This is a genomic window from Raskinella chloraquaticus (SeqCode) (assembly GCF_021731865.1).
GTDB lineage: Bacteria > Pseudomonadota > Alphaproteobacteria > Rhizobiales > UBA4765 > Raskinella > Raskinella chloraquaticus.
The window spans coordinates 1-113,781 of the sequence record NZ_JAKFWN010000028.1 but is presented as its reverse complement, the minus strand read 5'-3'; the positions used below and the strand labels follow the sequence as shown (position 1 = coordinate 113,781).

Annotated in this window: 106 protein-coding genes, 3 tRNA genes and 4 pseudogenes; 31 read left to right on the top strand and 82 right to left on the bottom strand. The window is 60.4% G+C overall.

All coding sequences use genetic code 11. The features are described 5' to 3' along the window. Positions 1 to 182: 182 nt before the first annotated feature. From ACINK1_RS10475 to ldtR, 10 genes and pseudogenes are all read right to left on the bottom strand, one after another. Positions 183 to 1,409 carry an MFS transporter gene (locus ACINK1_RS10475; RefSeq protein ID WP_395760114.1) on the bottom strand — a complete coding sequence of 409 codons (1,227 nt, stop codon included), beginning with the start codon at positions 1,407 to 1,409 and terminating at the stop codon, positions 183 to 185. A gap of 77 nt (positions 1,410 to 1,486) precedes the next feature. Further along, entirely contained in the window at positions 1,487 to 2,473 is a 987-nt protein-coding gene (thiL, locus tag ACINK1_RS10470) for a thiamine-phosphate kinase (protein ID WP_376800221.1), read from the bottom strand. Next, the gene (gene nusB, locus ACINK1_RS10465) at positions 2,473 to 2,976 is read right to left on the bottom strand and encodes a transcription antitermination factor NusB (protein WP_376800222.1); all 504 of its coding nucleotides are present in this window, start codon (positions 2,974 to 2,976) and stop codon (positions 2,473 to 2,475) included. Before nusB ends, thiL begins: the two co-directional genes overlap by 1 nt. A gap of 101 nt (positions 2,977 to 3,077) precedes the next feature. After that, positions 3,078 to 3,575 (bottom strand): annotated as a pseudogene (gene ribH / locus ACINK1_RS10460) (6,7-dimethyl-8-ribityllumazine synthase); the annotation flags it as partial. Between the two features lie 5 nt (positions 3,576 to 3,580). Beyond that, complete coding sequence (locus ACINK1_RS10455; protein WP_376800223.1) at positions 3,581 to 4,207, bottom strand: riboflavin synthase; 627 nt, start codon at positions 4,205 to 4,207, stop codon at positions 3,581 to 3,583. Between the two features lie 3 nt (positions 4,208 to 4,210). Further along, entirely contained in the window at positions 4,211 to 5,338 is a 1,128-nt protein-coding gene (gene ribD, locus ACINK1_RS10450) for a bifunctional diaminohydroxyphosphoribosylaminopyrimidine deaminase/5-amino-6-(5-phosphoribosylamino)uracil reductase RibD (protein WP_376800224.1), read from the bottom strand. Continuing rightward, entirely contained in the window at positions 5,331 to 5,822 is a 492-nt protein-coding gene (nrdR, locus tag ACINK1_RS10445; RefSeq protein WP_376800265.1) for a transcriptional regulator NrdR, read from the bottom strand. The genes ribD and nrdR overlap by 8 nt, the downstream gene beginning before the upstream one ends. A gap of 8 nt (positions 5,823 to 5,830) precedes the next feature. Beyond that, positions 5,831 to 7,135 (bottom strand): serine hydroxymethyltransferase, encoded by a 1,305-nt coding sequence (glyA, locus tag ACINK1_RS10440; RefSeq protein ID WP_376800225.1) that lies wholly within the window; start codon positions 7,133 to 7,135, stop codon positions 5,831 to 5,833. Positions 7,136 to 7,254: 119 nt separating this feature from the next. Further along, entirely contained in the window at positions 7,255 to 8,598 is a 1,344-nt protein-coding gene (locus ACINK1_RS10435; RefSeq protein ID WP_376800226.1) for a murein L,D-transpeptidase, read from the bottom strand. A 220-nt stretch (positions 8,599 to 8,818) separates the two neighbouring features. Then, on the bottom strand, positions 8,819 to 9,331 hold the full coding sequence (gene ldtR, locus ACINK1_RS10430) for a transcriptional regulator LdtR (RefSeq protein ID WP_376800227.1): 513 nt from the start codon (positions 9,329 to 9,331) through the stop codon (positions 8,819 to 8,821). Between the two features lie 250 nt (positions 9,332 to 9,581). On the opposite strand from ldtR, the gene ACINK1_RS10425 reads away from it, so the two are divergent. Beyond that, on the top strand, positions 9,582 to 10,094 hold the full coding sequence (locus ACINK1_RS10425; protein ID WP_376800228.1) for a DedA family protein: 513 nt from the start codon (positions 9,582 to 9,584) through the stop codon (positions 10,092 to 10,094). 5 nt (positions 10,095 to 10,099) lie between these two features. Here the strand turns inward: ACINK1_RS10425 and ACINK1_RS10420 are convergent, their stop codons facing one another. The 18 genes from ACINK1_RS10420 to ACINK1_RS10335 all read right to left on the bottom strand — a co-directional run bounded on the left by ACINK1_RS10420 (position 10,100) and on the right by ACINK1_RS10335 (position 27,988). Next, positions 10,100 to 10,561, bottom strand: coding sequence for a GNAT family N-acetyltransferase (locus ACINK1_RS10420; protein WP_376800229.1), 462 nt, complete (start codon positions 10,559 to 10,561; stop codon positions 10,100 to 10,102). 7 nt (positions 10,562 to 10,568) lie between these two features. After that, positions 10,569 to 12,041, bottom strand: a complete 1,473-nt coding sequence (gene gatB, locus ACINK1_RS10415; RefSeq protein WP_376800230.1) for an Asp-tRNA(Asn)/Glu-tRNA(Gln) amidotransferase subunit GatB — start codon at positions 12,039 to 12,041, stop codon at positions 10,569 to 10,571. 10 nt (positions 12,042 to 12,051) lie between these two features. Beyond that, positions 12,052 to 12,441 carry a hypothetical protein gene (locus ACINK1_RS10410; protein ID WP_376800231.1) on the bottom strand — a complete coding sequence of 130 codons (390 nt, stop codon included), beginning with the start codon at positions 12,439 to 12,441 and terminating at the stop codon, positions 12,052 to 12,054. Further along, positions 12,438 to 13,958: an Asp-tRNA(Asn)/Glu-tRNA(Gln) amidotransferase subunit GatA gene (gene gatA / locus ACINK1_RS10405; protein ID WP_376800232.1), complete on the bottom strand. Its 1,521-nt coding sequence runs from the start codon at positions 13,956 to 13,958 to the stop codon at positions 12,438 to 12,440. The genes ACINK1_RS10410 and gatA overlap by 4 nt, the downstream gene beginning before the upstream one ends. Beyond that, the gene (gene gatC, locus ACINK1_RS10400) at positions 13,955 to 14,242 is read right to left on the bottom strand and encodes an Asp-tRNA(Asn)/Glu-tRNA(Gln) amidotransferase subunit GatC (RefSeq protein WP_376800233.1); all 288 of its coding nucleotides are present in this window, start codon (positions 14,240 to 14,242) and stop codon (positions 13,955 to 13,957) included. Before gatC ends, gatA begins: the two co-directional genes overlap by 4 nt. An 88-nt stretch (positions 14,243 to 14,330) precedes the next feature. Further along, complete coding sequence (locus ACINK1_RS10395) at positions 14,331 to 15,101, bottom strand: hypothetical protein (RefSeq protein ID WP_376800234.1); 771 nt, start codon at positions 15,099 to 15,101, stop codon at positions 14,331 to 14,333. A 34-nt stretch (positions 15,102 to 15,135) separates the two neighbouring features. After that, positions 15,136 to 15,210: transfer RNA gene (locus ACINK1_RS10390), tRNA-Val, on the bottom strand. Between the two features lie 51 nt (positions 15,211 to 15,261). Beyond that, positions 15,262 to 16,389, bottom strand: coding sequence for an ABC transporter permease (locus ACINK1_RS10385; protein ID WP_376800235.1), 1,128 nt, complete (start codon positions 16,387 to 16,389; stop codon positions 15,262 to 15,264). After that, positions 16,386 to 17,306, bottom strand: coding sequence for an ABC transporter permease (locus ACINK1_RS10380; protein ID WP_376800266.1), 921 nt, complete (start codon positions 17,304 to 17,306; stop codon positions 16,386 to 16,388). Before ACINK1_RS10380 ends, ACINK1_RS10385 begins: the two co-directional genes overlap by 4 nt. Before the next feature lie 24 nt (positions 17,307 to 17,330). Then, the gene (locus ACINK1_RS10375; RefSeq protein WP_376800236.1) at positions 17,331 to 18,923 is read right to left on the bottom strand and encodes a peptide ABC transporter substrate-binding protein; all 1,593 of its coding nucleotides are present in this window, start codon (positions 18,921 to 18,923) and stop codon (positions 17,331 to 17,333) included. Between the two features lie 106 nt (positions 18,924 to 19,029). Further along, complete coding sequence (locus ACINK1_RS10370) at positions 19,030 to 20,580, bottom strand: peptide ABC transporter substrate-binding protein (RefSeq protein WP_376800237.1); 1,551 nt, start codon at positions 20,578 to 20,580, stop codon at positions 19,030 to 19,032. Positions 20,581 to 20,642: 62 nt separating this feature from the next. Further along, complete coding sequence (gene lon / locus ACINK1_RS10365) at positions 20,643 to 23,075, bottom strand: endopeptidase La (RefSeq protein WP_376800238.1); 2,433 nt, start codon at positions 23,073 to 23,075, stop codon at positions 20,643 to 20,645. Between the two features lie 266 nt (positions 23,076 to 23,341). After that, the gene (locus ACINK1_RS10360) at positions 23,342 to 23,761 is read right to left on the bottom strand and encodes a hypothetical protein (protein ID WP_376800239.1); all 420 of its coding nucleotides are present in this window, start codon (positions 23,759 to 23,761) and stop codon (positions 23,342 to 23,344) included. A gap of 76 nt (positions 23,762 to 23,837) precedes the next feature. Beyond that, positions 23,838 to 25,100, bottom strand: a complete 1,263-nt coding sequence (gene clpX / locus ACINK1_RS10355; protein WP_395760113.1) for an ATP-dependent Clp protease ATP-binding subunit ClpX — start codon at positions 25,098 to 25,100, stop codon at positions 23,838 to 23,840. A 198-nt stretch (positions 25,101 to 25,298) separates the two neighbouring features. Further along, positions 25,299 to 25,928, bottom strand: coding sequence for an ATP-dependent Clp protease proteolytic subunit (locus ACINK1_RS10350; protein ID WP_376800241.1), 630 nt, complete (start codon positions 25,926 to 25,928; stop codon positions 25,299 to 25,301). Positions 25,929 to 26,106: 178 nt separating this feature from the next. Next, positions 26,107 to 27,516: a trigger factor gene (gene tig, locus ACINK1_RS10345; RefSeq protein ID WP_376800242.1), complete on the bottom strand. Its 1,410-nt coding sequence runs from the start codon at positions 27,514 to 27,516 to the stop codon at positions 26,107 to 26,109. A gap of 144 nt (positions 27,517 to 27,660) precedes the next feature. Further along, a tRNA-Leu gene (locus ACINK1_RS10340) sits at positions 27,661 to 27,745 on the bottom strand. An 81-nt stretch (positions 27,746 to 27,826) separates the two neighbouring features. After that, on the bottom strand, positions 27,827 to 27,988 hold the full coding sequence (locus ACINK1_RS10335) for a hypothetical protein (RefSeq protein ID WP_376800243.1): 162 nt from the start codon (positions 27,986 to 27,988) through the stop codon (positions 27,827 to 27,829). A gap of 79 nt (positions 27,989 to 28,067) precedes the next feature. Here ACINK1_RS10335 and ACINK1_RS10330 point away from each other — a divergent pair, with 79 nt between their 5' ends. The 6 genes from ACINK1_RS10330 to ACINK1_RS10305 all read left to right on the top strand — a co-directional run bounded on the left by ACINK1_RS10330 (position 28,068) and on the right by ACINK1_RS10305 (position 36,653). After that, complete coding sequence (locus ACINK1_RS10330; protein ID WP_376800244.1) at positions 28,068 to 29,387, top strand: hypothetical protein; 1,320 nt, start codon at positions 28,068 to 28,070, stop codon at positions 29,385 to 29,387. Between the two features lie 110 nt (positions 29,388 to 29,497). Beyond that, positions 29,498 to 31,480 (top strand): right-handed parallel beta-helix repeat-containing protein, encoded by a 1,983-nt coding sequence (locus tag ACINK1_RS10325; protein ID WP_376804015.1) that lies wholly within the window; start codon positions 29,498 to 29,500, stop codon positions 31,478 to 31,480. A 485-nt stretch (positions 31,481 to 31,965) separates the two neighbouring features. After that, the gene (locus ACINK1_RS10320) at positions 31,966 to 32,304 is read left to right on the top strand and encodes a P-II family nitrogen regulator (RefSeq protein ID WP_376800246.1); all 339 of its coding nucleotides are present in this window, start codon (positions 31,966 to 31,968) and stop codon (positions 32,302 to 32,304) included. A gap of 105 nt (positions 32,305 to 32,409) precedes the next feature. Further along, complete coding sequence (glnA, locus tag ACINK1_RS10315; RefSeq protein ID WP_376800247.1) at positions 32,410 to 33,819, top strand: type I glutamate--ammonia ligase; 1,410 nt, start codon at positions 32,410 to 32,412, stop codon at positions 33,817 to 33,819. A 230-nt stretch (positions 33,820 to 34,049) separates the two neighbouring features. After that, the gene (gene parE, locus ACINK1_RS10310) at positions 34,050 to 36,080 is read left to right on the top strand and encodes a DNA topoisomerase IV subunit B (protein WP_395760112.1); all 2,031 of its coding nucleotides are present in this window, start codon (positions 34,050 to 34,052) and stop codon (positions 36,078 to 36,080) included. Positions 36,081 to 36,299: 219 nt separating this feature from the next. Continuing rightward, positions 36,300 to 36,653 (top strand): hypothetical protein, encoded by a 354-nt coding sequence (locus tag ACINK1_RS10305; RefSeq protein WP_376800249.1) that lies wholly within the window; start codon positions 36,300 to 36,302, stop codon positions 36,651 to 36,653. A gap of 17 nt (positions 36,654 to 36,670) precedes the next feature. Here the strand turns inward: ACINK1_RS10305 and ACINK1_RS10300 are convergent, their stop codons facing one another. Next, a complete protein-coding gene (locus ACINK1_RS10300; protein ID WP_376800250.1) occupies positions 36,671 to 37,366 on the bottom strand; it encodes an alpha/beta fold hydrolase in 696 nt (231 codons plus the stop codon). Between the two features lie 168 nt (positions 37,367 to 37,534). Here ACINK1_RS10300 and ACINK1_RS10295 point away from each other — a divergent pair. Next, positions 37,535 to 39,040: pseudogene (locus ACINK1_RS10295) on the top strand (DEAD/DEAH box helicase). A gap of 152 nt (positions 39,041 to 39,192) precedes the next feature. Next, positions 39,193 to 40,254: a GGDEF domain-containing protein gene (locus ACINK1_RS10290; protein WP_376800252.1), complete on the top strand. Its 1,062-nt coding sequence runs from the start codon at positions 39,193 to 39,195 to the stop codon at positions 40,252 to 40,254. Between the two features lie 23 nt (positions 40,255 to 40,277). On the opposite strand, the gene ACINK1_RS10285 is transcribed toward ACINK1_RS10290, so the two are convergent. From ACINK1_RS10285 to ACINK1_RS10235, 11 genes are all read right to left on the bottom strand, one after another. Continuing rightward, a complete protein-coding gene (locus tag ACINK1_RS10285; RefSeq protein ID WP_376800253.1) occupies positions 40,278 to 40,685 on the bottom strand; it encodes a HesB/IscA family protein in 408 nt (135 codons plus the stop codon). 77 nt (positions 40,686 to 40,762) lie between these two features. After that, positions 40,763 to 41,125 carry an SUF system Fe-S cluster assembly protein gene (locus ACINK1_RS10280; protein ID WP_376800254.1) on the bottom strand — a complete coding sequence of 121 codons (363 nt, stop codon included), beginning with the start codon at positions 41,123 to 41,125 and terminating at the stop codon, positions 40,763 to 40,765. A gap of 7 nt (positions 41,126 to 41,132) precedes the next feature. Next, a complete protein-coding gene (locus ACINK1_RS10275) occupies positions 41,133 to 42,353 on the bottom strand; it encodes a cysteine desulfurase (protein WP_376800255.1) in 1,221 nt (406 codons plus the stop codon). Then, positions 42,350 to 43,687: a Fe-S cluster assembly protein SufD gene (sufD, locus tag ACINK1_RS10270; RefSeq protein WP_376800256.1), complete on the bottom strand. Its 1,338-nt coding sequence runs from the start codon at positions 43,685 to 43,687 to the stop codon at positions 42,350 to 42,352. The genes ACINK1_RS10275 and sufD overlap by 4 nt, the downstream gene beginning before the upstream one ends. Before the next feature lie 11 nt (positions 43,688 to 43,698). Then, positions 43,699 to 44,445, bottom strand: a complete 747-nt coding sequence (sufC, locus tag ACINK1_RS10265; RefSeq protein WP_376800257.1) for a Fe-S cluster assembly ATPase SufC — start codon at positions 44,443 to 44,445, stop codon at positions 43,699 to 43,701. 2 nt (positions 44,446 to 44,447) lie between these two features. Continuing rightward, the gene (locus ACINK1_RS10260) at positions 44,448 to 44,987 is read right to left on the bottom strand and encodes a cupin domain-containing protein (RefSeq protein WP_376800258.1); all 540 of its coding nucleotides are present in this window, start codon (positions 44,985 to 44,987) and stop codon (positions 44,448 to 44,450) included. After that, positions 44,984 to 45,268, bottom strand: a complete 285-nt coding sequence (locus ACINK1_RS10255) for a hypothetical protein (RefSeq protein ID WP_376800259.1) — start codon at positions 45,266 to 45,268, stop codon at positions 44,984 to 44,986. The genes ACINK1_RS10260 and ACINK1_RS10255 overlap by 4 nt, the downstream gene beginning before the upstream one ends. 183 nt (positions 45,269 to 45,451) lie before the next feature. After that, positions 45,452 to 45,673: a hypothetical protein gene (locus ACINK1_RS10250; protein WP_376800260.1), complete on the bottom strand. Its 222-nt coding sequence runs from the start codon at positions 45,671 to 45,673 to the stop codon at positions 45,452 to 45,454. Continuing rightward, positions 45,670 to 46,044, bottom strand: coding sequence for a DUF4440 domain-containing protein (locus ACINK1_RS10245; RefSeq protein WP_376800261.1), 375 nt, complete (start codon positions 46,042 to 46,044; stop codon positions 45,670 to 45,672). The genes ACINK1_RS10250 and ACINK1_RS10245 overlap by 4 nt, the downstream gene beginning before the upstream one ends. Continuing rightward, on the bottom strand, positions 46,041 to 47,510 hold the full coding sequence (gene sufB / locus ACINK1_RS10240) for a Fe-S cluster assembly protein SufB (RefSeq protein ID WP_376800262.1): 1,470 nt from the start codon (positions 47,508 to 47,510) through the stop codon (positions 46,041 to 46,043). Before sufB ends, ACINK1_RS10245 begins: the two co-directional genes overlap by 4 nt. A gap of 41 nt (positions 47,511 to 47,551) precedes the next feature. Next, on the bottom strand, positions 47,552 to 48,709 hold the full coding sequence (locus tag ACINK1_RS10235) for a cysteine desulfurase family protein (RefSeq protein WP_376800263.1): 1,158 nt from the start codon (positions 48,707 to 48,709) through the stop codon (positions 47,552 to 47,554). 383 nt (positions 48,710 to 49,092) lie between these two features. Here ACINK1_RS10235 and ACINK1_RS10230 point away from each other — a divergent pair, with 383 nt between their 5' ends. Both ACINK1_RS10230 and ACINK1_RS10225 read left to right on the top strand, forming a co-directional pair. Continuing rightward, entirely contained in the window at positions 49,093 to 49,749 is a 657-nt protein-coding gene (locus ACINK1_RS10230; protein ID WP_376800264.1) for an alpha/beta hydrolase, read from the top strand. A 358-nt stretch (positions 49,750 to 50,107) separates the two neighbouring features. Further along, complete coding sequence (locus ACINK1_RS10225) at positions 50,108 to 54,784, top strand: autotransporter-associated beta strand repeat-containing protein (protein WP_395760111.1); 4,677 nt, start codon at positions 50,108 to 50,110, stop codon at positions 54,782 to 54,784. Positions 54,785 to 55,125: 341 nt separating this feature from the next. On the opposite strand, the gene ACINK1_RS10220 is transcribed toward ACINK1_RS10225, so the two are convergent. From ACINK1_RS10220 to fabD, 16 genes are all read right to left on the bottom strand, one after another. Then, on the bottom strand, positions 55,126 to 55,545 hold the full coding sequence (locus ACINK1_RS10220; RefSeq protein ID WP_376800800.1) for a hypothetical protein: 420 nt from the start codon (positions 55,543 to 55,545) through the stop codon (positions 55,126 to 55,128). A 15-nt stretch (positions 55,546 to 55,560) separates the two neighbouring features. Further along, on the bottom strand, positions 55,561 to 57,807 hold the full coding sequence (parC, locus tag ACINK1_RS10215) for a DNA topoisomerase IV subunit A (protein WP_395760110.1): 2,247 nt from the start codon (positions 57,805 to 57,807) through the stop codon (positions 55,561 to 55,563). 9 nt (positions 57,808 to 57,816) lie between these two features. Next, complete coding sequence (gene recO / locus ACINK1_RS10210) at positions 57,817 to 58,581, bottom strand: DNA repair protein RecO (RefSeq protein WP_376800796.1); 765 nt, start codon at positions 58,579 to 58,581, stop codon at positions 57,817 to 57,819. A 45-nt stretch (positions 58,582 to 58,626) separates the two neighbouring features. Then, positions 58,627 to 59,547, bottom strand: a complete 921-nt coding sequence (gene era, locus ACINK1_RS10205) for a GTPase Era (protein ID WP_395760109.1) — start codon at positions 59,545 to 59,547, stop codon at positions 58,627 to 58,629. Continuing rightward, positions 59,540 to 60,250 (bottom strand): ribonuclease III, encoded by a 711-nt coding sequence (gene rnc, locus ACINK1_RS10200; protein ID WP_376800792.1) that lies wholly within the window; start codon positions 60,248 to 60,250, stop codon positions 59,540 to 59,542. Before rnc ends, era begins: the two co-directional genes overlap by 8 nt. Further along, positions 60,247 to 61,002 carry a signal peptidase I gene (lepB, locus tag ACINK1_RS10195; RefSeq protein WP_376800790.1) on the bottom strand — a complete coding sequence of 252 codons (756 nt, stop codon included), beginning with the start codon at positions 61,000 to 61,002 and terminating at the stop codon, positions 60,247 to 60,249. The genes rnc and lepB overlap by 4 nt, the downstream gene beginning before the upstream one ends. A gap of 31 nt (positions 61,003 to 61,033) precedes the next feature. Continuing rightward, the gene (gene acpS, locus ACINK1_RS10190) at positions 61,034 to 61,462 is read right to left on the bottom strand and encodes a holo-ACP synthase (RefSeq protein ID WP_376800789.1); all 429 of its coding nucleotides are present in this window, start codon (positions 61,460 to 61,462) and stop codon (positions 61,034 to 61,036) included. After that, positions 61,459 to 62,205 carry a pyridoxine 5'-phosphate synthase gene (locus ACINK1_RS10185; RefSeq protein ID WP_376800788.1) on the bottom strand — a complete coding sequence of 249 codons (747 nt, stop codon included), beginning with the start codon at positions 62,203 to 62,205 and terminating at the stop codon, positions 61,459 to 61,461. Before ACINK1_RS10185 ends, acpS begins: the two co-directional genes overlap by 4 nt. A gap of 7 nt (positions 62,206 to 62,212) precedes the next feature. Further along, complete coding sequence (pyrE, locus tag ACINK1_RS10180; RefSeq protein ID WP_376800786.1) at positions 62,213 to 62,797, bottom strand: orotate phosphoribosyltransferase; 585 nt, start codon at positions 62,795 to 62,797, stop codon at positions 62,213 to 62,215. 106 nt (positions 62,798 to 62,903) lie between these two features. Beyond that, a complete protein-coding gene (gmk, locus tag ACINK1_RS10175; RefSeq protein WP_376800784.1) occupies positions 62,904 to 63,557 on the bottom strand; it encodes a guanylate kinase in 654 nt (217 codons plus the stop codon). Further along, entirely contained in the window at positions 63,554 to 64,432 is an 879-nt protein-coding gene (locus ACINK1_RS10170; protein WP_395760108.1) for a YicC/YloC family endoribonuclease, read from the bottom strand. The genes gmk and ACINK1_RS10170 overlap by 4 nt, the downstream gene beginning before the upstream one ends. Positions 64,433 to 64,557: 125 nt before the next feature. Further along, the gene (gene mltG, locus ACINK1_RS10165; RefSeq protein ID WP_376800780.1) at positions 64,558 to 65,844 is read right to left on the bottom strand and encodes an endolytic transglycosylase MltG; all 1,287 of its coding nucleotides are present in this window, start codon (positions 65,842 to 65,844) and stop codon (positions 64,558 to 64,560) included. A gap of 167 nt (positions 65,845 to 66,011) precedes the next feature. After that, on the bottom strand, positions 66,012 to 67,277 hold the full coding sequence (gene fabF, locus ACINK1_RS10160; protein WP_376803396.1) for a beta-ketoacyl-ACP synthase II: 1,266 nt from the start codon (positions 67,275 to 67,277) through the stop codon (positions 66,012 to 66,014). Positions 67,278 to 67,341: 64 nt separating this feature from the next. Beyond that, on the bottom strand, positions 67,342 to 67,578 hold the full coding sequence (locus ACINK1_RS10155; protein ID WP_376800777.1) for an acyl carrier protein: 237 nt from the start codon (positions 67,576 to 67,578) through the stop codon (positions 67,342 to 67,344). Positions 67,579 to 67,854: 276 nt separating this feature from the next. After that, entirely contained in the window at positions 67,855 to 68,592 is a 738-nt protein-coding gene (fabG, locus tag ACINK1_RS10150; protein ID WP_376800775.1) for a 3-oxoacyl-[acyl-carrier-protein] reductase, read from the bottom strand. A gap of 13 nt (positions 68,593 to 68,605) precedes the next feature. Beyond that, entirely contained in the window at positions 68,606 to 69,550 is a 945-nt protein-coding gene (gene fabD / locus ACINK1_RS10145; RefSeq protein WP_376800773.1) for an ACP S-malonyltransferase, read from the bottom strand. Between the two features lie 15 nt (positions 69,551 to 69,565). On the opposite strand from fabD, the gene ACINK1_RS10140 reads away from it, so the two are divergent. From ACINK1_RS10140 to ACINK1_RS10130, 3 genes are all read left to right on the top strand, one after another. Next, a complete protein-coding gene (locus ACINK1_RS10140; RefSeq protein ID WP_376800771.1) occupies positions 69,566 to 70,819 on the top strand; it encodes a lytic murein transglycosylase in 1,254 nt (417 codons plus the stop codon). Between the two features lie 321 nt (positions 70,820 to 71,140). After that, positions 71,141 to 71,404 (top strand): type II toxin-antitoxin system VapB family antitoxin, encoded by a 264-nt coding sequence (locus ACINK1_RS10135; RefSeq protein WP_376800770.1) that lies wholly within the window; start codon positions 71,141 to 71,143, stop codon positions 71,402 to 71,404. Continuing rightward, on the top strand, positions 71,401 to 71,796 hold the full coding sequence (locus ACINK1_RS10130; protein WP_376800768.1) for a type II toxin-antitoxin system VapC family toxin: 396 nt from the start codon (positions 71,401 to 71,403) through the stop codon (positions 71,794 to 71,796). The genes ACINK1_RS10135 and ACINK1_RS10130 overlap by 4 nt, the downstream gene beginning before the upstream one ends. 141 nt (positions 71,797 to 71,937) lie before the next feature. Here ACINK1_RS10130 and ACINK1_RS10125 read toward each other — a convergent pair whose 3' ends face one another. The 4 genes from ACINK1_RS10125 to ACINK1_RS10110 form a co-directional block, all read right to left on the bottom strand. Continuing rightward, the gene (locus ACINK1_RS10125) at positions 71,938 to 72,162 is read right to left on the bottom strand and encodes a hypothetical protein (protein ID WP_376800766.1); all 225 of its coding nucleotides are present in this window, start codon (positions 72,160 to 72,162) and stop codon (positions 71,938 to 71,940) included. Positions 72,163 to 72,221: 59 nt separating this feature from the next. Then, the gene (locus ACINK1_RS10120) at positions 72,222 to 72,698 is read right to left on the bottom strand and encodes an RNase A-like domain-containing protein (protein ID WP_376800764.1); all 477 of its coding nucleotides are present in this window, start codon (positions 72,696 to 72,698) and stop codon (positions 72,222 to 72,224) included. Between the two features lie 204 nt (positions 72,699 to 72,902). Next, complete coding sequence (locus ACINK1_RS10115) at positions 72,903 to 73,277, bottom strand: DUF2019 domain-containing protein (RefSeq protein ID WP_376800762.1); 375 nt, start codon at positions 73,275 to 73,277, stop codon at positions 72,903 to 72,905. Continuing rightward, on the bottom strand, positions 73,274 to 74,248 hold the full coding sequence (locus ACINK1_RS10110) for a hypothetical protein (RefSeq protein ID WP_376800760.1): 975 nt from the start codon (positions 74,246 to 74,248) through the stop codon (positions 73,274 to 73,276). The genes ACINK1_RS10115 and ACINK1_RS10110 overlap by 4 nt, the downstream gene beginning before the upstream one ends. A 382-nt stretch (positions 74,249 to 74,630) precedes the next feature. Between ACINK1_RS10110 and rpsF the strand changes: the two genes are divergently transcribed. The 10 genes from rpsF to ACINK1_RS10060 all read left to right on the top strand — a co-directional run bounded on the left by rpsF (position 74,631) and on the right by ACINK1_RS10060 (position 84,207). Beyond that, on the top strand, positions 74,631 to 75,119 hold the full coding sequence (gene rpsF / locus ACINK1_RS10105) for a 30S ribosomal protein S6 (protein ID WP_376800758.1): 489 nt from the start codon (positions 74,631 to 74,633) through the stop codon (positions 75,117 to 75,119). 2 nt (positions 75,120 to 75,121) lie between these two features. Next, on the top strand, positions 75,122 to 75,361 hold the full coding sequence (gene rpsR / locus ACINK1_RS10100; RefSeq protein WP_376800756.1) for a 30S ribosomal protein S18: 240 nt from the start codon (positions 75,122 to 75,124) through the stop codon (positions 75,359 to 75,361). A 71-nt stretch (positions 75,362 to 75,432) separates the two neighbouring features. After that, a complete protein-coding gene (locus ACINK1_RS10095; RefSeq protein ID WP_376800755.1) occupies positions 75,433 to 76,413 on the top strand; it encodes a DUF2232 domain-containing protein in 981 nt (326 codons plus the stop codon). 29 nt (positions 76,414 to 76,442) lie between these two features. After that, the gene (gene rplI, locus ACINK1_RS10090; protein WP_376800753.1) at positions 76,443 to 77,012 is read left to right on the top strand and encodes a 50S ribosomal protein L9; all 570 of its coding nucleotides are present in this window, start codon (positions 76,443 to 76,445) and stop codon (positions 77,010 to 77,012) included. Between the two features lie 180 nt (positions 77,013 to 77,192). Further along, the gene (locus ACINK1_RS10085) at positions 77,193 to 78,680 is read left to right on the top strand and encodes a replicative DNA helicase (RefSeq protein ID WP_376800752.1); all 1,488 of its coding nucleotides are present in this window, start codon (positions 77,193 to 77,195) and stop codon (positions 78,678 to 78,680) included. Between the two features lie 25 nt (positions 78,681 to 78,705). Then, entirely contained in the window at positions 78,706 to 79,809 is a 1,104-nt protein-coding gene (gene alr, locus ACINK1_RS10080) for an alanine racemase (protein ID WP_376800751.1), read from the top strand. A gap of 4 nt (positions 79,810 to 79,813) precedes the next feature. Continuing rightward, the gene (radA, locus tag ACINK1_RS10075; protein ID WP_376800749.1) at positions 79,814 to 81,193 is read left to right on the top strand and encodes a DNA repair protein RadA; all 1,380 of its coding nucleotides are present in this window, start codon (positions 79,814 to 79,816) and stop codon (positions 81,191 to 81,193) included. 112 nt (positions 81,194 to 81,305) lie between these two features. Next, positions 81,306 to 81,992 (top strand): CvpA family protein, encoded by a 687-nt coding sequence (locus ACINK1_RS10070; protein WP_376800747.1) that lies wholly within the window; start codon positions 81,306 to 81,308, stop codon positions 81,990 to 81,992. A 19-nt stretch (positions 81,993 to 82,011) separates the two neighbouring features. Next, positions 82,012 to 83,502 (top strand): amidophosphoribosyltransferase, encoded by a 1,491-nt coding sequence (gene purF / locus ACINK1_RS10065; protein ID WP_376800746.1) that lies wholly within the window; start codon positions 82,012 to 82,014, stop codon positions 83,500 to 83,502. 36 nt (positions 83,503 to 83,538) lie between these two features. Continuing rightward, a complete protein-coding gene (locus ACINK1_RS10060) occupies positions 83,539 to 84,207 on the top strand; it encodes an SDR family NAD(P)-dependent oxidoreductase (RefSeq protein WP_376800744.1) in 669 nt (222 codons plus the stop codon). Between the two features lies 1 nt (position 84,208). Here ACINK1_RS10060 and der read toward each other — a convergent pair whose 3' ends face one another. The 4 genes from der to ACINK1_RS10040 form a co-directional block, all read right to left on the bottom strand. Next, positions 84,209 to 85,552: a ribosome biogenesis GTPase Der gene (gene der / locus ACINK1_RS10055; protein ID WP_376800742.1), complete on the bottom strand. Its 1,344-nt coding sequence runs from the start codon at positions 85,550 to 85,552 to the stop codon at positions 84,209 to 84,211. Positions 85,553 to 85,574: 22 nt separating this feature from the next. Next, positions 85,575 to 86,894, bottom strand: a complete 1,320-nt coding sequence (locus tag ACINK1_RS10050) for a PQQ-binding-like beta-propeller repeat protein (RefSeq protein WP_376800741.1) — start codon at positions 86,892 to 86,894, stop codon at positions 85,575 to 85,577. Next, the gene (locus tag ACINK1_RS10045) at positions 86,891 to 87,568 is read right to left on the bottom strand and encodes a tetratricopeptide repeat protein (protein ID WP_376800739.1); all 678 of its coding nucleotides are present in this window, start codon (positions 87,566 to 87,568) and stop codon (positions 86,891 to 86,893) included. The genes ACINK1_RS10050 and ACINK1_RS10045 overlap by 4 nt, the downstream gene beginning before the upstream one ends. A gap of 173 nt (positions 87,569 to 87,741) precedes the next feature. Then, positions 87,742 to 88,311: an NnrU family protein gene (locus ACINK1_RS10040; RefSeq protein ID WP_376800737.1), complete on the bottom strand. Its 570-nt coding sequence runs from the start codon at positions 88,309 to 88,311 to the stop codon at positions 87,742 to 87,744. A gap of 372 nt (positions 88,312 to 88,683) precedes the next feature. Between ACINK1_RS10040 and ACINK1_RS10035 the strand changes: the two genes are divergently transcribed. The 3 genes from ACINK1_RS10035 (at position 88,684) to ACINK1_RS10025 (ending at position 91,663) form a co-directional block, all read left to right on the top strand. Further along, positions 88,684 to 89,454, top strand: a complete 771-nt coding sequence (locus tag ACINK1_RS10035; RefSeq protein WP_376803572.1) for a hypothetical protein — start codon at positions 88,684 to 88,686, stop codon at positions 89,452 to 89,454. A 12-nt stretch (positions 89,455 to 89,466) separates the two neighbouring features. Continuing rightward, positions 89,467 to 90,504 carry a hypothetical protein gene (locus tag ACINK1_RS10030; protein WP_376800734.1) on the top strand — a complete coding sequence of 346 codons (1,038 nt, stop codon included), beginning with the start codon at positions 89,467 to 89,469 and terminating at the stop codon, positions 90,502 to 90,504. Between the two features lie 88 nt (positions 90,505 to 90,592). Beyond that, positions 90,593 to 91,663, top strand: a complete 1,071-nt coding sequence (locus ACINK1_RS10025) for an NAD(P)H-dependent flavin oxidoreductase (RefSeq protein WP_395760107.1) — start codon at positions 90,593 to 90,595, stop codon at positions 91,661 to 91,663. A gap of 26 nt (positions 91,664 to 91,689) precedes the next feature. Here the strand turns inward: ACINK1_RS10025 and ACINK1_RS10020 are convergent, their stop codons facing one another. Continuing rightward, positions 91,690 to 92,592, bottom strand: a complete 903-nt coding sequence (locus ACINK1_RS10020) for a DMT family transporter (RefSeq protein WP_376800731.1) — start codon at positions 92,590 to 92,592, stop codon at positions 91,690 to 91,692. A 79-nt stretch (positions 92,593 to 92,671) separates the two neighbouring features. Here ACINK1_RS10020 and ACINK1_RS10015 point away from each other — a divergent pair, with 79 nt between their 5' ends. From ACINK1_RS10015 to ACINK1_RS10005, 3 genes are all read left to right on the top strand, one after another. Continuing rightward, positions 92,672 to 93,202, top strand: a complete 531-nt coding sequence (locus ACINK1_RS10015) for a MarR family winged helix-turn-helix transcriptional regulator (protein ID WP_395760106.1) — start codon at positions 92,672 to 92,674, stop codon at positions 93,200 to 93,202. A 63-nt stretch (positions 93,203 to 93,265) separates the two neighbouring features. Continuing rightward, positions 93,266 to 94,141 carry a glutathione-dependent disulfide-bond oxidoreductase gene (yghU, locus tag ACINK1_RS10010; protein WP_395760105.1) on the top strand — a complete coding sequence of 292 codons (876 nt, stop codon included), beginning with the start codon at positions 93,266 to 93,268 and terminating at the stop codon, positions 94,139 to 94,141. 121 nt (positions 94,142 to 94,262) lie between these two features. Further along, on the top strand, positions 94,263 to 95,213 hold the full coding sequence (locus ACINK1_RS10005) for an SDR family oxidoreductase (RefSeq protein ID WP_376800726.1): 951 nt from the start codon (positions 94,263 to 94,265) through the stop codon (positions 95,211 to 95,213). A 102-nt stretch (positions 95,214 to 95,315) separates the two neighbouring features. Here ACINK1_RS10005 and ACINK1_RS10000 read toward each other — a convergent pair whose 3' ends face one another. The 10 genes and pseudogenes from ACINK1_RS10000 to ACINK1_RS09955 all read right to left on the bottom strand — a co-directional run. After that, the gene (locus ACINK1_RS10000; RefSeq protein ID WP_395760104.1) at positions 95,316 to 95,558 is read right to left on the bottom strand and encodes a hypothetical protein; all 243 of its coding nucleotides are present in this window, start codon (positions 95,556 to 95,558) and stop codon (positions 95,316 to 95,318) included. A gap of 256 nt (positions 95,559 to 95,814) precedes the next feature. Next, a complete protein-coding gene (locus tag ACINK1_RS09995) occupies positions 95,815 to 95,988 on the bottom strand; it encodes a hypothetical protein (protein WP_376803080.1) in 174 nt (57 codons plus the stop codon). A gap of 28 nt (positions 95,989 to 96,016) precedes the next feature. Beyond that, entirely contained in the window at positions 96,017 to 97,570 is a 1,554-nt protein-coding gene (gene guaA, locus ACINK1_RS09990; protein WP_395760103.1) for a glutamine-hydrolyzing GMP synthase, read from the bottom strand. A gap of 104 nt (positions 97,571 to 97,674) precedes the next feature. After that, positions 97,675 to 99,360 carry a methyl-accepting chemotaxis protein gene (locus ACINK1_RS09985; protein WP_376800530.1) on the bottom strand — a complete coding sequence of 562 codons (1,686 nt, stop codon included), beginning with the start codon at positions 99,358 to 99,360 and terminating at the stop codon, positions 97,675 to 97,677. Positions 99,361 to 99,673: 313 nt separating this feature from the next. Beyond that, positions 99,674 to 101,359 carry a methyl-accepting chemotaxis protein gene (locus ACINK1_RS09980; protein ID WP_376800529.1) on the bottom strand — a complete coding sequence of 562 codons (1,686 nt, stop codon included), beginning with the start codon at positions 101,357 to 101,359 and terminating at the stop codon, positions 99,674 to 99,676. A gap of 138 nt (positions 101,360 to 101,497) precedes the next feature. Beyond that, positions 101,498 to 102,823 (bottom strand): RsmB/NOP family class I SAM-dependent RNA methyltransferase, encoded by a 1,326-nt coding sequence (locus ACINK1_RS09975; RefSeq protein ID WP_376800528.1) that lies wholly within the window; start codon positions 102,821 to 102,823, stop codon positions 101,498 to 101,500. 30 nt (positions 102,824 to 102,853) lie between these two features. Next, positions 102,854 to 103,651, bottom strand: a complete 798-nt coding sequence (locus tag ACINK1_RS09970) for an RNA methyltransferase (protein ID WP_376800527.1) — start codon at positions 103,649 to 103,651, stop codon at positions 102,854 to 102,856. Between the two features lie 51 nt (positions 103,652 to 103,702). After that, entirely contained in the window at positions 103,703 to 105,208 is a 1,506-nt protein-coding gene (gene guaB / locus ACINK1_RS09965) for an IMP dehydrogenase (RefSeq protein WP_376800526.1), read from the bottom strand. A gap of 113 nt (positions 105,209 to 105,321) precedes the next feature. Next, positions 105,322 to 106,017, bottom strand: a complete 696-nt coding sequence (locus ACINK1_RS09960; protein WP_376800525.1) for an RlmE family RNA methyltransferase — start codon at positions 106,015 to 106,017, stop codon at positions 105,322 to 105,324. Next, positions 106,014 to 107,015: pseudogene (locus ACINK1_RS09955) on the bottom strand (Ppx/GppA phosphatase family protein); the annotation flags it as partial. The gene ACINK1_RS09960 and the pseudogene ACINK1_RS09955, both read right to left, overlap by 4 nt. 355 nt (positions 107,016 to 107,370) lie before the next feature. Here ACINK1_RS09955 and ACINK1_RS09950 point away from each other — a divergent pair. Next, positions 107,371 to 107,444 (top strand) — tRNA-Gln (locus ACINK1_RS09950). Here the strand turns inward: ACINK1_RS09950 and ACINK1_RS09945 are convergent. From ACINK1_RS09945 to ACINK1_RS09915, 7 genes and pseudogenes are all read right to left on the bottom strand, one after another. Continuing rightward, on the bottom strand, positions 107,430 to 109,004 hold the full coding sequence (locus tag ACINK1_RS09945) for a recombinase family protein (RefSeq protein ID WP_376800524.1): 1,575 nt from the start codon (positions 109,002 to 109,004) through the stop codon (positions 107,430 to 107,432). The two genes, ACINK1_RS09950 and ACINK1_RS09945, sit on opposite strands and share 15 nt — an antisense overlap. Positions 109,005 to 109,009: 5 nt before the next feature. Further along, entirely contained in the window at positions 109,010 to 109,900 is an 891-nt protein-coding gene (locus ACINK1_RS09940) for a hypothetical protein (protein ID WP_395760102.1), read from the bottom strand. Next, complete coding sequence (locus ACINK1_RS09935) at positions 109,878 to 110,813, bottom strand: restriction endonuclease (RefSeq protein WP_395760101.1); 936 nt, start codon at positions 110,811 to 110,813, stop codon at positions 109,878 to 109,880. Before ACINK1_RS09935 ends, ACINK1_RS09940 begins: the two co-directional genes overlap by 23 nt. Then, complete coding sequence (locus ACINK1_RS09930; RefSeq protein ID WP_395760100.1) at positions 110,810 to 112,261, bottom strand: N-6 DNA methylase; 1,452 nt, start codon at positions 112,259 to 112,261, stop codon at positions 110,810 to 110,812. The genes ACINK1_RS09935 and ACINK1_RS09930 overlap by 4 nt, the downstream gene beginning before the upstream one ends. Next, positions 112,258 to 112,662 (bottom strand): PIN domain-containing protein, encoded by a 405-nt coding sequence (locus tag ACINK1_RS09925; protein WP_395760099.1) that lies wholly within the window; start codon positions 112,660 to 112,662, stop codon positions 112,258 to 112,260. Before ACINK1_RS09925 ends, ACINK1_RS09930 begins: the two co-directional genes overlap by 4 nt. Continuing rightward, complete coding sequence (locus ACINK1_RS09920) at positions 112,659 to 112,898, bottom strand: AbrB/MazE/SpoVT family DNA-binding domain-containing protein (protein WP_395760098.1); 240 nt, start codon at positions 112,896 to 112,898, stop codon at positions 112,659 to 112,661. Before ACINK1_RS09920 ends, ACINK1_RS09925 begins: the two co-directional genes overlap by 4 nt. Positions 112,899 to 112,951: 53 nt before the next feature. Beyond that, positions 112,952 to 113,781 (bottom strand): annotated as a pseudogene (locus tag ACINK1_RS09915) (hypothetical protein); the annotation flags it as partial.

Below are 113,781 nucleotides of genomic sequence, written 5' to 3'. Positions count from 1 at the left end.
AGCGCCCCGAACTGTCGAGGCCACATGGCGAAAGGCTGGTGATCTCCTCGACCTCTTCGCCCCGAACGAATGCGCAAACTATCTCAGAAACTCAGGATATGCTTCCGTCTGAAAACAGCATGCTCTAGGTCGGGCGCGGTGTAGCCAAGGAATAGCCGTCGCGCAACTGAATCACGCGTCTGTCAGCCGGCGCGAGCCAGACGGCGTTGCGATGTCAACAGGATCACGAGGGCTATCACAGCCAATCCCAGCATCGGCACAAGGGCTGACAGAACGGCGTGCCAGCCACCATAATTCTGCAGAATGCCCGACGCCAGCGACGCAAGAGAAACCAGCCCAAACACCAGAAAATCGTTTAATCCCTGCACTTTACCGCGCTCAGCTGGATGATGGCAATCGGCGACGAGGGCGGTTGCCGACACATAGGCGAGGTTCCAGCCAAGTCCGAGCAGCACGAGCGCTGCCCAGAAATGGGCGACAGAATACCCCGCATACCCGACAACCACGCACAGGCCGAGCAAGACCAGGCCCGCGCTCATCACTTTGATCTTGCCATAGCGGGCGATGAGCGATCCGGTGAAGAAGCTCGGCGCATACATGGCCACCACATGCCACTGAATTCCAAGCGTCGAATCGGTGATCGAATAGCCGCATTGCACCACCATGGCGACGGGAGCCGCCGTCATCACCAGGTTCATTGCCGCGTAGGACAGCATGCCGATAGCAACCGCGACCACAAATCGCGGCTGGCGGATGATCTCGCTCAACGGGCGGGATATCGTGGCCTCACGACTGCTTGTATCCATCTTCGGCCAGCGCGTCAGTGCGATGAAACCCATCGACAGAAGGATCACCAGCGTTGAACCGATGTAAGGCCCGACATAGGTGAGACCCGGCAGCGCATCCTTAGCGTTGATGACGATCTGCGGGCCGATAAAGGCTGCTGCCAGCCCGCCGGCCAGAACCCATGAAATTGCCTTGGGGCGAAAGGCCGGCGTTGCCGTGTCAGCCGCAGCAAAACGGAAAAACTGCGTCCATGACAGATATGAGCCGGCCAAAAAAGTTCCAAGGCAAAACAACCAGAACGAACTGGCAATCACGCCAGCAGCCGCGACAAGCCCGCCGGTCATGCCGATGACGCCACCCAGCAGGAAGCCTGGCTTGCGGCCGATGCGGGCCATCAGCAGGGAGGCTGGAATGGCGGTGGCGAGCGAGCCAACGACAAAGGCGGTGATCGGAAGTGTTGTCAGCTCACGGCTGGGCGCCAGCTGGCTGCCCAGAATGCCGCCCAGCGCGAAATTAATCGTCGAATTGGCACCACCGAGCGCCAGTGCCAGCGACAGACAGCGGGCGTTGTGACGGGCAAGCTTGTCGGGGTCACCATCTTGCAGCAGTGCGGCAGTGCTCATGACGTCAAACCCCGGAATGAAAACGGCAAGGAACATGCTGATAGCCCGATGAGGGGCTTTGCGGTCAAGTGCCTCGATCAGAAATGGCTGAAACTCGTGGTTGCGAACGACATAACGTCGCCCTCGTGGACAAATTGCGGGAGCGCGTTGCCTGCGACGATAGAGCCGATTTCGCTGACGGCAACATTCGCTGCGCGCGCTTCTGCCATGAGGGTGCTGCATCGATCCGGGGCGACGGTGAAGAGGATTTCGTAGTCATCACCGCCGCTCAATGCCAGTTCAAGCATATCGGTACCGGTGCCACACAGCGTGTGCGCGGCCGCCGACAACGGCACATGAGCGACATCGATCATTGCACTGACGCCGCTGGCGCGACAGAGCTTGGCGCAATCGCCTGCCAATCCGTCGGAAACATCCATCGCCGCGCTCGCCTGGGCCTGAAGCACGCGGGCAAGCGCGTGTCGCGGCTCAGGAAGAAGATAGCGCTGCAACAGGTGAGCCCGATGATCCGCCGCCAAATTCTCGAAGCGCTCGGGCTGAAGCCGCAGCCGGCAGCCTAACGCCGCATCGCCAATCGTGCCGGTGACGAAGACGCGGTCGCCCGCTTGCGCGCCTTTGCGACGGACCATTTTCCCAGCCGGTACAAGGCCTAGCGCAGTGATCGACAGCATCAGCGGCCCGGCTGCACGGGTTGTGTCCCCGCCAAGGAGGGCAATATCAAAGTGCTTCTGATCGAGATCGAGACCTTTGACGAAATCAGCAAGCCAATCCTCGCTCCACTCATCGGGAAGCGCCAGGGTCAACAGATAGGCGCGTGGGCGGGCGCCTTTGGCGGCAAGGTCCGAAAGATTGGTGCGCAACGCCTTGCGGGCGATGAGATCAGGCGGATCATCGGCAAAAAAATGCACACCGGCGACCAGCGCGTCCATCGTGATCACCAGCTCGTGTCCGGAAGGAACGGCCAGGCAGGCGGCATCATCGGTCAGATTGAAGGCGGCGGGATCGCTTGCCAGCGGCGCCAGGTGGCGGGCGATGAGGGTGTCTTCATCGGGGCGCGCAAGCATCAGGCGGAGCGCGGGGCAGCGCCGGAGAAATCCTCCGCCCTTTCCCGCCGGCCCAACGTGTCGAGGATGGCGTTGACGATGCGCGGCTCTTCACCGTTGGCAAAAAAAGCGCTGGCGATATCGACGTATTCGACGATGGCGGCGCGGGCCGGCACATCGCGGCGGTAATAAATCTCATAAGCGCCGCAACGCAGGATCTGACGTAATGTCGAGTCGATCCGCGCCAGCGGCCAACCCTCTTTCAAAACACCGTCAATGGCCGGATCAAGTGCTATCTGTTCGCGCACGACACCACCGGCGATATCGCGAAAAAAAGCGACATCCGCATCGCGGTAGACATCGCCATCGACTTCCTTGCCCAGTCGAAAAGCTTCGAATTCGCTCAACGTCGCAAAGAGGTCGGCGCCGGAAATATCCATCTGGTAAAGCGCCTGCACCGCAGCAAGGCGAGCGGCAGAACGCTTGTTGCCTGGTTTGGGCGGCCTGTTGTTTGCAGATACCATCAGTGGTCGTTACCGGCTGGCGGCGTCGGGCGCAAGGCATTGCCGAGCCGCCGCAGCATGTCGGGATCAAATCCGCCCGTCGCCGCATGGCTGGTGACGAGCGCCGGCTGGAGGCTCCATTTGCGCTGGAGTGCGATCATCGCCAGACAGGCCGATGCCGCGCCGCCGCCCTTGTCCATGTCGCTTTGGCGCGCGCGCGCCAGTGCCTGTTCCTCGCTCTCAACCGTCAGAATGCCGTTACCGACCGCCAGACCTTCGCCCGTTGCCAGATCCATCACCGCACGGTTCGATTCATTGGCAACGACGTCATAATGCGTCGTCTCGCCGCGAATGACGGTACCAAGAACGACGAAACCATCATAGGGACGAAAGCCATTGACCTCGCGCGCCGCCCGCACCGCAAGGGCAATGACGGCAGGAATTTCCAGCGCTCCGGGAACGGTCACGACGTCGATATCGGCGTTCGCCTGCGCCAGCCTGGCGCGGGCACCCGCCAGCAATTCGTCGGCGATATGCTGGTAGAAGCGAGCCTCGATGATGAGGACACGCGGTGGCGGGCCAGGAACATGCGCCGTAGCGACTGTCGGTGTTACCTGCATCGACGTTACGTCCTCTCTCCCGCCCCAGCCTGCCTGCCGGCCAGCAGGCGCGCCGCATAGCGCGCCATCAGGTCAACCTCAAGGTTTACCTCATGGCCTGGTTGCGTAGCCCCCCAGGTGGTGACACCAAGCGAATGGGGGATCAGCATGATGTCGAAAAGGTTTCCCTCGGCACGATTGACGGTCAGCGACGTACCATCAAGTGCCACCGAACCCTTCTCGGCAATAAATTTCGCCAATTCCGCCGGTGCCTCAAGGGTAAAGCGGGCGCAATCGTCCTCGTCAAGTCGTGTGAGGATCCGCGCCAGCCCGTCGACATGGCCGGTGACGATATGGCCACCAAGCTCGTCGCCCAGTCTGAGCGAACGTTCGAGATTAATCTGCGTGCCGACTTGCCATTGTCCCGCTGTCGAGCGGGTCAACGTTTCGGTTGACACATCGACATCAAACCACGGTGGCGTCCCTGAAGGCGCGATAGCGATGGCCGTCAGGCAGACACCCGAACAGGCAATCGAGGCGCCGATCGCCAGCCCGTCGACGCTGGTTTTCGGCGTGATACGCAGGCGTTTGGCACCGCCGCGATCAGCGATGGCTGCAATCGTTCCTAGATCAGTGATGATGCCGGTGAACATGGGCTATCTCCTGCGGCGATAATAGGTGGCGCTATCGCCGGCGAACAGCTCTTCCTCATTCCGCTCGAAGCGTTGCCCGGCGATGATGTCATCAAGCGGCCCTGGCGCCAGCGCGGCAATGCCCGTATCGCCGATCACGCGCTGCCCGCGCAGCAAAATGATTGTGTCGACGAGATCACGGGCCAAGAGCGCTCTGGCGAAGGTCAACCCGCCCTCGACAAAGAGGGTCGTCAAGCCAAGCTTGCCGAGTTCACGCAAGGCGATATCGAGGTTGATGCACCCGGCACTGAGCCAGGGTGGCGGTATAGGTTGGATATGGACGCCCAGTGCCGCCAGCGCATCCGCCTTCGCCTGTTCGGCATCGAGGCTCGTCACGACGTGAAGCGGACGGATACGGGCTTCAGCAACCAGACGCGCGCCAAGCGGCAGCCGCAGCCGGCTATCAAAGACGATGGGCATGGGCGAGCGCGAAGCAAGGCCCGGCAAGCGGACATCGAGCAACGGATCATCGCTGAGCACGGTGCCGATCCCGACAACGATGCCGTCTGACTGGCTGCGCCGGCGATGAACGACGGAATTCATCACTTCATTTGTAATGGCGATCCGTTGACCGGATATCCCCAACTTGCCGTCAGCCGACAGCGCCAGCTTCAGCGTGACGTGAGGCCGGCCAAAGCGCAGGCGCGCCAGATGACCTTCATGAACAATCACCGCCTGGGCACGCATCACGTCTCGGGTGATCGTGATGCCGGCTGCTTCCATGCGCGAAAAGCCGCCGCCAGCGGTGCGCGGATCAGGATCTTCGAGAGCGCAGACGACGCGCGATATACCCGCGTCGATCAAAGCCTGCGAACAGGGTGCGGCGCGGCCGATGTGGGAGCAAGGTTCAAGTGTCACATAGGCGGTTGCCCCGCGCGCCGCGGCACCTGCTTGAGCGAGCGCGTTTGCCTCCGCATGGGGGCGGCCGCCGGGTGAGGTCACGCCCTGCCCGACGATCAGCGGACCATCCGGACCTGCGCGGGCGATGAGGCAGCCAACCGACGGGTTCGGGCGTGCCAGCCCAAGCCCGCGACGCGCCAGCCGCAGCGCTGCCGCCATCAGGCGATGATCATCATCGGCGGCTTCACTCAAGCCGCTTTTTTGACGCCCCCGGGCGCGGCGTCTCCTCGGCTTGCAATTCATCGAGCACGGTCTCGAAGTCCTTCGCTTCCCGGAAATTGCGATAGACCGAGGCAAAGCGCACATAGGCCACCTGGTCGAGAACGCGCAGGCCCTCCATGATCAGTTCGCCGATGGAATTCGAGTTGATATCGACATCTCCTGAGCTTTCCAGCTGGCGGACGATGCCGCTCACCATGCGCTCGATGCGCTCATCTTCAACGGGGCGCTTGCGCAGCGCCACACGCACGGAGCGGTCAAGCTTGTCGCGATCAAACGGCACCCGGCGTCCCGACCGTTTGACGACGGTGAGTTCACGCAATTGCACACGCTCGAAAGTGGTGAACCTGCCGCCGCAACCAGGGCAACTGCGACGACGCCTTATGGCGGCGTTATCATCGGTCGGCCGCGAATCCTTGACCTGCGTGTCCTGACTTGCACAGTACGGGCAACGCATCATGAGCCTCAGTAAATAGGGAAACGGTCGGTCAGGGCGATAACGCGCTTGCGAATAGCTGCTTCAACAAGCGGCGCCTGGCCATCGCTGGACTGGGCCACGGCATTCAGGACTTCGGCAATAAGATCCCCCACCTGATGGAATTCGGCGATGCCAAAGCCGCGCGTGGTCGCGGCCGGCGTGCCAAGGCGGATGCCTGATGTGATCATCGGCTTTTCCGTATCGTGGGGAATAGCGTTCTTGTTGCAGGTGATAAAGGAGCGCACCAGCGCCTGCTCGGAGATGTTACCCTTGAGGCCCTTCGGGCGCAGATCAACCAGCATAAGGTGGTTATCAGTGCCGCCGGACGCAATCTCAAAGCCGTGACCTCGCAGACGCTCAGCAAGGGCTTTGGCGTTGGCGATCACGTGCCGGCTGTAGGATTTGAACTCAGGCCGCAATGCTTCACCAAAGGCTACCGCCTTGGCGGCAATCACATGCATCAGCGGGCCGCCCTGAAGCCCGGGGAAGACGGCTGAATTGATTTTCTTGGCCAGCCCCTCGTCATTGGTGAGGATCATGCCACCGCGCGGACCGCGCAATGTCTTGTGGGTCGTGGTGGTCGCCACATGGGCATGAGGGAACGGACTTGGATGCTCGCCTGCTGCCACCAAACCAGCGAAATGGGCCATATCGACCATGAAAAGCGCGCCGACTGCATCGGCAATCTGGCGAAAGCGTGCAAAATCCCAATGGCGCGAATAGGCCGAACCACCGGCGATGATGAGCTTGGGTTTGGCCTGATGAGCGATCTTCTCGACCTCATCCATGTCGATGATCTGGTCGCTCTTGCGCACGGTGTAGGGCACGGGCACGAACCATTTGCCCGACAGATTGACCGGCGAACCATGAGTCAGATGGCCACCGGCTGCCAGATCAAGACCCATAAACGTGTCACCCGGCTTGAGGAGCGCCAGAAACACCGCCTGATTGGCCTGTGCGCCCGAATGCGGCTGCACATTGGCAAAACCGCAGGAAAACAGCTCTTTTGCCCGATCTATCGCCAGTTGTTCAGCGATATCAACATGCTGGCAGCCCGCATAATAGCGCCGTCCCGGATAGCCCTCGGCGTACTTGTTGGTCATCACCGAGCCCTGCGCTTCCAGAACGGCGCGCGAGACGATGTTTTCCGAGGCGATCAGCTCGATTTCATGACGCTGGCGACCGAGTTCCGCTTTTACAGCAGCAGCGATGGCAGGATCGCGCGCCTCAAGGGAGGCTGAAAAGAAATCAGGAGAGCGGACAGAGCCGTCCGCCGCGCTGCTGGTAGCCATGAAAAGAGCCTCGGTATGATCTAGCGTTGAGGAAGCTGGAGCGTTCACCAGCCAAAAGACTCGCCTCGACTAGCCGAGAACGCCACCTGGGCGCAACCCGTCATCAGGAAACAGCGCAATCACTGCACGCGCGCGGCCCGCTTTTCACCCGGCACAAAGGCTTGCGGCCCGACTGAATCATAAGGCGTCGCAGGCAGCGCAAGATTGCCGACAAGCTGCTGTTCGTCACGCTTGTAGACATCGTCACGGAAATGGATGACGCCGTCCGCGTTCGCCCACGCCGTGATGTAGACCCAATAAACCGGGACCGGGCGCGTCAGCTTGGCGTCAATGCGCTCATCGGTACGGATCGCCTGGTCGATGCGCACGCGCTGCCATTCAGGATTATCCGACAACAACCACGTCACCAGTTCGCGAACATTCTGAACGCGGGCGCAGCCCGAGGAATGGAAGCGCGCATCACCACCAAACAGCGATTTTTGCGGCGTGTCGTGCATGTAGACAGCTTCGGTATTGGGCATGCCAAGTCGCACATTGCCCAGAGAATTAATGCTGCCCGGATCCTGGCGGAAGCGGAAATTCACCGCTTCTTCGGTGCTCCAGTTGATGAATTGCGGCGACAGCTCGTTATTTGTCTGGTCAAAAATACGAATTTTGTTCTTGGCGAGATATTCCGGGTCCTTCTGCATCTTGGGGATAAGATCGCGACGGACAATGGAGGCCGGCACCGTCCAGAAGGGGTTGAAATTGATCTCGACGATACGAACCGCAAGTATCGGCGAGGGGCGGTCGATCTGGCCGACGACCGTACTGTGACGCTGAATAACCGCCCCGCCCTGCACTGCTTCGAGTTCGGCGGCAGGAATGTTCATCGCCACATATCGCTCGCCAAGCGGCACAGCCATGGTGCGCAGGCGCCCGAGATTGAGCGACAATTGGCTCAGCCTGCGCTCGGCCGGAACGTTCAGCGCGTGATAGGTCGGTGCACGAACAACCCCGTCCGGGGCGATCCCGTGGCGATACTGGAAGCGCTTGACGGCTGCTTCGACAAAACTGTCGAAAATTTCCTGCCGCCCGGTCGTTTGTTCAAGATCGCCGGAGGCTACCAGCCGACGGCGCAGCGCCAGCACGTTTTGGCTTGCCACACCCACGCGTAGCGCCGGCCCTTCCGGCACAGTCGGCCAGCCGCCGCGCGCGACGATATCATTGTAGCGCTGGATCGCGCGCTCGACATTGGCAACAGAGGCTGTTCCCAGAAGCGGGCTCTGGCGCGCCTCCGGCAGGCCTGCTTGCGGGGTCGATATATCAAAGCGTTCCCGCCACTCGGTGCCGGGAATTGTTGTGTTTGACACGAAACTCTGGGCTTTTGCGCTGCCACCAAGCATGGCCATGCCGGCAAGCAGGGTCGAAAAATTCCGGCGCGTCAGCCGCCTTCCGCTCGATTTCCAGTTCGATGTCGTCACAATTCTTTCCTTGATCCGCTCGCCTCTGACTGCCGATCCGGTTGATCAGATTGCAATCGATCAGGCAACAGCAATGTGATTCACGTCGGCAACCATGATTGGAGTGGCAGAGTGACGGTCAAATCGGTCAAAGCTGTGACGCGCGGCCACAAAAACGAAAAGAGCGGCCTCGCGCGCCGCCCTTCCCTGTCATCGTTCTCTTCTTCTTATTATGTCGTCATCACATGCGGTAGCGGATCTGGTCGATCCAAAAACGTTCCAGACGCTGGAGCGCTGCCGATAAACGATCGAATTCTTCCTGCGAAATGCCAGCCACCGCTTCGAGCGAATGCGTCTGGCGATCATAAAGCTTGTCGACAACGGCGCGGATTTCCTGGCCCTTGGGGGTCAGCTTGATGCGCACGGTGCGGCGGTCGACGCGGCTCTTCTGATGCAGGATATAGCCAAGATCGACCAGTTTCTTGAGATTATAGGAAACGTTCGACCCCAGATAATAGCCGCGCGTCTTCAATTCGCCAGCCGTCAGTTCAGCGTCCCCCATATGGAACAGGATCAGCGCCTGGGTGGCGTTGACATCGGAGCGACCGATGCGGTCGAACTCGTCCTTGATGACGTCAAGCAGGCCGCGATGGGCGCGCTCGACCATGGCCAGCGCGTCCAGATAGTGACGCTTGATTTCGCCGGCAGGCTTTGAAGTCTCGGTGGTCTTCGCCAGATTGCTCTTGTTGATCATTTTGCTCGTCTCACGCTTGCCCGGATTTTCCGGTGCATTCCCTGTATGAAACCAACATAGTCGCAATCTGTAGAATTCGACTTAAAACTCTAGATGAATACTTCATAACCTCGCACGCGGTTAACAGTTAACCTGCGCAGGTCGATATTTACTTTCGATTGACTCTAAGGTCGCCGACCAGCGCGGCGCCGATCAACGGCTTTTCGAGCAAGGTCTTGCACTCTCGCTGCCCAGCCGCTAACGCCTGTGCATGGAACAGTTGACGCAAGTCCTTGTGCATTTTGTGCGTGATAACCAGCACTGGGGACCGCCACTCGTCGGATTACTGGCGTTTTGCGAAAGTTTGGCTGTGATCTCCCTTTTTGTGCCGGCGACCTCGATTCTTCTGGGTATTGGCATTTTGGCAGCAGCGAGCAATATCGACCTGGTCCCGGTTATCCTGGGAGGAGGTATTGGAGCTGCCCTTGGCGACTGGCTATCGTACTGGTTCGGGTACCGCTATGGCAGTGAAGTCAAGAACATGGGGCCATTCGTTAAGCGCCAGGCCATCCTGGAGCGAGGCGAAGCCTTCTTCCGGCGGTGGGGCGCCGGTGGCGTGTTCATCGGCCGCTTCTTCGGGCCTTTGCGGGCGATTGTGCCATTGCTGGCCGGCATGAGCCGCATGCCGTTCTGGGCGTTCCAGACCGCCAACTGGACATCTGCCTGGATCTGGTCGGCCTTGCTGCTTGGCGGTCCGTCGCTGGGCTTCTCGATCTGGCGCTAGAGCCGTCACAACATCAGCTTGAAGGCCTCATGCGAACGGGCAAACCCCAGGCGCTCATAAAAGCGGTGGGCGGCCAGCCGCTTCTTGTTGGAGGATAACTCCATCATGCCAGCCCCGCGCCGGCGGGCCTCATCCAGCGCATGGCGCACCATCTGCTCACCGATGCCCTGGCTGCGGTTTTCCGCCAGCACATGAACACTCTCGAGCTTGGCGCGCAGCAGACCATGATTGACAAGGCCGGGGATGAAGGTGAGCTGGAAGGTGCCGACGATCTTGCGATCAACGAGAGCAACAAAGAGCGCGTTGTCGCTGCTTGCGGCAATACGATCGAAGACCTGCTCATAGACCGCCATGTCGGCGAGCCCGCGATATTCGGCGTGGCCGCCCACATCATCAGCCGCGAAAATCGCCAGTATGCCCGGCAAGTCAGCGCTTTCGGCGGGACGGATGGTCGCGTGCACTGTCATGCTCCGCTCATATCCCCAGCTTCGCCTTGAGGATATCGTTCACAGTCTGCGGATTGGCCTTGCCGCCGGTCTGTTTCATCACCTGGCCAACGAACCAGCCCAGCATGGTGGGCTTGGCTTTTGCCTGTTCGACCTTGTCGGGGCTGGCTGCGATCACCTGATCGATGGCTGCCTCAATCGCCCCGGTATCGGTCACCTGCCTGAGGGCGCGCGTCTCGACCACCTCACGTGGATCGGCGCTCTTCTCCTCATTGATGAGGATTGCCAGCACATCCTTGGCGATCTTGCCGGAAATCACGCCTTCGGCGATGAGATCGACGAGGCTGGCGATCTGCGCCGGCGTGATATGGGTGGCGGACACCGACACATTCTGGCTGTTGGCGAAAGCTGCCACATCGCCATTGATCCAGTTTGCGACCTGCTTGGCGTCGCGCTTTTTATCGCCGGATGTGACGGCGGCCTCGAAATAGTCGGCCGTTTCCTTTTCTGCCGTCAGCACGCTCGCATCATAGGGGGTAAGGCCGTAATCAGCGATGAAGCGCGCCTTCTTGGCGTCCGGCAATTCCGGCAGAGCGGCGCGGATATTTTCCACATAAGCATCGTCGAATTCGAGCGGCAGCAGGTCAGGGTCCGGGAAATAGCGGTAATCATGCGCTTCTTCCTTGGAGCGCATGGAGCGCGTCTCGCCTTTGCCCGCATCATAAAGGCGGGTTTCCTGGTCGATCTTGCCGCCATCTTCGAGAATGCCGATCTGGCGGCGCGCCTCATACTCGATCGCCTGCCCAACGAAGCGGATGGAATTGACGTTCTTGATCTCGCAGCGTGTGCCAAGCTTGGGGTCGCCCTTGCGGCGGACCGAGACATTCACGTCAGCGCGCATGGAGCCCTTTTCCATGTCGCCGTCGCAAGTGCCGAGATAGCGCAAAATGGTGCGCATCTTGGTGAGATAGGCCTTCGCCTGTTCGGTGGAGCGGATATCGGGGCGCGAGACGATCTCCATGAGCGCAATGCCTGAGCGGTTGAGATCGACAAACGACATGGTGGGGTGCTGGTCATGCAGCGATTTGCCGGCATCCTGCTCCAGATGCAGGCGCTCGATACCGATCTTGACGCTCTCGCCGTCGGCAAGATCAAGGCTCACCTCGCCTTCGCCGACGATCGGGCTCTTGTACTGGCTGATCTGATAGCCCTGCGGCAAATCGGGGTAGAAATAATTCTTGCGGTCAAACACCGAGCGGTTGTTGATCGCTGCCTTCAGGCCAAGCCCGGTGCGGATGGCCTGGCGTACGCACTCCTCGTTGATCACCGGCAGCATGCCCGGCATGGCCGCATCCACCAGGCTGACATTGGCATTGGGCTCGGCACCAAAGACGGTGGAAGCGCCGGAAAACAGCTTCGACCTGGAGGTGACCTGGGCATGGACTTCCATGCCGACCACCAGTTCCCAATCGCCGGTGGCGCCTTTGATGATCTGGTTCATGGGACTGCCCTCATACCTCACCCTCCGCCTCTTCGAGATCCTCGAAGAGGTCATAGGAGATGGCGGCCTTTTCGGCGTTGATCTTGGCTTCAATCGAGATGTGGCTCAGCTGCATCGCGTCATAGATCTTGCGCGCCTTGTCGAGATCATCGCCAAAGCCCGCTTCCTCGGCATCATAGTAATAGGCGATGCCGGTCCAGGCCATGATCTCCTGGCCCATGGAGCGGCCGCCACATTGCTTTTCGAAGTAATCGAGCTGGGCGTCAGAGATGGCGGTGGCGAAATCGACGAGGCTCGATTTCTCGAATCCCTTCAACAGCTCACGCCATTTGCTGAAAGCAGCACGGTAATAGTCGCCGACCGGCTGGTTCTCGCGCAGGGCCTCGATCGTGTTCATCATGGCGTCCACCATGCCGGCGGGGTGAAGCGACCGGCGGCGCGCTCGATGACGTCGCCGCAGCGAAACAGCGTTTCCTCGGCAAAGGGTCTGCCAATGAGCTGGAGGGCAAGCGGCAACCCCTTTGCGTCAAGCCCGGCCGGGATGGCGATGCCCGGCAGGCCAGCCATGTTGACGGTCACGGTGAAGATGTCGTTGAGATACATTTCAACCGGATCAGCCGATCCCTTTTCGCCAATGCCGAAGGCAGATGACGGGGTGGCGGGCGTCAGCACGGCATCCACCCCGGCGGCGAACGCCAGATCGAAATCGCGCTTGATGAGGGTGCGGATCTTCTGTGCCTTCACGTAATAGGCATCATAATAGCCAGCCGACAGCACATAGGTGCCGATCATGATGCGCCGGCGTACTTCCTTGCCGAAGCCCCTGGCGCGGGTTTTCTCGTACATGCCGGTGATGTCACCGCCCTGCTCGCGCAAGCCATAGCGCACGCCGTCATAGCGCGCGAGGTTGGAGGATGCCTCGGCTGGCGCGACAATATAATAGGCCGGCAGGGCGTACTTGGTGTGGGGCAGCGAGATGTCGACGATCTTTGCGCCCGCCTCCTTCAGCCAGGCAATGCCCTGCTGCCAAAGCGCCTCGATCTCGGGCGCCATGCCGTCGAGCCGGTATTCCTTGGGGATGCCGATGGTGAGCCCCCTCACCTCGCCGCTCAGTGCCTTTTCGTAATCCGGCACTGGCGTATCGACAGCGGTTGAATCGCGCTCATCATTGCCTGCCATCGAGCGCAGCATGATGGCCGCATCGCGCACATCGCGGGCAATCGGGCCCGCCTGATCAAGGGAAGATGCAAAGGCAACGATGCCCCAGCGCGAACAACGGCCGTAGGTGGGCTTGATGCCAACCGTGCCGGTGAAGGCCGCGGGCTGGCGGATCGAGCCGCCGGTATCGGTTGCGGTTGCTCCCGCACAGAGCCGTGCCGCCACTGCCGCCGCCGATCCGCCTGACGAGCCGCCAGGCACGAGGGCGGTCCCTTCGAGCGTGCCGGCGTTCGTGCCGACGTTCGATCCCGTGCGTCGCCACGGATTGACCACCGGCCCGAAGGCAGAAGTCTCGTTTGATGAGCCCATGGCGAATTCATCACAATTGAGCTTGCCCAGCATGACTGCGCCATCGCGCCAGAGCTGGCTGGTGACGGTCGATTCATAAGGGGGAATGAAACCGCCCAGAATGTTTGAACATGCGGTCGAGCGCACGCCTTCAGTACAGAAGAGGTCCTTGATGCCAAGCGGAATACCCTCAAGCGGGCGGGCATTGCCTGATGCCAGCCGCCGGTCGCTCTCAGCGGCCATGGCAAGCGCTTTCTCCGGCGTCTCGATCACATAGGCGTTGAGCACACGCGCCTTTTCGATCGCCGCGAGATAGGCGCTGGTGAGTTCGTGTGCGGTGAATGATTTTGCCGCCAGGCCTTCGCGCGCTTCGGCGATGGTCAGTGCGGTCAGATCGTTTGCCCCACTCATTCGACCACCTTGGGCACCAGAAAGAAATGATCATCGCTTGCCGGCGCGTTGGCGGTGATCTTGCCCGCCTCACCGCCTGCCGTCACAACATCCCTGCGCTTCTTCAGCGCCATCGGAATGACCGACGTCATCGGTTCGATGCCTGTGACATCAACCTCATTCAACTGCTCAACAAAGGCCAGCATGGCGTTCAATTCGCTTTGCAGATGCGGCACTTCGTCATCGCTGAGTGCGATGCGCGACAGGCGCGCGACACGCTTCACAGTATTAGAATCAACCGACATGGCTTTCCACTTCTCAAAATGAACGGCCTGATAGCATCAGCCCTTGCGCCAGCGCAATCAACCACCGCCGTCAGGCGCGACATTGCCTCTAGCGGGTGACGAGGCGAAAACGCTTCAGTTCGCGAGGCGACAGGACGCGGATCGTCGTCGGTTCGACGGAATGGGCAAGGGCGACCAGCTGCGGATTGGCGCCCATGAAGCGCAAATAGGTGCGCTCAAGATCACCGATCCGGTTGATATCCCACCCGCCGGGCTTCTTCCTGTCGAACAAGGGAATTCCAAAGAAGGTTTCCTCGATCAGGGTTGGACGGTGAACACCAAGGCGACTGGTCTGCGGCACCATGCGCTTCACCCCGCCCATGAATGTGAACACGCAAGCCGAATAGCAGATGCCGTTCACCGGATGCGCGTCACCCCATTGTTCGCGCTCTTTCTTCGCGGTGCGCCCCTGCGTCAGCAGCCCATGAGCCTCCAGCGTCTGCGCATTCACAAAGCGCCCGACATAAACAATCATGCCGAGGCGGCGGAACTCGATACCAAGGCGCATGCTGGCAGCCAGATCCCCGCCCGGCGAATGCAGCAGCACAGCGCGGCGGGCGCCTGGCTCATTGCCTTCGCGTTCGACAAACCGGCGGAACTCCGCTGGCGTATCATGCGAAATGGCGCCGACAGCCTCAAGCACCCTGGGGCATGGCACGCGCCCGCACCGCCCGTCGGCGCCCAACGACACCCAGCGAAATTCCATATCTGCTGCCCGCGCCCGATCAAGCGTGACGCCGGCAAGGGCGATGATGGTGGCGAGCACAAGGCGCAGCCTGCCCGGTAGTCGTCGGCTCTGGTCTGGAACACGCAGGCGCATCTCGTATAAATCCTCTCCCTTTGAGGAAGTGCGATGGTGGGCGGTGAGGGGATCGAACCCCCGACATCTTCGGTGTAAACGAAGCGCTCTACCGCTGAGCTAACCGCCCGTTGATTTACGATTAGGGCGCGACAAAGAAACACGCAAGCGCTGTTGGCGCCTACTCGCTCCTCGGATCAAGCGCATCGCGCAAGCCGTCGCCCAGAAAATTGAGCGCAAACAAAGTGGACACAAGAAAAAGTGCTGGAAATACCAACAACCAGGTCGCGCCTTCAATATTGCGTGCACCCTCGGCAATCAGCACACCCCAACTTGTCATTGGCTCCTGCACGCCAAGGCCGAGGAAGGAAAGGAAGCTTTCGCCGAGGATCACTTTGGGCACCAGAAGCGTCATGTAGACGATGATGACACCGAAGGTGTTAGGGATGATATGCTGCGCAATCACGCCTGCAGGCCTGACCCCGAGCGCGTTTGCGGCGATAACGAATTCCCGTCTTTTCAGGGACAAAGTCTGTCCGCGGACGATCCGTGCCATGTCGAGCCATTCAATGGCACCGACCGCCAAAAACATCAGCACGACATTTCGCCCCAGAACGACAACGAGCATGATGACAAAGAAGATGAACGGCAACGCATAAAGAATATCGACGATGCGCATCATCACACCATCCACCAGACCGCCGGCATAGCCAGCAATGGCGCCGTAGGCGACGCCAATCAGCAGGGCTACCGCCGTTGCCAGACACCCGATCAGGAGACTGACCCGCCCGGCGATCAGCGTGCGCGCCAAAAGATCGCGACCATTGCCGTCGGTTCCAAAGAAGAAATAGCGCTTGATGATCGGCACGCTGACGGAAAGGCGTCTGCCGCCATCGCTGAGTTCGATCGCCTCGGCGGCAGCAAAAAGATCGGAGCGCTCGAAGAGGGCTGTCAGGCGCCGGTCGATCGCTCGCTCGGCGGTGAGGGTGACCTCCACTCGCTCGCCGGATACCCATACACGCTCGACCTTGGTGCGCATGCGTGCAGCGATACGGTCGATAGCCGGCCCGATCTGATCGGGGCGCGGATAGGCCGTCAGGCTTGGCGGGGTGCGGACATAATCGGTGAAGACGCGCGTGAAGTCATGTGGCTGGAGGGCTGGACCGATAATTGCTGCAAGCGTCATGACACAGAGAAAGACGAGGCTTGCCATGGCCGCCTTGTGGCGCTTGAGGCGCGCCCAGGCGCGCTGGCGCGGCGAGCCGGGCTGCTTGTGGGCTGGCGAGGCTGCGGGAGAATGTCCGCTCATGATTCCTGCACCCGTGGATCAAGAAGAGCGTAGAGAATGTCGACGATAAGATTGAAGACCAGCACGAAAACCGCAATCAGCACAACGGTCCCCATCACCAGCGTGTAGTCGCGGTTGAGCGCTGCATCGACGAAATAGCGACCAATACCCGGCAGTCCGAAGACCGTTTCGACCACCAGCGAGCCTGTCAGCAGGGACGCTGCCGCCGGTCCCAGATAGGAGACGACAGGCAGCAGCGCACCGCGCAGCGCGTGAAGGGCAACGCCAGTCTGCGACAGACCATAGGCACGCAGGGTACGAATGTGGTTGGCGCGCAGTGCCTCGATCATGGATGCGCGCGTGAGGCGCGCTACAACCGCGATCTGCGGGAGCGCAAGCACGATCACCGGCATGATGAGGTTGCGGATGTTACCATTGTCAAAGCCAGCGACCGGCAGCCAGTGAAGCGTCAGCGCCAGCAGGATTTGCAGCAGCGGACCGATGACGAAATTGGGGATCGTCAAGCCAAGCGTTGCGCCGACCATCACCGCGTGATCCATGGTGCGGTTCTGGCGCAGCGCCGCGAGTGTGCCCAACACCACGCCAAGACCAAACGACAGGACCAAGGCCAGCGTGCCGAGCAGGATCGATACCGGCAGGCCGTGGCCAAGCAATTCGGCAACGGTAAAATCGCGCACGGAAAAGGATGGCCCGAAATCACCGCGCAGGAGCGATGCCAGGTAGTTGCCATATTGAACGATCAGAGGCTGGTCGAGCTGGTAGATGCGCCGCAGATTAGCGAGTACCTGCGGATCAAGCGGTCGCTCAAGGTCAAACGGCCCGCCAGGCGCCAGGCGGATCAGAAAGAATGACAGGGTGACGACGACAAACAGCGTCGGCACGCACGCGGCCAGGCGACGGGTTACATAACCGATCATCGGCTGGGACACCTGCCCTGACGATCAATTCCGGATCGACATGAAGCGCGTGGCGTTGGCGCCGCGCAAATTCGGCGTGAAGCCCGAGAGCTTTGGCGAGATCAGGATGCGGTTTGTATAAAACAGCAAGGGCGCAACGGGCGCCTCGGCAAGCAGCAGGGTCTCGGCCTCGCGCAGAATACCAGCACGCGCCGCGAGGTTAAGTTCACGTGCCGCTGATTTCATCAACGCGTCGTATTTTGCATGTGCCCAGCTCGGGTAATTGAGCCCGCCATTGCCGCCCTCGAACAGGAACAGAAAATTCTGCGGATCGTTGTAGTCGGCGATCCAGCCGGCGCGGGCGATGTCATAGGCGCCCTTTTCGCGCAGAAAGGCAAAATGAGTTTTCGCGTCCGTCGAGATGAAGCTGGTGTCAACGCCGATGCGCTTCCAGTCGCCCGCCAGTGCGACCGCAGTCGCCTTGTTGTTATCCGTCACATTGTAGCGCAGTTCGACCTTGAGCGGGTTTGAGGGGCCAAAGCCTGCCTCGGCTAGCAGTTTCCTCGCCGTTTCCTCGCGCTCGATCACCGACTGATCCTGCCAGGCAACGGCGCCGGGATTGCCATAATTGGCCGTGCCGGGTGGCACGAAGGAATAAGCGGGCACCAGCGTTCCTGCCCAGATTTCTTCCGACAGCACCTCGCGGTCGACCGCCATGGCAAGGGCAGTGCGCACCCGCTTGTCGTCGAAGGGCGGCTTCTTTGTATTGAAGGCGATGTAGTAGGTGCCAAGCAGCGGCGCGACATTGACCTGACTGCCAAGCTGCGTGCGCAGCGCCTTCAGCTGATCGGCTGGAATGTCATTCATCGACAGAATTTCACCAGCGATGAAGCGCCTCACGCCCGCAGCCGTGTCCTTGATCGGGATGTAGTTGACCTGGTCGATCCTGACATTGGCCGCGTCGTGAAAATGTGGGTTCTTGACGAGGGTGATCAACGTGTTGGGCAGGTTTTCCTTCAGCATATAGGCGCCGTTGGAAACGAGATTGCCCGCTTTGATGAAATCAGCGCCAAGTGCGCTCACGCTTGCTTCGTTCACCGGGCTTGGTGTCTGGTGGGTCAGGAGTTCAAGAAAATAGGGTGTGGCGTTTTCAAGCGTGATCTCCAGCGTACGATCATCAACTGCCTTGACGCCCAACGTCTCGACCGGTGCCTTGCCGGTGTTGATGCGCTCTGCCCCGGCGATGGGATAGATGATGCTGGCATATTTGGCGCCGGTTTTCGGATCAACGATGCGGCGGAAGGAAAAGACGAAGTCTTTCGCCGTGACCGCCGCGCCGTTCGACCATTTGCCGCTGGCGCGCAGCTTGAAGGTGTAGACCTTGCCATCGGCTGAAACCGTCCAGCTTTCGGCGGCACCTGGTACGACCCTGCCCTGTCCGTTATGGATGACGAGACCTTCATAAAGGTCGCGGACGAGGTTTGCTTCCGCCACTGTCGATGTCTTGTGAGGGTCGAGCGTCTCAGGGTCCGCATCATTGCCGCGATGATAGATGGTCTGGGCAAGAGCCGCCCCGCTGGTCACACCACCCAATACAAGAACGAACAGCAGAGATTTACACCGATCAATAAGGGCCATGGCTCACCTGTCCAGCACGATCAGGTGATCGAAGCACGAAGACATGGCAGGCGTCAAAGCGACATCTGCCAGGTCGCCCAGGGTCAGACCGCGCCAATGTCCGACGCTAGCGGGCGAGCTGCAGAAATCGCGTGGCGTTGGCGGCACGCAGATTGGGAATGAACCCGCTCAGGCGGGCTGACACAAGGTAGCGCCCTGTATAATGGGCGATCGGCGTCAATGGTGCCTCATCGAGCATCATATCTTCCGCCTGCCGCAGAAGCATAAAACGCCTGTCGGCATCGCGTTCACTCCGCGCTGCCTGCAGCAGGCGATCGAAGGGAGGAAAAGACCAGCGCGTCGTGTTAAGGCCACTGCCGCTTTCGAGCAGGAAAAGGAAGTTCTGCGGATCGTTGTAATCGGCGATCCAGCCGGCCCGGGCCACGTCGTAATCGCCCTTGTCACGGAGATAGGCGAAATGCGTGCGTGAATCGGTTGCGACGAAACGGGTGGTGACACCGACCTGTTTCCACATGTCAGCGACCGCCACCGCCATCGCCTTGTTGTTGTCGCTGGCATTGTAGCGCAATTCGACACTCAAAGGACGAGAGGCGGTAAATCCGGCCTCCGCCAGGAGCGCCTTCGCCCTGTCCTCGCGCTCGATGATCGACAGCGCCTGCCATGACGGATTGGCAGTTGTGGTGGCGGTTCCGGCAGTTCCCGGTGGAACGAAGCGCGCGGCGGCAATGATCGAACCGCTGGCGATGTCGTCAGCCAGCACGTCGCGATCAATGGCGATGGAGAGCGCCTGGCGCACACGCTTGTCGTTATAAGGTGGCTTGGTGGTATCAAAGCCGAAATAGATGGTGCCTTGCAGGGGGGCGATCATCAGCTGCTCGCCGTAGGCAAGGCGCAACGCCTTGATCTGGTCGCTTGGCACATCGGGCAGAAAATCGAGTTCACCGGCACGAAAGCGCCGCACACCGGCGGCGAGGTCCTTGACGAGGATATAATCGACAACATCGATGCTGATGGAAGCGGCGTCATGGAAGCGGATATTCTTCGTCAGGCGGATATGCGAGCCCGGTAGGTTCTCGGCAAGCACATAGGCGCCATTGCTCACCAGTTTTCCCGGTGCAGCGAAGGCAGCGCCGTGGGCAGCGAGGCTCGCGCGATGAACGGGGAGCGTTGTTTGATGGGCGAGCAAGTCAAGAAAATAGGGTGTCGGCGTTTCAAGGGTGATGATCAGCGTATGGTGATCTGGCGCGGCTATACCGAGCGTTTCGGGCGGCTTCGTGCCGGCACTGATCGCCTCGGCATTGCGCACGGGGTAGATGACATTGGCGTATTCAGCACCGATTGAGGGGTCGACGAGGCGACGCAGTGCGACAACGAAATCCTCCGCCGTGACCGGATCACCGTTTGACCATTGCCCATCATGCCTCAGCTTGAAGGTATAGGTCAGCGCATCGGCTGACACCGCCCAGCTTTCAGCGGCACCCGGCGCCAATTCGCCTGCCCGGTCCTGGATCAGCAGACCTTCGAAGAGATCGCGAAGGATATGGGCTTCAGCGAGCGTGGAGCTGCGCTGCGGATCGAGCGTTTCAGGTTCGGCGTCATTGCCACGATTGAAATGAACAGCGGCGCCCGCCGGCCTTGCCGGGAGCGCCGCTGTCATCAAATTTACCACGACAAACAGGGCGGGCGCGAACCATGCAAAGCAGAGCCGCGCCCTCGTCATCAATGGGCGACGAACATCGTCGAATTGTCATCATCAGCGGTCTTGGCGCCGCCGGCGATCACTTCACCCTCCTCCCAGGTCGTAGGTTCGGGCAGACGAACGAGGGCGTGCTTCAGCACCTCATCCATGCGCTTGACCGCGATGATGGTAAGGCCGTTCTTCACGTTGTCGGGGATTTCGGCGAGGTCCTTGACGTTGTCGTCAGGGATAAGAACCGTCTTCAACCCGCCGCGCAACGCCGCCAGAAGCTTTTCCTTCAGGCCGCCGATCGGCAGCACGCGACCGCGCAGCGTGACCTCGCCGGTCATCGCCACGTCGCGCCTGACCGGAATGCCCGTCATCACCGAGACGATGGTGGTCGCCATGGCGATGCCAGCGGACGGACCATCCTTCGGTGTGGCGCCCTCGGGGACATGGACGTGGACATCACGACGATCAAAGAGCGGTGGCTTGATACCAAAATCAATCGCCCGCGAGCGGACATAGGAGGCCGCTGCCGAAATCGATTCCTTCATCACCTCCTTGAGATTGCCGGTGACGGTCATTCTGCCTTTGCCAGGCATCATGACTGCTTCAATCGTCAGCAACTCGCCGCCCACTTCCGTCCACGCCAGCCCTGTGACAACGCCGACCTGATCTTCATCCTCAGCCGCACCGAAGCGGAATTTCGGAACACCCAGATAGGACTCAAGCCCGTCCCTGGTGACCTTGACGCTCTTGCGCTTGCCCTTGGAGGCGACCAGCTCCGTCACGCCCTTGCGGCACAGCCGGGCGATTTCGCGCTCAAGATTGCGTACTCCGGCTTCGCGCGTATAGCGGCGGATGACTTCCAGCAGCGCGTCGTCCTCAACCGACCATTCCTTGTCGCCAAGACCGTGGGCGGTGAGCTGATGAGGAATGAGATGGCGCCGGGCGATCTCGACCTTTTCATCCTCGGTGTAGCCGGCGATACGGATGATCTCCATGCGGTCGAGCAGCGCTGGCGGGATGTTCAACGTATTGGCGGTGGTGATGAACATCACATTCGACAAATCGTAATCAACCTCAAGATAATGATCGGCGAAGGTCGAGTTCTGTTCGGGATCGAGCACCTCGAGCAAGGCGGACGACGGATCGCCGCGGAAATCCATGCCCATCTTGTCGATCTCATCGAGCAGGAAGAGCGGGTTGGTCTTCTTTGCCTTCTTCATCGACTGGATGATCTTGCCAGGCATCGAGCCAATATAAGTGCGGCGATGCCCGCGGATTTCCGCCTCATCGCGCACGCCACCCAGCGATACGCGGACGAATTCGCGCCCGGTCGCCTTGGCGATCGATTTGCCAAGCGAGGTCTTGCCGACGCCTGGCGGGCCGACGAGGCAGAGGATCGGACCTTTCAGCTTGTTCGAGCGGCTCTGGACGGCGAGATACTCGACGATGCGCTCCTTGACCTTCTCAAGCCCGTAATGATCGTGCTCCAGCACGTTCTGGGCTGCGCTCAACTCCTTGTTGACGCGTGCCTTGCCGCCCCACGGGATCGACAGCATCCAGTCGAGATAATTGCGCACGACGGTTGCTTCCGCCGACATCGGCGACATCTGGCGCAACTTTTTCAGTTCGGCAATCGCCTTTTCGCGCGCTTCCTTGGACAGCTTGACGGTGCGGATCTTCTCTTCGATCTCGGCCAGATCGTCCTTACCATCCTCATCGCCAAGTTCGCGCTGGATCGCCTTCATCTGCTCATTGAGATAATACTCGCGCTGCGTCTTCTCCATCTGGCGCTTGACGCGGCTGCGGATCTTTTTTTCCACCTGGAGGACCGAGATTTCGCCTTCCATAATACCAAGAATGCGCTCTAGGCGTGCCTGAACGGTCGGCAGTTCCAGCAGTTCCTGCTTCTCCGGGATTTTTACGGCAAGGTGCGCTGACACCGTGTCAGCAAGCTTGTCCGGCTCACTGATCTGCGTCACGGCAGCGACGATTTCAGCCGACAATTTCTTGTTGAGCTTCACATAGTTTTCGAACTCGGCAACGACCGAGCGCATGGTCGCGTCGACGGCCACCTTGTCACTCTTCCCATCGTCGATGAGATCGGCCCGTGCCTCGTAGAATTCCTGGCGCGGATTATAACTGACGACGCGCGCACGCGCCGTTCCCTCGACCAGAACCTTGACGGTATTGTCAGGCAGTTTCAGCAACTGCAGCACATTGGCGAGCGTGCCAACCTCATAGATAGCATCGTGCGCTGGATCATCATCGCCGGCATTGCGCTGGGTCACCAGCATAATCGGGCGATCGGTACGCATGGTTTCCTCAAGCGCACGGATTGATTTCTCGCGCCCGACAAACAGAGGTACAACCATGTGTGGAAACACCACGATGTCACGCAGCGGCAGGACGGCGTAAACGTCCGATTTCTGGATCGTCGGGGGTGTCTTGTTCTTGTCGCTCATTGTTCAATTCCTTTCCGCGCGTCGTCGCGTCGGCAGTCCCACAGCCCGGTTTCGAGGACGTCGTCACTGACGACACCGGGTGCTCGTGTTCGAGGGCAACGAATCTTTGAAGACCAGCTTACGCTTCCACAGACCTGACTGCCAGAGAGGCTGCCATCGTCTGTCTTGTTGAGGGCTAGGTGGTTACGGCCTTGTAAATTGTCAAGAATGCAATGCTGGCCGGTCAACATCACGAGCGCAAGGTAACATCATGGCAAAAACAGAATTCACGGGTTTATGCCGTAGCTGCGCACACAGGGCACATATGAACCGGCCCAGTAACCGCCATTTTGCGACGCGCACAGGCTTCGGATGTCCGCTGCCTCACTGGCGCCCCGCTGTTCGGCGCGGTGCTGCTGCAATACCGGGCTGCTGTTGACGCGGCGCAGAAAACCCTGAGCACTGGGAAGCAGCTGCGCGCAGCGGCGCGCATAAGGGCTGCCTTCGTTGATGCAGTCACGCAAATTACTGATGAGAGATTCCGAATTGTACTGACATTCGTCCTTATCAATCGCCGAGCGGGAGGCGGCGCATTGCTGGCGCGTGTAGGCGTATTGCCGCTCGGGATTCCATTGCGCTGCCGCCGGGTCTATCGACAGCTGCAGACAAGCCGCGACGACCACCACAAACACCGCCAGGTACCGCATCGCGAGCCCTCTATCCAGTTATCCCTTACCTTGGGGAATAGAATAGAAGGGGGCTGCTTTACAAGCCCTGTTTGCTTCAGGCGGTTGCGCCTTTTTCCTCGGGACGGTCGCTGTAAATATAGAGCGGACGTCCCTTCCCTTCGACAACCTCTCCCGACAGCACAACTTCCGAGACACCTTCAAGGCCGGGAAGATCGTACATTGTCTCCAGCAATATGCCTTCCATGATGGAGCGAAGTCCGCGCGCGCCAGTCTTGCGGTCGATCGCCTTGCGGGCGATGGCGCGCAGAGCGTCATCCTTCACGCTGAGATCGACCTGTTCCATCTCAAAAAGACGCTGATACTGCTTGACGAGGGCATTTTTCGGCTCGGTCAGGATTTTGATCAGCGCATCCTCGTCGAGATCGCCAAGGGTCGCGATGACCGGCAAACGGCCGATGAATTCAGGAATAAGGCCAAACCGCAACAAATCCTCGGGTTCGACCATGCGGAACAGTTCGCCGGTGCGACGATCCTCGGGAGCTGCGACGTTGGCGGCAAAACCGATCGAGGTCGAGCGCGAACGCTGCGAAATGATCTTTTCGAGGCCGGCAAACGCACCGCCACAGATGAAAAGGATGTTGGTCGTATCGACCTGCAGGAATTCCTGCTGCGGATGCTTGCGCCCGCCCTGCGGCGGCACCGAAGCAACCGTCCCTTCCATGATCTTCAGCAAGGCCTGCTGCACGCCCTCGCCCGAGACGTCGCGGGTGATCGAGGGATTGTCGGATTTGCGGCTGATCTTGTCGACCTCGTCAATATAAACGATCCCGCGCTGCGCCCGCTCGACGTTGTAATCGGCGGCCTGCAACAACTTCAGAATGATGCTCTCGACGTCTTCACCAACGTAACCAGCTTCCGTCAGCGTGGTCGCATCCGCCATGGTGAAGGGCACGTCAAGGATGCGCGCCAGCGTCTGGGCGAGCAGCGTCTTGCCCGAACCGGTCGGACCGACCAGCAGGATGTTCGACTTCGACAATTCTACTTCATTGTTCTTTGCTGCATGATTGAGGCGCTTGTAATGATTGTGAACGGCCACCGACAGCACCCGTTTGGCATGCTCCTGGCCGATGACGTAATCATCCAGCACCTTGCAGATCTCGCGGGGTGTCGGTATCCCGTCGCGCGATTTGACGAGCGAGGATTTGTTTTCCTCGCGAATGATGTCCATGCACAGTTCGACGCACTCATCGCAGATGAACACCGTCGGCCCGGCGATGAGTTTACGCACCTCATGCTGGCTTTTGCCGCAGAACGAGCAGTAAAGCGTGTTCTTTGAATCACCGGTTGCCTTGCTCATGCCCGTCAAGCTCCTGTTCTATCCTCCGGCTGCGCTGTGACAGACGCATTCCCAGAGGTGAATTACCGAGTTGGCATCCTAGACCCGAACGCCAATCTGACCATGGTAACCGATCGAAGATCAAGAAGGCTTTAATTCGATCAGACAGATTTCATAGCTCACACGATCACGTTCGCATGAGCGTCACATTGTCGCCAATCAGGGCTTTGCGCTCTCTTCCGGGCGTTTTTCCATGACCTGATCGATAATGCCCCAGCTCTTGGCGCCCTCGGCGGTCATGAAATTATCACGCTCAAGCGCCGTCTCGACTTCCTTGAGATTGCGCCCGCAATGGCGGACATAGATCTCGTTCAGGCGCAATTTCAGGCTCTCCACCTCCTTGGCGTGAATGAGGATATCGGTCACCTGACCCTGGTAGCCGCCCGAAGGTTGATGAACCATGATGCGCGCATTAGGTAGCGCAAAGCGCTGATCCTTGGCGCCGGCTGCCAGAAGAAGCGAGCCCATCGAGGCCGCCTGACCGACACATAATGTCTGCACGGCGGGGCGTATGAACTGCATCGTGTCATAGATCGCCAGCCCCGAGGTGACCACGCCGCCGGGTGAATTAATGTACATGGCGATCTCTTTCTTGGGGTTTTCAGCCTCAAGAAACAGCAGCTGGGCGACCACCAGCGAGGCCATCCCGTCCTCGACCGGTCCGGTGAGGAAGATGATGCGCTCTTTCAGCAGCCGTGAATAGATATCATAGGCGCGTTCGCCGCGTGCGGTGCTCTCGACCACCATGGGCACGAGATAACTACCATATGTTTCAACAGGATCGCGCATGTTTCCTCGCCTAAAGAATCGGGATGTTTCCGGCCTCGCGCCGGAAATGTCCGCCGATATTGAGAGTGGGCTCGATCAGAGCCCGACTCATTCGCAGATGGGTATTATGCCGCCGTTGTGTAAGAGGCTGCAAACATTCTTGCGCAACGAGGCTAACGGCCAGCAGTCGTGAGGGCCGTTATTCGGCCTTCTTGCGGGTGCGCTTGGGTTTGGGTGCCTCGGCCTCAGCCTCGGTGCCGGGCTCACCTTCCTCAGGCGCGAAAAGAGCCGCACGCTCAATCTTGTTCTCGCTCACCTTGGCAAGTTCGAGGATATAATCGACAGCCTTCTCTTCGAAGATCGGAGCGCGCAATTCCGCCAGGGCTTCCGGGGTCTTGCGATAGAATTCGATCACTTCGCGCTCCTGACCGGGAAACTGGCGGGCGCGCTCGAAAAGGGCGCGGTTGATCTCTTCATCCAGCACCTTGATCTGGTTGCGCTCGCCAATTTCAGCCAGCAAAAGGCCGAGACGCACGCGGCGCTCGGCAATCTTGCGATAATCGGCCTTGGCCTCTTCCTCGTTCGTGCCCTCGTCGGCGAAACTGCGGCCGGCGCGCTCCATATCGGCGGTGAGATTGCGCCAGATGGCGTCCACTTCCTGATTGACCAAGGTTGGCGGCAGATCGAATTTATATTCACCATCAAGGACATCGAGAAGGCGACGCTTGAGGCGACGGCGCGACTGGGCGCCGTCCTCGCGGGCGATCTGATCGCGCACCGCCTCTTTCAGCTTGTCGATCCCTTCAAGCCCCAGCGTCTTGGCGAAATCATCATCCAGCTTGAGATCGCCAGGGGCAGCCACTTCGGTGACCGTGACGGCAAAGCTTGCCTCCTTGCCGGCCAGATGGGCGGCCTGATACTCGGCCGGAAACGTCACCTTCACGGTACGCTCATCACCGCTTTTGGCGCCGATCATCTGGTCTTCAAAACCGGGAATGAAGCTCTTTGAACCCAGAACCAGAGAAATACCTTGCGACGTGCCTCCCTCGAAGGCTTCGCCGTCGATGGTGCCGACGAAATCAATGGTCAGACGGTCCCCATCCTTTGCCGTCTCTCCTGCATCGCGGGCAACAAACGGCCGATTCTGGTCGGCAATGCGCTGGACAGCCTCATCGATGTCCTTGTCGCTGACCTCCGTCACGTCGCGCACCAGCGAAATCGACTTGAAATCCATCAATTCGATGGTCGGCAGGATTTCCATCGCCATCGTATAGGACAAATCGCCGCGCCCTTCGATGACTGCGGTGAGTTCATCCTGATCCTCGGGGAAATTGAGCTTTGGTTCGCTTGCCAGCTTCAGCTTGTGGTCAACCGTGATCGTCCGGGTGGCTTCGCCCACCGCGTCATTGACGACTTCAGCCATCGCCGACTTGCCGTAGACACGCTTCAGGTGCGCCAGCGGCACCTTGCCGGGGCGGAAACCGGGGATGTTGGCGCGCGCACGCATCTCTTCCAGGCGCGCCGACAGCTTGCTGCCCAGATCGCCAGCGGTGACGACGACCTTGAATTCACGCTTCAGGCCATCGTTCAGCGTTTCGGTAACTTGCATGGAATTCGTCCTCGGATAATGCGCGCAAAACCCAACGTCGCCATTTTTCAAGCGCGGCGGCGCGGATACGCTTCAAGATCGCGCGGTGCTACAGGAGTGAGCGAGGTTTTTCAAGGCGGCTGCATCCGCCAAAAGAATGTTAGGTGGTGCGGGCGGAGGGACTCGAACCCCCACGACTTGCGCCGCTGGAACCTAAATCCAGTGCGTCTACCAGTTCCGCCACGCCCGCGCGGGGTGCTGTATATCATGGGTCATGGGGAGCCGCGCGTGGAAAATCGATCTTATACCCACGACTTTCCCCAATGGTGACTTAACGTCGATCAGTCATCAGCAACACCGTCTGCAGCACGAGAAAACCGGCAGCCATGGTCAAAAAACCAGCTGCCTGTGCATCATGCCCTGCATAATGGTCAATCGTTGCATAAAATGCGACGAGAACCGCAAGGCCAAAGCCAAGGACGGTTTTCGACATGAGACACCTCCGTTTCAAAACGGGACATCGCCGGGGCGTGATATTGCCCCAGGCCATGACTAAGCCAGATGCATGCCAGATGGGCACGACATCGGGTGTCAACCGCCGCGAGGTCATTGGAGGCGGGCTGATGCTCGCGCTCCTTGCCATGGACCGCGCGCATGGCGAGCCGGGCTACCCGCCGGCGCTGCGCCCTTCACCCCAGACGCTGACCATCGAGCAAGCCCGCGTCCAGTTATTGCCAGCGCCGGCGCTTGCGAGCGAGTTGCTGTCGATAAACGGGCCTGCCGGCGATCAGGCTTTGAGATTGCGGGCCGGCAGCGAAGACCGTGTGATCTTCAAAAACACCCTCGATCATCCGGTGTCGGTGGTGGCGCGCGGCTTTCGCGGCGACGGGTTTGCAAGCAGTGGCGAGACCATCGCGCCCATGAGCGAGCGCATGTTTGTGGTGCGCCCTCATCGCGGCGGCTCATGCCTTCTGGTGCCATCGCCGCTCGAAGCACAACTCAGCGAGCGCGGCATGGCGAGCCTGCTGATCGTCGAGGACAGGGAACAGACCGCCGCTGACAATGATGTCGGCGTTCTGCTCAAGGATTTTCGCCTGTCGCCCAATGGCTCGATTGTGCCCGCGACCGGGCCACGGCTCGGTAATGCGCTTGCGGTCAATGGCCGATTGGAACGGTTTGATGTGCCGATCCGCCGCCATGAAAGGCTGCGCCTGCGGCTTGCCAATGCGTCGACCGTCCGCATTCTCGTGCTCGAGATGCGCGGGTTCGTGCCGCGCATCGTCGCGCTCGACGGGGCGCCGTGCGAGGTTTTCGAACCGGCTGGCAATAAAATCGTCCTGCCGCCCGGCGGGCGGGTCGATCTGCTGGTTGAGATCAACGCCAGACCGGACGCTCCACTCGCCATCTCGACGCGGCTAGGACCGATTGATGTGGACCTGATCGGCCTGCCTTTTGTCGGCGATCACCCGTTGCGACAGGGCTTGCCTGAACCCTTCATCGCCCTGCCGGAGGTGAAGGCACCGCGGCTTGATCTGGCAAAAGCCCTGCGCGTCACCGTGTCGCCCGGGGGGCGGCATTGGCTTGGAGAGGCACAAGCCAGCGCCCTCGCAGCCCCGTTGTTTTCTGCCGCCCTCGGCCGCACGATCGTCCTGATCGTCGACAATTTGCGCCCCGCCCCTGCCGTGCTCCATTGCGACAGCCAGCATCTGCGCCCGCTCGATGGCCTTGATGATGGCGTCAAGCCCTGGGTCCTCGACACCATCCTTCTGGAGCCTGGCGAGCGCCTGCTTTTGGCCTTCGTTGCTGAACGCCCGGGACTTCACCGTCTCTACTGGCGCGATCTGGCAGCGCCGTTTCGCGGATTTGCCAGCAGCTTTTCAATTACGGCGTAGAAAATAAATCTTATATTATAATTTTATATATTTAATTATCACATCAATTAAAAACATGTTCTATATATAGTATTATTCGACACAAATATAATTACATACAAAATAAAAATTTGTCTATTTTATACAATCGACAGCAACATATTATGAATACACTATGTCATGCCCAACCCATCTATTTATTACATTTTTGTTCAAGGAGTCGCATATCGATGTTATCAACATTCCAACTTCATCCACAGCCCAAATCAGCCCTCACCCTCGCGGCATTGCTGCTGAGTGTCGCACTGCCGACGCCCGCCAGCGCCCAAGCAAGCCCCGCCACACCACAGCAGACGTCGCGCATTTGCGCGGCACTGCAATCAAGTCTGCCTGCATCCGTTTATCAATCGATATGTGGTGCAAATCCAACCTATTCGATCGGATTGTTGCCGAAGTCCGGTTCTACCGCCTCAACACCCACGCGCCCTCCGGGTGAACCGCAAGGGGCTGCGCCGGCTGTTCCGACTTATCCGCAGGAATGTCTGGCCGCCACCAATGCTCACCGGGTTGACGAATTCGGCGCCTTTGTCGCGCAGGACACGCGGCCTGCAGTGATTGCCGCCAACGCGGCTACGGTGAACAGCGCCATTGAAACCTTGGGCGCCAAGGGCGGAGGAACGATCTGCCTCCCCGAGGGCCGCTATACGCTCGGCTTCAAAACAGGATTCCCCTCCAACGCCAATGTGACGGCTGCTATCGTCATTGCCCGCGACAACATCACGCTGTGGGGCGCAGGCCCGGGCCGTACGGTCCTGCTGACGCCGCCGGAATATCAAGTTGTCAACGGCAAGGTACTGCGCGGGCGCGGCATTCACGTGCAGGGCACGAACAAAGCAACCGCGCCGCGCGTCAACATCACGCTGAAGCGTTTCGAACTCGACGGCCAGGCGGGATGGACGGGTAAATATTATTTCCCTGCGGACACCGGAACGGGCGATGGCTGGGACATCACCCACAAAGGCATCGTGCCGTCGCAGGACACGCAGGTCGACAATGTCGTGCTCGAGGATATTTATGTTCATCGCTATCGCGGCGAGGTCATTTATGTCGGCGGTCTCGGCATGAAGCGGCTGCATCTCAACCGCGTTAAATCAGAAGACACCAACGCCTCGACCTATAATGTGACGGCCGATGCCATCGTCGAAAATTCGGAATTCGGCCTCAGCCGCTTCTGGATCGAAATCGGCACGGCCTTCCAAGGCAAGTCCGGAACCTTCCGTAATAATATCTTCCACAGCGCCCGCGGAGGTCAGGGTATCGCGCTTGCGCAGGGTGACGGCCTTGAACAGCCCTACACCTTCATCAATAACCGCTTCTCCGATTGCGTCGGCGTCTTCGGCTTTTATGGTGGCGTCGGCGGCCCCATCCGCATCACCAACAACACCGCCAGCAATTGCCCGACGGGTAGTTTTGTCCAATTCGGAACGGCTCCCAATACCGTGGTTGCCGGGCTGAGGATCAACAAGAATATCGTTGTTCAGGACAATTCTGTCTCCGGTTTCCGTCAGTTTGTAACGCTTGGCGGTCAGGTGGACAATTTGCTCGTACAGACTAACACTTTCCGCAGCGCAGATCTGGCGACCTCTAGCAGCGTTGTCTATGGTGCGGCAGGTGATTACAAGGCAATCAAGATTGCCAACAATCAGTTCTATGAAACACGCCCTCCATCGTTAAATGCCTTGAATTTTGTCGGCACGCGCCCCCTGTTCTCAGGCAACAGCTACAATATCCTGTCTGGGCCCACCTACTCGAATGTGGTCGCCAACGGTACCGTCGTGACACCGGTCTATGAACTTTTTCGGGTCCACGCTGGGAGTTCACTCGTGACAGCTACCCTCAACACCAGCCAGTATAGCGACGGCCAGGTCATCAAGGTGAGCGGCGGGTCGCCTACGGCAAAGGTCGTGTTCGCGACCGGTAGCCAGAATGGTTACGCTGTGCCGGCAACTCGCACCTTCACCGGCACGCAGACGATGGAGCTTCGTTATAATTCGGCCGCCAAGATCTGGAACGAAATATCGTTCTCGGAAACCGGCGTCACGGCGGCTCGCTAGACGCGCCCATCAGAGCAGATTGCGATTACCCTGAATCGCAATCTGCTCTTATCTTATTGTTTTCGCATGCTGTTACAGAAAATCCAGTTTCTACGTTTTTACAGCATGCTCCAAACCATGCGACGAGACGGGCTCCTGACACCGGTAGCCCGTCTTTTGCGTCGCAGGCGACAGGCTAACGGTCGATCAGAACCTGTCGTTATGACCGACGATCCCCGCGCATCTGTCACAGCCCTGCGACGCGTGCTATCGGACAAAACATCTGTATAATTTTTGTGCAAATTGCCCTTTTTTTAGGCAATTATTGCCGGACACAACAAATATCGATCCGTTTACCGGCCGATCATCCGATATTTCCTCGCCATTTTTCGTCTGGCAACTGGCACGCCCCCTGCTAGGGTGACCGCGGAATGAGGCGTTTGAAGCGGGCGCCGCTCATAAGACATTGTGGTTTAAAAGGCCGGGGAAAGCTCAGGACAATTTTCATGAAAAAAATCGAGGCGATCATCAAGCCCTTCAAGCTCGACGAGGTGAAGGAAGCGCTGCAGGAGGTAGGGCTTCAAGGCATCACAGTCACTGAAGCCAAGGGTTTTGGCCGCCAGAAGGGCCATACAGAGCTTTATCGTGGCGCGGAATACGTGGTCGATTTTCTGCCGAAGGTGAAGATTGAGGTGGTTCTGCGGGATGATCAGGTCGAATCATCGATCGAGGCTATCCGCAAGGCGGCCCAGACAGGGCGCATCGGCGATGGCAAGATTTTCGTGTCGACCATAGAAGAGGTTGTGCGCATCCGTACCGGAGAGACTGGCGAAGACGCGATTTGAGGGTTTAGAGCGTGGACTAAGGATGTTCACCGCCATCCGGGCCGACATCCACCGCGCGCTGTTTGCAGAAGGTTCCGCAACCGGAGCCATGAAAAGGGGAAAACTATGAAGACTGCAAAAGATGTCCTGAAGCTGATCAAGGACAAGGATGTGAAATATGTCGATTTCCGCTTCACCGACTATCGCGGCAAGTGGCAGCATCTGACGTATGACGTGACAATGGTTGACGAGGACATGTTTGCGGAAGGCATCATGTTCGACGGTTCGTCGATTGCCGGTTGGAAGGCGATCAATGAATCCGACATGATGTTGATGCCAGACCCCTCCAGCACCACGGTTGATCCCTTCTTTGCCCAGACAACGATCTCGGTGGTCTGCGACATTCTCGACCCGATCTCGGGCGAGCATTACAATCGCGATCCGCGCTCGATTGCCAAGAAGGCGGAAGCCTACGTCAAACAGCTCAAGATCGGCGACACCATCATGTTCGGCCCGGAAGCCGAATTCTTCATCTTCGACGATGTGAAATACGCCGCCGACCCCTACAATACCGGCTTTCGCGTCGACAGCATGGAATTGCCGACCAATACGGATGCCGAATATGAGTCGGGCAATCTTGGTCACCACATCGCCACCAAGGGCGGTTATTTCCCGGTCCCGCCGCTCGACAGTTGCCAGGATATCCGCTCGGAAATGCTCGCTGCCATGGCGCAGATGGGCGTAACGGTTGAAAAGCACCATCACGAAGTGGCTTCCGCCCAGCACGAGCTTGGCATGAAGTTCAACACGCTGGTGACCATGGCCGATCAGCTGCAGATCTATAAGTACTGCATCCACAACGTCGCCCAGGCCTATGGCAAAACAGCGACTTTCATGCCCAAGCCGGTTTATGGCGATAACGGGTCAGGCATGCACTGCCACCAGTCGATCTGGAAGGATGGCAAACCGCTGTTTGCCGGCGACAAATATGCCGGCCTGTCAGAAGCCTGCCTGTTCTACATCGGCGGCGTCATCAAGCATGCCAAGGCAATCAACGCCTTCACCAACCCGACGACCAATTCCTACAAGCGTCTGGTTCCGGGTTTCGAGGCCCCCGTGCTGCTCGCCTATTCGGCGCGCAACCGCTCGGCCTCCTGCCGTATTCCGTGGACGAATTCGCCCAAGGCCAAGCGCGTGGAAGTGCGCTTCCCCGATCCGGCCGCCAACCCCTATCTCGGTTTTGCGGCGCTGCTGATGGCCGGCATTGACGGCATCGTCAACAAGATCCATCCGGGCGAAGCCATGGACAAGGATCTCTATGATCTGCCGCCGCGCGAGTTGAAGAAGATCCCGACGGTGTGCGGGAGCTTGCGCGAGGCCCTCGTCTCGCTCGACAAGGACCGCAAATTCCTCACCGCTGGCGGCGTCTTCTCCGATGACATGATCGACAGCTATATCGACCTCAAGATGGGCGAAGTGATCCGCTTCGAGCACACGCCGCATCCGGTCGAATACGCGATGTATTATTCCTGCTGAGCGCGTTTGTCAGATACCGGAAAAGGCGGCTTCGGCCGCCTTTTTTGTTGAATTGACAAGGTAATGCCACACTCACTGACGATAAACCTGCCATCACGGGCTGCACGGAGGGTGGCTGCGATCCTTGTCCCGGCAACGTCCTGTGAAGACCAGCGCACAGATGACCATAACATGCGATTATCATCGCAGTGATTCGGGACGACGCCCCGGCCCTCCAGGAGACCTGCCCGATGGCACGCGACAATTCGGCAAAAGTGCCGGATCTCTTTGCCAGCATTGAGCGAACCGCGCCCGCCGCGAAGCCGGCGCGTGTGGTGGCGCCGGCGAGTGACGGCACCTATAACGCTTCCGCCATCGAGGTCCTTGAAGGTCTGGAGCCGGTGCGCCGCCGCCCCGGCATGTATATCGGCGGCACCGATGAAAAGGCACTCCACCATCTCTTCGCCGAGGTCATCGACAACGCCATGGACGAGGCGATTGCCGGTCATGCGAGTTTCATTGAAGTGGAGATGAGCGCTGACGGCGTGCTGGCGGTGAGCGATAACGGGCGCGGTATTCCGGTTGATCCGCATCCGCGCTTTCCGCAGAAATCGGCGCTGGAAGTGATCATGTGCACGCTGCACGCCGGCGGCAAATTCGGCTCGGGTGCCTATGAGACATCAGGCGGCCTTCACGGCGTTGGCGTATCGGTCGTCAATGCGCTTTCCGAAATGCTGGAAGTCGAAGTGGCGCGCGGGCAGATGCTCTACCGCCAGACGTTTTCGCGCGGGCTGCCGACGAGCGAGCTACAGACGCTTGGCAAGGTCACCAACCGGCGCGGCACCAAAGTGCGCTTTATCCCGGACGCTGACATCTTCACCAAGGGTGCGCGCTTTGATCCGGCCCGTGTCTTTCGCATGGCGCGCGCCAAGGCCTATCTCTTTGCCGGCGTTGAAATCCGCTGGCGCTGCGATGCGGCGCTCGCCGAGAAAGACAAGGTTCCGACCGAGGACACTTTCAAGTTTCCCGGCGGGCTTGGCGACTACCTGCAAAGCCGGCTTGATACCAGCCTGCAGGTGGTGCCGGCGCTCTTTGCCGGGCGCAGCGAGAAGCGCAGCGGCCATGGCGCGGTCGAGTGGGCGGCGGCCTTCGTCGTCGACGAGGCGCAATGCTCATCCTACTGCAACACCATCCCGACGCCTGAGGGTGGCACCCATGAGGCGGGCCTGAGGCTGGCGCTGCTCAAGGGCTTCAAGGCCTATGGCGATCTGGCGGGCAACAAGAAGATCGCCCAGGTGACGTCGGATGATTTGGGTGTTGCCCTGCAGGCAATGGTCTCGGTCTTTGTGCGCGAACCGGAATTCGTTGGCCAGACCAAGGACCGGCTGGCAACGATCGAGGCTGGACGGATTGTCGAGAATGCGGTGCGCGATGCCTTCGACCATTGGCTGGCGGATGACCCGGCACGCGCCAACCGCGTCGTCGATTTTCTCATCGACAGGGCCGAGGATCGCCTGCGCCGGCGCGCAGAAAAGGAAACGCTGCGCAAGACGGCCACCAAGAAGCTGCGCCTGCCGGGCAAGCTTGCCGATTGCGCCCAGGCGGGTCTGGCCGGGTCAGAACTATTCATCGTCGAAGGTGATTCCGCCGGCGGTTCAGCCAAACAGGCGCGCAATCGCGCCACGCAAGCCGTGCTGCCGCTGCGCGGCAAAATCCTCAACGTTGCCGCTGCCGGCAAGGACAAGGTACGCGACAACCAGCAGCTCTCCGACCTGTTGATGGCGCTGGGGGTGGGCACGGGCCATGCCTACCGCGAGGAGGATCTGCGCTACGAGAAAATCATCATCATGACGGATGCCGACGTGGACGGCGCCCACATCGCCTCATTGCTCATCACCTTCTTCTGGCGCCAGATGCCGAAGATCATCGAGGGGGGGCGCGTTTTTCTTGCCGTCCCTCCCCTCTATCGCCTCAGCCAGGGCGGCAAATCGGCCTATGCGCGTGATGATGCGCACAAGGATGATTTGCTGCGCACCATGTTTTCCGGCCGCGGGCAGGTCGATATCTCGCGCTTCAAGGGCCTTGGCGAAATGATGCCGGCGCAGTTGAAGGAGACAACCATGGATCCGGGCAAGCGGATGCTGCTCAAGGTGATGGTGGCGCGCGAGGATGTCGAATTGGCCGAGGCGGCTGTCGAGCGGCTGATGGGCAACAAGGCTGAATCGCGCTTCACCTTCATCAGCGAACGGGCGCCCTATGCGAGCGGGCTGATCGATATCTAGACCTCATGGAAGCGACCACAGCCGGAGGTTCAGCAGTCCGCACGACCACGTGCAGCGCCGGCAACCCGGAAATGATATACATTATAGACAATCGCGGCGCCTGCGCGTCCGCCTGTTGGCATAATGAACTCCGGGTTATTCTCCGGGGAACCATGTTTTTGAACCAGGATGCAATCCTTTGGTTGTATCATCAGGTTACAAGAACAGAAGGGGGCATGAATGGCCCGTATCCTCGTGCTGGTTATCGCCCTGGCTGCAACATTGGCGATTACGGTTGATTTTTCTTGGCTTCACAGGGGCGCTGCCCCCAATGCCGATGAAATCCGGCTGGCTTTCGACCGTGGACTGGCTGCTGCACCTGACGGGCAGATCCAGACCGTCATCACCCAGCTCGATCCGTCGCGTTGCGTGGCGCGCAGTTCGCCGATTTATTCAGGCGGGGTCTATCGCTGCCGCGTGCGGCTGGAAACGTCGCTCTCCACTGGCGAGCGGCATGGCGCCGATGCCTCGCTCACCATCGCGCCCTTTGAGCGGGAATGGACGGTTATTTCGCTCAGCACGCTTAAGGAATGAGCGCGTCGGAAAGCCCTTCAAACCCACCAACCAGCCAATAGCCGCGTTACCGTTTCCGGTTTTTCGAGCGTGGAGAGATGACCGCAATCAGGGATGATTTCAAGCCGCGCGCCGATAATTCCATGAGCGATCTCTTCGGCTTGCGCCAAGGGTGTTGCGCTATCCTCGGCACCGACAATAACCAGCGTTGGAACGGCGATCGCTGGCAGGATCGGCAACGCTGACTGCCGTGTAGCAATTGCCATCAACTGGCGGACGAACGCATCGGCTCCGGTCTCGGCCATCATGTCAAAATAAATCTGCCGCAGATGGTGGTCTTCATGGCGTGCGGGATGGACGTAACCTGGATAAAGCGCGGCTGCCGCGCTCATCAGCTCTCCTTGTCCGACACGCGCAGCAAGCTTGCGGCGGGTTTCCTTGCGCTCTGTGCTGTCTGCAACCGCGTTGGTATCGAGGAGCGCCAGGCGGTTCACCCGCTCGGGCGCCAGGCGCATGATCTCGAATGAGATATATCCGCCCATCGACAGGCCAGCGAGCGCAAAGCGAGGGGGCGCATGATCGAGAAAGCGCCGGGCAATCTCGCGCATACTGCTATCAGCGCGATGATCGAGAACCATCACTTCGCCATGCGGTTTCAGTGCCAGAAGTTGCGGTTCAAACAGTCTTGAGGTGCATCCGAGGCCCGGCACAAGAACCAGCGGTGAATGGGCCACGATCAATATCCTTTTTGGGTTTTTTATCGCCGGGCGGCGCGCAGAAAGATTGACTTTGCACGCCCTGTCTCTATGTTACTAGAGAGCGTTTGGACTAATTCAAGCGGTCATTTCGTCGCGAAAGCCTGACGTTGCTTCGCGAACACTCTGTCCAAGAAAAGTAGCTTCATGTCATTTTCCGACCTCGGCTTGTCCGAAAAGGTCCTGACCGCAGTAAGTGCTGCCGGTTATAGCGAACCAACCCCCATCCAGTCCGAGGCCATTCCTCACATTCTACAGCGGCGCGACCTGATCGGCATCGCCCAGACCGGTACCGGCAAGACGGCAGCCTTCACCTTGCCGATGCTGACGCTGCTGGAAAGCGGGCGGGCGCGGGCGCGCATGCCGCGAACACTCATCCTTGAGCCAACGCGCGAACTGGCGGCGCAGGTTGAGGAAAACTTCTCCCGCTATGGCACCAACCACAAACTCAATCTGGCGCTCATCATCGGCGGCGTGTCGTTTGGTGATCAGGATACCAAGATCAATCGGGGCGTCGACGTCTTGATCGCCACACCCGGACGTCTGCTTGATCATATCGAGCGCGGCAAGCTGCTGCTGACAGGCATCGAGATCCTGGTGATCGATGAAGCGGATCGCATGCTAGACATGGGGTTCATTCCCGATATCGAGCGCATCTGCAAGCTGGTGCCGTTCACCCGGCAGACGCTGTTCTTCTCCGCCACCATGCCGCCCGAGATCAAGCGGCTTACCGAAAATTTCCTGTCAAATCCGGTACGTGTCGAAGTGGCGCGCCCGGCATCAGCTGCCGCCACCATCACGCAAAGGCTGATTGCCACGGGCGGCGAGGCGCATGAAAAGCGCGAAGCGCTGCGCCAGCAGATCGCGCAGGCAAGCGGGCTGAAGAACGCTATCGTCTTCTGCAATCGCAAGCGCGATGTTGCCGTTGTCTTCCGCTCCCTGCTCAAGCATGGCCTCAATGTCGGTTCGCTCCATGGCGACATGGACCAGTCCTCGCGCACGCAAACACTCGACAAGTTCCGCTCAGGCGAGATTACTCTGCTCGTTGCCTCCGATGTGGCGGCCCGCGGCCTCGACATTCCAGATGTGAGCCATGTTTTCAATTACGACGTGCCGCATCATGCCGAGGACTATGTGCACCGCATCGGGCGAACAGGACGGGCAGGACGAGCCGGCCATGCGGCCATGCTCGTGACATCAGCTGACAGCAAGACACTCGCCACTATAGAACAGCTCATCGGTACCAAGATCTAGTGGGAAGGCAGCTCAACTCCACCCGCCAGCGAGAATGAGCCGGCAACGCGCAGCCGGCAACGTCGCGGCTACAGCGAGGATCGTCATGGCGAGGCATCGCAAGGTCGCGGCGAGCGCAGTGGCAGATCCGCCAAGCGACGTGACAAAGGACACGACAGCACTGGCGACAAGGTGAGCCGGCCCAAAGATGCCGCCTCCGAGCGCCCGGCAGATGCCGGCGTGGCGCCGCGTCGCGAGCGGCCCGACGAGCGCCCCGCTCGCCAATCCGCGCCGGCAGTGACGAAGGAACGGCCGGCACAACGACCAAGGCGCTCGGACACCAATGAGGTTCACAACGAACCGCGAGGCCTTGGCGATCATGTTCCAGCGTTTTTGCTGCGGGCTGTGCGGCCACGCTAGCGGGGTCACGCTGCATTTTGCGATCAGATTACGCAAAATTGCGTGGCCAGAGGCCGTACTGCTGGAAACATTAAGAAAAAATTAGGCTTGCGAAATCTAAAGTCATCAACCTGCACGCTCGGTGTCGCGTTGATAAGCTTTGGAGCCATGTTTTGGACCAGAAAGATGACTTCCTCCGCACGATTGGCTACGGCGAAGCAGCAATCGGGCATCTCAAGGCGCATATAACGCCCGCCTATCCGCGCAATTACGAGATTTGGTACACCTATGCTGCTGGCTATAATCAGTCTCTCAACAAGGCATTGAATGCGCTGTTGCGCAATTCCGAGATGATCTCGGCTGAAGATACCGCACGGATCTACGAGGAGTTTCTGGCCCCGCACCGGTTCGGTGATCGGGTCGAGCGGATCGGCGGCAAGCTGTCAGGCGAGCTGCGCGATGTCGTCAACGCCATCGATACGGCGCGCAAGGATGCCATCGCCTACAGCGAAACCCTCGAAGGGGCCTCGGGCGATCTGGCGCGTTCGGCCAAGGATGAGGATGCGCTGCAGCGCATCGTCGAGACGCTGGTGAGCGAAACGAAGGATATGGCGACGCGCAATGTCGATCTTGAGGAAAAGCTCCGCGATTCCAAGCGCCAGATCGAAGAGCTGCGCGTTTCGCTTGAAACCATCCGCAATGAAACATTGACCGACCCGCTGACCGGCCTTGCCAATCGCCGCTGTCTTGATCAGTCGCTGGAGCGCTGCATCATCGACGCGCAGTCGAACAACATGCCGTTGTCGCTACTGATTTCCGACATAGATCATTTCAAGAAGTTCAACGACGTCTATGGGCATCAGACCGGCGATCAGGTCCTGCGTCTGGTTGCCACTGCCGTCAAGCAGAACGTCAAGGGACAGGATATCGCGGCGCGCTTTGGCGGCGAGGAATTCTGCATCCTGCTGCCGCGCACCGATCTTCCAGCCGCTCTGAGGGTGGCGGAACATGTCCGCCAAAGCGTCATGGGCAAGGAACTCATCAAGCGCTCAACGGGCGAGCGTCTGGGCCGGATCACGATTTCGATTGGCTGCGCCGTGCTACGTCCAGGCGACACGTCCGATATGATCATCGACCGTGCCGATCAGGCGATGTATCTGGCGAAAAGGCAGGGGCGTAATCGCGTCTGTACTGAACTCGATGTTGCTCAGCAAGAAGGCTCACAGGTCGCCTGATTGCCGGTGACGTGTTGGCAGGTTCAATCGCTCACCGCCTCTGCCGCCGGTGTGATCGCAACGGATTCACCGCAACCGCAGGCACTGGTCTGATTGGGGTTTTCAAAGACAAATCCCGACGTCAGCTTGTCACTGCGAAAATCCATGGTCGTTCCCAGCAGAAACAAAACGGCTTTGCTGTCGATGAGAACCCGCACACCCTTGTCCTCGATGATCTCGTCATGGGGTTCCGCCTTCTCGGCATAATCCATCGTGTAGGACATGCCGGCGCAGCCGCCATTTTTGACACCCACGCGCACGCCATAAAGCGGGCGCTCGGAGCGCGCCATGATATGGCGTACGCGCTCGGCTGCGGTCTCCGTCAACGTCACCACGGACATACGCGGGCGGCGGCGCGGGGGTAGCGAAGATGCGGATGTCTCAGCGGTCATATCGTTTCACCTTCTGCCCGCGATCGATCAAACATCATTGAACGGGCGTCGCGATTGTCGAGAGTACATGGGCACTACTAAAACATATTCAAGGCAACCCGTGCCTCGTCTGACATGCGCGAAGGATCCCATGGCGGATCGAAGACCATCTGGACCTTGACGCCGGAAACACCGGGAACCGTCGATACGGCATTTTCCACCCAGCCCGGCATCTCGCCAGCAACCGGACAGGCGGGAGCGGTCAACGTCATGTCGATGTCGACAAAGCGATCATCGTTGATATCGACGCGGTAGATCAGTCCCAGCTCGTAAATATCGCAGGGAATTTCCGGGTCATAAACGGTCTTGAGGGCTGCGACGATGTCGTCGGTCAGGCGATCGATATCGCTGCCCGATGGTGAGACCGCCGTTGTCGCAGGTGTTATCGTATCCTGGCTCATTCGACCCTCATGCGAAAAAATCCTGCGCCTTGCGCAAGGCCGCGACCAGTTTATCGACCTCGGCCGGCGTATTATAGAGTGCAAAGGACGCACGGCAGGTGGAGGTGACGCCAAAACGCTTCAGCAGCGGCATGGCGCAATGCGTGCCAGCTCTTACCGCCACACCCTCACGGTCGATGACGGTTGCCACATCATGGGCGTGGGCCCCGGTCATTTCAAAGGCGATGATCGCCCCCTTGCCCGGCGCAGTGCCGATCATCCGCAGCGAATTGATTTCGCTCAGCCGCTGGTGCGCGTAGGCGCTGAGCGCCCGTTCGTGAGCGGCGATCGTCTCGCGCCCGACGCCCATCATGAATTCGACCGCAGCCCCCAGACCGATCGCTTGCACGATCGGCGGCGTTCCGGCCTCGAAGCGATGCGGCGGATCATTATAGGTCACGCCCTCCATCGTCACCGTTTCGATCATCTCGCCGCCACCATTGAAGGGCGGCATGACGGCCAGATGCTCCTTCTTGCCGTAGAGCACGCCAATACCAGTTGGCCCGTACACTTTGTGGCCGGTGAAGATGTAGAAATCGGCATTGAGATCCTGCACGTCGACATCGAGATGGACGGCCCCCTGGCTGCCATCAACAACGACCGGAATGCCACGCGCGTGGGCAGCGGCAATCATCTCTTTCAAGGGCGTTATCGTCCCCAGCACATTCGACATGTGAGTGATCGCAACCAGCCTGGTTCGCGGCGTCAGCGCGGCCTCGAACGCAGCCAGTGTCAGCGAGCCATCATCGGCGACCGGCACCCAAACGAGATTGGCGCCACGCCGTTCGCGATGGAAATGCCAGGGCACGATATTGGAATGATGTTCCATGATCGACAGGACGATGTCATCGCCCTCACCGATCCGCAGCCCGCCGAAGGACTGGGCGACAAGATTGATTGCCTCGGTCGCCGAGCGCGTGAAGATTACCTGATCAACGGATGGCGCGTTGAGGAAACGGCGAACACTCTCGCGCGCCTGTTCAAAGGCGTCGGTCGCCGCATTTGCAAGATAATGCAGGCCGCGATGGACGTTGGCGTATTCATGCTCATAGGCATGGCGCATGCGGTCAAGGACAACGCGCGGCTTCTGGGCAGAGGCGGCATTGTCGAGATAGACGAGCGGCTTGCCGTAGACGCTCGTTCCCAGGATCGGAAACTCACTGCGCATTGCCTCAACGTCATAAGTCATGACTTGTTCCTGTCCGCGAGCGTCTGGTCGAGCCATGCGCCAACCCGCTCGGTCAGCATGTCGCGCAGGGCATCATCACTGACCGCTTCCAGCGCCTCGCCGACAAAGGCTTTGACCAGCAGCGCCTTGGCATCGGCTTCCGACAGGCCGCGCGAGCGCAGATAGAAAGCAAGATCCTCGTCGATCTGCCCGGCCGTCGCGCCATGGGCGCACTGAACGTCATCGGCGAAGATTTCAAGCTCCGGCTTTGCGCTGAACTCGGCCTCATCTCCCAGCATGAGGCCACGGGCACTCATCCGTCCGTCGGTTTTCTGGGCATCAGGGCGGACGATGATCTTGCCCTGAAAAACGCCGTGAGCATTGCCGCCCAGGACATATTTGAACGTCTCGCGGCTGTTGCAGCCGGCAGCCGCATGATCAACCTGAAGCGTCGTGTCGAGATGCTGGCGATGACGCGCAAGCACCGCGCCATTGAGCGCGAGGTTCGCTCCCTCGCCGGTCAGCCGGACCGAGAGGGCGCGCCGCTGGAAGGCTGTCCCTTCATCAAGCGCGAAGGTCTCGTAGTAGGACCCCTGCCCAAGCTCGACAAAGCCATGCGACAGCGCAAGCGCTGCATCGCCCTCCTTCTGCACCGTCACATGTGTCAGGCGCGCATGGGCGCCGACGATGATCTCGCTTGCCGCATGCGACTGATAGGCCGCGCCATCGGGACCGACATGGCTCTCGACGATGGTGCATTGCGCGCCCTCGCCTACCAGAATGAGAAGGCGCGGGAAGACCGAGGCCTGCGCACCGGCAAAGCGGAAATCAAGATGGATCGGCGCCTCGATCTTCGCATGAGGGGCTATGCGCAGCACAGCTCCCCCTTGGGTGAAAGCCGTGTTGAGCGCCAGTGCGCTGTCGCGATTTCCAGCCGTCAGCCGACCGAAATGGGCTTCGACATACGCGTCTCCGCGCTCAAAGGCCTGCGTGAGATCACGAAAATAGATATCGGCCGGCAACTGTCCTTCACTCAGCGACGGGACATAGCGGCCATTGACAAAGGCAAGGCGGGCAAGCGGCGAGATATCAATGCCGGGCCGACCGCTTTTAGCCGCCGCGATATCACCTGCACCCGGCAGGCCAGCTGGTTCAGGAAAACTTTTCAGCGCGGCGCGCAGATCGGAAAATTTCCACGCTTCGCTGCGTCGCGTCGGCAGTCCGTCCTGAACGACGAGGTCGAGGGCGGCGGCGCGCTCGCGCGGATAGGCCGCAAGTTCCTTGCGGCGTGCTGAGAAGGCTTGAAGGATGGCCTCTTCGCCGGCGGTATGCCGGATACGCGGTTCCATGCTCATGACGTTCCGGCTTACGCCGCCTCCCCATACCCGGCATAGCCGCTGGCTTCGAGTTCGCGCGCCAGATTGGCATCGCCCGAGCGCACGACCTTGCCCTTGGTCAGGACATGGACGCGATCGGGCACGATATAGTCGAGAAGGCGCTGGTAATGGGTGATGACGAGGATCGAGCGCTTGGGCGAGCGCAGCGCGTTCACCCCTTCGGAGACGATGCGCAGCGCGTCGATATCAAGGCCGGAATCAGTCTCGTCGAGGACCGCGAGCTTTGGCTGGAGGAGCGCCATCTGCAAAATTTCCATGCGCTTCTTCTCGCCGCCCGAAAAGCCGACGTTGAGGCCGCGCTTCAGCATCTCATCGGAGATCTGCAGCGATTTCGACACCTCCCTCACCTGCTTGAGGAAGACGCCAGCGGCAATCTCATCCTCGCCGCGCGCCTTGCGGTGGGCATTCACCGCCGCCTTGAGGAAGGTCATGGTCGAGACGCCGGGAATTTCCAGCGGATATTGGAAGGCGAGAAACAGCCCGGCGGTAGCGCGCTGATCAGGCTCCAGCTCAAGAATCGACTGGCCGTCGACGAGGATATCGCCATCGGTGACCTCGTAATCCTCGCGGCCCGCCAGAACATAGGACAGCGTCGATTTGCCCGATCCGTTCGGACCCATGATGGCATGCACCTCGCCATCGGGCACGACAAGATCAACGCCATTGAGGATCTGCTTATCCTCGATGCGGGCATGGAGATTGCGAATTTCTAGCATAATCAGGAATCCTTTTTGGCGGGTTGGCCTTCACCATCCCAGTAATCGACAGCGCCGTCGTGACGGCCGATGAAGCGGAAAGGGGCAGTCATAGGCGAACCGTCGGGAGCGCCTGAGATGACGGCAAATTTGTTTGAATCAGGATATTCCACGATCTCGGGTTGTTCACGCCGATTGGTCGAGAGCCCGAGATAACGCAGTTCGCTGTCGCCCGTATTGATGATTTGATGTGGCTCGCCCGCTGATCCAGCCGGCGCAGCCAGCACATCGCCGGGCTTCACTGAAAAGGTCTGCGCGCCGAAGCGATACTCGCCCTTTCCTTCAAGAATAAAGAACATCTCATGGGTCGCGTGATGATGATGAAACGGAAAAGCCCGCTTGCCGGGTGGCACGATGGTGAGCATGCAGCCAAGCCCGGTCGAGCCAATCAACGGCGCGATACGGCCGAGCTTGGCCTCGAAAATCTCTCCCTGACGCAACTCAAAGAGCGGCACGTCATCAAGGTTGATCACGGGCGATGACGCCTGGCCGTTCTCGTTCATCGTCCGCCTCCGCCCATCGCCGCTACTTCCTCAGCCTTCAGCAGGCCGCGCCAAAAAGCGCCATCGCCATGTGTGAATTCGACCATCGCCATCGGCGTATCACCGGCTTCAATCGATACCACGCGTCCCTCATCGCCTGCCGCGAGATCACATGGCACGGGCGCGCCGCCAAGCGCAGCCGCATAGCCCGCAAACAGACGTTCCATCTCAATATCGGCCACGAGGCGAACCCGCATATCCGCAACCAACTCCGCCCCGTTAGCGTCCCGCATAGCGAGCATCACCCGACACTCCCCTGAAGGTTAATTGGGGGCCTCATTTTACAAAAGACCCGATTGCCGGACGCCAGAGCGCCGCGATGGGCGAGGTTTCGCCAGAAAAGAATGTGGATTTTTACCATGATGTTGTTCCTTCTGACGGTTCAAGGCCGCAGAGTCGAGAATGCGTTGAGAACTCCGCGACGGTCACTCGACCAAATCAAGCCTTTTCTCGATACGTTCAAGGCGCGCTTTTAATGCCGCAATATCTGTGTGGTCGTGCTCCTGGAGCGTCACGATACCGGAGACATGATGACGGAGCGCTGTCATCTCGGAGCGCACGGTGCGCATGTCATCCGCAAGTCGCGTCATGTCACCGCGAATGGCCCTTAGATGCTCAAGCAGGAGGTGTTCGACCTTGTCGTTCATGTTGCCGTGACCTGTTCAGATTGCGCTATCGTTCCCTGATGAAACACCATTTGCCACCCGGTTTGATTTTTTTGCCAAATTGAGCTTCGCAGGGCACCCGTAATCGGATTGCCGGCTTCCGACCGATAGGTCACCAGCGCCACATTATCCGATAGCACATCGCATTTGAACGCTTTGACATCAATTTGCTTGTGATCAACATCTTCAAGCAGAGCCGAAATGACTTGCTCGCGGTTATAAACGCGCCCCGATTTGCCAAACTCCCGGAACCCTGGCGCAAGCAGCCTGTTAAGCTCAAACGCTGACTTTCTGACAGATGGCGTATGGAGCGCGATCTCGCGAGCCCGCAGCAATTCGCTTAACTCACTCACCCGACACTCCCTTCAAGGCTGACCGCAATGAGCTTCTGCGCCTCCACCATGAATTCCATCGGCAGGTGTTGCAGCACATCCTTGACGAAGCCGTTGACGATCAACGCAATGGCATCCTCCTTGGTAAGGCCGCGCTGCATGGCGTAGAACACCTGGTCATCCGATACTTTCGAGGTCGTCGCCTCATGCTCGAACTGGGCGGAGGAGTTCTTTGCCTCGATATAGGGCACGGTGTGGGCGCCGCAGCGGTCGCCGATGAGGAGGCTGTCGCAATTGGTGAAGTTGCGGGCGTTGCGGGCTTTGCGATGAGCGTAGACCTGGCCGCGATAGGTGTTCTGCGAGATACCGGCGGCGATGCCCTTGGAAATGATGCGGCTTGAGGTATTGGCACCCAGATGGATCATCTTGGTGCCGGAATCGACCTGTTGCGCGCCATTCGATACGGCGATCGAATAGAATTCGCCACGGGAATTATCGCCGCGCAGAATGCAGGACGGGTATTTCCAGGTGATCGCCGAACCGGTCTCGACCTGGGTCCACGAAATCTTCGAGTTGTCACCCCGGCAATCGCCGCGCTTGGTGACGAAATTATAGATGCCACCCTTGCCGCTGGCGTCTCCGGGATACCAGTTCTGGACGGTTGAATATTTGATCTCGGCGTCATCCAGCGCCACCAGTTCGACGACGGCGGCATGGAGCTGGTTTTCATCGCGCATCGGCGCCGTGCAGCCCTCCAGATAGGAGACGTAGGAGCCCTTGTCAGCGATGATCAACGTGCGCTCGAACTGCCCGGTATTACGCTCGTTGATACGAAAATACGTCGATAATTCCATCGGACAGCGCACGCCCGGCGGAATGTAGACGAACGAGCCGTCGGAGAACACGGCAGAATTCAAGGTTGCATAGAAATTATCGCTCACCGGCACGACGGAGCCCAGATATTTGCGCACCAGCTCCGGGTGCTCGCGTACCGCTTCGGAAATCGCGCAGAAGATAACGCCGGCTTTCGCCAGCTCTTCCTTGAAAGTGGTGACAACGGATACGGAATCAAACACCGCGTCGACCGCGACACGGGCACCCACGACGCCCGCCAGAACCTCGCGCTCGCGCAAGGGGATGCCGAGCTTTTCATATGTCCGCAGCAGTTCCGGATCGACTTCGTCCAGCGATCTCGGACCCGACGTGCTTTTTGGCTGCGAATAGTAGTAAAGGTCCTCGAAATCAATCCGCGGATAATGCACGCGCGCCCATTGCGGCTCTTCCATCGAGCGCCAGCGTTCATAGGCGTCAAGGCGCCAATCGAGCAGCCATTGCGGCTCGTCCTTCTTAGCCGAGATATAGCGCACGATATCGGTGCTGAGCCCCTTTGGCGCACGCTCGGATTCAATATCGGTGACGAAGCCGTACTTGTACTGATCGACGTCGATTGCCTTGACCTGTTCGATGGTTTCCTGAACGGCTGGCATGGACAACTCCCTGGATTGCGGCCGGCGCTTCGACCTGTCGGTTAGGCGGCGGCGCGCCCGGCAATGCGGTTACGGTGGGCGGCAAAGGCCGCGATGAATTTGTCGATATCGTCAGGCGTCGTCGCCCAGCCGAGGCTGACACGCAAGGCCGAGCGAGCGTGAGCGTCATCAAGCGCCATGGCCTTGAGCACATGGCTCGGCGCGACCTTGCCCGAAGCGCAGGCCGAACCTGTTGCCACTGCGATACCTGCCAGATCAAGCGCGATTACCGCCGTCTCGCCGATGATATCGTCGCACATCACAAGACTGGTATTCGGCAGACGCGGCACATGCTGACCCATGATATGGGCGCCTGGCAGCGCTGCCACAAGGCGCGCTTCCATGTCATCGCGCATGGCTCGAATGCGCCCGTTCTCAGCCGCTCCCAGGCGGGCCAGATAGTCGCAGGCAGCGCCAAGACCAGCAATGCCGCTGACATTCTCTGTTCCCGCCCGCTGGCGATGTTCCTGCGCCCCGCCACGGATCAGCGCCATGCCAAGGCGTACGCCCTCACCAAGGATGACGGCGCCGCTGCCCTGAGGCGCGCCAAGCTTATGACCGGAGACAATGATCGCGTCCGCGCCCAAAGAAGCGATATCGACGGGCATCTTTCCGGCGGCCTGCACCGCATCGCAGACCAGCGAGGCGCCATGCCTGTTGCCAAGGGCCGCAACCTCGGCGACCGGCTGGATGATACCCGTTTCGTTATTGGCAAGCATCACGGCCACCAGCGCCGGGCGCGCTGACCCAGCCAGCAGCCCATCAAGGGCGGCAAGATCAATCACCCCATCGCCCGTCACCGGACACACCGCCACGTCGGCTGGTGCGAAGCGGCCAGCGCTCAGCACCGCTGAATGCTCGATGGCCGAGACCACGAGCCGCTCGGCCGGCGCTTTCCCCGTGCCGCAGAAGCCGGGGGCCAGCACCATCGCCGCACCCTCGCTGCCGCCAGAGGTGAAAATGACATTCCCGGCCTGGCCATTGATCAGGCCGGCAATCGCCAGCCTTGCCTCTTCAAGGAGACGGCGCGCCCGGCGCCCTTCCTGATGGACGGCGGACGGGTTGGCGGCAAGCTCAAGAGCAGCGAGCGCTGCCGCCCGCGCCTCAGGGCGCAGGGGAGCGGTCGCATTGCAATCAAGATAGGCGCGTCGTCCGTCCATCAACCACCCTGGCTTTCGCATCGCTTGAAGCTGGCTTTATACGCTCCCCTCACCCTTTTCGGTGACAGGCACGCCCCGGCGCATCACCGCCTGGAGAGATCGAGCCATCTTCAACACACGCTTGCCGGCAGGCCGGAGGTTGCACGCACGCCTTGCGTCCGCCGCTCCAGTCAATTACCTAGAGCAACGAGACTTCGACGGTTCCCGGCAATGCCGGTTGCCCGTGACGATCTGGCGCCCGTGCGGTCCCAACTGACCGCACCAGCAGATTTACCCTTCTGTTCTAGGGAGCGGCGGCGCCGGCGTCAACGCGTGTCGGTGTCACATCATTATCACCGCCTGCCAGAGAGGCTGGCGCGGAAACTGGAGCAAGTGTCGCGATTATGCCTGAAGTGATTTTCAACGGACCTGCCGGACGTATCGAAGGACGCTACCAGCAGGCGAAAAACCGTGCCGCGCCGATAGCCATTGTTCTGCACCCGCACCCGCAATTTGGCGGGACGATGAACAATCAGATCGTCTATAATCTCTTCTATATCTTCGCAAAAAGAGGCTTTTCCGTTCTGCGCTTCAATTTTCGCGGGGTTGGCCGCAGCCAGGGTGCGTTTGATCACGGCCAGGGCGAGCTGTCGGACGCAGCGGCTGCCCTTGACTGGGCACAAACGCTCAACCCGGAATCGCGCGCCTGCTGGATTGCCGGCTTTTCGTTTGGCGCGTGGATCGGCATGCAGCTCCTCATGCGCCGCCCCGAGATCGAGGGTTTCATATCGATTGCGCCGCCGGCCAACCTTTATGATTTCAGCTTTCTTGCGCCTTGCCCGTCATCGGGCCTGATTTTGCATGGCGACAAGGATGCTGTGGTGCCTTTGGCCGATGTACGCACGCTGATTGAAAAGCTCAAAACCCAGCGCGGCATCATCATCGACCAGACGGTCATTCCCGGCGCCAATCATTTCTTTGAAAGCCATATGGAACCGCTGGTCACCAAGGTCAGCAGCTATCTCGACGGGCGGCTGGGGACAAGCGAAGACGCTGCGTGAGCTAATTCCACGCGCTTTGCTGTAAAAATCCGCACATCCACGTCGGTTCTCTGTGTTTCCACCCGCGCAAACCGATCGTGTTAATTTGTCGCACCAAATAATTTTGCGCTGACTTGCTATTGGGCAGTTCCCTGCGACGGCGATCTTATCCGCCTGAACGGGCTCAAAACGGCTATTTCGGCGTTGATAAGCAGCGCATTGTGACGCGAAATTGACTAATATCCGCCGCTGTCTCTATTATATCACACTTTTTTCCTGTGTGATGTTCTACCCTTCGTTTTAACAATTAGATAACAATCGGCTGGGTTGTCGGATTCTGACATGGCGCTCTGCGCGTTTGATCGAGAAATGAGGGTTCATGGCGCATATTGATCACCGGGCCGCCGCACATTTTGCCATCCTGCCTTTTGAGCGTGGCGGGAAACAAGGGTTTGGAGGCGCGCGACGGGCGGCTTTGCTCAGTGGTGTGGCTCTCGCTGCCCTCACGCTTGCAACACCGGCTGGGGCGAATGCGATTCTATGCCCCGGCAATCAATGCGTGGTCAACACGTTAGCCGACACGCTCAACGCCGGCAACAACCTGTCGCTGCGCGATGCGATCATCCACGCCAACGGCAATCCCGGAACGATAATCACCTTCGCGAACACGCTCGCGAACGGTACAATCACCATAGGCAGTTCCGGCCTCAATGAATTGCCGCTGATCCTCGGCAACAATACCCGCATCGATGGCGGGGCGAACAACATCACGGTGAGCGGCGGCTCGACCAGCGCGGCGACGGGCCAGCGGGTGTTTTTCGTCGGCAGCGCCGGGCAGGCGATAAACGGCCAAGCCGCCACGACCGTCACCGCCACCATCCAGAACCTCACCATCGCCAACGCCAATGCCCGTGGCGGGGCGGGCGGCGATGGCGGCGGCGGCGGCGGCGGCCTTGGCGGGGCGGTGTTCGTCAGTTCGACGGGCGCGCTCACCCTGTCAAACGTCGCGCTCACCGCGAACGCCGCGACTGGCGGCGGCGGCGGCCTAAACGCAGGCGGTGGCGGCGGCGGCGGCCTCGGCGGCAGCGGCGGCAGCTTCGGCGTTGACGGCGGCGGCGGCGGCGGCGGCTTCGGGACCGGGGCGGTTGGCGGGCCGGGCGGCCCCAGCGTCGGCGGCGACGGCGGCTTCACGGGCGCCGGCGCCGCCGGCGGCAGCGGCAGCGGCGGCCTCGGCGGCTTCGGCGGCGGCGGCGGCGGCGGCGGCGTCAGCGAAGGCGGCGGCGGCGGCGTCGGCGGCGGCGGCGGCGTCTTCAGCGTCGGCGGCGACGGCGGCTTCGGCGGCGGCGGCGGCGGCGGCCTTAACTTCGGCGGCCGCGGCGGCTTCGGCGGCGGCGGCGGCGGCGGCCTTAACTTCGGCGGCCGCGGCGGCTTCGGCGGCGGCGGCGGCGGCTTTGACTTCGGCGGCCTCGGCGGCCTCGGCGGCTTCGGCGGCGGCGGCGGCGGCGCAGGCGGCGGCGGCGCAGGCGGCGGCGGCGGCGGGGCGGGCCTTGGCGGCGCGGTATTCGTCCAGCAGGGCGGCACGCTGACGGTAGCGGGCACACTCAGCGTCAATGGCAGCACAGTCGCGGGCGGCACCGGCGGCAACGTAGGCTCAGGCTTCGGCGCCGGCTTCTTCGGGCAAGGCGATGGCACGATCACCTTCCAGCCCGGCGCCAACCAGACACAGACCATCTCTGACATCATCGCCGACCAGACCGGCTCCGGCGGCACGGGCGCCAATGCGGGGGCCTATGCGCTCACCAAGTCTGGCGCCGGCACGCTCACACTTTCGGGCGCCAATACCTATTCGGGTGGAACGACGGTCGCCGGCGGCACGCTCAGCCTGCAGAATAACAGCGCTGCCGGCACGGGAGCCATCACAACAACGGGCTCGGTGATCGACTACGCCAACGGCGTCGTTATCGCCAATCCGGTTGTGGTCAACTCCAACACCACGCAGTTGCAGGTTCTCACAGGCACGGCCACCCAGGCCGGCGTCATCTCCGAACAGAATGGGCCGCGCCCGCTCGAGAAGATCGGCGACGGCACGCTCGCACTCACCGGCAGCAACACCTACAACGGCACGACCACCATCAGCGCCGGCACGCTGCAGGTGGGCAATGGCGGCACGACCGGCACGCTTGGCACCGGCAATGTGGTGAACAATTCGACGCTCGCCTTCAACCGCTCCGATTTAATCATTGTTGATAATGTGATTTCCGGGACGGGTGCACTCAATCACATCGGTACCGACTTTGTGCTACTTGCGGGCGCCAATAGCTATAGCGGCACGACCACGATCAACACCGCCGGCACGTTGCAGGTGGGCGGGGGCGGGGCGAGCGGCACATTGGGAACCGGCAATGTCGTCAATAATGGCAGGCTTGTGTTCAATCGCTCAGATACAATAACCGTTGACAATGCCATTTCCGGCACTGGCCAGCTCGGAAAGGTCGGCACCGGCACGCTCACACTCACAGGCGACAACACCTATAGTGGCGGCACCGGCATCAGCGACGGCACGCTCCAGGTGGGCAATGGCGGCACCACCGGCTCGCTCGGCAGCGGCGATGTGCTGAACAACGCGACGCTCGCCTTCAACCGCTCTGATGCGCTCACGGTGGCGAACTCGATTTTCGGGACAGGTGGGCTCAATCAGATCGGCACCGGCACAACCATTCTCACCGGCTCCAACGCCTATGCCGGCACGACCACGATCAGCGCCGGCGTCCTTCAGGTGGGGCTTGGCGGGACGACCGGCACGCTCGGCACTGGGGCGGTGACCAACAACGCGACGCTTACCTTCAACCGCTCAAATGCCCTGACCGTCGCCAATGCGATTTCCGGAACGGGGGGGCTCAATCAGATCGGCACGGGCACAACCATTTTCACCGGCGCGAACTCCTATACAGGTGCCACCACCATCACCGCCGGCACGTTGCAGATTGGGAATGGCGGGACGACCGGCACGCTCGGCACCGGCAATGTGGTGAACGACGCGACGCTCGCCGTCAATATCGCGGGCGGGATAGATTTTGGCAATGCGATTTCCGGAACGGGTGGTCTCAACCTGATCGGCACCGGCTCGGTCGCGCTCACCGGCGCCAATACCTACACCGGCACCACCACGATCAACGCTGGCGCACTGCAAGTGGGCGATGGCGGTACCAGCGGCACGCTCGGCACCGGCAATGTCGTGAATAACGGATCGCTCGTGTTCAACCGGTCCGATGCCCTGACTGTTGCCAACGCGATTTCCGGCAATGGCCTCCTCCTCAAGCTCGGCGCGGGAACGACCATCCTCACCGGCGCCAACAGCTATGACTTTACGCAAATTATCGCCGGCACGCTGCAAGTGGGTAATGGCGGGACGACCGGCACGCTGGGCACCGGCGATGTGTCGAACGGCGGGACGCTGGCCTTCAACCGCTCTGATGCGCTCACGGTGGCGAACTCGATTTTCGGGACAGGTGGGCTCAATCAGATCGGCACCGGCACAACCATTCTCACCGGAGCGAACACCTATAGCGGCGCGACTTCGGTGAATGCCGGCAGGCTCACCGTCAACGGCTCGATCGCCAGTTCCTCTGGCGTCACAGTCAATACGGGCGGCACTCTGGGTGGTACCGGCCAATTGCCCGGCACCCTCGTCACTACAGGAGGCACGATTGCACCGGGCAATTCGGTGGGGACCCTCACCGTCAACGGTAATCTCACGCTGAACGCTGGCTCCTTCACCACGATCGAGGTGCAGGCAGCAACCATCGACCGCATCAATGTCACTGGCACGGCGGCCCTCAACGGGGCGCTGCAATTGGTGGCGCTCGGCGGGCCCTACCAGTTCGGCACGCCCTATACCTTCCTGCAGGCAGCCACACGCACCGGCACGTTTGCAACCGTCTCAACCACCGGCACGTTTGGCGTTGGTGTGACGTCAGAGGTGAGCTATTCACCGACCCAGGCGCAGCTGACACTCACCGCAGCACCCTTGGTGCCGGTCATCACGCCACCTGCCCCTGGGCAAACGCCGCTCACGCCCATTGCAACCACCGCCAATCCGCTTGGGGTCGCTGTCGCGCTTGATCTGGGCGTCATCACGGGCGGCGGCAATGCCTCCCCCTTCTTCGGGCTCTATAACCAGCCGGTCGCCGGTATCCTGACAGGGCTTTCCCAGCTCTCGGGTGAGGCCAATAGCGGCATTGGCCAACAGGGCTTTTCGGTTGCCAGTGACTTCGTCAACACGATCCTTGGCGCGTTTACGCCGGGCAGTGGCACGACGACACAGACCCCGCAAGGTGCAGCCTATGCAGCCACGAAGACAAGCGGCAATGCCGGCAGCCGGGCCATCGAAGTTGCGGCTGATCTGGCACCAGCACCCACCCCGGTCATCGAGGCGTCAACTACCACGCTGTGGGGCTCGGGCACTGGCGGGGTCAGCACCCTACGCGGCAGTGCGGTGCAGGGTTCAAGCACCCGCTCGGAGACCGCGTGGTCGCTCGCGGCCGGCATCGACAAAAACGTTGCGCGCGGCATTAACATCGGCGCTGCCGTCTCGGGCGGGCGCTTTGAAGGCACGACCGCCAATAATCTTGGCTCGAACAGCGCCGACGTCTTCCAGGCCGGGCTTTATGGCCGCGCCCGCTTCGGTGCCCTGTCGTTTGGCGCAGCGCTTGCCTATACCTATTTCGACATTAGCTCGACGCGTAACGCTGCCGTCATTGGCCTTTTAGGCATCAATGGCAAAACTGACGCGCATGGCTTCTCGGGTCGCTTTGAAGGCGCCTATGAAGCCTTCAACCTCTCCGGTCTTGGTATTTCGCCCTTTGCGGCCGTGCAGGGGTCAATCTTCAGCATTGGTGGCTACACGGAGACAGTGGGTGCCGGACAGAATAATGCAGCGGCGCTGCGTGTTGCCTCCAGTTCGCCCGGCACGGTGCGTGGCGAACTTGGCCTCAGGCTCGAGCAGCAGGGCGTTATCAACGGCGTCCAGGTTTTGGCTTTCGCCCGCAGCGCCTAGGGTATCTACGGCGCCAGGGATGCCAGCGCAACCGCTGCCTTCATCGGCCTGCCAGGCTCGACCTTTACCATTACAGGAGCGCAGAACGACACCTCGACCGCTCTCGTCGCCGCAGGGCTTGACGTGAAACTCACCCCCAGCGTGACGCTTGGCGGGCGTTTCGACGGCGAATATGGCAACCGCACCGCCCGCTCGTCGGGCACCGCGAAGCTGAAGATTGCGTTTTAGAGCGGCGTCCCACCTGACTGAATCAGGTTGACCGCTCTATCCTCTTGTTTTAATCGCATTTTCTTCGATCAACTGGCATCCACTTGATCGGAAAATGCTCTACGCAGTCGACGTCACGCTGATCGACGCGCGCTCCATTGCGCAATAAGCGCGGCGACGATCATTTCAACCCAGGCAAGCGGCAGGGCGATCAGCGCCGTTTCGAGGCGTGCCAGGTTCATGTTGAGCATGGCGATCCAGAAAAGAAGAAACAACAACGCCCAGCACGTGGTGCCGGACAGCACCACCGCCCGGCGGGTCGCCCCAAAGCGCCCTTCGTGCAGGCGGTAGATCCATATCGCTATCACGGTCAGAATCGTATCCCAGACACCCCAGACCAGGAATACGGGGAGGTTCATCGGCGCAACGTCCGGCACCATGAATAGTGTCGCCCGCGTCATGGGCATGACAAAGACGAAATAGCGGAAAATCTCGGACAGGTTGATCCACAGCGTTACAGCAACGAAGGTTGCCATCCATGAGCGCAGAAGCATGCCGGCACGCCTTCCCTATTTCCCGTTGAAATTCCCGCTGCGCGAGAAGCCCTTCGGCACGAGGCGGCCCGCCTGGGCGCGCTTGCCGTAGAATTCGTTTATATTCTCAAGCGTATAAGTCCGTCCGGCACTGTCGAGCCAGGTGAGGCCATCTGCTCTTTTGAACGTCTTGATGTCGGCAAGGGTGCCCTCTTTCAGCAATTGCAGGCGTACGCCCTTGCCGCGCGGCATTTCCGGGATTTCGTCAAGAGCAAACAACAGCAGCTTGCGGTTGTCGCCGACGCAGGCGACAGAATCTCCAGATACCGGCACCGCGAAGCGCGCATCGGCGGGGCTGTCGACATTGAGCACCTGCTTGCCTTTGCGGGTATTGCCCAGAACATCGGCTTCCGAGACGACAAACCCCCTCCCCTCGGCACTTGCCACCAGTAATTTGCCGGCCGGCTCATAGGTTTTCATGATGACGATATCCGCCCCCTGATCGATATCGATCATGAGGCGCACCGGCTCACCATGGCCACGTCCTCCCGGCAGCTTTGACGCATCAAGGGTGAAGAAGCGGCCATTGCTGGCAAAGAGCAGGATCTGATCGGTCGTCTGGGCGGTGAGTGCCTGCTTCAGCGTGTCATCAGTCTTGAACGTGAGGGTGGAGAGATCATTGCCATGGCCCTTCATGGCCCTGATCCAGCCCTTTTCGGACAGAACGATGGTAACCGGCTCGCGCTCCACCATGGCATCGCGCAGGTCGATGGCGGGTGCCGCCGGGGCGGCGGCAAAGGTCGTGCGCCGCGCGCATTGGGGATTCTTCACATGATAGGTCTTGGCAAGTTCAGAGAGCTGCCAGCCGATCGTCTTCCATTGCTTCTTCTCGCTTTCAAGAAGAGCGGCGATCGTGTCACGCTCGGTGCTCAGCTCGTCGCGTTCGCGGCGCAGTTCCATTTCCTCCAGCTTGCGCAGCCAGCGCAGACGCATGTTGAGGATGGCTTCCGCCTGATTATCGGTGAGCGAAAACGTCTTCATCAGCTCGAGCTTGGGTTCATCCTCCTCGCGGATGATGCGGATCACCTCATCAAGGTTGAGGAAGGCGATGATGTAGCCGCCCAGAATCTCGAGGCGCTTGTCGATCGCCTCCAGCCGGTGACGTGAGCGGCGCAGCAACACGTCGCGGCGATGGTCGAGCCAATGTTGCAACACATCGCGCAGGCCCAGCACCATGGGCACCTGACCACGCGCCAGCACATTCATGTTGAGCGAAAAACGGCTTTCAAGCTCGGTCAGACGAAAGAGCGTCTCCATGAGCAGGGTGTCATCGACATTGCGGCTCTTCGGCTCCAGAACGATGCGGATATCTTCAGCCGATTCATCACGCACGTCTTCCAGCAGCGGCACCTTCTTGTCGTTGATGAGCTCGGCCAGCTTCTCGATCAGGCGGGCTTTCGGCACAGAATAGGGAATTTCGGTGATGATGATGCGGTAGCCGCCGCGCCCCGTATCTTCCTTGTGCCAGCGGGCGCGCACGCGAAAGCCGCCGCGCCCGGTGCGATAGGCTTCCGCAATCTGCGCTGGTTCATCGACAATAATACCGCCGGTCGGGAAATCGGGTCCCGGCACGAAGGCCATCAGATCGCCCGAACTTGCCTGGCGATGGTCGATCAGATGGCGGGCGGCGGCGATCAGTTCGGCCGCATTATGCGGCGGGATCGAGGTTGCCATGCCAACGGCGATGCCGGAAGCGCCATTGGCCAGCAGATTGGGAAAGGCTGCCGGCAGTACCACCGGCTCTTCTTCCGAGCCGTCATAGGTGTCGCGGAAATCGACCGCGTTCTCGTCGATGCCCTCAAGCAGCAGGGCGGCGGTGGCGGTGAGGCGGGCCTCGGTATAGCGCATGGCGGCCGGGTTATCGCCATCGACATTGCCAAAATTGCCCTGACCGTCGACCAGCGTGTAGCGCTGGGCGAAATCCTGGGCAAGGCGCACCAGCGCGTCATAGACGGACTGGTCGCCATGGGGATGGTATTTACCGATGACGTCGCCCACCACGCGGGCACATTTCTTGAAGCCCTGTCCGGGATCAAGCTTCAGCAACCGCATGGCATAAAGAAGCCGACGGTGAACCGGTTTCAGCCCGTCGCGGACATCGGGCAGCGCACGATGCATGATCGTTGAGAGCGCGTAGGCGAGGTAGCGCTCTTCGAGCGCCGATTTGAGATCGACCTGCTCGATGCCTCCTGGCGAATCGGGGATATCCGGATTTTTGCCCATGCAGGGTGCCTAGCCCTGCAAGACGTCAGCGGCAAGGGCGGGCATCGCTACCCGGCGCATGGCAGTGTGGAAGAAGGCCCGGCGGCAATCAGGCTCAGGGATCGCCCGCACCTCATAGACATGGCGGGTGAGAAAATAGCCGGTGAGGCGAAAGCCCGCGGTGATATCGTGCTCGTCGATCGCACGATCAGGACGATCCTTGCGCAGAAAACCCGGCAGCGGCAGCAATCTGTCGAGATAAGGCAGCGCCGCCTCGCCTGAAACCGCACGGGCGGATTTGGGCGAGACATGGGTGAGGTTCAGCGTGCTGCCGGTTGACGCGCACTGGCTGAGGTCCATGCCAAAGCCCAGCTCTTCCAGAAGCGCCATCTCGAAGCGCACCATCTGCATGGCAGAGGCGAGTGGATTATCGAATCCGTCCAGAATGATAGCGCAGGCGTGATAAAGCGATTCATGAGCTTCGCGCTCAGCCAGAAGCCGCAGATGGCAGGCCAGCAACGAGACGCAATGAAGCCCGAGCGCGCTTTCAATCACAGTGGCCGCGCGCGACACCTGCGTCTCGACGGTGAACGTGCCGAGATGGTCTTCAAGGCGCGCCCGCCAGCCGACCTGAAGCGTGTTGCCGGGCTGAAGCGTCGGGCGCAGACGTGGCCCGGCACCTCCCCGCACGAGGCCCAGATGGCGCCCGTGGCCACGCGTCATGGTTTCAAGAATGAGACCACTCTCGCCATGGCGGCGCGCGCCCAGAACAATCGCTTCATCGCTCCATTCCATGGTTCACCATGGCAAGAGAGAGAGGATTCTCCAAGGGCGCCCGCCTTACGAGCGGGGAAATTCGAGGCCCATCTCGCGGTAGCGCTCGGGATCGTCCGCCCATCCTTCACGCACCTTGACGTGGACAAAGAGGTGGACCGTCTGGTCGAGGATGCCCATCAATTCCTGGCGCGATGACATGGAAATCGCCTTGACGGTTGATCCGCCCTTGCCCAGCACGATCTTGCGCTGGCTTTCGCGCTCGACGAAAATGCTCTGCTCGATGCGCACCGAACCGTCTTTCCGAGCCACCCAGGAATCCGTCTCCACGGTCGATGCGTAAGGCAATTCCTCGTGGAGCCTCTCAAAGAGCTTCTCGCGGGTGATTTCGGCGGCCAGCATGCGCATCGGCAGATCGGATATCTGGTCTTCAGGGAAGAGCCAGGGTCCCTCAGGCATATGGGTGGCGAGATAATAGGTCAGAACACCCAGACCTTTATTCTTCAGGGCCGAGACCATGAAGGTGGCGGCAAAAGCCAGCTTGTTATTGGCATCGGACGCCAAGCCCAGCAGTTTTTCGTGCGCCACGCGGTCGATCTTGTTCAAAACGAGGATCTTGTCGCCCGGCAATTTCGACAGCCTGTCCAGAAGATCAGCATTGGCATCGTCGATTCCGCGCTCCGCATCGATCAGGAGGGCGATGATTTCAGCCTCGCGGGCACCGTTCCAGGCGGTACGCACCATGGCCTGATCAAGACGGCGCTTGGGGGCGAAAATGCCAGGCGTATCCACCAGGATGATCTGCGCCGCGCCGTCCATGACGATGCCGCGCATGATGGCGCGCGTCGTCTGCACCTTGTGGCTCACAATCGACACCTTGGCGCCGACAAGGGCGTTGACCAAGGTCGACTTGCCGGCATTGGGGGCGCCGATCATCGCCACATAGCCGCAGCGGCGCGGCGGACCACTAACCAGTTGATCAGTCATTGATCGGCCTTTCTCCACCTTCAAGGCGGGTGAGCAATAGCTGGGCCGCCTGCTGTTCGGCGGCACGCTTCGAGCCACCGCGGGCATCGGCCTCGCCATGGCCGGCGATAAGCACGCTGATAGCGAATTCCGGCGCGTGATCAGCGCCGCTACGCTCGATCAGCTGATAGGTCGGCGGCGGCAGGCCGCGCCCCTGCGCCCATTCCTGCAAAGCGGTCTTGGCGTCGCGCGGAGCTGCGATTGCGTTATCGACACGTTGCGACCAGCAGCTGATGACGACGTCTCTTGCCGCCGCGAAACCACCATCGCGGAAAATGGCGCCGATGACCGCCTCGCAGGCATCACCAAGGATTGCCAGCTTGTCACTGCCGCCGGCCCGCTGCTCGCCTGCACCCAGTACCAGATGGGCGCCTAGCCCCAATTCGCGCGCCACCTCAGCGCAGGTTTCATAGCGCACCAGCTCGTTAAGGCGACGGGCGAGATGGCCCTCGCTTTCGGCGGGAAAGCGCTCAAACAGCATCTGCGAGACGACCAGCGCCAGAACCCGATCGCCGAGAAATTCGAGCCGCTGATAGGACGCATCGCCAGGTCGCATGATCGCGCTTGGATGTGTCAAGGCCTCGACGAGCAGATCCCCATCAGCAAAATGATAGCCAAGACGCGCGCTCAGTTCAGCCAGGCTTGCCCGTTTCGTCAATTTCACCAGATCGCCTTGCCGATACGATCCCAGCGAACGATCCACGGCCAGCGCCAGAGCTGCCAGGCGGCTTCACCTTCCTCGAGCGAGAAAAAGATGAACGAGGCGCGCCCGACAAGATTTTCAAACGGCACATAGCCCACCGCGTTGAGGACGCGGCTATCCTGCGAATTATCGCGATTATCGCCCATCATGAAATAATGGCCGGGCGGCACCTGAAAGACTTCCGTATTGTCGAGATAGCCGTTTTCGCTGAGCTTAAGCGAGTAGAAAGTGCGCCCCTCTGGCAGGGTTTCACGATATTGGCGCACCGACACCAGACGACCGAAAGCGTCCGGCATCACATAATCTTCCGCCCTCTCGCGTTTGACCGGCTTGCCATTGATATGCAGCAGGCCGCCGATCATCTGGATGCGGTCACCGGGCAGGCCGATCACCCGCTTGATGTAGTCGATCTCGACGTCGGACGGCAATTTGAAGACGACGACATCGCCGCGTTCAGGAGGCGCTGACCAGATGCGGCCGGGAATGGGCACGATGGAAAAGGGAAAGGAGTGTCGCGAATAACCATACGCGAATTTCGAAACGAACAGGTAGTCGCCGACCAGCAGCGTTGCTTTCATCGACCCCGACGGAATGTTGAAAGGCTGAAACAGCAGGCTCCGGATGACCAGCGCGATGACCAGCGCCTCCAGAACGACGATAACGGTATCAATAATACCGCCTCTCTTGTCATCAGCCTTGGATTCAACTGTCATGATGTTTTCCCATTGAGGGGGCGGTATAGCCCTAGCTCTGCGGCAGGACAATGTCCTTTGCAATCGGCACGAGCGATATGACGACAAACGCCTGTGCCCACGGAAAGTCGTCGGTGAGCGCCAGATCGATGGCGGCGACGTGGCCTGCGGGCGTCAGCCGGGTGAGCCGTTCTGCAGCGCCATCGGTCAGCGCCAGCGTCGGTTTGCCGCTCGGCAGATTGATCACGCCCATGGCGCGCCAGTGAACGCCGCCGCGAAGTCCCGTGCCGAGCGCCTTAGAGCAGGCCTCCTTTGCGGCAAAGCGCTTGGCGTAGCTTGCCACCCGCAGCAGCGGACGGCGTTCGCAGCGAGCAATCTCCACAGGGGTAAAAACGCGCTGCATGAAGCGCTCACCATGACGCTCCAGTGTTTTGGCAATGCGCCGGATATCGACAAGATCGGTTCCGATGCCGAGAATCATGGGCGGGCAGCATCAATAGCCGTGCGCATGGAGCCAATCGCTGCAGGCAACCCGCTGAAGATCGCCTCGCCAACCAGAAAATGTCCGATATTCAGCTCGGCAATTTCCGGGAAAGCGGCGATGGGGCCGACAGAGCCAAAATTGAGCCCGTGACCGGCATGCACCTCAAGCCCCAGCGAAGCCGCCAGTTCTGCTCCCTGCTGCAAACGCGCGAGTTCCTGCCTGACCTCGTCCGTCCGGCCATCATCAAAGGCGTGACAATAGGTACCCGTATGGAGTTCGATCACCGGCGCGCTGAGCGTGCGGGCCATACGGATTTGCTCCGCATCAGGCGCGATAAACAGCGACACCCGGATGCCGGCGGCGTTGAGGCGGGCGATATAAGGCTGCAGATGATGCTGCCCGACGATCACATCGAGGCCGCCCTCGGTGGTGCGCTCGGCACGCTTTTCGGGGACCAGACAGCAGGCATGCGGCTTCACGCGCAGGGCGATCGTCATCATCTCATCAGTCGCGGCCATCTCAAAATTGAGCGGCACTTTGAGCTGGTTTTTCAACCCGTCCATATCGCTGTCGCGGATATGGCGACGATCCTCGCGCAGATGCGCGGTGATGCCATCGGCGCCCGCCTCAACCGCCAGCAGGGCGGCGCGCAGCGGATCAGGATGGGCACCGCCGCGCGCATTTCGCACAGTTGCGACATGATCGATATTCACACCGAGACGAACGCGTGAGCGGGTCATTGCCATATCATTTCTGCATCGTGCGGCTGCCAGGCTTGATGGCCGGCAGGCGAGCGAGGTCGGGCGGGAGATCGGCGGGGTCGTAATCGGGCACATGATACCGGCACAGCGTCAGCAATGGCACGCCGACATCGGCTTTGCCGTCGGAGCGGTCGACGAGAACGGCGGCGCCGAGAATGGTGCCGGGACTGTCCTTGATCGCCGCCAGACATTCGCGCGTCGACAGGCCGGTCGTGACGATATCCTCGACCACGATCACTCTTGCTCCCTCGGGAATGGCAAAGCCACGGCGCAGGCGGAATTCACCCTCCTCGCGCTCGACAAAGATCGCCTTGGCACCAAGATGACGCGCCGTTTCATACCCCGGCACGATGCCGCCAACCGCCGGCGACACGACATAATCGACGGCACCGAAGCGCTCCCGCACCAGGGCTGCCAGCGCCCTGCATAATCTTTCCGTCCGCTGCGGGTCCATGAACACGAACATCTTTTGCAAGAAGACGGATGAGCGGCGGCCAGAGGACAGGATAAAATGGCCTTCAAGCAGCGCGCCGGCTGCCCTGAATTCCGCAAGCACCTCGTCTCTGGTCATCACCACTTCCCACTTGTGTGTGGCAACGGTTTAACCAACGTCAGGGGCGCTGTCATCATCGGCAATAAACTTCCGTCGCGGTCACACTTCATGTTTTGATTCAGATTCAAAGACTGGAGCGAAGCCCTTCAACAAATTGATCTAAATCGATTTGACGATGCCGGTTTAAGCGCGACGCCGCAAGGATTGAACGCAGCGCCGCATGGCTCGCGTCAAGGTCCTTGTTGACGATCACATAGTCATAACGCCGCCATTCCGCCATCTCCCGCTTGGCGTTCGTCAAGCGCTTGGCGATCACCTCGGGCGCGTCCTCGGCGCGGCGCTCAAGTCGCGCCCGCAATTCGACTATCGAGGGCGGCAGGATAAAGACGCTGACAATATCGGCAGCCATGCGCTCGTACAGCTGGGAGGTTCCCTGCCAGTCGATGTCAAAGAGGACATCGCGACCAGCCTGCAGGGCAGCCTCCACCGGCTCGCGCGGGGTGCCATAACCATTGCCGTGAACGTCAGCGCATTCCAGAAGATCACCGGCAGCGGCCATGGCATCAAATCGCGGACGGGTCATGAAATGATAGTGGATGCCATCCACTTCGTTGCTGCGCCGCGCGCGTGTCGTGACCGACACTGACATTGTCAGATTGGGATCATCCTGCAGCATCGAGCGGGTCAGCGTCGTCTTGCCGGCACCGGATGGCGATGAGACGATCAACATCAAGCCGCGTCGCGTAATGCCAGGCCCTGCGCTCGTTAGTATCGTCATTCGATATTCTGTACCTGTTCACGCATCTGATCGATGACCGTCTTCAGCGACAATCCGATCTGCGTCAATTGCTTGTTGCTCGATTTGGAGCACAGCGTGTTGGCCTCGCGGTTGAATTCCTGCGCCAGAAAATCCAGTTTGCGACCAATCGCGCCACCATCGGCGACCAGCTTTCGGGCGTGGTCGATATGGGCCTGCAAACGATCAAGCTCCTCACGCACATCAGCGCGCGTCGCCAAGAGGATCGCTTCCTGATGCAGCCGCTCGGGATCAAATGCTGATGAGCCTGACAGCAAAGCCTGCACCTGGTCGCTAATGCGCGCCTTCAGCTCTTGCGGCAGTCCAGCAACGATGACTTCCGCCTCACCCACACGTTTTTCGATGCTGGCGATCTGCTGCGACAGGATTTCCGCAACGTTACGGCCCTCGACACTGCGCGCCTCGACCAGCGCCCCGACTGCTGCTGAAAACCCGTCAATGACGGCAGCCGTCAGTCCGGCTCTTGCTTCATCATCATCGGGGCGCTCGATAATCTCAACCACCCCGCGCACCGCCAGCAGCCCATCGACACTGGCGGGCGCAATCCTGCTTCCCGCTTCATCGTGCACGGCCCCGGCCGCCTTCACGAGGGCAGACAGAATATCATGATTGATGCGAATTTCCGCCGGGCGCGGCGGGCGGTCAATGGCAAGGTTTGCTTGTATGGTACCGCGCTGGACGTGGCGCTGGAGGATTTCGCGAACAGTGATTTCTACGCCGTCGAGCCCGGGGGCGACGCGCAGCCGCATATCCAGGCCTCGTCCGTTGACGCTTTTCAGTTCCCACGCCCACGACACATCGCGAAAATTTCCTGATACGCGCGCAAACCCCGTCATGCTCGCAATCGGCACGGCCATCTCCCAACATGCGCGATTCGTCGCCTCGACTATCGATCACAACTTAACCGGCATGGCGCAGGCTCACAAGTTCAGCGGATGTTATGTGCTGCCCGATCGATGGCTTAACGGATGGTCGCGCCCTGCGGCTGCACCGCAGGAGCGGCTGGGCGGCGCGGTGCCTGACGCACCGAGAGCGAGGGCTGGACGGGCGTCTGCGGCTTTGCCTCGGCGCTGTCGTCGTCACTTGCATCGCTGCGCGTCTTTTCGACATTGCGCCAGCGCGCAACCGCCTTTTGATGTTGATCGAGCGTCTCCGAGAAAGCGTGCCCGCCCGTGCCATCAGCAACAAAGTAGAGTTCGTTGCTCACGCGTGGATTAGCCACTGCTTCAATTGCCTCGCGGCCCGGATTGGCGATAGGTGTCGGCGGCAGACCCAGGATGACGTAGGTGTTGTAGGGTGTGGCGCGATCAATTTCCGTGCGCGTCAGCCCACGCCCGAGCGGGCCCTGGCCGCCGACCAGCCCGTAGATGATCGTCGGATCGGACTGCAGGCGGATGCGCTTGTTGAGACGATTGACAAACACGGCGGCGACGCGGGCGCGCTCTGCGGATTTTCCTGTTTCCTTTTCCACGATGGATGCGAGCACCACCAGCTCATCCGGCGATTTCAACGGCAAACCGGCAGCGCGGCGCTTCCAGACGTCGTCAACGACACGACGCTGGGCCCGCTGCATGATCTGCAACATGCTCTCGCGACTTGTACCGCGTGTGACGCGATAGGTGTCGGGTAACAGCGATCCTTCAGCCGGGATCTGGCGAATGTCGCCGCTGAGAACGTCAACGCCACGCAGCCGCTGCACGATCTGCAAACTGGTCAGCCCCTCAGGGATCGTCACCCCGTATTGGATGCTCTGGCCCGAGCGCAGAATGTCGATGATGTCGCGCGTCGATGATCCCTTGGGGATGAGGTATTCGCCAGCCTTCAGCTCGCCATTGGCGCGGCCAATATAGGCACCGATGCGAAAGATCAGCGTGTCTTCAATGAGGTTTCGCTGCTTGAGAATTTCAGCAATGTCGGTGGCACCGGCACGGTTGGGAACAATGACGGTCTGATCTTCGCCGGAGCGGCCGGAGGCGAGATAGATGTTGTTGAAATAGGCGCCCGCCGATCCGGCAGCGAGCGCCACAATCATCAGAAACGATAACAGACCATCGAAAAAAACAACGAATTCCCGGCTCGACGAACCGCCCTTGCGCTTTTTCTTCTTTTTATCGTTCTCAGACGATTTCGCTTGGCGCAGAAGCGGCGCCTTGCGCGGTTTCGGCGCGAGAGCAGAGGCAGCCTCCGTCTCCCCGGCAGGTGCTGATTGCGGCGCGTCAGTGGGCGCGGGTTTTTCAGTCAATTCCATCAGCCTTGCCCTGGATCATCACGTCAATGCCGTCAGCACATTCGTGGAAAGATGACGATTATCAGTTGAGATATTGAGAACGCATCAGATCGCAACGGCTCGTCGCGAGAATGCTTGCAGCCCATGGCCCTTCCTAAACAGCACGTTTCGCGAAATTATGGCGGCGCTCAGGCGTCGGCACGACGAAAAACGAGTGAGGCATTGGTGCCGCCGAATCCAAAGGAATTCGACAAAGCGTAATCAATTTTTTTGGACTTCGCCTGGTGGGGAACAAGGTCCAGCGGTGTCGCAATTGATGGATTATCGAGATTGATCGTTGGCGGAACGATCTGATCGCGAATAGCCAGAATGGAGAAAATTGCCTCGATAGCACCGGCTGCCCCCAGCAGATGCCCCGTTGCCGATTTGGTAGACGACATCGCTATCGTCGCGGCTGCATTGCCAACCAGGCGTTCAACCGCCCTCAACTCGATTTCATCGCCAAGCGGCGTCGACGTGCCATGCGCATTGATGTAATCGATCGAAGACGCATCGATACCAGCCCGCTTCAGAGCCGCGCGCATGCAGCGATAGGCGCCATCTCCGTCCTCGGTCGGCGCGGTGATATGGTAGGCATCGCCAGACATGCCATAACCAACGATTTCGGCATAAATCCTGGCGCCTCGGGCTTTCGCGTGGTCGATATCTTCAAGAACCACCACACCGGCACCCTCACCCATGACAAAGCCGTCACGGTCGCGATCATAAGGACGGGATGCCTTCTGTGGCGTATCGTTAAAGCCTGTGGACAAAGCGCGGCAGGCCGCAAAACCGGCAAGCGAGATACGCGAGACCGGGCTTTCGGTTCCGCCGGCGACCATAACGTCGGCATCACCCAGCGCCACCATACGGGCGGCATCGCCAATGGCGTGAGAGCCTGTCGAACAGGCCGTCACAACGGCATGATTGGGGCCCTTGAGGCCGAATTCTATCGATATGTAGCCGCCTGCAAGATTGATCAGGCGTCCGGGTATGAAGAAAGGTGAAATACGCCGCGGACCACGATCACGCAGCAGGATGGACGCGTCCCCAATGCCTTCGATACCGCCGATACCGGAGCCGATGAGCACGCCCGTGGTGATCTGGTCTTCATAGGCGGTCGGGCGCCAGCCTGAATCCTCTATCGCCTGCCTGGCGGCGCACATCGCGTAGACGATGAAATCGTCAACGCGGCGCAATTCCTTGTGATCCATCCATTCTTCGGGATTATACGCGCCGTCGCTCGCCGCCCCCAGCGGGAGCGTGCAGGCGATCTTGCAGGCCAGATCGCTGGTGTCGAATTTCGTGACCTGAGAGGCGCCGGACTTGCCCGCCAGCACATTCCGCCAGGTCGTCTCCACGCCACATCCCAGCGGCGTGACCATGCCAATACCGGTGACGACTACTCGCCGCATCGCGATATTCCCGCCGATCTTGTGCTTGCCTGACCTGTGTTGATCACCTGGCCCGCGAAACGGATCAGGCGGTCTTCGATTGCAGGAATTTCACGGCATCGCCGACCGTCTGGATGGTCTCGGCGGCATCATCGGGGATTTCAACGCCGAATTCTTCCTCGAAGGCCATGACCAGCTCGACCGTATCAAGGCTGTCTGCGCCCAGATCGTCAATGAAGCTGGCGCTTTCCACCACCTTGTCGGTCTCAACTCCGAGGTGTTCTATAACGATCTTCTTCACGCGCTCTGCAACATCGCTCATGTTCGTTTCCCTACACGGCCCGATCGGCCCTACGGCGATAAATCCCAATCTCATCAATCACGCAAGAGCACCGTTTCCCTTACCTGATCCAGCCGTGACGACTGTAGCCTGACGAGACAAAATGTCCATGATCCCAACGGCAAACAGTGATTGCCGTTTTCTCGTTGATCCCTCCACAACCCCGGCTCTGTCAACCGCAGGCCAGAGCAAGGCAGCGGGTCGTTAACATACTCGCTTTCGCATTGCCAGCGCCGGCATGTGCCAATCGCTCCAGCCTTACACCATCGCCATACCGCCATTGACGTGGAGGACGCTGCCGGTGACGTAAGCCGCCTCGTTCGAACAGAGATAGACGACAGCTGCCGCGATCTCGTCAACCGAACCCAGTCGGCGCGCTGGCACACGGCCGAGGATGGCTTCCTTCTGCTTGTCGTTCAGCGCTCCCGTCATCGCCGTCTCGATGAAGCCGGGCGCCACGCAGTTCACGGTGATGTTGCGGCTTGCCACCTCATAGGCAAGCGCTTTCGACATGCCGATCATGCCGGCCTTCGAGGCGCAGTAATTGCCCTGGCCGGGATTGCCGGTGACGCCAACAACCGAGGTGATGGCGACAATACGCCCGAAGCGCTGGCGCAACATGATGCGGGAGGCGGCGCGCGACAGGCGGAAATAGGACGTCAGGTTGACGTTCATCACCGTCTCCCAATCCTCATCCTTGAGACGGATGAAGATGTTGTCACGCGTGATGCCGGCATTGGCGATAACAAGGTCAAGTCCGCCCATGAGCTCAGCGGCCTTGTCGGGCAGAGCGTCAACGGCCGCGCCATCGCCCAGATCGCAGGCGGCGACATGAACCCGCTCGCCAAGGGCGCTCGCGAGTTCATCGAGCTTTTCCTGGCGGGTGCCGGAAATCAGACAGGTGGCACCCTGCGTATGCAAGGCCTTGGCGATTGCGCCACCGATGCCGCCGGTGGCGCCGGTGATCAGCGCTCTGCGGCCGGTTAAATCGAACATCACGCACCTCTTCTCAAACAGTTTTCATGAAAGTCTCGATATCAGCCGGAAGGCCGAGGGCCGTTGCCTCGGCATCCGGCGCCAGACGTTTGGCCAGTCCGGTCAAAACCTTGCCGGCACCAAGTTCCGCAAAGCGCGTCACCCCGCCCGTCCCCGCCATGAACGTCACGCTTTCGCTCCAGCGCACCGTTGCCGTCACCTGCTCGACGAGGCGGGCGCGGATGTCGTCCGGCCCGTTCACCGGCGCGGCGGTGACATTGGCAACCACCGGCACGGCGGGGGTGTGGATGATCGCCGTTTTCAAGGCGCCCGCCATCACCTGCGCTGCAGGCGCCATGAGAGCCGAGTGAAAAGGCGCCGAAACGGGCAGAGCCATCGCGCGCTTGACGCCGCGCTCCTTGGCAATCTCGATGGCACGCTCGACGGCCGCCTTGTGGCCGGAGACCACCACCTGGCCGGCGCCGTTGTCATTGGCGATATCACACACCTCGCCTTGCGCTGCGTCGCTGGCAATGGCGCGCGCTGCGGCAAGGTCCACACCAAGAAGCGCCGCCATGGCGCCCACCCCCACCGGCACCGCGGCCTGCATCGCCTTGCCGCGCAGCTTCAGCAGGCGCGCCGCATCGGCCAAAGTGAAGGCGCCGACAGCGGCAAGGGCTGAATATTCACCCAGCGAATGACCCGCGACGAATCTCACCTTAGCTGCTACATCGAAACGCACCTCGCGGGTGATGACCCGCATGACGGCCAATGAAGCAGCCATCAGGGCCGGCTGGGCGTTTTCAGTTAATGTCAGCTCGTCGAGCGGGCCTTCAAACATGAGGCGGGAGAGATGCTGGTTCAACGCATCATCGACTTCGGAAAAAACCTCGCGCGCGGCAGGAAACGCTTCAGCGAGCGCCTTGCCCATGCCAACCGCCTGACTGCCCTGGCCGGGAAAAACGAAGGCAAGCGACATAAGGGAACCTCAAAAATGACAAAAGGGAGCGGCGGCAATGAGCCCCGCAGCGCCCCTCTGTCAAGGGGGCGCTGGCGCAGCTTAACCGGCACCGCGCTGGTTGTGACCTGCCTTTTGCCGCTTGGACCGCTCTGGGCGCAGGAGTTTTCAGCAAGCGATCTTGATCGGTTCGCTGGCTATGTTGGCGCTCTGCGCCCGCTTGCTCTGCAAAAAGGCGTGTCGGCCGCCGTTTTTGACAGCACGCTGCGCGCCATCACGCCTGACGCCAGTTTGCGCAACCGCCCGCGCCAGCAAAGCGAATTCCTGAAACCCATCAAGGCTTATGTGACGAGCGCTGCGGCGCCGGCGCGGGTAACGCGGGGCATAGCTCTTGGCAAACAGTACGGGCCGCAGCTTACGGTGATCGAGCAGCGGCTGCGCGTGCCACGCGAGATCATCCTCGCCATCTGGGGCATGGAAACCGATTTTGGTCGCGATTTTGGCAGCAAGGAGGTTTTGCGCGCCCTTCTCACCCAGGGCTTTCTTGCCCCCGATCAACCCAGATGGGGCGATGAGGTGGTTGCGGCTCTCCTCATGATCGAGCGGGGACTGGTGAAGCGCGAGCGCCTCATCGGCTCATGGGCGGGCGCCATGGGGCACCCGCAATTCCTGCCCTCCGCCTATCTGGCGCATGCGGTGAGTTTTGCCGGCAAGGGCACGCCTCCCGACATCTGGGGATCGGTTCCCGACAGCCTGACATCGATTGCGAATTTCCTCAAAAATTCCGGCTGGAAGCCAGGCGAGCCATGGGGCAGCGAAGTCAAACTGCCTGCCGGCTTCGATCACCGCGCCTTTCGCCAGCCCATTTCCGCCTGGCGCAGCGCTGGCCTCACACAGGCCGATGGCAGCAGCCTCAAGGGGATTGGCGAGGCGGTGCTCTATCGCCCAGTAGGCGCGATCGGCCCTGCCCTGCTGCTGCAGCCCAATTTCTTTGTGCTGAAAGCCTATAATTTCTCGGACGCCTATGCGCTGTCGGTGTCATTGCTCGCTGAAAAGATCGCCGGACGACCCGGAGTGGTCGGGCGCTGGCCGGACGAGCCGAACCCGCTGAAGCCTGATGAGATCAAGGCCCTGCAGCAAAGGCTGGCAACACTTGGCCATTACAAGGGCGAGGCTGACGGGCGCATCGGCCCGATCCTGCGTGAGGCCGTCCACGCCTTTCAGGTGAAGGCAGGCATCACGCCGGCGGATGGCTATCCGGCGCGCGCTGTGTGGGAGCGGGTGCGGTGATGGCGCGGGAGCGTTGATTTTGCCCCTTCCATTGGCGAGGCACGCGAAGTCCGCCCCGTCATCATCAGCAGCATCAATGATGCAGCAAATGCCGCTCTCAATTGTCTCCAAGTCTTACCATTGACAAGCAATATGGGCTCGGCTGTACGCTAGCATCACATCCATTTCTTTCTTAAAGCTATCTGTTGTAATAACCCTCTCACACTTGACCCAATTCATCGCGTATTGCGAAACTGCGAAGCCAACAACCTCCTCCTTTCCTCCAATTTGCTGGATATTTGCCTTTTCTCTTCCTATTATGGAGGACATGGAGGAATTGTGATGCCGCTCAATATCAAGGATGACTATGTACACCAGCAGGCAAAGCAGCTTGCGGCACTGACGGGAGAGAGCATCACTGCGGCGGTGCGACAGGCGCTTGCAGAACGATTGACCGCCGTGCGCAGCCGCCAACAGGCACCGGAAGGTGCACGCAGCCCAGAACGGCTCATGGCGCTCGCGCGGTTATGTGCAGAGCAGATGCAGCCTAATAGCCATTCCTCCGATCATGCCAAACTCTACGGCGAAGACGGGTTGCCCGTATGATTGTGGACGCATCAGCCTTGCTTGCGATCCTGTTTCAAGAACCAGAAGCAGCCCAGTTTGTAACAGCGCTGGCCCAGGCAGATGCTCCGCGCATTTCGGCGGTCAATTATCTGGAAGCAGCCATCCGTATTGATGGACAGAACAGCATCGTGGCGGTTCAGGCATTTGAAGCGTTCATGGAATTGAGCGCCATCACGATCGAACCCGTCTCCCTTGGCCAGATGCGGTTCGTGCGTCGTGCCTATGCCCAATACGGCAAGGGTCGTCATCGCGCCGGTCTCAATTTTGGCGACGCTTTCGCCTATGCGCTCGCCAAAGAGCGGGATGAGCCGCTTTTGTTCAAGGGTGATGACTTTATCCATACGGATGTTCGCAGGGCAATCCAGGTATAACTCCCCCGCCCTTGCCATTCGCCCCGGCCTCTGCTGCCCACGCGCATCACCCTCCACCCGTCCACTGCCCGGCGCCGGGCACGCCGGCGGGAATGCGCGGCTGGATTGGCGTTTACCTTGCGCAATCGGTCCGTCTCGGCCTTAGTCTTGAGCCTCGCGCAATTTTTCCAGAAAGTATCGGATTGGCGTCATCTGATATTCAGGACCGGCGGAGCGGTATATTTTCTGCAGATCTTCTTCTGAATAATTTCCATTAAGAATTTCATCGAGAAAAGCTCGAACAATTTCCCGTTCGCCCTGGTGGTCGTTCCCGCGCCCCAGAACCTGAATCCATTCATAAAAGTCAGGGTAATCGATATCGCTCAATTGAAAAAATCGCGAGATCACCCTGTCGAATTCTGGCGGTCTCTTTATGCTTTTGCCTTTCAGTTTTTTTTCCTGAGGTCGAAAGGATAGGCGCTGCGAACCCGATACCCTCTTGTGCTATTTTGATCGTATTCGATTATGACCTTCACACTATAGGTCGGACGCATGATGATCTCGGTGCCGCGCCCGGTCGCGAATGATTCGTGGCCCGTTTGTTTGCCAAAACGCATTTCGAGTGAATCTTTGTACGTTAAACCTGATGCCACCGCGTCGAGACGATAACTATTGGTTTCGAGGACGCGGTTGACATAGTCATTTGCGGACCGAATGTCGGTGAAACTTCCCTGACTCTCAAGATAGCTATCGATTCTGATGCCAGGGAGATCGAGAAGTCGCATTCGCCGCTGCCTGACGTAATCAATCAATTCCTCATCGCTCAAACCGACATGTCGGCGAAGGGTATGGCCGCCATTTCTTTCCTCCTCCTCCAGCACGACATTATATCGGTTGGACGGCGAATTGTCGGCGACTGCCACGATCGGTGTGCCGTCGGGCGCGGAGCCGATGATGGTGCCGGACGGGCTATCGGAAGGAGGAGCGTCGGTTGCGTCTTCAGGCGTGTCGGAACCGTCGAAGAGCGGATCGCCTGAATCGGCAGCGACACCCCCGCCACCCCCGCTCGTCCACTGTCCGGCGCCGGGCTATTCGGGCGCCGGATATTGCCAAGAGCAAATGTGACTTCAATCGAGCTTGCCGGTTCCGTCGTCGAGGGCAGAAAGGATCATGCCGGCGTCTCCTGCCAGTGGAAAGCGACGGGACGAGGCAATATTTTCTAACACGGTGCGAGCCTTATCGGGAGCAAATACAAAAGTCGTATTTGCAGCTTGAAACCGGACACCCATGTTAGTATGATCAAGCAAAGGCAAAAGATCACGCCGATGATCTCCCGGCCTTTTCTTAAGTTCAATTATTATCAATGAATTTTTATCATACAATTTATTATATTTTTTTACATCGTATTCGTTTAATGCGTTATACATTTTTAAAGCGTTCTCCTCATATAATTTAACCAAATCGGCGGACGTGTAATTCTCGATTTTCTCTTTTTTTCTCATGGCTTCAGCACTCCATATTGCCGCAATGCGTCGAGTCCCACCCTCATATGTTCGCTCATTGGTTTGTCCGCCAGGTATTCACGCGGTGGAAGGCCGCCGAATTGTTTGGTTTTCCTCGCATACCAGGCCGTAATCTCGTGATGCTTGTAGCGCGGGATGCGGACGAGATTGGCTGGTCCATTGATCATGTCCTCGGGAATATCGAGCTTGCGTAAGGCCGCCTGCTCCATAATGTGGTGAATGTCGGTTCCAGCCCGTGGCTGATCGACCGCCTCGTAGAGTTCCCCCAGTGATTTCGCCGGGTCCTGATAGGTGATGATGCTTTCAAGATCATAGCGGAGCCAAACCGTCGTGCGAACCGTAAATTCGAGCATGCCGATCGTCGAGCTTGCCTCAGCTCCGAGGTCACGGACCGTATTGGCCATCCATTGGGCTAATGATTTGGCGACATTGGTGATGCCTCTGCGGGTGGGTGGTGGCTCCTCGGGGATTTGCGGCGGCGTGCCGGGAGGCTGGCCGTCATCTCCCGGTCGGCTGGGAGCGGAGGCGGGAATGATGCGGAAATCATCTCCGGTTGCGCTGTCCGAATTCTGCGGCAGACCCAGCGCGTCAAATAGGCGCTCGCGGAAATCCGGGAGCGGCATGTCGCCGCCAAATTCGCTATCATCAGAGAGTGAGGAACCTGGCTCTTGATCGCCCCCGCCACCCCCGCTCGTCCACTGTCCGGCGCCAGGCTCGCCGGCGGGAATGCGCGGCTGGCTGGGATCAAAGCGCAAATTGAGCTGGTGCAGTTCGTCGTAAGCGTGGTGCAGTGCCGCCTCACGCTCAGCAAGGCGCCATTCCAGCGCCTGCTTCTTCTGCGCCGGATAGTCCGGTTCGCGGGCGGCCAGTGCCAGCTCGAAGCGCTCGGCTGCCGCCAGCCAGCGCTGGCGCAAGAGGGTTGTTCGCAGATAGGGCGGCAATTCCATCATCGGGTCCACTCATCAGCAATAAAGGAATTAAATCCTAACACGAGTGGAAGCTGCGGGAAGACGGTCTGCGAAAAGTCGCTGCATGTCGTTGGTCTTGTGATGGTTTCGGGAAGAATAGCGGCGCAACGCAGGCAATCGATCGTCGCCGGTGGCGCGCGGCGGTCAGGCCTGAACCCGCGAGCGCTTCAGCTCACCCTTGCCATTCCCCCCTGCCTCTGCTACCCACCCGCCTCCGATCCGGCCGGGGGCTGGCGGGCGAGCCTGTGTCATGCAGGCAGGGCATAAAGCCCGGTCGTCCACGCTTCCGCTCTTCGCATTACCGTCGAACCGCTCCGGGTTCGAGGGGGCTTCGCGCCGGATGGTTTGAAAAGAGAGGTTCAGCATGGCTCTTTACGAGCATATGTTTCTTGTACGCCAGGATGCGACACCCGCCCAGGTCGATGCCCTAGTCGAGCAGATGAAGGGCGTTCTTGAAGGCCTCGGTGGCAAGGTCCACAAGGTTGAAAGCTGGGGCCTGCGCTCGCTCGCCTACCGCATGAAGAAAAACCGCAAGGCCCATTACGCCTTCATGAATATCGAAGGCCCGTGGGCGGCGCTCGCCGAAATGGAGCGCCAGCTCAAGCTCAACGAGGACGTTCTGCGGTCATTGACCATACGCGTTGAAGAGCATGAGGAAGGCCCGTCAGCGGTGCTTCTGCGCCGCGAGCGCGATGAGCGCCGGGGTGAGCGCGACGATTTCCGGGGTGGCGATCGTGGCGATTTCCGTGGTGGTGATCGCGGTGACTTTCGCGGTGGTGATCGCGGCGAGCGGCGCCCGCCGCGCCGGCGCGACGATGAAGGTGTGGCAAGCGAAACGCCGGTGGAGGGCTGAACATGGCACAGGCACAGGCACGTCGTCCGTTCTTCCGTCGCCGCAAATCCTGCCCGTTTACCGGCAATGGCGCGCCGAAGATCGACTACAAGGACGTGAAGCTCCTGCAGCGCTATATTTCCGAGCGCGGCAAGATCGTCCCCTCGCGCATCACGGCGGTGAGCGCCAAGAAGCAGCGCGAACTGGCGCAGGCCATCAAGCGCGCCCGTTTCATCGGCTTCCTGCCCTTCGTCATCGAATAAGCAGGCGCCTTCACGACCCTGGTTGGGGCCGTTTCGGCCTCTAACCGCTCACCGCAGCGGGACAGCGAGACATGAATTTGGGTCCGTATTTCATCATCGTGATCGCCGGGGTGACCTCGGCGCTCTGTTACGTGTCGGTGGCCTTCGCGCCGCCGCCCGCCTTCCTGCTCGGCTATATCGCACCGCTCACCATTCTGATTGCCGGGCTCGGCTGGGGTGTGGTCGCGTCAAGCGGCGCGGTTGTGATTGCCACCCTGATCAACCTGTTGATCTCCGGGTTCGGGACGAGTTTGTTTTACCTTATCGCTGTGGGTGGGCCGGCGGTGTGGTTGAGCCATCTGGCCGTGCTCGGGCGCGCCGCCCCCGTTACCCCTGGCGCGACCGGTGACAGCGCAATCGAATGGTATCCGCTGGGGCGGCTCCTGATCTGGGCGGGCGTTCTTGGCGGCACTGCGCTTGCGTTGACATTCGCCCGCGCTCATTTCGATCTCGAAGCCTACACGGCGCCAATCCAAGCCGTGCTCAAAGAGCTTCTCAAAGGGCGCGCAGGCACGACCAGCGAGGGCGAGCAATATTCCTACGCCCTCGAGCTAAGCGACAATCTGGCATATGCCCTGCCGCTTGCGGCCGCGCTGTTGTGGACGACAACGACGCTGGTCAATCTGTGGCTTGCCGCCCGCATCACTCAGTACTCGGGGCAGCTGCCAAGGCCGTGGCCGGATCTAGCGGCGATCGAATTACCACCCTTGTTTCTGGCGGCCTTCTTTGCCATTTTCGCGTTTGCAGCCTTGGCTGGCGGAGCGCTTGGCTATGTCGCGGCCTTTTACGCCAGCGCGCTGGCGCTGGTGTGGATCGTGATCGGGCTTGGCGTCCTGCACGTGGTGACGAGGGGGCGCAGCTTCCGTCGCCCGCTGCTGATTTTCATCTATGTCATTTTGATTATTTTCGGCTGGCCGGCCGTGCCGCTGATGGTGCTTGGCGTCGTCGAGCAGTTCGTCCAGTTGCGGCGCCGCTTCACCCGCGCTCCGTCCTCCCCTTCACCCCTTTCCTGAACAGCAATCCAACCATAGAGGATATCACCATGGACGTTATTCTTCTCGAGCGCATTCCCCGCCTTGGCCAGATGGGCGAAGTCGTCACCGTCAAGGATGGCTATGCCCGCAACTTCCTGCTGCCGCGCGGCAAGGCGTTGCGCGCGTCGGCCGACAATACCAAGCGGTTTGAAAGCCAGAAGGCGCAGCTTGAAGCCCGCAACCTCGAACTGAAGAAAGAGGCCTCGACGGTTGCCGAGAAGCTCGAGGGTAAATCCTTCGTCGTCGTGCGTCAGGCTGGCGAAACCGGCCAGCTTTACGGCTCGGTGTCGACCCGCGACATCACGGAAGCAGTGGTCGCCGGCGGCTTCAGCGTCGAGCGCAGCCAGATCCCGCTCGACAAGCCGATCAAGAGTATCGGCATGCATGCGGTGATGGTGCGTCTGCATCCGGAAGTCGAAGTGACGGTTCACATGAACGTGGCGCGCAGTGCCGAAGAAGCAGAACGCCAGGCGCGTGGCGAGGATTTGACCCAACGTGCTGAGCGCTCCGACATCGAGGCGGAAATCGCCGCCGCAGCCGCCACCCTGTTCAATGATCGGGGCGGCGACGAGGAGTGATATTCCTCTCCGGCGGCGGCCATGTGCCGCCGCTTTGCCGCAGTCAAGCGTAGAATGTGAGTGCAGCCCTTGATTCGTCACAGCCTGTGAGTGACGGGGACTTGTGCGCCGATCCGGTCAGTATTGCCCCCGTGGGGTGCAATGGCGTGTTAGGCCGGGCACCTCATTCAAGGTGATCGCATGATCGAGACCAACATCGTTCGCCTGCAGGGTGGACCGGACAAGAATTACCGCACCTCTCCCCACAACATCGAGGCGGAGCAGGCTTTGCTTGGCGCGCTTCTTGTCAATAACGATGCGGTGGAGCGGGTTGCCGATTTTCTCGACACCCGCCATTTTCATGACGGGCTGCATCAGCGCATCTACGACATCATCATCAAGCTGCGGCGCGATGGCAAAAGCGCCACGCCGGTAACGGTAAAGACCTTTATTCCACCGCAGGATGTGGCGGATATCGATGTCCCGCGCTATCTGGCACTTCTCGCGGCGGAAGCAACCACCATCATCAACGCACAGGATTACGCCCGCACCATTTACGATCTGGCGGTGCGGCGTTCGCTGATCGGTATCGGCGAGGACATCGTCAATACCGCCTATGATGCACCGGTCGATCTGTCGCCGCGTCTGCAGATCGAGCAGGCGGAAAAAGGGCTTTTCGAACTCGCCGAAACGGGGCGCTACGACAATGGCTTCCAGAAATTCGGCCAGCCGTTGACGCGCGCCATCGAGATGGCGGCCAACGCTTTCCAGCGTGATGGCCATCTCTCGGGGCTGGCAACCGGCCTCACCGACCTCGACGAGCGCATGGGTGGGCTGCAACCCTCCGATCTTGTCATTCTGGCTGGCCGCCCCGGCATGGGCAAAACGGCGCTCGCCACCAATATCGCCTACAACATCGCGCGCGCCTATCGCGGCGAGATACAGGCTGATGGCACGATGAAGGCGGTGAATGGCGGGGTTGTCGGCTTTTTCTCGCTTGAAATGTCGTCTGAACAATTGGCCACGCGTATTATTTCCGAACAGACCGGCATTTCCTCCGACATGATCCGGCGTGGGCGCATCAATGAAGGTGAATATGCGCGCATCTCAGTCGCCGCCGAGGAAATGCACAATATCCCGCTTTATATCGACCAGACCGGTGGATTATCAATCGCGCAGCTCGCCGCCCGCGCCCGCCGGCTCAAGCGCCAGCGCGGGCTTGACCTTCTGGTCGTCGACTATCTTCAACTTCTGACCGGTTCATCGCGGCGCGGGGCAGAGAACCGTGTTCAGGAAATTACCGAGATCAGCACCGGCCTGAAGGCGCTCGCCAAGGAACTGAGTGTGCCGATCGTCGCGCTTTCGCAATTGTCGCGTCAGGTCGAATCGCGCGACGATAAACGGCCGCAACTGTCCGATCTTCGTGAATCAGGATCGATCGAACAGGATGCGGACGTGGTGATGTTCGTCTTTCGCGAGGAATATTATCTGAAAAACAAAGAACCGAAGCCGGGGACGGAAGAGCATTTCAAATGGCAGGACGAGATGAACAACGTCCATGGCCGCGCCGAAGTAATTATCGGCAAGCAGCGCCATGGACCGACAGGAACGGTACAACTGCACTTCCAGGCGGAAGTGACGCGCTTTGGAAATCTGGCGCGCGAGGACAGGCTGGCAGAGCGGCACTGATCGCCAGCGCAACGGGATTTGTCTTGTGAGAGGTCACTCCCCCGTTTTTGCCGATCTGCACGGTGGTCGACTGACCATTGATCTCAAGGCGCTTGCCGATAATTGGCGGCAATTGGCACGACGCGCCGGTCCTGCCGAGACAGCGGCGGCTGTCAAGGCGGATGCTTACGGACTTGGCATTGAAGCGGTGGTGCCGGCGCTGCTCAATGCCGGCTGCCGCTCGTTTTTTGTCGCCCATTTTTCGGAAGCGCTGCGCGTCAGAGCTCTTGCTCCTGACGCTGTGATCTATGTGCTCAACGGGCTGCCGCCACATGGATGCAGCGCGTTTCATACGCTCGACCTGCGCCCCGTGCTGGGCTCGCTGGACGAAGTCGCCGAATGGCTCGCCCATTCGCCTGAAGATGCGCCTGCAGCCCTTCATGTCGATACCGGATTGAACCGCCTCGGCCTGTCGCCGCCGGAGATAGCATTGCTGCCGAAAAACTTCCGGCCCGCTCTCGTGATGAGCCATTTCGTCTCCTCGGAAATACCAGGCGATCCGATCACGCTGCGCCAGATAGCGACCTTCCGTGCCGTTCGTGAAATGATACCGGACGTGCCGGCAAGCCTCTGTAATTCATCGGGTTTGTTTTTGTCCGCGCTTAAAGATATCGCGTTCGACATGGTACGGCCCGGCTATGCGCTTTATGGCGGAAATCCAACGCCAGGGGCGGCCAATCCGATGCGGGAGGTGGTGAAGCTCGAAGCGCGGCTCATCCAGTTGCGCGAGGTCGAAAGCGGCGTCAGCGTCGGCTATAACGCGCAATGGCATACGACGCGCCCGAGCCTCATTGCGACCGTGTCGCTTGGTTACGCGGATGGCTATCTGCGCAGCGGCGGGGCAACTGCTCAACACGTCGGTGGCAAGGCCATTGTCAATGGTGTAGAATGTGCTCTGGCAGGACGCATTTCCATGGATCTGATCACCATCGACGTCACAGATGCGCCAGGCGTGCAGCGCGGAGACTGGGCTCTTCTCGTCGGTGGGGGACTGGCGCTCGATGATGTCGCCCATCGCCTTGAAACAAACGGCTATGAAATATTGACCAGCCTTGGAAGACGCCATGAGCGTGTCTATCTGAGCAGTTAGGACGATGGCAAAGTCGCGCACTGCGTTTGTGTGTCAGGCCTGCGGGACGTCCGCTTCCAAATGGTCGGGTAAATGCGAGTCCTGCGGTGAGTGGAATTCCATCGTCGAGGAAAAGCCACTTGCTCCCGGATTGGTGGCACCACGCAAGGGTCCGCAAAGCGGGCGCGTGATTGCCCTTGAACGCCTGGACGGCCCGACGGACGATGTCGTGCGCCTGACCTCGGGGCTTGGCGAAATCGACAGGGTTGCGGGCGGCGGCTTTGTTCCCGGATCAGCCCTGCTGGTCGGCGGTGATCCGGGCATCGGCAAATCGACACTGTTGATCCAGGTGGCAGCGGCACTTGCCCGGCAAGAGCATCGCGTCGTTTATGTATCGGGCGAGGAAGCAGTCGCTCAGATCAGGCTGCGGGCACAAAGGCTCGGACTGACGGATGCACCGGTCGAACTTGCAGCGGAGACGTCGATTGAGGACATTCTGGCGACATTATCACAAGGGGCTCCGGCGCGATTGGCGGTGATCGATTCGATCCAGACCATGTGGACCCAAACCATGGAAGCAGCACCTGGAACAGTCGGCCAGGTGCGCGCCTCTTCGCAAGCGCTCATCCGTTATGCCAAGACGACGGGCACGACGATGATCCTCGTTGGTCACGTCACCAAGGACGGGCAGATCGCCGGGCCGCGGGTGGTCGAGCACATGGTCGATGCGGTGCTCTATTTTGAAGGCGATAACGGCCACCGCTTCCGCATCCTGCGCGCGGTCAAGAACCGCTTCGGCGCCACCGACGAGATCGGCGTCTACGAGATGACGGGAGCGGGCTTGCGCGAAGTGCCGAACCCCTCCGAACTCTTTCTGGGCGAGCGCGATCGCAGCGCGCCGGGCACGGCGGTTTTTGCAGGCATGGAAGGCACGCGTCCGGTTCTGGTTGAAATCCAGGCTCTGGTCGCCCCCTCGACGCTCGGCACGCCGCGGCGCGCCGTCGTCGGCTGGGATCAGGCGCGGCTGTCGATGGTGCTGGCGGTTCTCGAAGCGCGCTGCGGCGTGCGCCTGTCAAGCCATGACGTCTATCTCAACGTTGCCGGCGGCCTGCGCATTCAGGAACCGGCAGCCGATATTGCCGCTGCAGCAGCGCTGGTTTCGGCGCTCAGCGGCCAGGTGTTGCCGACGGGCGCGGTCTATTTCGGCGAAATCGGCCTCTCGGGCGCGGTGCGACCGGTCGCGCAGGCTGCGGCGCGGCTGAAAGAGGCCGAGCGGCTCGGTTTTGCCGAGGCCGTCGCCCCTGCCGACAGCGGCGGCGATAAGGGAAGCACAGTGAAGCTCGGCGCCCTCACCCATCTCACCGATCTGGTGGCACGGATTGCCAGCGGCGGACATGATGAATGATTTTTTGTGGCAAAACAGGTTTGTCCCAGGCCTCTATTGCGTTATAAGCCGCCGTCATTGACGGCCGGACAGGGCCTCCCTCGATGCCAGAGGGATGCGAAGGAAGACCTACATGCTGACCTTTCTTGATATCGGGCTCATCGCCATAGCGCTTATTTCCGGGCTGCTGGCGATGATGCGCGGCTTCACGCGTGAGATCCTGTCGATCGCCTCGTGGGCAGCAGCGGCGGGCGCCTCGGTTCTGGCCTATTCCAAATTCAAGGACTGGGCGCAGGCCGAAATCCAGCCGGCCTATCTTGCAAATGCGGTGCTGATCGGTGGCACATTTCTTGGCGTCCTCATCCTCGTGTCATTCGTCACCGCGCGGCTGTCGGATGCCATTCTTGATTCCAAGATCGGCGCTATCGACCGTTCCCTCGGTTTTGTTTTCGGCGTCGGGCGCGGCCTCATCATTGTCGTCATCGCCTATCTGTTTTTTACCTGGCTTGTTCCCGAGGGCAGCCAGCCCGTCTGGGTCAAGACAGCGCGCTCGAAGAACATCCTGACAACCACCTCCGAGTTGCTGTTGCGGCAATTGCCGGATGATCCGGAAAAACTTCTTGAACGGTTGAAGAAAAAACGGGATGGCGGTGATGGTGAAGCAGCGCCAAGCGAACAGGACCCGGCCACTCGGCCGGCCACGCCGCCCGCCGGGCAGCGCTCGTCGTTGCCAACCCCAGTTGGCTCGCAGTCGACCACGACGCCAGCAAGAACCATTGAGCAATTGATTACCGGACCGCAAGGCCAGCCGCGCCGTTGAGTTTGCCAGGAGGGTGTCGATGAGAGACGATGTGGTCTACACGCCGGAAACGCAATGCGACGATCTCAACGCGGACCGCCTGCGCGAGGAATGCGGCGTCTTCGGCATCTGGGATCATCGCGACGCCGCCGCTCTGACCGCGCTTGGACTGCACGCGCTGCAGCATCGCGGCCAGGAGGCAGCCGGTATCGTCACCTTCGACGGCGAGCGCTTCCACTCCGAGCGCCGGCTTGGCCTCGTTGGCGACAATTTCTCCACAGCTGATGTCATCAACCGCCTTGTCGGCTCAGCCGCCATCGGTCATTGCCGCTATTCGACAACCGGCGAGACCATCCTGCGCAATGTTCAGCCACTCTTTGCCGAACTGGCGGCCGGCGGGCTGGCGGTCTGTCACAATGGCAACCTCACCAACGGGTTGAAGCTGCGCCGTGATCTCATCCGCGACGGCGCCATCATGCAATCAACCTCCGACACGGAAGTTGTCCTGCACCTGGTCGCGCGCTCGCTCAAACCAACGTTCATTGATCGCTTCATCGACGGGCTGAAGCAGATCGAAGGCGCCTACGCCCTCGTCGCCATGACCGAAAACATGCTGATCGGCGCCCGTGATCCGCTCGGCATCCGCCCACTTGTTCTAGGTGATCTCAACGGATCGCCGGTGCTTGCGTCGGAAACCTGCGCGCTTGATATCATCGGCGCGCGCTATGTGCGCGATGTCGAAAACGGCGAGGTCATCATCTTCTCAAGCGAGGGAATTTCTTCGCTCAAACCCTTCCCGGTGCAGAAGCTGCGCCCCTGCATCTTTGAATACATTTATTTCGCGCGACCTGATTCCATGGTCGGCGGCAAATATGTCTACGATGTGCGCAAGGCGATGGGCCGCGAACTGGCGATTGAATCAACGCCGGATGCCGATGTGATCGTGGCGGTGCCTGATTCAGGCGTGCCGGCAGCCATCGGCTTTTCGCAGCAGAGCGGCATCCCCTTCGAGCTTGGCATCATCCGCAATCATTATGTCGGGCGTACCTTCATCGAGCCAACGCAGCAGATCCGCCAGCTTGGCGTGAAACTCAAGCATTCGGCCAATCGCTCGCAAGTGGCAGGAAAGCGCGTCGTTCTCATCGATGATTCACTGGTGCGCGGAACGACATCGGTGAAGATCGTGCAGATGATGCGCGATGCAGGCGCGCGTGAGGTGCATTTCCGCCTCGCCTGCCCGCCCATCCGCCATTCCGATTATTACGGCATCGACACGCCGGATCGCGGGAAGCTGCTGGGTGCCAATTACGATCTTGACGGCATGTGCCGCTATATCGGCGCTGACAGCCTCGCTTTTCTGTCGATCACCGGCCTCTACCGGGCGATGGGCGAAGAGGTGCGCGATGATCTTCACCCGCAATTCGCCGATCACTGCTTCACCGGCGATTACCCGACGCCGCTTACTGATGTCGAGGCGGCACGCGGCAAGATTTCACCGCGCAAATTGTCGCTTATCGCTGAATCGCGCTGATCATGTCCGGCTTTTCTTGTGCAGCAGAGCGGCGACGTGCCTGATCTCAAAGGACGATTGGCGCTGGTCACAGGCGCGTCACGCGGGCTTGGCTTTGCGGCCGCACTGGGGCTTGCCCGCGCGGGCGCTCATATCATTGCGCTGGCGCGCACCAGCGGCGGCCTCGAAGAGCTGGATGACATGATCCACAGCGAGACGGGGACGGGTGCGACCCTGGTGCCGATGGATGTGCGCGATGGCGAGGCCATCGACCGGCTCGGGCTCACCATCCATGAGCGCTGGGGCAAGCTCGATATTCTCGTTGGCAATGCCGGCACGCTCGGGCCCCTGTCGCCACTCGGGCATCTGGCGCCGAAGGATGTCGACGAACTGGTCGGCATCAATCTCATCGCCAATTGGCGCCTCATCCGTTCCTGCGATCCGCTGCTGAAGGCGGCGCCTGCCGGTCGCGCGGTATTCATCACAACCGATCAGGCGCAGCGCCACGACCCGTTCTGGGGTGGCTATGCGATGACCAAGGCAGCGCTTGACTCACTGGCGCTCACCTATGCGGCGGAATGCGCGGGAACGTCTGTCAGCGTCAGCCTGTTTGATCCAGGGATCATGCGCACCGCCCTGCGAGCGCGTGCCATGCCGGGAGAGGACGCGCAGACCCTGCCACTGCCCGAAAGTGCGGTGGAGCGCCTGCTGACATTGTGCGCCTGACTTAATCGTCCTTGTCGAACGGGTTTCTTTTCGCCCGCAACAACAGGCGAATGGGAATTCCCGGCAGAGCAAAAGAACGGCGCAGATCGTTGACGAGATAGCGCTGGTAGCTTTCGGGCACCAATTCGGGGCGCGAACAGAAGGTGACAAACGTCGGCGGCTTGACCGTTGCCTGGGTCAAGAAGCGCAGTTTGATGCGCCGGCCCGAAACGGCGGGCGGCGGATTATTGGTCAAGGCTGCCTCAAACCAGCGATTGAGCTTTCCGGTCGACACGCGCGTCGTCCACAAGTCATACTGGCGCAGGATCGCTTTCATCATCCGATCAATCCCCGAGCCTGTCGCGCCCGACAGCGTCACCAGCGGCACGCCGCGCATCTGCGGCAGCAGGCGCTCGACTTCCTCATCCAGCATGCGGCGCGTCGTATTGGGGTTTTCGACAACATCCCATTTGTTGACGCCGATGACGATGGCGCGGCCTTCCTTGACGATCAGATCGGCCAGATGAAGATCCTGCTTGTCGAAAGGCGAGGATGCATCGAGCAGCAGGACGACGACATCAGCAAAGGCGATTGCCCGCAAGGCATCGGCGACCGACAGCTTCTCGATCTTGCCGCCGCTGCGCACCTTCTTGCGGATGCCGGCAGTGTCAAACAGTTCGCATTCTCGTCCGCGCCATTTCCAGGGGATCGAAATGGCGTCACGCGTGATCCCGGCTTCCGGGCCGGTGAGCACGCGCTCACTGCCGACAAGCGCGTTGACCAGCGTCGATTTGCCAGCGTTCGGTCGCCCGACGATGGCAATCTTGAGCGGCTTGTCGTCCTCGTCTTCCGCCGCCGGCTCAGGCGTCATCTGCGATTGCAGTGCCGACAGAGCCTCGTAAAGCCCGTCAATGCCATCGCCATGGCTGGCTGAAAAGGGGATCGGCGCGCCGAAGCCCAGCCGATAGGCTTCGTCAAGGGCTGCTTGGGCTGCCTTGGTTTCCGCCTTGTTCGCCAGGACGATCACGGGCTTGCCAAAGCGCCTGAGATTGCGCGCCAGACGCTCATCATCAGCCATGATACCGGTGCGTGCATCGATCATGAAAAGCGCCACATCGCAGCCAGCAAGCGCGCTTTCGCTCTGCTCGCGCATGCGCGCCTGCAAGGTACCGGGACGCGCGTCCTCTATCCCGGCCGTATCGATCAGCGTGAAGTCGAGATCGGCAATATTGCCTTTGCCCTCACGCCGGTCGCGAGTGACGCCCGGGGCGTCATCGACCAGCGCCAGCTTGCGCCCGACCAGCCGGTTGAACAACGTCGATTTGCCGACATTGGGCCGGCCGACAATCGCGACAGTGAGCGGCACGTTTGAATTCCCCTGTCCCGCCCTAATCGAAGGCGATGACGCCGCCCCTGCCGGTTACGACAAAAAGACGACCGCCAGCCGCCAGAGGCGACTGGATGATGCCATCGGGGCCGAGTTCACGCTGGCTGGTGATATCACCGGAACGGGCATCGATCCCAACGAGCTGGCCCTTATTCGAGCCAATCCACAGCGTGCCGCCCGCAAGCAGCGGACCGGCCCACACTTCCCTGCCCTTGCCCTTGGGCAGCTTCGTGGTCCAGCGCACCGTACCGGTTGCGCGATCAAGCCCGTAGGCATCTCCCTGAAGGGATACCAAGAACACGCCTTCTCCCGAAACGGCGGGCGTGTGGGCGGTGCCGATGTTGCGCTCCCACACGCGCTCGCCGGTGCCTTCCTTGACCGCCAGAGTACGGCCGGAGACGCTGCCTGCAACGATCAACCCTCGGTCGGCCACGGGACGCCCGGCAATATCCGCCAGCGTTGAAATGCTCGCCGTGCGCAGCGCCCGCGACAGCCAGCCCGACCATTTCAGCTGGCCGCTTTCGGTATCAAGCCCAACCACCTCGCCGGAGGCAAAGGGCACAATCACCTGGCTGCCAACGATCGCCGAGGAGGAACTCGACAACAGGCCGCCGGTTTCCGGGATGCCCGCATAGCGCCACAGCTCCTGGCCGTTTGCGGTTGCCAGCGCATAAACAACACTGCCTGCCGTGACGAGGTAGATCTTGTTGCCGGCGACGGCGGGAGCGCTACGAGCGGGCTCCGAGAGTTTGGCCGACCAGATCAGGCTCCCGGACTGTACATCGAGCGCCAGCAACCGGCTAGCGCCGGTCGCGACATAAATGCGTTGTCCATCAGAGGCAAGGCCACCACCGCCCACCGGCGCATCGGCCTCTTCACCCAGCGTGTCGGATGACCATAAAACGCTGCCATTGCCGGTTGAATAAGCGACCACCTGGCGGTTATCATACACAAGAATCCGCCCACCGACGATGATCGGCGGCGCGCTCACGCGATCATCTTCCTTGCCGCCAGCGGTGCGCCACGCCTGGGTCATGGCGCCAGTGAACGCGATGTTTCCTGGCGAGTTATTGTTAGGGCCGCCGGGATTGAGCCATTCATTGATCGCCACCGGCGGACCGATCGCCAGAGCTTGCGCGCCACCTGTCGGTGCCTGGAGCGCCGGATCATTGGCCAGCACAGGCTGGCGGACACCGGGCAAGGGCGGCTCCTTCTTGAGGAAGGGATTGATGCTGTAAAGATAGTCTTCGGCAGCCGAACAGCCGCTGAGCGTCAACGCCACCAGCAGCAGGAAGGCAGTTTGCCGCAGGATACGCGTCATTGCTTGGTCTCCACTGACGCAGCGCTTGCGCCTTCGCCAGCCAAAAGGGTGAGTAACAGATTGGCGCGGTTGCGCAGGTCGGCTGGAACCTCCGGGTCGCTGACCAGCGTTTCGAAGGTGGTGCGGGCGGTCGCCAGATCAGCGCGCTTGTAGGCTGCAAGCCCCACAGCCTCGCGGGCCATATGGCGGAATGATCCGGCCGGGGTGAGAAGCGGCAAGAGCCGTGGCGCGACGTCGGCGGGCGCCGTGTCGATGAGGAGGAAGGCGGCACGGATTTTTGCCACATCGCGCAATGACTGGCGCTGAGACGTGTTGGCTGCAACCCGGTCAAACGCCGCGACCGCCTCTGTCACCTTGCCCGCTGCTGCAAGTTCGCCTGCTTCGCGCAGCGCCGCCAGCGCCGTATAGCCAGGCGCCCCGGTCCGTGACAGCGCCGCAAGAGCCGCAGCGGCATCGTCGCTCTTGCCGGCTTCGGCAAGAGAAATTGCGGCCAGATAACGATCGCCGAAGGTATCAGCTTGCGAGGCACGCCAGGCGCTGTAGCCGCGCCAGCCACCTACAGCGGCGATAAAAAGGGCGACCACGCCAACGATCAGCCATTGATAACGCTGCCAGACCGATTTCAGGCGATCGCGCCGCAGGTCTTCGTCGATTTCGGAAAAAATATCGCTCATCGATCAGATAGCTCTTGTGGTTTGCTGGTTGTACATTCGAGGGCGTAGCGCGCATGTCGGACCCGCCTTCGGACACAACCTGCACATCAAAATCGGGCGGACACTATCGCGACCGCACGTCTGGCGCAAATATCGCCGCAGCAAGCGGTTCTTCGCGGCAATTCAAAGGCAGCTTACCGCAAAAGGCGCACGCCAATCAGCCATGGATGAAGAAAGACGACAAAACAAGCATATAACAGCACACCGCCCGCCAGAGCCATGACATCATGCCTGCCAAAGCCACGTTTTGCGGTCGCAGGCATATCGCGGAAATTGACCGAGATGAGCGCACTCATGCCCCAGAGCAGAAAACTGCCAAAAAGCACCACGCCACCAAGATCGCCATTCGCCAGAAGATGCGCGAGCGCCCACAATGTGACCGCCACAAACATCGGATGTCGGATTGTCGATTTAAGTTTTCCCGGCAAATAGACAGAAAGCAACAAGACGAAGACGGGAAGCATCAGCAGCATCGCCATATGGCGCATGGCAGGTGGCGGCACCCAGAGCTGGACCCAACCGGTCGCTCTGTATATCGCAAATCCGAGAATGATCAGTGCCAGGCCGGAAAGAGATAAAAGCGAAAAAACGAGCCTGTATAATGGGCGCCCCCAAGCATCGACCAGTCGTGCCCTGGCAGAAGGAAACATTGCCAGACCATGGCAGCCGAGGAAGAGGCCAAGACCGATCAGTAAAACAAGCATTGACGCGAACCTTGTCGCTCCACGACGAAATGAGGTACAGCTGTCAGCGGCATCCCAGGTAAAGCGCGCTGCAGATGCCGATGATCAGCCCTTGCTAAAACCGTACAATCAGCCAGACGACCGCAATCATCGGTCCCGGCGCTCGATATACAGCCTTCAATGACGACGTTTCAATGATGAAAGCACGCGAGGATAACAAGTGGCAGACAAAATATGTCTCCGGTTGCAGCCCTATGATGCGTCAAAATCAAACAAAATTTCCATAGAATCAAAAATTTCCTTTGATATCATCAACATAGTTGTTTTTCTGATATAATATTTGTTACGACGCTTCTTTATACAAAAACGCGCGGTTAAATCAAAAGTTGAAACTTGAAACGTTTGCAATTCGACGAATACACATCCGGTTGTTTACCATATTATCGTAATTTTGCCTCGTTTTTACATTTTATTATTGACGCAACAACGTGCAGAGGGCGGGGTGATCTCCGAAATTTTATTCAGCGTCCGACGGGAGTGCTGGAGGTAGTCATGAGTAGATATCGGGTCACGCTCGGATTAGCCCTTCTGTCGGTGTTCGCGCCCCTTTCTGCCTTCGCTCAGCCTGCCCGGCAGCCTCAGGCGCTCGTCGTTCAGCCCCTGCAGCGCAGCAACATCGAGGCGGATGATCGCTTTGATCTGGTGCTCATCGCCTGTGACGCGCGATTGCAGACTGTCGATTATCCCGATGTGATCGCTTCCGAGGGCGTTGTTGAGACGATCGCAGTCGCAACAGTGCCGGCGGCGTTCAACCGCGCGGCTGCCGCCGAGAAACAAGAGCGGGTGAAATGTTTCATCGACGCTCTTCCTGCGACATTTGAGGATGTCCAGACGGCGCCGCGTCATCCAAAATGGCTGGACGTCAACATCGCCGCAACTCCGCCTGGATGGGCACGTTTCAAAGCAGCTGATGACTGGCTCAAAACGAAGCGAACTGCAACCATTGCCGCCACACCTGAATTCAACCACTTTGTTGCTGGAGGTTGTGGCGATGCTGTTTTTGGAGACCGCGAAGAACTGTTTCAGCAATTTATCGAATGGCAGTGCAAACAACGCTGCACCTGGAAAAGGGACGTGCCCGCAATAGAAACCCGCGTTGCGTAGAGGATTGGCCCGATGTCGATGAAACCGCAGGATGAGCCTATTCCCCTTCCACCTGGCGTCTGGGAAGCGCTGGCGAAGGAAATTCTGACCGACGGCAAGGACGGCCGCACGCCGCCTCATTTCTCGCCCATGGTGCCGATGACGGCGGCGCGCAGCGAACATCAAAGCGTGGCGGTTGTCCAACGCGACCTTCCGCATTTCCTGCGCGACGATGACAGTCACAGCCAGGGGGACCAGGCGGGTGAACGATCGGGCTTTGGCCCTGTTGCGGTCGCTCTATGCCTGATTGGCGCGACAGCCGCCGGGCTTGGCGGTTATCTTGTCAGTTCCAGCTTGTCGCAAGGTAACAGCGCCTTCGCATGGGTCGAGCAGATCGCCCGCCGATTTACCTCCGGCCAGGACAGCCGCAGCCAGGACAGCCGAACGCCGACGGAGCAGAGAGCTCCTTCGCGGGTTGAATCGGCTTTTGCCGAAACCTCACGCCAGGAGGTGGCGCGGGAGGGCGCAACGCTGCCGCAAAAGGTCACCGTCACCGGCACCCTGCTGTCACCCGTGGCGAGCAGTGAGGCGAATGCAGCACCAACGACAGCATCGACGCCAAAAGCCCCGGTCGGTGACACCAAACCCGACGCCGCTGCCAGCCAACGCGAGGTTGCGACAATCGATCCGGGCAAGGCTAACGCTGCTGCCGAGCGCACTACTGCGCCAGCGCCTGTCGCGCCTGTTGCCGCCCCTGCCCCGGCGCGATCCGTCGAACCAGTCTTGCGCGGGCCAACCGCAGAAAGCACCCGCCTCGTTCAGCGAGCCCGAAAAATGATCGAGGATACCGGCGATATCGCGGGTGCACGCCTGCTTTTGTCGCGTGCCGTTGAGATTGGCGATGCGCAGGCAGCCTTCCTGCTTGGCGAAACCTATGACACGCGGGCATTGGCAGGCTGGGGCGTCGTGGGTCTGCGTGGCGATCCGGTTGTCGCGCGGCGCTTCTATGAACAGGCGCTGGCTGGCGGGGTTGCCGACGCCAGATCGAGGATTGCCGCGCTCGGCAATTGATGTGGCGACGTCCGGAGCGCTCATCTATCCTGCCTGCCGATAGGCGCACACGTCGTCACTGACGAGTCGCCACCAGGGAGCCTTGCCAATGACCGATTTCCCGGCCGCACAGGCGTTCTGCGCGCGCTTCGGAATCAGCGTGCCCATCATCCAGGCGCCGATGGCAGGCGTATCCACGCCGGCCTTGGCGGCGGCTGTGTCCGGCGCTGGCGGACTTGGGTCGCTCGGACTTGGCGCCAGCGACGTTACGACGGCGCGATCAATGATTGCGGCTCTGCGCAACCAGACCAACCGCGCCTTCAACGTCAATTTCTTCTGCCATCGTCCGGCGGCGAAAGACAGCCAGCGCGAAGCGCGCTGGATCGACTTCCTGCGCCCGACATTCGCTGAATTTGGCGCCCGACCGCCCGAGCAGCTCACAGAGATCTACAAAAGTTTCGTCAATGACGACGCCATGCTCGCCATGGTGATCTCTGAGCGACCAGCCATTGTCAGCTTCCATTTCGGCTTGCCTGATGCTGATCGAATCGCTGCCTTGCGACATGCCGGTATCCAGATGTTTGCGAGCGCGACGACGCTTGAGGAAGCCCGCCAGGTGGAAGCCGCTGGAGTAGATGCGGTTATCGCCCAAGGGTATGAAGCCGGCGGCCATCGCGGCGTCTTTGATCCAGCCCTGCCTGATGCCAGGCTATCCACCCTGCCACTCACAAGGCTGCTTTCGCGCCACCTGTCGGTCCCGGTCATCGCCGCCGGCGGCCTGATGGATGGCACGGATATTGCCGCCATATTGCATCGTGGCGCGAGCGCCGCGCAGCTTGGCACCGCCTTTATCATGTGCCCTGAATCGAGCGCTGATCCAGCCTATCGCGAGCGTTTATCGGCGGCAGGCGCGCAAACCGAGATGACGATGGCGGTCTCGGGCCGCCCTGCCCGCAGCCTCGTGTCGCGATTTACCGCACTCGGCCGCAGCGTGCCAGACGAGGGCATCCCTGCTTATCCGATTGCCTATGATGCCGGCAAAGCCCTGCATGCGGCAGCAAAGGCCAACGGCGAATTCGGGTACGGCGCCTATTGGGCCGGCCAGGGGGCGCCTTTCGCACGGGCGCTGCCGGCAGACGAGATGTTGCGGATGCTGGCGCGTGAAGCCGGACTTGCATAGCCCGCCCTGCGCCAACGCCCCGCCTTTCACTCGTGACGCCCGCGCCACAGGGCAATCACGGATGATGACAGTATCGCCGCGCCACCCATGATCTGGACCAGCGACAGGCGCTCACCCAGAAGGCCAACGCCGCCCAGCGCCGTCATCAGCGAAATCGTCGGAAACAGGGCCGCCGCCTCATTGGCTTCCAGGCGTGCCAATGCGTAATTGAACAGAATTGTCGCCAGACCGTGCAATATCAGGCCCGAGATGACGAGGCCGGCAAGTGTCGATGGCTCGTTCAGAAACGCCCAGGACTGGTCGCCGGTTACGAGCATGGCAAGCGCCACGACCAGAGCCGCCATGGGCAGGCTGGTTGCGGTCATTGTCAGCGGATCCGACTGGCGAACCAGATAGCGCGCGACGATGGTATCAAGCGCGGCGCAGGAAATGCCGGCCAGGATCAACAGCACGGCAAGCGTTGAGAACGCTGCTTCAGATGTGCCTGCGCCTGTGAGACAAGCAACACCGATACCACCCAGACCAAGCGACAGAAGTGTCGATTGCGTCAATCGCTCGCGCAGCAGCACCCAGGCGAACACAGCGACGATGGCGGTTTCGCTTGCATAAAGAAGCCCCGCCACGCTCACCGGCACCAGTGACAGGCCAACAAAGGCAAACACGTAAGTCAGGCCCGGCTGAAGAATTCCCGGAAGCGCCAGCTTGACAACATCGCGGCGCGGCGGCACGCGGCCTGTCGCAACTGCGGCAATACCAACCACGATCACGCTTGCCATCACCTGCACAAACACCATGGGCAGTACGGAGGCCGGCACCAGCAGATCCTTGCTGATGATGTTGGCAATGCTGACGCAGGCGCAGGCAGCGAGGATCGCCATCGCTCCGACCGATTTCTGTGACAGGCCTGAGATGGCGGACAAGGACATCATCAATGCTCATTAGATGCTTGACGCATCTATATGGAGAAAGTCTCTTGCGGTCAATGCATGAAGCATCTATTTTTTCGTCATGGCACAGGAACGTGACGTCAATCTGGTTGGCGCCCTGGCGCTTGCGCTCGCCGACATTGTTGAAAAATCGCTGGTCGGCGACGCGCCCGAGCCTGGCGCTGCGGCGGCCGCACTTCTCCTCATCCATCATCGGCCCGGGTTCCTGACCGAACGGCTGCATGGCGTCATCGGCCTGTCACAACCGGGAACGGTGCGGCTGGTTGACCGGCTGGTGCGCGATGGGCTGGTCAAGCGCAAGCCCGGAGAGGTGGACAGGCGCACGGTCGAACTGCATCTGACCGAGGAGGGATTGCGACGAACATCCGCCATGACGCGCAAGCGCAGCAGCGCCCTTGGACAGACGCTGGCCGTATTGTCCGAAGATGACAGGTCAGATTTGGCGCGAATTGCAGAAAAGTTATTGCGCACCCTGCCCGTCGACGAGCGTCATGCCTATGAAATCTGCCGGTATTGTCATGAAGCGTGCTGCACACACTGCCCGGTCGACGCAGGTACGCCATTGCATGATCCGCATTCGACATTAGTTTAGGCGCACCGCACGACGTCACCGGTCGCACCGGCTCGCCTGCCCCTCAAGCCATCGGACAACGCCATGAATGACAGCCCGGCCTACGTGCCCCCCAAAGTCTGGACGTGGGACAAGGAAAATGGCGGCCGTTTCGCCAATATCAACCGCCCCATCGCCGGCCCGACACATGACAAGGTATTGCCGGTTGGCAAGCATCCGCTCCAGCTTCATTCGCTGGCAACGCCCAATGGCGTCAAAGTCACGGTGATGCTGGAAGAGCTGCTCGCCTGCGGTATCGCGGGGGCAGAATATGACGCCTACCCGATTAAAATCAGCGATGGTGAGCAGTTTTCGAGCGGATTTGTCGACATCAATCCCAATTCAAAGATCCCTGCGCTGCTCGACCGCAGTGTGTCGCCGCCCCTTCGCGTCTTCGAATCAGGTTCCATCCTGCTCTATCTCGCGGAGAAATTCGGCGCCTTCATCCCCAAGGATCCGGCCAAGCGGACCGAATGCCTCAACTGGCTGTTCTGGCAGATGGGGAGCGCGCCCTATCTCGGCGGCGGGTTCGGGCATTTCTATGCCTATGCGCCGATGAAGATTCAATATTGCATCGACCGCTTCGCCATGGAAACGAAGCGCCAGCTCGACGTTCTCGATCGCCACCTTGCTGCCCAAACCTTCATGACGGGCGATGATTACACCATTGCCGATATCGCCATCTGGGCGTGGTATGGTCAATTGGTGCTCGGGCGGCTTTATAGCGCCGCTGACTTCCTCGATGTCGCCTCCTATCGCCATGTCGGGCGCTGGGCGAGCGCGATCGACGCCCGGCCGGCGGTGCAACGCGGCCGCAAGGTTAACAGGCTCTTTGGCGACCTTGATACGCAGCTCCATCAGCGCCATGACGCGAGCGATTTCGATACCAAGACGCAGGACAAGCTGCAACCGCCGACCTGATAGCTGGCGTTAGGGCATCTCAGTCCTGTCATTGCCTGGCAGACCTGAAGGCCTGCCTGCGGTATTGATTTTGTAGCGCTTCCCTCGCCCCGCTCTGGCGTCGGGCTAAACGAGAACAGTCATGAACGTGCTGATTACGGGCGCGAACGGCTTTGTTGGGCGCGCACTCGCTTCGCACCTTGCCGCCGAGGAAGCGATGACGGTTCGCGTCGCCGTCCGACGGCTTTCGCGCCCATTCCCGGCATCCGTCGATGTTCGCGACAATCTTGATCTGGATGACGCAGATTGGTCATCTGCCTTGAGGACTATCGATGTCGTCATTCATTGCGCCGCCCGTGTTCACGTCAGGAATGACACCGCGACTGATGCAATCGCAGAATTCCGAAAAACCAATACTGACGGAACGCTTAAACTGGCAAAGAAAGCCGCAGAAGCCGGTGTTAAGCGATTTATCTATTTAAGTACAATCAAAGTGAATGGAAATTCGACGAATGATCGTCCGCCCTTCAGTGCAAATGACATTCCTGCACCCACCGATCCATACGGCATGTCGAAGATGGAAGCCGAGATCGGGCTTCTGGAGCTTGCGAAAAAAACCGGCCTCGACATCGTTATTATTCGCCCGCCACTGGTCTACGGACCTGGCGTCAAAGCAAATTTCCTGTCGCTGATGCGTCTGGTCAATTGGTCCATTCCCATGCCCTTTGGCCGGATTGACAACAAAAGGAGTTTTGTAGCGATCGACAATCTGGTCGATTTTATAAAAACATGCTGCGTCCACCCATCAGCGCGCAACCAGATATTCATGGTGTCCGATGGCGCTGATTTGTCGACCACTCACTTAATCAGAATGATCGGTCAGGCGTTAGGCAAGCCGACATATCTGATCCCGACGCCTTCCAACTTGATGTTTTATGCCGCCCGCATGTTTGGCAAAGCAGAAATAGCAGATCGGTTGATCGGCTCGCTCCAGGTGGATATAGAAAAAAACAATTATTTACTAAACTGGACACCTCCAGTCAAAATGGATGACGCCTTGAAACAGACAGCAGATATGTTTCTCAAAAGATGATTTCATTACTTATTTTTCCTTGATATGGACACCTCCCGCTCTGTTTTACATTAGAAACACGCTATACCAACCAACATTCAATATAATCATTTATATCAATATTTAAATAAAATCGCAATATAATTTAAATTTATTAAAAATAAAAACAGATAAAAAGAATAATATAAAATATAACAAAGCTACCATACCAGAAAATACATGTCTTTCTTTTGTTACGATTGATTTATCTGTCTCATTTATTATTTTAAAAAAAAATTCTGCATTCGCTTTTTTTGAAAAAAAACCAGCAGATGTTGTAAGTAACATCAAGACAATATCAACATTTCTATATTTTTTTGATAACATTTTATCCACCCTAAACGCACTAATAAACAAGCAAATAATTATCGAAAAAACAAAAAAAATAAAAACGGATAATATTGATAATATATCAATCGATTTACATATAATATCCATTTATTATTACCTTTTTTGTTAACAATAGCCAATCTTTATTCTTGTGTTCATTTCATTCACTGCCTGCGTCCCCAACTCAAATCAACCTCAGGGTTATTCCGTATAATCCGACCAACAGATCATTCCGGCGGGCCATTCCTCCGTATTATTTCATAGCAGCGTATGAGCGCCGCATATTGCTGTCAAACGCATGTTGGGAGGATGTCCGGACCAGCGGAGCAGCCCGTGCAGGCAGCGCCGTAAAGCCATCCGTCAGCGTGTTGCCGAACAGTTCGCCGATCCCGTCCACCGCGCGGTTGCCGTTGATGTCGCGCACCATATCGCAGGTTATTCCGGGCAGCGCTCAATCATTCCCACTCGATTGTCCCCGGCGGCTTGCTCGTCACGTCATAGGTGACGCGGTTTATGCCTTTGACCTCATTGATGATGCGGGTGGCGACCTGGGCGAGGAAGGCCATGTCGAAGGGGTAGAAATCAGCCGTCATGCCGTCAACCGAGGTTACCGCGCGCAGGGCCAGCACATGGTCATAGGTGCGCCCGTCGCCCATGACGCCAACGGTGCGCACCGGCAGCAGCACGGCGAAGGCCTGCCAGATCTTGTCGTAAAGCCCGGCGCGGCGGATTTCCTCCAGATAGATCACATCGGCCTGGCGCAGGATGGCGAGGCGCTCAGGCGTCACTTCGCCGGGAATGCGGATGGCAAGACCCGGTCCGGGAAAGGGATGGCGGGCGACGAAGGCCTCCGGCAGGCCAAGCTCTCGGCCCAGCACGCGCACCTCGTCCTTGAAGAGTTCGCGCAGCGGCTCCACGAGTTTCATGTTCATGCGCGCCGGCAGGCCGCCGACATTATGGTGCGACTTGATGGTGACGGAGGGTCCGCCGGAATAGGAGACGCTCTCGATGACGTCGGGATAGAGCGTTCCCTGCGCCAGAAAATCGGCGCCGCCGCTTTTTTTCGCCTCCGCCTCGAACACATCGATGAAGAGGCGGCCGATGGTCTTGCGCTTTTCTTCCGGATCGGTGACGCCACAAAGCCCGTCCAGGAAAAGCTGCGAGGCGTCAACATGCACCAGGGGAATGTTGAAGCTGTCGCGAAAGAGCGTCACGACTTCAGCCGCCTCGCCGTGGCGCATCAGGCCGTGGTCAACCAGCACGCAGGTGAGCTGGTCGCCGATGGCCTCGTGGATCAGCACAGCGGCAACGGCTGAATCAACGCCGCCCGACAGGCCGCAGATCACCCGGCCTTTGCCCACCTGATTGCGGATGCGGGTAATCGCCTCGCTGCGATAGGCCGACATCGTCCAATCAGCCTCGATTCCAGCAATCCGGTGAACGAAATTCTGCAACAGCCTGGCGCCGTCCGGGGTGTGGACGACTTCGGGATGGAATTGCACCGCATAAAAGCGCCGCGCTTCATCGGCGATGGCGGCAAAGGGGGCATTGGCATTGCGGGCAATGACGGAAAAGCCCGGCGGCATGGTGGTGATGCGGTCGCCATGGCTCATCCACACGGGATAGGACTGGCCAGGTTGCCACACGCCTTCAAAGAGCGGTGATATGCCGGCAATCTCCACCTCGGCGCGACCGAATTCGCGGGCATGCGCGCCCTCGACCTTGCCGCCCAGCTGGTGGGCCATCAATTGTTCGCCGTAGCAGATGCCCAGCACCGGCACGCCGGCGTCAAAGGCTTCCGGCGGCGCCAGGGGCGCCTGCGCGTCATAGACGGACGCTGGTCCGCCGGAGAGGATGATCGCGCGTGGTTCCAGGCGCACCAGCGCGTCGGCGGCGCGGTTGAAGGGGATGACCTCGCAATAGACACCCGCCTCGCGCACCCGGCGGGCGATGAGCTGGGTGACCTGCGAACCGAAATCGATGATGAGGACGTTGGCCTTGGCTGTCATGCGCCTGACTAGCCGATGGCGCCGGCCTGATCAATCCACAAGCGCGCACAGGCTGTTGAGAAGCGGGAAGTTGCCTCCCCGCTTCTCACGCTTTGGCGCCGTCGTCAGGCAGCGCGCACAGTGGCAAGGAATTCCTCGACCTCTGCACGTAGGGTGGTTCCGTCGCGGTTGAGGGCGCTGGCAGCACTCAGCACCTGATGCGCGCCAGCGCCGGTCTGCTGGGCGCTGAGATTGACCGAACCGATATTCTCCGAGACCGCCGTCGTGCCATCGGCTGCATGCGAGACGTTGCGGGCGATTTCCTGGGTCGCCGCCCCCTGCTCATTGATGGCAGCGGCAATCGCAGCGGCAATGCCCGACACCGAATTGATGGTGTCGGTGATGTCCTTGATCGCCGCAATCGATGATTGCGTGGCATTCTGGATGGCGGAAATCTGCCCGGTTATTTCGTCGGTTGCTTTCGACGTCTGGGTGGCGAGTTGTTTCACCTCCGCCGCGACGACAGCAAAACCGCGCCCCGCCTCGCCCGCCCGTGCGGCTTCGATGGTGGCGTTCAGTGCCAGCAGATTGGTCTGGCCGGCGATGCTGTTGATCAGCTCAACCACATTGCCGATCGACTGGGCCGCCTGGGCGAGGAACTGCACCTTGCCGTCGGTCGCCTTCGCCTGATCGACCGCGCGCTGGATCATATTGTTTGATTCATTCACCCGTTGGCCGATCTCGGTGATCGAACTCGTGAGTTCCTCGGTGGCAGCAGCAACGGTGTGGACATTCTGTGTCGCTTCTTCGGAAGCGGCGGCAACAGCGACCGCCTGCCGGCTGGTTTCTTCCGACGTGCCCGACAAGGAGCGCGCGGTCTGTTCAAGCTCGGTCGCCGAACTCGATACCGAGGTCACAACCACGGCGATGCGATCCTGGAAGCCGCGCACCGCGCCGTCGAGAACCCTGGCGCGGCGCTCTTTTGCTTCCCGCTCCTTTTCCTGCGCCAGTGCCATCTCGCGATTTTCAATCATCCCCTGGCGGAACGTCTCGAGTGCGCCGGCGATCTGGCCAACCTCATCCTTCTGGCCAAGTGCGGGGATGGTGGTCTCCAGATTACCCGCAGCGATGGTGGTCATCGCCGCGACAATCCGCAGCATGGGGCGGATCACGGCAAAAATCGTCAAGGCGCTGGCAAAACCAATGATCAGAAAACCGCCGACGGTGGTTGTCAGGATCAGAACGAGACGGCTTTTCGCGGTGTCTGCCTCCGCCATCTCGGCGCCGCGATCAGCTGCGGCGCGATTGAGCGACTGGATGATGGAAAGCTGCTGGCGGATGCGATCGGCAATCGGTGCGCCTTCGAGCGCCACCTTGCCGCCGCCGTCGATGTCACCAGCGCGCGACAGGTCACGGACGCGGTGATAGACAGGCACATATTCGGCCAGATGCCGGCGCGCTTCGGCCATGGCGTTGCGGCCCTTCTCGAAAATGAGCATGGGCGTTAGTTCATCGATATCCCTGTTGAGCATCTTGAGCTCTTCGTCTGCCGTATCCTCGAAGCCCTTGCGCGCCTGCGCGGTCAGCTCCAGCGGCAGAAACTCAACGGCACGGAAAAAGGCGAGCGTGCGGGTCGTTGCGTCAGCCGACAGCAAGATGCGATGGGCGGCCCGGCGCCCGTCATCGACCTTCTGCTTCACGCCGTCGATGGCATAAATGGCAATGACGGAGAGGCTTGCGGCCAGCATCACCATCATCAGCAGGGAACTCATCAGTTTGGGGGCAAGCTTGATATTGGACAGGCGTGGCATGACATGGCTCCGAGCACAGGGCGTATCGCTGCGAGCATGTGAATATCAATCGTCAACCCAAAACAAATGCTCTATGTAATTTCCTCAGATTATTGTTATTGAAATAATAATTTGCATTATTTTGATCTAGCTAGAAATCAGTACTTTATTATATTACGAATACATCCATTAAAATGCACGATAATACAGAGTTTATTTATTCAAACCGCCTTCTGCCGGCACGTGGCGTCGCACATGATCATCAGGTTCTCAAACGAAAACGGCGGGACCAGATGGCCCCGCCGCCGCAGATAAAGTGACGTAAAATGCGATCTCAGGCGGCGCGGACGGCCTTCAGGAAATTGTCCACCTCGCTCTTCAGCGCCTGACCATTGCCGTTGAGTGAGCCGGCAGCGGTCAGGACCTGCGAGGCGCCGGCACCGGTCTGCTGGGCGCTGACGCTGACCGAGCCGATATTCTCGGAAACCTCGACGGTGCCTTGCGCCGCGTGGCTGACGTTGCGGGCGATTTCCTGCGTCGCAGCAGCCTGCTGGTTGATGGCGGCGGCAATCGCGGTGGCAATCCCCGACACCTGATCAATCGTTGAGGTGATGTCCTTGATGGCACCAATCGCCGATTGCGTGGCACTCTGGATGGCGGCGATCTGGCCGGAGATTTCCTCAGTCGCCTTCGACGTCTGGGTGGCCAGCTGTTTCACTTCCGAGGCCACCACGGCGAAGCCCTTGCCGGCCTCGCCCGCACGCGCGGCCTCGATGGTGGCGTTCAAGGCGAGGAGGTTGGTCTGCCCGGCGATATCGTTGATGAGATTGACGACATTGCCAATCGACTGGGCTGCCTGCGAGAGGAACTGCACCTGGCCGTCGGTCGCCTTTGCCTGATCAACCGCGCGCTGGATCATCGAATTCGATTCATTGACCCGCTGACCGATCTCGGCAATCGAGCTGGTGAGCTCTTCTGTGGCAGCGGCAACAGTGTGGACATTCTGGGTCGCTTCTTCGGAGGCAGCCGCAACGGTTGATGCCTGCTGACTGGTTTCTTCCGACGTCGCCGTCATCGAGCGTGCCGTCTGCTCAAGCTGGGAGGCGGCGCTTGATACCGAGCTGACGACCTTGCCGATGCGATCTTCAAAGCCACGCACCAGATCTTCAAGTGCGCGAGCGCGGTGCTCCTTGGCCGCCTGCTCCGCCATCTGCCTGGTAACGTTCTCGCGGCTGTCGATCATGCTCTGCTTGAACACCTGAAGAGCGGTGGCAATGCGCCCTACCTCGTCCCTGCGACCCAGTGATGGAATGTCGGTATCAAGCTTGCCCTCAGCAATCTTGCCCATGGCGCCGACGATACCGACCATCGGCTTGCTGACGCCGAAAATGATCATGGCTGCGGCGGAACCGATGATGGCCAAGCCACCAACTGCACCGATCACCAGCATCAGCAGCTTGCCGTATTCGACATTGCCACGCGTATCCGCGGCGGCCTTGATCAGACGGGCTTGATTGCGCTCGTCAATGCCTTCAAACGCTGCGCGCATGTCTTCGGCCAACGGGGCGCCTTCGAGCGCTACCTTCGTCCCGCCGTCCAGATCGCCCTTGCGCGACAGCTCGGTGGTGCGCTTTTCGATATCGGCATATTTCTTCAGGGCGGCGCGGACCTTGGCCATGTCCTGTTTGTCCTGCTCGACGATCAGGATCGGTTCCAGCTCGTTGAGATTCTTGTTGAGTTCACTCAACTCGTGTTTCAAGTCGTTCTCGATTTTCTTGCGTGCGTCCTCGGTGAGTTCAAGCGGCAGGAATTCGACACCACGGAAGTAAGCGAGCATATGCTTCGCTGAGTCAGCGGCAAGATTGCTGCGACGGGCGTCCTGTAGTGATGCTTCGAAGGCGGTACTGACGGAATTCAGCGATATCGTGGCGAAAACACCCAGCGCACCCGACAGGGCGGCCATCAACAGCAGCATCGACAGCAGCTTGGGGGTGAGGGAAATATTCTTCAGGCTCGGCATCGGTCGTCTCCGGCGTCATGAAAGTCTGCGACCTGTCCGCGAGGGTTCGCGCAGGCGCCATTAAATTGTCTTGACGCAGGCTCGGTGAATTTGGTTAGCGATCGGTTACGATTTTGCTTGGCGGCGACGAATTGTTGATCAATGTGGCGTCGTTGAAATGGGCGCTTTTTGTAATGCGCATACGTAAAATGCATCTGTCTGGCTCGCTTTCGGCGATAGCCGAAGGCCAGAAAAATGATCAAACGCAGGCGGTTGCGCGGGGGGCTCGCCGCCCATCAGACGGCGCCAGCGCGCCGTGTGATCTACGGGTGCGAACGCACGACCCGGCTCAGTGCACAAATAAGCGGCAATACGCTCTTCATTCTCTTCCGCCAGCAGCGAACAGGTGATGTAGACGAGTTCACCGCCCGGCTTCAGCAATCTGGCGGCATGGTGCAGAATCGCGTCCTGCTCGCTGACACGCACGGAGATCGCCGTCTCCCTCAGCCGCCATTTGGCGTCCGGCCGGCGCCGCCACGTGCCCGAGCCGGTGCACGGCACATCGAGCACGACACGGTCGAGCCTGCCTTGAAGATCCTCGAGCACGGCAGCATTGCCCGGCGCCAGCACCTGACAATTGCGCACCCCGGCGCGCTCAAGGCGCTGGTGGATGGGTGCCAGGCGATGGCGGTCGGCATCCCAGGCGTAAAGCTGGCCACGATTTTCCATGGACGCCGCCAAGGCCAGCGTCTTGCCGCCGCCGCCCGCACAAAGATCAGCCACCTGCATGCCGGGGCGTGCATCCGCCAGCAGGGCCGCAATCTGCGAGCCTTCATCCTGGATTTCGATCTGCCCTTTCTGATAGGCCGCCTCGCTTTCGATGTGGGGCGCGCGGGCGCTGCCTTGCGGGGCGGGAATGCGGATGGCGGCGGGCGCGAACCTGCCGGGGCCGGCGCCATAGGCCGCGAGGTGCGCCAGCATGTGGGCGCGATCGCTCTTGAGTGTGTTGACGCGCAGATCGAGCGGCGCACGCTGGCTCATAGCGGCGACCTCACCTGCCCTGCCCTCGCCATAGACACGGGCAAGGCGCGAGTCGAGCCAGGCGGGGTAATCGCCACGTATCGGCTCATCTGCATCATCGAGGGATCGCGGCGCGGCCAGGCGCGCCTCTTCATCCGCGCTCAGGGCCTGCGGCGCAAACCGCTCGCCGGTAAACAAGCGCGCGGCAGCGTCAAGCGTGCCGTTTTCGAAGGCAGCCAGCGCCAGCACGAGATCGCGCGGAGTGTCGCCGCCAATCCGCCAGGCAAGTGACGAGCGCTTGCGCAGCACATCAAACACCAGCGTGCCGATGGCATTGCGATCGCCCGATCCGGCAAAGCGGTGGGCCTTGCCCCAATCGGCCAGCGCTTCGCTCGCCGGGCGGTGGCGGGTGAAGATATCGGCTAGGACAGCGATGGCGGCTTCATGGCGGGCGGCTGGGGTCATGGCCTGATGTCTATCAGCAGGCGCATGAAATCAAGTGCGGCGCGTCAATTCATAAAGGGCGATGGCGGCACTCGTTGCGACGTTGAGTGAATCCCAGCCTGCCGCCATGGTGATACGGACGCCATCGCATGCGCCAAGGATATCCGGCGCAAGCCCCGCCCCTTCACTGCCAACCAGAAGCGCGCAGCGGGCGCGTGGCGTGATTGATGATACTTCCCGGTCGGCGGACGGCGACAGGGCCAGCACCTGCACATCATGGGCGGCAAGGGTGCGCAGCATCGCTGCCCCGTCATCTGCAAAGGCGATCGGCAGGGTGAGCGCGGCGCCGACCGAGACGCGGATCGCCTTGCGATAGAGCGGATCGCAGCAGGTCGTATCGAGCGCCACCATATCGACGCCAAATGCCGCTGCGTTGCGCAGCAGCGCGCCCAGATTGTCATGATTGGCAATGCCGATGGCGGCCAGAAGGCGGGCAGTAGCGGGCAGGCCATCAAGGGCAGCGTCAAGCCTCACCCGCTCGCCGCGTCGCCCGAGCGCCAGAATACCGCGATGAAGCGGAAAGCCGGCAATCTGTGAGAGAACTTCCTTTGGCGCATGATAGAGCGGCGGGCTCGACGGGCAGGCGGCGGCGAGCGAGCCATAGCGCTGCACATGATGGCTTTCGACAAGAACCGAATGAACGGCAAAGCGGCTCTGCGCCAGCAGGCGTTGCACGACCACATCGCCCTCGGCAACGAACAGCCCGTCATCGCGCGCGAGATCGCGTTCGCGGACAAAGCGATAGGGAGCGATACGCTGATCATCGGGATCGGCGATGAATATTGCCATCACCGCAGGCTCTTCTCCAAGCGCTCGCCCCTGTCCAGCTGCGCCTTGCCGCTACACCCGGTAGTTCGGGCTCTCGCGGGTGATCGTGACGTCGTGGACATGGCTTTCGCGCAGCGAGGCGCCGGAGATGCGGATGAACTGCGCCTTGGCCTGAAAATCGGCGATGGTGGCAGCGCCCGTATAGCCCATGGCCGCCCTGAGGCCGCCTGCCAGCTGATGCAGCACCTGGGCGACCGGCCCCTTATACGGCACCTGCCCTTCGATGCCTTCGGGCACCAGCTTCATCTGGTCGCGCACTTCAGCCTGGAAATAGCGGTCAGCCGAGCCGCGCGCCATGGCGCCAAGCGAGCCCATGCCGCGATAGGCCTTATAGGAGCGGCCCTGATGGAGGTAGACTTCGCCCGGGCTCTCGTCGGTGCCTGCCAGCAGCGAGCCGATCATCGCAACCGAGGCGCCGGCGGCAATCGCCTTGGCAAGGTCGCCTGAATATTTGATGCCACCATCGGCGATCACCGGCACATCTTTATCTCGGGCTACCGAGACTGCTTCAAGAATGGCGGTGAGCTGGGGCACGCCGACACCTGCAACGATGCGTGTGGTGCAGATCGAGCCCGGGCCGATGCCGACCTTGATGGCATCCGCGCCTGCGTCAATGAGGGCGCGCGCGCCCTCGGCGGTTGCGACATTGCCGGCTGCGACCTGTACATGATTGCTCATGCGCTTGACGCGGCGCACCGCCTCCAGCACGCGCTCGGAATGGCCATGCGCGGTATCGATCACCAGCAGGTCGACACCAGCGGCAATCAGCCGCTCGGAGCGCTCAAAACCCTCATCGCCCGTGGTGGACGCAGCCGCCACACGCAGGCGCCCCTGCTCATCCTTGCAGGCATTGGGGTGAAGCTGGGCTTTTTCGATATCCTTCACCGTCATCAGACCGATGCAGCGCCCGTCATCGTCGACCACCACGAGCTTTTCAATGCGATACTGGTGCAGGAGCCGCTTTGCTTCATCCTGCGGCACGCCATCGCGCACCGTGATGAGGCGCTCATGGGTCATCAGCTCGGCGACCGGCTGATCGGGATTGGTGGCAAAGCGCACGTCGCGATGGGTGAGGATGCCAACAAGCGTCGAGGGGCTGGTGCCGCCTTCCTTGGTGACCGGCAGCCCGGAAATGCCATGGCGGCGCATCAGTTCGAGCGCCTGCGCGAGGGTTGCCTGCGGATGGACAGTGATGGGATGGCGCACCACCCCTGATTCAAAGCGCTTGACGCGCGCCACATCGCTTGCCTGCTGATCGGGCTCGAGATTGCGATGAATGACGCCGATGCCCCCCGCCTGCGCCATGGCGATGGCAAGATTGGCTTCCGTCACAGTATCCATGGCAGCCGAAATGATCGGCAGATTGAGGCTGATGGTGCGGGTGATCCGGCTTCCCACATCAACCATGCCGGGCAGCACTTCCGAATGGCCGGGACGCAGCAGAACGTCGTCGAAGGTCAGCGCCTCGCGGGCACGCCAGCTATCAGACGTCTCAATGAATCTGGGGCTTTCCGTCATTGCCAACACTCCGTGAAGCGGCGCCGCTAGCGCTGCGAGGTTGGCGCGGTTCGTTATCATGGGATTCCATCCGCGTATAGGCATGATGCGATAATATAGTGAGAGTACGGCGTTTATTCGGATGCGGTGCCGCGAAAGCCGGTTGCCAGCAGGTACAATTCAGCCGATCCGGCACGGCTTGCCGGCGGCTTGACGTGACGCACCTGGCGGAACGCCTGTTTGAGTGTGGTCAGGAGTGCGGGCGCCGCGCCGCCCTGAAACACCTTGGCGAGAAAAACACCGCCTGGCTTCAACACTTCAATCGCAAAGGCGCCTGCCTCCTCGGCAAGCGCCATGATGCGCAGATGGTCGGTCTGGCGATGACCGATGGTGTTTGGCGCCATATCCGACATCACAACATCGGCCGGCCCGCCCAGCCTTTCCTTCAGGAGGTCCGGGGCTTTGTCGTCGCTGAAATCGATCTGGGTGAAATCGACGCCGGGAATGCTCGCCATATCGAGAATATCGATGGCGACCACCCTGCCCTTGCCGTCCGCCGCGCCACTGCGCATCGCCGCAAGCTCGCTCCAACCGCCAGGGGCGGCACCAAGATCGACGATGCGCTGGCCGCTTTTCAGAAATTTATAGCGATCATCGATCTCCATCAGCTTATAGATCGCCCGCGAGCGATGCCCCTCGGCGCGGGCGCGATGGACGTAAGGGTCGCTGAGCTGGCGCTCGATCCAGCGGGTCGAGCCGACAGTGCGACCCTTGGCGGTGCGGATACGCTCGCCCTTGTTGCGGTGATTGCCGCCGCCTGAACCGGTCATTCAGATGATCCGATCCAGGCGGGAGGCGCCTCCACCTGCATCGCGTGGCCGCCATGCTGGCGCATCAGCTCAACCAGTATTCCCTCGCGCAGGCCGCGATCGGCGATGCGCAGGCGATCGGCTGGAAACGCATCGCGGATTGCTTCGAGAATTGCGCAACCTGCCAGCACCAGATCGGCACGGTCGATCCCGATGCAGGGATTGCGCGAGCGGTCACTGAAGTCGGTGGAGAGGAGCCGCTCGACGATCTCGGACACGTCGCTCTGCTTCATCCACAAGCCATCCACCTTGCGCCGGTCGTAGCGGCGCAGGCCAAGATGCACACCGGCAATCGTCGTCACCGTGCCGGAGGTACCGAGGAGATGAAAGGCGCCGCTGCGTGCCGCCTTCGCCACGATCTCGCGATCAGGAAAATCATCAATGAGGCGCGCCACATGTTCGACCATCGCCGCAAAGCTTTCCTCGCTCACCATGCGACCGCCGAAACGCTCAGCCAGCGAAACAACGCCAATCGACAGCGAGGTCCATGCGGCGATACTGGTCTTGCCGGTGGGCAATGCCTCAACGAAGGCAAGCTCGGTTGACCCGCCGCCGATATCAAACAGAAGCGCGCTCCGGCAGGTACGATCAAAGAGCGGTTCGCAGCTCATGACGGCAAGGCGCGCCTCGGTCTCGCGATCAATGATCTCCAGTTTCAGCCCGCACTCATTCTCGACACGGCTGAGAAACGCCGGGCCATTGGCTGCCGCCCGGCAGGCTTCCGTGGCGATCAGGCGGGAATGGGTGACGCCATTGGCAGATATGCGTTGGCGACACACGCTCAGCGCCTCGATGGCCCGATCCTGGGCTGCCGGCGACAATACACCCGTATGCGACAAGCCTTCGCCAAGGCGCACGATTCGCGAGAAGGCTTCGACGACCTGGAAAACGCCGTTCAAACAGGTCGCAATCAGCAAGCGGCAATTATTGGTGCCAAGGTCGATGGCTGCAAACACCGGCGTGCTCGCATCGCGACATCCCGATCCGATGGCGGACAAGGCTGCCAGAGGAGCGGCTTTCGGCTCGCCTGCCGCGATCATCGGCGGCGCCTGCGAAAATTCGCCAGACACGTCAAACCCTTCCGGTCACGCCCGACCGCAGCACGATCCAAGGCGGCGACATCACTTGGCTTAAGAGTAACAGCCTTTAAGCGGCTGCGCCAAGGCGCTTTTGCGCGAATATCGACGCAGTTGCCCCGGAATATGAATTTCGGCTGTTGTAGAGCGTTGGCGCCCCGGGTGGCCTTGTCGTTGACTGGCGAATTGGCTAGACAGTCGCAGCGCTGGGCTTGTCAGCGTCGGCAGGCGTGCCTGTTGGGGGATCGTCTAATGGTAGGACAGCGGATTCTGACTCCGCCAGTCTAGGTTCGAATCCTAGTCCCCCAGCCAAATCCCATTTTTCGCCGGAATGACGCCTTCAGGCGTTGTCGCCGGGATGGGTGTGGCAACAGCTTCCGCAAGCATATCAAAGGGTTGCCGGAAGGTGGTGGTGAGTTCGCCATCGTTCCAACGGCAGTTCGATACTAGAAAACTCAGCAGGCGGCGCTTTTCGCGCGGTTCCTGCTTCGCGAACAGCCTTTGGGCATTGCGCGCCAGTTCCAGAAGCTGAATGCCCTCTTCCATGTAGGATTTCTCGGCATTCTGGTGCCGTTCGATGGCCTCAAGGCACACAAGCTGTTCAGCGCGCCACTGGTTCGACATCTTGTTGAAGAAGGCCGTGTGGACCAAGCCATCGAGCTTGTCGACATACATGGCGTTGATCCGTTCCTGAAGCCGCTTGTGTTCGGCCTGCTGGCGTTTGATCGCTTCTTCGTGTTCCCGGCGCTCATCAGCGTGGCTGGCATGAAGCGCATCACGCATCCATTCGAGCACGTCGTCGTCGAAACGAAGCCGCCCGAGCAATTCGGTGAACTGCGCCTCGAGCGCCTCTTCGCGCATATGCTTCCGACGGCAAACCGAGGGCGTGCCCTGGCACTTATCGGCCCAGCCCGTGCAGTGATAGTAGACGTAGCGTTCCTTCTTGATCTCCGCCACGATCGCGCAGCCACAGGCGCCGCACGTGATGAGACCCGAGAAGGCGAAGTCGCGATGCCCTTGCCGGAGCTTCTTGGCGAAACGCCCGTCCATGACAGCTTGAACGCGCTCCCATAGCTCGGTCGACACGAGCGCCTCGTGCTTGCCCTGGATCAGCTTGCCGTTCCATTCGAACCAGCCGGTATAGAGGCGTGTGCGCAGCATGGTGTGCACCGTGCTTGTCGTGACCTTCGCGCCACTCTTGGCATAGAGCAGGCCTTCGGCATGGGCGCGCTTCGTCACTTCATGCAGGGAGACATCGCCGCGCGCATACCATTCGAACAGGTGCTTGACCGCGGGCGCCAGCGCCGGATTGACGGCGATGATCTTCTTCCCGTCGGGCGCAGTGACGTTCTTGTAGCCGAGCGGCGTCTTGGTGGGCCAGATGCCTTGCTCGGCCTTCTCGTTCATGCCCTTGCGCGACTCTTCGGACAGATTGTCGATGTAGTTCTTCGCCATCAGCACCTTGATGCCGTGCATGAACTTTTCCGAGGATCGCGACTCGCGGGACAGCACCACCCCTTCCTTCGGGAAGTGCATTTCGACGTCGAGTTCGTCGACCGTCACCCAGTCCTTGAGATTGCGATAGAGCCGGTCGGTCTTTTCGACCAGCAGCACCCGCACCGACGGCGACTTGCGCAGGAATGCGACCATCTCGCCGAAGGCGGTTCGCCCGGTCTGCTTGGCGGTTTCAACGTCCACATACTCCTGAGCGACCGACAAGCCGTTGGTGACGGCGTAATCCTTGAGGAGCTTCAACTGCGCCGGGATCGAATAGCCCTCCTTCTCCTGCTCTTTGGAGGAGACGCGGGCATAGATCACCGCCTCCCGGCGGGATGGAGTGGTGGAAGGTGAGGATTTCGATGACTTCTTCATATCGTTTAGTGTAATCTAAACACACTCGGATCGCAATCAGTCTCTTCGCGCGTCTTGCCCGATTTTCCGCCGATCCGGGAGCGGCCTGGCACGCCCAGAATCCATCCCTCCACCTGCGCCACGGTACGTTCCGCAGGGGTCAATTCCGGGTTCATAAACGCTGCCAGGCTGCCGTCACGGTCGGCGCGGGAAAGCCAGGCGGCAATGCTGAAAGCGTCGTGCTGATCGCCGGTGCGTCCCTCATTGGCGAAGCCGCGCGACCATAGAGCCGGGTAAACCTCCGCAATGGCTGACCGCCCAGCCGGGATGGCCCATCCATCGAACGGCCAGAAGTGCACGCGCGTCCCGAGGCGCTGGCGGATGAAGCGCAGCCAGGGAATCCCGGCATGGGTCGATTTCGCGACCTGCCCCTGAACATCGAAGTGAAAGACCGACTTCGCCGATCCGGCGCACTCTTCCGTAAGGCGCCGCCAGCGCGCATTGCCTGTGCGCTTCGCGCCGTTGCCGGCAACGCCATCCCGGACGAAATCGACATAGACGTGATCCTCATCGGTCGGCCAATGCCGCTGGAAATCATCGAGGAAGCTCGGCCAATCCGGCAACAGCCCGTGAACCTCAAAGTAGCGCAGCGGGAAAGAGAAGCCGTGGTCGATGCCCACCAGCGTCGGCACGTCCTCGGCAAGCCGCTCGACCAGCCATTCCGCGATCCCGCGACGCGTCCAGTACTTCTTGGCTGATGGAGGTGGCGGCACCTCTGCCGGCGGCGCATCACCCTCGGTCATATAGACGCGCAGGCCCTTCAGGCTCGCGGTAGGCGTCTCCGCGCCCGAATAGTCGATGCCGATGGTGCGGGCGAAAGCGGGCATCAGGCGCTCACGGATCGAAGAATTCTTCATCGATGCGTTTGATCGTCAAAGTTTCCTCCGCTCGGCATCCGACGCCGTGTGACAGCATCAGTCGCGCAAATTGGCTGCCGTCGATCAGCACGATCCGCTTCGACAGCATCTCGGCGGTGTCGCGTGCGCTTGCCGAGAAAGTCGAGGTCGTGACGAACAGACCCTTCGTGGCCCGCACCCTGTCGAGGCTGCCAAAGAAGTCGCGGATCGCCCCCGATCCAACGGGTGATCCATCCTGATATCGCTTCGCCTGGACATAGATGCGATCAAGCCCGAGCGGGTCCTGATCGATGACGCCATCGATTCCGCCGTCACCACTGCCGCCGGTCAGGGCGCGATCCAGCGCGCCCGCCGAGCCGCCATAACCCATCGCGAGGAGCAATTGCACGATGACACGCTCGAAAAACGCGGGCGTTCCCTGCCGAACCCGCGACAGGAGATCTTCGGCAAGCGCAGCTTCCAGTCGACGGTACGCGACGCGGATGGTCTCGTCCGGGGTTAGTGTGGGCTCGTCGACGAGCTTTCCCTTGACCGGGGCGGCGGCTTCGCTTTCGTCAGCGTCGCTTCCCCCGTCATTGCGAAATGCGGCGAACTCCGGGAAGCGCTGAAGGAACTTGATATCGATCCGCTTCGGCGGCGAAGTGAGCACCTCCCGACCGCGATCAGTGATCGTGAACCGGCCTCTGCCGCTCAGCACGATCAGACCGGCTTTTCCGAGGTAGCTTTTCGACCAGTGGACCCGGTTGGCGAAAGTCGTTTGGCGGCCAGACGGCAGCAGGTGTGCCCGTTCGTCCTCTGAAAGGGCAAATTCCGCGGCCAGCTTTTCAACGACATCGCCGATACGCACTTCGCCGTCGGCCGAGGCCCGCAGAACCGGCAGCATCAGGGTTTGAAAATCGGGAATCGCCATCATCGCTCTCCCAGGGCTGCCGCCACGCCACGGAAGCGCTCGAGGGCGGTCTCCAGGCTCTCGACGATCTCCGCGGCGACCTCGTCCGGTGGCGGCAGCAGATCGGGATCGTCCAGCGCATCGTCCTTCAGCCAGAAGATATCGAGATTGACCTTGTCGCGGGCGAGCAGCGCATCCAGCGGAAAGCGCCTGAACTTCTCGCTTTCCTCGCGCTCAGATCGCGGCCGGCCGGAGCGATAGCAGGCGATGAAGTCGTCGAGGTCGGCCCGCACCATCGGGCGCTCTTTCAGCGTGAAGCGCTGATTGGTGCGCAGGTCGTAAATCCAGAGGTCCTTCGTTGCGGCCTCGTCCGAAGGCGGCTTCTTGTCGAAGAAGAGCACGTTCGCCTTCACGCCCTGCTTGTAGAAGATGCCGGTTGGCAGGCGCAGCAGCGTGTGGAAGTCGAAGTTTCGCAACAGCCGCCGCCGGATCGTCTCGCCCGCGCCGCCCTCGAACAGAACGTTGTCCGGCAGCACCACCGCCGCTTCGCCATTCGGCGCCAGCACCGTCATGATGTGCTGGAGGAAGTTCAGCTGCTTGTTGGAGGTGGTGACGAAAAAGTCCTGACGGTCGTAGTCGTCGCGCTCGCTGTCGATCTCGCCGTCGTCGCGGACGATCCGGTAGCTCTGCTTCTTGCCGAAGGGCGGGTTGGTGAGGATCACCTCATAGCTCTTGCCGCCCGCACCGAGCAGCGCATCCTTGGCCTCGACGATGGAATCGACGCCGGTGATGCCGTGCAGATAGAGGTTCATGGCGGCGAGCCGCACAACCTCCGGCACGATGTCGACGCCAGAGAACTTGCCCTTGAGCGCCGAATAGACCGCGCGGTCGCGGGCCTTCGGGTGCCGCTTCATGTGCTCCCAGGCAGCGAGCAGAAAGCCGGCCGTGCCGCAGGCGGGATCATGCACGGTTTGATGCGGCTCGGGATCGACCACCTGCACCATGGCCTCGATCACCGGGCGCGGCGTGAAGTATTGCCCCGCGCCGGACTTCACGTCCTCGGCGTTGCGGGCGAGCAGGCCCTCGTAGATGTCGCCCTTCACGTCGACCGGCAGGCCGAGCCACGTCTCGCTGTCGATCAGGCCTACGAGGCGCTTGAGCTTGGCCGGGTCCTGAATCTCGTTTTGCGCCTTCAGGAAGATCGCGCCGATGATGCCGCCCTGCTTGGAGAGCACATCCAGCAGCTTGACGTATCTGGCGTTCAGCGCCTCGCCCGACAGGTCCTTGATGTCGCCCCAGCGCGAGCCGTCCGGCAGCATCGAGGCTTCGCCGATCTGGGTGACGCGCTCCTCGTCCATCTTGAGGAACAGGAGATAGGAAATCTGGCTGATATAGGCCTGATAGGACACGCCCTGATCGCGCAGCACATGCGCAAAGTTCCAGACCTTGGCGACGAGGGTTTGCGCGTTCATGGGGCGCTTTCGAGAAAGGGATTGCGGATCGTGAGCCTGCCGATCACCTGGCCATGCTGCATGTCCTCGGACCAGAGCGTGTCGCAGCCCGCCTCGATGGCAGCGGCGACGATCAGCGCGTCGTAGAAGGCAAGGATGTGATCACGGGCGAGCGTAAGCGCGGCGGCGTGGAGTTCAGCGGTCAATGGAACGATCATTGGGCATCGTTCTTTGACGACCGCAAGAATGCCTTCGATGATCGGCCATTCCTGCCGCTGCTTGTTGCGCAGAACGCTTGTGACTTCATTCAACACTTGCGCGCTGATGGTCCCGCCCGCCGCCATGATCCCAAGAGCACGGTCGCGCCGCGCATCGATCGAATAGGCATAGATGACGACGTTGCTGTCAAAGAACGCCGTCACCGTTCATTCGCCTCGTCGCGGTTGAACTTGAAACCTTCCGGCAGCGGAATCCTGAACTGCTGCATGCCTTCAATAAAACGGCGGCGGCGCTCTTCATCATCAACCTTTGCGATCTCCACGGTCCGCTTGTCGACAGCCCTGACCTCCACCTCGTCACCCTCGGCGAGGCCAGCCTCCTCGACCAACTTCTTGGGCAGGCGCACGGCGAGGCTGTTGCCCCATTTGGAAACCATCATGACATCCTCCATGATATACGGAACATCATGTATATCATTCCAGGATATCATCATCAAGACCGACGCCTGCGCCCGCGTTTTGCGGGTCTGGCGGTTGACTGGGTGGCCCTGAGCCGCGCGAGCATCGCGCTGGCGGGTTCGTCGGCGGGGTCCTGCGGTACGAGGCGGCCTTCGAAGGCGGCCTTGAGGATGGATTGCTTCAGCCGCGCGGCGTCGGCGGCCTCGGCGTCCAGCATCGCCAGCGTGTCGGCGCTGGCAGCCAGCGCCTCGGAGACGCGGCGGAGGATTTCGGCGGCTTCGGCGGGCGACGGGATCGCGATGAGAACTTCGCGAATGTTATCGAGATTCAAGCCTGGCTTACCAGCGCCATACGCCGCCTTGGTGAGTTGTGTTTTTCCGGCACCTTCAGCCTGAAGCCAAAGAAGAAGATAGTCCGAAACATCGATCGTCAGAGGCCGAAGCAAAGCCACATGTTGGTTGACGTATGCCTCGGGAATTTCGTGCGAGACAAGAGCGCTCACGGTAACATTTGCGCCGGTGATCGTGACGAGGACGTCACCAACCTTCAGCCGTGTCCTAAGACCCTCGGCATTTGATGGAAGCGCCACGTAGGCGACATCCGAAAGGTCGAGGACGCCGGAATTGATGTTCTGGGCTCTTACGAAGATTGCCCCCGCATCCGCGTAGTAGTCTTTCCACCCGCGCGAACCGCTGGTGACAAACTCCAGCAACTCATCAACTGTCCCCCACGCCCAACCCTCGGGCAATTCCGGCAGGGCGGCGGTGTCGAGCGGTGGGGCGTCGGGGCTGCGTTTGCCTCGTCCCTTGGCCTGCCCCTTGGCGACGCGTTCGGAACGGATGCGGGCGAGGAGGTCATGACCGG

Bases quoted from the DNA above. Each gene is read 5' to 3' on its own strand.
- yghU (WP_395760105.1), top strand. From the start codon at position 93,266: ATGAATGACAGCCCGGCCTACGTGCCCCCCAAAGTCTGGACGTGGGAC.
- ACINK1_RS10030 (WP_376800734.1), top strand. From the start codon at position 89,467: ATGTCGATGAAACCGCAGGATGAGCCTATTCCCCTTCCACCTGGCGTC.
- gatB (WP_376800230.1), bottom strand. From the start codon at position 12,041: ATGAACCAGATCATCAAAGGCGCCACCGGCGATTGGGAACTGGTGGTC.
- ACINK1_RS10255 (WP_376800259.1), bottom strand. From the start codon at position 45,268: ATGCTCGCTATGCGGGACGCTAACGGGGCGGAGTTGGTTGCGGATATG.
- ACINK1_RS10350 (WP_376800241.1), bottom strand. From the start codon at position 25,928: ATGCGCGATCCTGTTGAAACATATGGTAGTTATCTCGTGCCCATGGTG.
- ACINK1_RS09920 (WP_395760098.1), bottom strand. From the start codon at position 112,898: ATGATGGTTTCCAAATGGGGCAACAGCCTCGCCGTGCGCCTGCCCAAG.
- ACINK1_RS10015 (WP_395760106.1), top strand. From the start codon at position 92,672: ATGGCACAGGAACGTGACGTCAATCTGGTTGGCGCCCTGGCGCTTGCG.
- ACINK1_RS09975 (WP_376800528.1), bottom strand. From the start codon at position 102,823: ATGACCCCAGCCGCCCGCCATGAAGCCGCCATCGCTGTCCTAGCCGAT.
- ACINK1_RS10140 (WP_376800771.1), top strand. From the start codon at position 69,566: ATGACAAAAGGGAGCGGCGGCAATGAGCCCCGCAGCGCCCCTCTGTCA.
- nrdR (WP_376800265.1), bottom strand. From the start codon at position 5,822: ATGCGTTGCCCGTACTGTGCAAGTCAGGACACGCAGGTCAAGGATTCG.
- ACINK1_RS10020 (WP_376800731.1), bottom strand. From the start codon at position 92,592: ATGATGTCCTTGTCCGCCATCTCAGGCCTGTCACAGAAATCGGTCGGA.
- ACINK1_RS10130 (WP_376800768.1), top strand. From the start codon at position 71,401: ATGATTGTGGACGCATCAGCCTTGCTTGCGATCCTGTTTCAAGAACCA.
- ACINK1_RS10305 (WP_376800249.1), top strand. From the start codon at position 36,300: ATGGCCCGTATCCTCGTGCTGGTTATCGCCCTGGCTGCAACATTGGCG.
- ACINK1_RS10360 (WP_376800239.1), bottom strand. From the start codon at position 23,761: ATGCGGTACCTGGCGGTGTTTGTGGTGGTCGTCGCGGCTTGTCTGCAG.
- ACINK1_RS10410 (WP_376800231.1), bottom strand. From the start codon at position 12,441: ATGATGAACACGATCGAGGCCCTGCGCGAGAACCAGCCGGTCGGCGAC.
- ACINK1_RS10115 (WP_376800762.1), bottom strand. From the start codon at position 73,277: ATGAGAAAAAAAGAGAAAATCGAGAATTACACGTCCGCCGATTTGGTT.
- ACINK1_RS10070 (WP_376800747.1), top strand. From the start codon at position 81,306: ATGCTGACCTTTCTTGATATCGGGCTCATCGCCATAGCGCTTATTTCC.
- rpsF (WP_376800758.1), top strand. From the start codon at position 74,631: ATGGCTCTTTACGAGCATATGTTTCTTGTACGCCAGGATGCGACACCC.
- clpX (WP_395760113.1), bottom strand. From the start codon at position 25,100: ATGAGCAAGGCAACCGGTGATTCAAAGAACACGCTTTACTGCTCGTTC.
- ACINK1_RS10260 (WP_376800258.1), bottom strand. From the start codon at position 44,987: ATGAACGAGAACGGCCAGGCGTCATCGCCCGTGATCAACCTTGATGAC.
- ACINK1_RS09930 (WP_395760100.1), bottom strand. From the start codon at position 112,261: ATGAACGCGCAAACCCTCGTCGCCAAGGTCTGGAACTTTGCGCATGTG.
- ACINK1_RS10230 (WP_376800264.1), top strand. From the start codon at position 49,093: ATGCCTGAAGTGATTTTCAACGGACCTGCCGGACGTATCGAAGGACGC.
- acpS (WP_376800789.1), bottom strand. From the start codon at position 61,462: ATGATTCTCGGCATCGGAACCGATCTTGTCGATATCCGGCGCATTGCC.
- ACINK1_RS10185 (WP_376800788.1), bottom strand. From the start codon at position 62,205: ATGACCCGCTCACGCGTTCGTCTCGGTGTGAATATCGATCATGTCGCA.
- guaB (WP_376800526.1), bottom strand. From the start codon at position 105,208: ATGACGGAAAGCCCCAGATTCATTGAGACGTCTGATAGCTGGCGTGCC.
- sufB (WP_376800262.1), bottom strand. From the start codon at position 47,510: ATGCCAGCCGTTCAGGAAACCATCGAACAGGTCAAGGCAATCGACGTC.
- ACINK1_RS10110 (WP_376800760.1), bottom strand. From the start codon at position 74,248: ATGATGGAATTGCCGCCCTATCTGCGAACAACCCTCTTGCGCCAGCGC.
- ACINK1_RS09970 (WP_376800527.1), bottom strand. From the start codon at position 103,651: ATGGCAATATTCATCGCCGATCCCGATGATCAGCGTATCGCTCCCTAT.
- ACINK1_RS10225 (WP_395760111.1), top strand. From the start codon at position 50,108: ATGGCGCATATTGATCACCGGGCCGCCGCACATTTTGCCATCCTGCCT.
- pyrE (WP_376800786.1), bottom strand. From the start codon at position 62,797: ATGACCAGAGACGAGGTGCTTGCGGAATTCAGGGCAGCCGGCGCGCTG.
- recO (WP_376800796.1), bottom strand. From the start codon at position 58,581: ATGGAATGGAGCGATGAAGCGATTGTTCTGGGCGCGCGCCGCCATGGC.
- fabG (WP_376800775.1), bottom strand. From the start codon at position 68,592: ATGTTCGATTTAACCGGCCGCAGAGCGCTGATCACCGGCGCCACCGGC.
- ACINK1_RS09980 (WP_376800529.1), bottom strand. From the start codon at position 101,359: ATGCCGAGCCTGAAGAATATTTCCCTCACCCCCAAGCTGCTGTCGATG.
- gmk (WP_376800784.1), bottom strand. From the start codon at position 63,557: ATGACGATACTAACGAGCGCAGGGCCTGGCATTACGCGACGCGGCTTG.
- ACINK1_RS10005 (WP_376800726.1), top strand. From the start codon at position 94,263: ATGAACGTGCTGATTACGGGCGCGAACGGCTTTGTTGGGCGCGCACTC.
- ACINK1_RS10370 (WP_376800237.1), bottom strand. From the start codon at position 20,580: ATGACAGCGGCGCTCCCGGCAAGGCCGGCGGGCGCCGCTGTTCATTTC.
- ACINK1_RS10330 (WP_376800244.1), top strand. From the start codon at position 28,068: ATGGGCACGACATCGGGTGTCAACCGCCGCGAGGTCATTGGAGGCGGG.
- ACINK1_RS10455 (WP_376800223.1), bottom strand. From the start codon at position 4,207: ATGTTCACCGGCATCATCACTGATCTAGGAACGATTGCAGCCATCGCT.
- radA (WP_376800749.1), top strand. From the start codon at position 79,814: ATGGCAAAGTCGCGCACTGCGTTTGTGTGTCAGGCCTGCGGGACGTCC.
- nusB (WP_376800222.1), bottom strand. From the start codon at position 2,976: ATGGTATCTGCAAACAACAGGCCGCCCAAACCAGGCAACAAGCGTTCT.
- sufD (WP_376800256.1), bottom strand. From the start codon at position 43,687: ATGAGCATGGAACCGCGTATCCGGCATACCGCCGGCGAAGAGGCCATC.
- ACINK1_RS10320 (WP_376800246.1), top strand. From the start codon at position 31,966: ATGAAAAAAATCGAGGCGATCATCAAGCCCTTCAAGCTCGACGAGGTG.
- ACINK1_RS10220 (WP_376800800.1), bottom strand. From the start codon at position 55,545: ATGCTTCTGCGCTCATGGATGGCAACCTTCGTTGCTGTAACGCTGTGG.
- parC (WP_395760110.1), bottom strand. From the start codon at position 57,807: ATGGGCAAAAATCCGGATATCCCCGATTCGCCAGGAGGCATCGAGCAG.
- ACINK1_RS10385 (WP_376800235.1), bottom strand. From the start codon at position 16,389: ATGAGCGGACATTCTCCCGCAGCCTCGCCAGCCCACAAGCAGCCCGGC.
- ACINK1_RS10050 (WP_376800741.1), bottom strand. From the start codon at position 86,894: ATGACGCGTATCCTGCGGCAAACTGCCTTCCTGCTGCTGGTGGCGTTG.
- ACINK1_RS09960 (WP_376800525.1), bottom strand. From the start codon at position 106,017: ATGACCGGTTCAGGCGGCGGCAATCACCGCAACAAGGGCGAGCGTATC.
- sufC (WP_376800257.1), bottom strand. From the start codon at position 44,445: ATGCTAGAAATTCGCAATCTCCATGCCCGCATCGAGGATAAGCAGATC.
- rplI (WP_376800753.1), top strand. From the start codon at position 76,443: ATGGACGTTATTCTTCTCGAGCGCATTCCCCGCCTTGGCCAGATGGGC.
- ACINK1_RS09945 (WP_376800524.1), bottom strand. From the start codon at position 109,004: ATGAAGAAGTCATCGAAATCCTCACCTTCCACCACTCCATCCCGCCGG.
- ACINK1_RS10425 (WP_376800228.1), top strand. From the start codon at position 9,582: ATGGAACAGTTGACGCAAGTCCTTGTGCATTTTGTGCGTGATAACCAG.
- ACINK1_RS10475 (WP_395760114.1), bottom strand. From the start codon at position 1,409: ATGAGCACTGCCGCACTGCTGCAAGATGGTGACCCCGACAAGCTTGCC.
- ACINK1_RS10380 (WP_376800266.1), bottom strand. From the start codon at position 17,306: ATGATCGGTTATGTAACCCGTCGCCTGGCCGCGTGCGTGCCGACGCTG.
- fabF (WP_376803396.1), bottom strand. From the start codon at position 67,277: ATGCGGCGAGTAGTCGTCACCGGTATTGGCATGGTCACGCCGCTGGGA.
- lepB (WP_376800790.1), bottom strand. From the start codon at position 61,002: ATGACAGTTGAATCCAAGGCTGATGACAAGAGAGGCGGTATTATTGAT.
- ACINK1_RS09995 (WP_376803080.1), bottom strand. From the start codon at position 95,988: ATGGTGCGCGACATCAACGGCAACCGCGCGGTGGACGGGATCGGCGAA.
- ACINK1_RS10335 (WP_376800243.1), bottom strand. From the start codon at position 27,988: ATGTCGAAAACCGTCCTTGGCTTTGGCCTTGCGGTTCTCGTCGCATTT.
- ACINK1_RS10155 (WP_376800777.1), bottom strand. From the start codon at position 67,578: ATGAGCGATGTTGCAGAGCGCGTGAAGAAGATCGTTATAGAACACCTC.
- ACINK1_RS10420 (WP_376800229.1), bottom strand. From the start codon at position 10,561: ATGACAGTGCACGCGACCATCCGTCCCGCCGAAAGCGCTGACTTGCCG.
- parE (WP_395760112.1), top strand. From the start codon at position 34,050: ATGGCACGCGACAATTCGGCAAAAGTGCCGGATCTCTTTGCCAGCATT.
- ACINK1_RS10170 (WP_395760108.1), bottom strand. From the start codon at position 64,432: ATGACGGGGTTTGCGCGCGTATCAGGAAATTTTCGCGATGTGTCGTGG.
- glyA (WP_376800225.1), bottom strand. From the start codon at position 7,135: ATGGCTACCAGCAGCGCGGCGGACGGCTCTGTCCGCTCTCCTGATTTC.
- ACINK1_RS09940 (WP_395760102.1), bottom strand. From the start codon at position 109,900: ATGAAGAATTCTTCGATCCGTGAGCGCCTGATGCCCGCTTTCGCCCGC.
- ACINK1_RS10280 (WP_376800254.1), bottom strand. From the start codon at position 41,125: ATGAGCCAGGATACGATAACACCTGCGACAACGGCGGTCTCACCATCG.
- ldtR (WP_376800227.1), bottom strand. From the start codon at position 9,331: ATGATCAACAAGAGCAATCTGGCGAAGACCACCGAGACTTCAAAGCCT.
- ACINK1_RS10000 (WP_395760104.1), bottom strand. From the start codon at position 95,558: ATGTTATCAAAAAAATATAGAAATGTTGATATTGTCTTGATGTTACTT.
- ACINK1_RS10235 (WP_376800263.1), bottom strand. From the start codon at position 48,709: ATGGACGGACGACGCGCCTATCTTGATTGCAATGCGACCGCTCCCCTG.
- ACINK1_RS10375 (WP_376800236.1), bottom strand. From the start codon at position 18,923: ATGGCCCTTATTGATCGGTGTAAATCTCTGCTGTTCGTTCTTGTATTG.
- ACINK1_RS10285 (WP_376800253.1), bottom strand. From the start codon at position 40,685: ATGACCGCTGAGACATCCGCATCTTCGCTACCCCCGCGCCGCCGCCCG.
- glnA (WP_376800247.1), top strand. From the start codon at position 32,410: ATGAAGACTGCAAAAGATGTCCTGAAGCTGATCAAGGACAAGGATGTG.
- ACINK1_RS10250 (WP_376800260.1), bottom strand. From the start codon at position 45,673: ATGAACGACAAGGTCGAACACCTCCTGCTTGAGCATCTAAGGGCCATT.
- gatA (WP_376800232.1), bottom strand. From the start codon at position 13,958: ATGAGTGGGGCAAACGATCTGACCGCACTGACCATCGCCGAAGCGCGC.
- thiL (WP_376800221.1), bottom strand. From the start codon at position 2,473: ATGCTTGCGCGCCCCGATGAAGACACCCTCATCGCCCGCCACCTGGCG.
- ACINK1_RS10395 (WP_376800234.1), bottom strand. From the start codon at position 15,101: ATGCGCCTGCGTGTTCCAGACCAGAGCCGACGACTACCGGGCAGGCTG.
- ACINK1_RS10135 (WP_376800770.1), top strand. From the start codon at position 71,141: ATGCCGCTCAATATCAAGGATGACTATGTACACCAGCAGGCAAAGCAG.
- ACINK1_RS09985 (WP_376800530.1), bottom strand. From the start codon at position 99,360: ATGCCACGCCTGTCCAATATCAAGCTTGCCCCCAAACTGATGAGTTCC.
- ACINK1_RS10025 (WP_395760107.1), top strand. From the start codon at position 90,593: ATGACCGATTTCCCGGCCGCACAGGCGTTCTGCGCGCGCTTCGGAATC.
- era (WP_395760109.1), bottom strand. From the start codon at position 59,547: ATGACTGATCAACTGGTTAGTGGTCCGCCGCGCCGCTGCGGCTATGTG.
- guaA (WP_395760103.1), bottom strand. From the start codon at position 97,570: ATGACAGCCAAGGCCAACGTCCTCATCATCGATTTCGGTTCGCAGGTC.
- mltG (WP_376800780.1), bottom strand. From the start codon at position 65,844: ATGGAATTGACTGAAAAACCCGCGCCCACTGACGCGCCGCAATCAGCA.
- ACINK1_RS10085 (WP_376800752.1), top strand. From the start codon at position 77,193: ATGATCGAGACCAACATCGTTCGCCTGCAGGGTGGACCGGACAAGAAT.
- fabD (WP_376800773.1), bottom strand. From the start codon at position 69,550: ATGTCGCTTGCCTTCGTTTTTCCCGGCCAGGGCAGTCAGGCGGTTGGC.
- purF (WP_376800746.1), top strand. From the start codon at position 82,012: ATGAGAGACGATGTGGTCTACACGCCGGAAACGCAATGCGACGATCTC.
- ACINK1_RS09935 (WP_395760101.1), bottom strand. From the start codon at position 110,813: ATGATGGCGATTCCCGATTTTCAAACCCTGATGCTGCCGGTTCTGCGG.
- tig (WP_376800242.1), bottom strand. From the start codon at position 27,516: ATGCAAGTTACCGAAACGCTGAACGATGGCCTGAAGCGTGAATTCAAG.
- ACINK1_RS10095 (WP_376800755.1), top strand. From the start codon at position 75,433: ATGAATTTGGGTCCGTATTTCATCATCGTGATCGCCGGGGTGACCTCG.
- ACINK1_RS10040 (WP_376800737.1), bottom strand. From the start codon at position 88,311: ATGCTTGTTTTACTGATCGGTCTTGGCCTCTTCCTCGGCTGCCATGGT.
- ACINK1_RS10275 (WP_376800255.1), bottom strand. From the start codon at position 42,353: ATGACTTATGACGTTGAGGCAATGCGCAGTGAGTTTCCGATCCTGGGA.
- lon (WP_376800238.1), bottom strand. From the start codon at position 23,075: ATGAGCGACAAGAACAAGACACCCCCGACGATCCAGAAATCGGACGTT.
- rpsR (WP_376800756.1), top strand. From the start codon at position 75,122: ATGGCACAGGCACAGGCACGTCGTCCGTTCTTCCGTCGCCGCAAATCC.
- ACINK1_RS10045 (WP_376800739.1), bottom strand. From the start codon at position 87,568: ATGAGCGATATTTTTTCCGAAATCGACGAAGACCTGCGGCGCGATCGC.
- gatC (WP_376800233.1), bottom strand. From the start codon at position 14,242: ATGTCGGTTGATTCTAATACTGTGAAGCGTGTCGCGCGCCTGTCGCGC.